This is a genomic window from Microbacterium gilvum (assembly GCF_039543865.1).
Lineage (GTDB): Bacteria > Actinomycetota > Actinomycetes > Actinomycetales > Microbacteriaceae > Microbacterium > Microbacterium gilvum.
The window spans coordinates 443712-555430 of sequence record NZ_BAABKO010000001.1 but is presented as its reverse complement, the minus strand read 5'-3'; the positions used below and the strand labels follow the sequence as shown (position 1 = coordinate 555430).

The following is a 111719-nucleotide window of genomic DNA, read 5'->3' as shown; positions in this document are numbered from 1 at the left end:
GTACGTGCTGTCGGCGCTCAAGCACTTCCCCGGCCACGGCGCCGTCGTCGAGGACTCGCATTACACCATCCCGCAGACCGGGCTGACGCTCACGCAGTGGGAGTCGCGCGACGCCCGCCCGTTCGCGGCCGGCGTGTCGGCGGGAGCGCCCCTGGTCATGACCGGCCATCTCGCGTACACGGCCGTCGATCCGCTGCCCGCATCGCTCTCGCCGCAGTGGTACCGCATCCTCCGCGAGGACCTCGGCTTCCAGGGCGTCGCGGTGACCGACGACCTCGGCATGCTCGTGCAGAGCCGCGACCCGGCCTACCAGGACCCGGTGGCGAACGCCGTGGCCGCGATCTCCGCCGGCGCCGACCTCGTGCTGACGGTCGCGAGCTCGTCGTCGACGACGGCGCCCGACATGGCCGCGGGCATCGCCGCGGCCGTCGAGGCCGGCACCCTCGACGAGGCCCGACTCGTCGAGGCGGCGGAGCGCGTCGTGGCGCTGCGCCTGCAGCTGGCCGGCGACGGCCGCTCGTTCCTCCCCGCGGAGTGACCCGTCTCAGCGGTCGCTCTCGCCCTGCCATGCGGTGAGGATGGCGCGGCGCAGGGCGTCGCCGCGCTCGGCGAACACCCGCTGGCGGCGTACGTACTCGGCCTTGCCTTCCGGCGTCTCGATCGCGACGGGGTCGAAGCCGTGGTCCCGCAGGTCGTACGGCGAGGCCTGCATGTCGAGCAGTCGGATGTCGCGGGCCAGCTCGAACGCGTCGAGCAGCAGCTCGCCGGGGACGAGCGGGCCGAGCTTGATCGCCCACTTGTAGACGTCCATGCCCGCGTGCAGGCAGCCGGGCTGCTCGTGCGCGACCTGCTCGTCGCGCGACAGCGCCCGGCGATTGCGCGGCACGGCGTCGGGCGTGAAGAACCGGAAGGCGTCGAAGTGCGTGCAGCGCAGCTCGTGCGCCTCGACCACGGCGTCGGTGCCCTCCTGGCCGAGACGCAGGGGCTGCGGATGGCGGTGCGTGCCCTGCCGGTACACCATCGCCCACTCGTGAAGGCCGAAGCAGCCGAACTGCGCAGGGCGCGACGCCGTGCGTCGCAGGATGGCGTCGATGAGCCCGTGCAGGTGCGGGCGCGCGCCCTCGAGACCCTCCGTGTCGACCACGGCCGATCCGGGCTCGTCGCCGGCGCGGTAGCCGCGCCATCCCGTCCGTTCGCCGGCGTCCGCGAGAGCGACGCCGGCACCGGGGTGCCAGCGCCGCAGCACGGAAGGCTTGTACGAGTAGTACGTGAAGAGGAAGTCCCAGACCGGGTGCTTCTCTCCCCGTGCGGCCCTCGCACGGTGCTCCGCCGTGAGCGTGTCCGCGCGCGCGATGTGGCGTGCTTCGCGCTCGCGCCAGACGTCTGGCGCGAGCACGGCCGGAGCGAACCCGGTCGGCGCGGACACCTCGGCCATGTCAGCGGGCGAGCACGGCGCCCATGGCGCGCGAGAGGTACCAGGGGTCGACGACCGCCGCGAGCTCGCGCGCCGAGTGCATCGAGAGGATGGGCGCGCCGACGTCGACCGTGCGGATGCCGAGCCGGGTCGCGGCGATCGGCCCGATGGTCGAGCCGCACGGGATGGCGTTGTTCGAGACGAACTCCTGCGTCGGCACGCCGGCCGCCGCGCAGGCGGCGTTCCACGCCGCGGCACCGTGCGCGTCTGTCGCATACCGCTGGTTCGCGTTGATCTTGAGGATGGGTCCGCCGCCGGCGACGGGGTGGTTGGCGGGATCGTGCCGCTCCGGGTAGTTCGGGTGCACGGCGTGGCCCACGTCGCTGGAGACGTGCAGCGACCCGGCGAAGGCCCGCGCGCGCTCCTCCGGCCCGGCTCCGAGCGCCGTCGCGATGCGCACGAGCACCTCCTCGTGGAAGGGACCCGCCGCGCCCGAACGCGAGGCGCTGCCGATCTCCTCGTGATCGAAGGCCGCGAACATCGCGATCGCGCCCGACGGCCGCGCCGAGAGGATGGCCGTGAGCCCGGCGTGCGTGGAGAGCAGGTTGTCGAGTCGGCCCGACGCGAACAGCGCGCCGCCCGCCCCGAACACGCGCGGCGCCTGGGTGTCGGCCACGACGAGGTCGTACCCCCCGATCGACGCGGGCGCGATCCCCGCCGCCGCGGCGAGCTCGCCGAGGACATCTGCGTCGTCGAGCTCGCCGAGGCCCCACACGGGCTGCGTGTGGCGCTGCTTGTCGAGGGCGAGCCCGTCGTTGACGGAGCGGTCGAGGTGCACGGCGAGCTGCGGGATCCGCAGCAGCGGGCCCGTCCGGACGAGGTGCTCTGCGCCGTCGAGCGCGACGAGCCGTCCGGCGAGCTCCAGCTCGCGGTCGAGCCACGAGTTGAGGAGCGGCCCGCCGTACACCTCGACGCCGAGCTGGCGCCATCCGCCGGGGCCCGACGTCGTCGGCTTCGGCTTGAGCTTGAATCCCGGGGAGTCGGTGTGCGCTCCCACGATCGCGAACGGGGTGAGGGGACCGGCGCCCTCGGGCAGTGCGAACGCGATGACCGACCCGTCGCGCACGACGACGTAGCGGCCGCCGCCGTCGAGCGTCCACGCGTCCGCCTCGGCGAGGCGCGCGAACCCGGCCGCCGCGAGCCGGCTGGCCGCCTCCTCCGCTGCGTGGTACGACGACGGCGACGCGGAGACGAAGGCGGCGAGGTCGTCGATGTGGGCGCGGGCGGCGGAGGGGACGGTCATCCCTTCAGCCTAACGACGTGCCCTCGGCGTCAGCCGACCGGCTCGATGAGCTCCGGTCCGTCGTTGCGCACGTTGCCGACCGCGGGCGACACGCGGTGATGAACGAGGCGCTCGGCGACGCGCGGCGCGTCGTCGAGCGCGGCGTCGAGGATGTCGAGGGGGTAGTCCACGTCGGTGTCGAGCCACGCGTCGGCGTGGTCCTCGTCGAGGAAGACGGGCATCCGGTCGTGCACCGAGCCGAGCGCGCCGACGGCCGCGCGTGTGAGGACGGTGAAGCTGAGCATCCAGCGCGCGGGGTCGTCCTGCGGCTTGGAGGGGTCCTTCCACCACTCGTACAGACCGGCGAGGAAGAGGGCGTCGCCGTCCTCCGGATGGATGAAGAGGGGGACCTTGCCGTCGGGGCCGACGTGCCACTCGTAGTACCCGGTCACGGGCACGACCGCGCGACGCTTCTGGAGCGCGGGCGCGAACATCCGCTTCTCCTCGAGCTCCTCGGCGCGGGCGTTGAACGCGCGCGACCCGATCGACGGGTCCTTCGCCCACGACGGGACGAGCCCCCAGCGTGCGGGCTCGAGGCGGCGGGTGGGCGGGTCGGTCTTCGCGGAGTCGAGCACGATCGCCGCGCGGTCCGTCGGCGCCACGTTGAAGGACGGAGCCGGGAGGTCGTCGGAGACGAGGTCGACCCTCAGCTGGCCGACGAGCTCGGAACCGACCTGGGCCACCACGAAACGTCCGCACACGCTGGCAGGCTACGCCTTCAGCAGGCCGACGGCCTCGAGCCGCTCGGCGAGCCCTGCGCCGTCGTCGCCCGTCACCCACGGCACGCCGGCGGCGCTGTGGTCGTCGACGGCGGTCCGTCCGCCCGCCAGCACGGCCTCGGCGGGGGACAGCCGGCGGATGGCGACGGCTGCGACCGAAGAGGGGAACTCGCGCGTGAAGGACGTGTAGATCTCGTCGTCGTGCTGGCCGTCGTCTCCGATGAGGAGCCACTCGATGTGCGGGAACTCCTCGGCGAGACGACGCAGGTTGTCGCGCTTGTGATCGCTCCCGCTGCGGAACCAGCGGTCGTGCGTCGGCCCCCAGTCGGTGAGCAGCATGGCGCCGGCGGGGAACAGATGACGGGAGAGGAAGCGCGTGAGGGTCGGCGCGACGTTCCAGGCGCCCGTGGAGAGGTAGAGCATGGGCGCCCCGGGGTTCTCGCGGACGAGCCGCTCGAGCAGCACCGCCATGCCCGGCACGGGCTGACGGGCGTGCGTGTGCACGACGAAGGAGTTCCAGGCGGCGAGCAGCGGACGGGGGAGCGCGGTGACCATCACGGTGTCGTCCACGTCGGAGACGACTCCGAAGCGCACATCGGGATCGACGACGAAGACTCGACCCTCGGACGGGTCGCCGCCTTCGACCGACATCCGGTACGTCTGCCATCCCGGGGCGAGACCGGCGGGGATGACGGCGTCGACGACGCCGCCGCGGTCCGCCGCGACCTCGTGGGTGGCGTCGCCCACCGTGATCGTCACGGAGGCGTAGGCGACGGGGATCCCCGCGAACGATCGCCATCCGCGCACGCTCGCGACGCGGCCGTCTCGCTCGCCCTTCGCGGCCGGCACGATGAGCACGCGCCCGAGCACGCGGATCCACCCCTCGCCGCCGTAGCCCGCGAACGGCACGGCCGTCGGCGTGCGCCCCTTGCGGCGCGCGACGCGCTCGCGCCAGGCGTGGAAGCGGCGCTCGAGGCGAGCGACCCAGTGGATCTTTCCCGGGGCTGGCGTCGTGGAGGGCATCGCGCTCAGTCTTCCATGCGGGGGCCCGCGGCTCCATCCGCATCCCCGGGCCCGTCGGCGTGGGCGCGCAGATGCCTGTGCTCGAGGCGCGAGAGCACCTTCTTACCGGCGAACACGAGGACCAGGAACAGCGCGATCACGCCGACGAAGACGTAGCCGGCGTAGTGGGCCTGATCGGCGAGCTGGCGGAAGCCGACGGCGGCGCCCGCGGCGATCGAGACGTAGAGCCCCGACCACAGCGCGCACGCGGGCAGGGTCCACGCGAGGAAGCGGCGATAGGAGTAGCCGCTCATGCCGACCGTGAGGGGGACGAGGGAGTGCAGCACGGGGAGGAAGCGCGACAGGAAGATCGCGATGCCCCCGCGACGGCGGAGGTAGCGCTCGGACCGCTGCCAGTTGTGCTCGCCGATGCGGCGGCCCAGCCATGAATGCCGGATGCGGGGCCCGAGCCAGCGTCCCAGGGCGAAGCCGATGCTCTCGCCGACGAGCGCTCCCGCGACGACGGCCGCGCCGAGCGCGACGCCCTCCCAGAGCGATCCGACGCCCGTCGCGGCGACGAGCACGATCGTGTCGCCCGGCACGACGAGGCCGACCAGCACGCTCGTCTCGAGCATGATCGCCACCGCGGCGAGCAGCGTGCGGACCACGGGGTCGACCGACGAGACGACATCCAGGATCCAGAGGAGGACGTCGTTGATCACGTGCCGAGCTTACGGGCCGACCACGCGCGCTAACCTGGAGTCTCCCGATTTTCCGCCGCCCGGCGCCCCGTGCGGCGAGTTCGATTGATTGGCTTCATCCCACCGTGTCGCAGACCACCGTAGAGACCGCAGAGAACGACGTCCACGCCGTGCAGGCGAAGTGGCAGGCGTACTGGAACGAGCACGGCACCTTCCTCGCAGGCGGCGACGGCGACTCGCGCCCGCGCAAGTACGTCCTCGCGATGTTCCCGTACCCGTCGGGCGACCTCCACATGGGCCACGCGGAGAACTACCTCTACAGCGACATCGTGGCGCGCTTCTGGCGCCACCGCGGCTACAACGTCCTGCACCCGATCGGGTGGGACTCGTTCGGCCTGCCCGCCGAGAACGCCGCCATCAAGCGCGGCGCCGACCCGCGGGAGTGGACCTACGCCAACATCGCGCAGCAGCGCGAGAGCCTGAAGGCCTACGGCGTGTCGTTCGACTGGAGCCGCGTGCTCCACACGAGCGACGACGACTACTACCGCTGGAACCAGTGGCTGTTCCAGCAGCTGTTCGAGCGCGGGCTGGCGTACCGCAAGGAGAGCCCGGTCAACTGGTGCCCGAACGACCAGACCGTGCTCGCCAACGAGCAGGTCGTGGACGGCCACTGCGAGCGGTGCGGCGCCGAGGTCGTGAAGAAGAAGCTCACGCAGTGGTACTTCAAGATCACCGACTACGCCGACCGCCTGCTCGACGACCTCAACCAGCTCGAGGGCTTCTGGCCGCACAAGGTGCTGCAGATGCAGCGCAACTGGATCGGCCGCTCGGTGGGCGCCGACATCGACTTCGAGATCGAGGGCCGCGCAGAGAAGGTGACCGTCTTCTCGACGCGCCCCGACACGCTGCACGGCGCCACCTTCATGGTCGTCGCTCCCGACAGCGATCTCGCCGCCGAGCTCGCGTCCGGCTCGTCGCCCGAGGTGCGGATGGCGTTCCAGGACTACCTGGAGCAGGTGCAGAAGCAGACGGACATCGAGCGCCAGAGCGCCGACCGCCCGAAGACGGGCGTCTTCCTCGACCGGTTCGCGATCAACCCCGTCAACGGCGAGCGGCTGCCGATCTGGGCGGCCGACTACGTGCTGGCCGACTACGGTCACGGCGCGGTGATGGCCGTGCCGGCGCACGATCAGCGCGATCTCGACTTCGCCATCCGGTTCGACCTGCCCGTGCGCGTCGTCGTCGACACGTCGGCGCCCGTGACGGGCGCGATCCCGGTCATCGAGGTGGACGACGAGGGCGTGCCCATCGACCCGATGCCGCTCGACGACCCGAAGCAGACGGGCGTGGCGCTCTCCGGCGAGGGCCGGATGATCAACTCCGGCGCGCTCGACGGGCTCTCCAAGCGCAACGCGATCGCGCGCACGATCGAGCGCCTCGAGGCGGCGGGCACCGGCCGTGCCGCGAAGCAGTACCGGCTGCGCGACTGGCTCATCTCGCGCCAGCGGTTCTGGGGCACGCCCATCCCCATGGTCCACACCGAGGACGGCCGGGTCGTGCCGGTTCCGGCCGACCAGCTGCCCGTGCGTCTGCCGTCGGCCGAGGGACTCGATCTGAAGCCGAAGGGCAAGTCGCCGCTCGGCGCGGCGGCCGGATGGGTCGAGACGACCGACCCCGAGACGGGCGAGGCGGCGCTGCGCGACCCCGACACGATGGACACCTTCGTCGACAGCTCGTGGTACTTCCTGCGGTTCCTGTCGCCGGGCAACCAGGATGTCGCGTTCGCCGAGAAGGACGCGCTGCGGTGGGCGCCGGTCGATGCGTACATCGGCGGCGTCGAGCACGCCATCCTGCACCTGCTCTACGCGCGCTTCATCACGAAGGTGCTGTTCGACCTCGGCAAGGTCGACTTCACGGAGCCGTTCTCGAGCCTCATCAACCAGGGCATGGTCATCCTCGACGGCGCGAAGATGTCGAAGTCGAAGGGCAACCTCGTGCTGTTCAGCGACGAGCTCGCCGCGCACGGCGCCGACGCGCTGCGCGTCGCGCTCGCGTTCGCGGGCCCCGTGGAGGACGACAAGGACTGGAAGGACGTCTCCACGACGGGTGCGCAGAAGTTCCTCGCGCGTGCGCTGCGTGCCGCGCACGAGGTGACGAGCCCTGTCGACGTCGTGTGGGCGGAGGGCGACCAGGCGCTGCGCCGAGTCACGCACCGTCTCCTCGCCGAGGCGCCCACGCTCGTGGAGCACACGAAGTTCAACGTCGTGGTCGCACGTCTCATGGAGCTCGTCAACGCCATCCGCAAGACGATCGACCAGGGCCCCGGGGCCGGCGACCCCGCCGTGCGCGAGGCGGTCGAGGTGACCGCGATGGTGCTCGACCTGTTCGCCCCGCACACGGCGGAGGAGATGTGGGAGGCGCTCGGATACGAGCCGTCGGTCGGCCTCGTGACCTGGCGCTCGGCCGACCCGACGCTGCTCGTCGACGAGCAGGTGACGGCGGTCGTGCAGATCGACGGCAAGGTGCGCGCGACCCTGCAGGTGCCGGCGAAGATCGACGGCCCCTCCCTCGAGGCCCTCGCGCGCGGCGACGAGCGGGTCGTCCGTGCGCTCGGCGGCAAGGAGATCACGCGCGCGATCGTGCGCGCGCCGAAGGTCGTGAGCTTCTCGACGAAGTAGACGTGGAGGCTGCGGGGTTATATGATCAGAAATATAACCACGGCGAGAGGAGGCCCGAAGTGGCCATGACGAGCGTTGATCTGGACCCTGCGCTCATCGAGCGCGCCCGGGTGCTCACAGGCGAGCGCTCCAATCGCGCCGTCCTCGACCTCGCGCTGCGTCGGCTGATCGCATCGAAGCAGAAAGCGACGATGATCGACGGCATCGCGGAGCTCGCCGACCTGCCCGCGGGCCTCGGCTCCCCGGTGGAACCGTCGCGGCCCGAGGGGCGCGTCACCGCACCGTGACGGACTACCTCGTCGACAACTCGGTATGGGCCCGGCTCGCACTGGGGGATCCCGGGGTCGTGGCGAGACTGCGACGGATCGAGCGCGCGCCGGCGGATCTCCTCGTCACCTGCCCACCGCAGGTTCTCGAGTTCTGCCACGCCGCTCGGAACCCGGGCCAGCACGCGGTGTTCCGAGAACGAATCAGCCTGGGCTTCCCTCTCGAGCACGCACCGGACGAATCGCTCGTACTCGACATCCAGAGCGCGCTGTGGAACTCGGGACTGGTGAGAGCGGCGGGTGCTGTCGACATCCTCATCGCCGGATACGCGATCGTCAACGATGCCACCGTCCTCGCCGCAGATCACGACTTCGCGCACATCGCCGCGGTGACCGATCTCCAGCACGAGTATCTGGCTCCGTCGTCCTGAGCGACCGGAGAAGGGGCCGATCGACACCGGTGTGTCGAGACCAGTGCAGTGCGGAGAGAGGGAGGACGGGCGAGGCATTCCGCGGCGATCAGTCGCGGGATTCCTGCACGGAATCCATGTCGACGTGGACGCTCCCGTCCAGCGATCGGCGGAACTCCAGGTCGTAGTAGCCGAAGCGTACCGGCGGGTTCTCTCCGATAGTTTCGTGGGGAACCGTCTCCCAGTCCCAGTTGCTGATGGGCGTGCCGACGCAGTTCGGCGGAAGCGACTCGGCCGCACCGTCTTCACAGAGGACGACCTCGTGCGTGCCGTCCGGGCTGGGGCCCAGCACGTAAGCGGTGATGCTCTCCCATGAACCACCGGCGGTCGGTTCAGGCCCCACGTTAGGCACGGCGGTCGCGCATCCCGCCAGTGCGGTGACGCTCACCAGGAGTCCGGCCATCGTGCGTCGCTTCATCCTCGATCTCCCTTCCCTCATTGCCCATCCGGAGGATGCAACCCATCGAGCCCGAGCGTTCGGTGGATCTCCACATGCCTTGGTAGGGAGTCGCTATCGCATGCTGCTTCACGGAGAAGGTGCCACGAAGCGGTGATCCCTGACAAGGGCGCCTTGGTTCGATCTCGCCCCGCGGCCACCGCCGCTCCCTTCATGCACGCGTACGCTCATACCGCGTGGAATCTCGGAGTGCGGGGCTTCGCCACGGACGAGATCTGCGGATTCAACGTCCTCTGCTCAGGGAGAAGCTGAACCGCGGTTCACACGAAATCAGGCGCTCATCGCACTTCTCTCGAGCGGAGCGGTGTCGTTGACGGGATGCACGACGACGACCACGGATGCACACTTCTCGCGCGTGCAGCTGTACGAGTCGGTCCACGCGCTCGCGGACGACAGCGTCGTCGTCGCGGTCGTGCACGTCGTCTCGCAGGAGAGCGCGAACGAGACCGGGGAGGACAAGACCGCTGAGTTCACGCTGTCCGCCGTGGTGATCGACGAGGTGGTCAAGTCCGACGGCCCCGCCGCGGGGCCTGAGATCATCGTGCGACAGGACGGCGGAACGGAACAGGCACCACCCGCCGAGCTGGTCGAAGTCGGTGACACCCATCTGCTCTACCTCACCGCCTCCGAACTCGAAGGCGACGTCGCATCGCAGTACTACGTCACCGGAGCGAACACGGGCATCTACGCGGCATCCCAGGACACTGCCGGCTGCGGAACCTCACAGGTCTTCGAGCAGGTCGTCGCGGAGACAGGCCAAGACCTCCCCGCACAGATCTCGCCGGAGGAAGCAACCGCGCCAAGCTGATTCACGGATTCTGCCCGCGTGTGGTCGAGGGGCCACTCCCACGCGCCGGCCATGAGTGAGGGATCGCTGCGATCATCTCGTTGCGACAGTCTCGTCGAGTGGGCGCGGTGCGGCCACCAGCCGTGCACAGCCCTCGCGCGCGCGGTGTGCCGTTCCCCAGTCGGCCGAGGGCACCCTCCGCGGGCTCTCCGCGGTCCTAGCGTGGCGGCGTGACGGATGGTCCGCGGCTGCGCTCTCCCCGTGCGCGCCTCGGCGCGGGCGGGGTGATCGTGCTCGCGCTCGGGGCCCTCGCCGTCGTGATCGGGGTCGGCGTGTGGCGCGGCGCCGCGTCTCCCGTCGAACCGGTCGCGGTCGAGACGCCGACCGCGTCGATCGCGGCGGGGCAGCTGTACGTCCACGTACAGGGCGCCGTGCGCGAGCCCGGCCTGTACGTGCTCGACGCGGGCGCCCGCGTCGTCGACGCCGTGTCGGCGGCAGGCGGGTTCGCCGACGACGCCGACGAATCGGGGGTCAACCTGGCCCGCCCCGTCGCCGACGGCGAGCAGCTCGCGGTCCCGGTGGAAGGGGAGGCACCCGCATCGGGCGCCCCCGATGCCCCCGGCGCTCCCGCCGGCCCGGGCCTCGTGAATCTCAATACGGCCGACGCCGCGGCGCTCGAGGAACTCCCGCGGATCGGCCCCGCGATCGCCGAGCGCATCATCGCGTGGCGCGACGAGAACGGCCCGTTCACGGCCGTCGACGATCTGTTGGCGGTGTCGGGCATCGGAGACGCGATGCTCGACACCCTCCGCCCGCTCGTGACGGTGTGAGAGCGATCGTGGGCGTCGACGGTGTTGTCGCGAGCCGTCGCGACCTGCGGATGGTGCCGGTGGCGGCCGCCGCGTGGGGAGCAGGGCTCGTCGGCGTGCTCGCGCCCGACCTGGCGGGATGGCTCGCAGTCGCAGGCGGGCTCGTGTGCGCGGCAAGCGCCATCCGGATGGCCGTGAGGGGTCCGACGGTCGCGCTCTCGATCGTCGGGGTCGGTGCCGCCTTCGCGGCGGCGGTGGCGGCTCAGGTGTGGCTCGCCGAGCCGTCGCGCAGCGAGGCCCGCGCGTGGACGTCGGACGGCGACGCCTTCGTGACGGCCACGATCGATGTAGAGACGAAGGTGCGCAGGGTCGGCGAGAACCTGTGGTTCGACGGCGACGCGACGACGCTGCGCGTGGGGCACGCCACCGCCGACGTCGCGCTGCCCGTGACCGTCGCCGTGCCTGTCGACGCCCTGGCGGAGCGTGCCGCCCTCGACCTCGGGGCGGTCGTCGAGATCCGCGGCTCCGCCCGCGCCGCGGACGCGGGCGACCGCGCGGTGCTCGTCGTGTTCGCCGACGCGGTCCGCGCGGTGGCAGAGCCGCACGGTGTGCTCGCCGTCGCCGCAGCGCTGCGCGACGGCTTCGCGGGAGACGTCGTGGCAGGGCTCCCGGAGCCGGGCGCGGGGCTCCTCCCCGGGCTCGCGGTGGGCGACACGCGTGCGATCCCGCCCGAGCTCGACGCCGATATGAAGGCGTCCTCCCTCACGCACCTCACCGCGGTCTCCGGGGCGAACTGCGCGATCGTCGTCGGCCTCGCATTCGGGCTGGCCGCGCTGCTCCGGCTGCCCCGCCCGCTCCGGTTCGTGCTCGCGGGCGCGGTGCTGGCCGGCTTCGTCGTGCTCGTGACGCCGGAGCCGAGCGTCGTGCGGGCGGCGAGCATGGCGGGCATCGCGATGCTCTCGCTCCTCGCCGGCCGGGCGGGCGCGGGGGTTCCGGCGCTCGCGGCGGCGGTCGTCATCCTGCTCCTGGTCGATCCGTGGCTCGCCACGTCGTACGGTTTCGCGCTGTCTGCGGCCGCCACCGCCGCGCTTCTCCTGCTCGCCGGACCGCTCGCCCGCGGACTGGAGCGCGTGATGCCGCGTCTGCTGGCCCTGGCGATCGCCGTGCCGCTGTCGGCCCAGCTCGCGTGCGGGCCGATCATCCTGCTCTTGGCCCCTGCCGTGCCGCTGTACGGAGTCGTCGCCAACCTCGTCGCCGCTCCCGCCGCCCCGGCCGCGACCGTCGTCGGCTTGCTCGCATGCGTCCTCCAGGGGCTGCCCGTGGTGGCGCAGGGCCTCGCGGCCGTCGCCTGGGCGCCGGCCGCGTGGATCGCGCAGACGGCGCACGTCTTCGCCGCGCTGCCCGGCGCCGCCGTGCCGTGGTGGGGAGGCCTCGGCGGATTCGTCGCGCTCGCGATCGTCGACGCGGCGACGGTCGTCGTCATCCTGCGCCCCGCGCACGTGCGGACCGCGGTGAGGCGCGCGGCCGCCGCCGTGCTCGCGATCGCGGTCGGCGCGGGTGCGGGTGCCGGTGCGCTGGGCGGCGTGGCTGGCCCGCTCACGACACCCGCCGGATGGTCCATCGCGCTCTGCGACGTGGAGCAGGGCGACGCGATCGTCCTCCGCTCGTCCGACGCCGTCGCGCTCGTCGACACCGGGCCGGAACCGGAGGCCCTTCGCGCGTGCCTCGCGAGGCTCGGTGTCGACCGGATCGAGATGCTCGTCCTCACGCACTTCGATCTCGACCACGTCGGCGGCGTCGAGGCGGTGGCGGGGCGGACGGGCACGCTCCTGCATGGCCCGGTGGGCGACGACGGATCGGAGTGGATCGCCCAGGCGCGCGCGCAGGACGTCGTCGAGGCATCGGCGGGCATGACGGGGCGCCTCGCAGAGGCCGAGTGGCGCGTGCTCTGGCCGCGGCCGGCGAGCCGTGCCTTCCCCGAAGGCAACGACGCCAGCGTCGTCATCGAGTTCGCGGGCGCCGGCGTCCCGCGCACGCTGCTCCTGGGCGACCTCGGCGCGTCAGCGCAGTCCGTCCTCCTGGCGACGGGCGCGGTCTCCGCCGACTACGACGTCGTCAAGGTCGCGCACCACGGGAGCGCGGATCAGGACGGGGAGCTGTACCGGCTGGCGGCGCCCGATCTGGCGCTCGTGGGGGTGGGTGCCGACAACGACTACGGGCATCCGACCGACGTCGTCCTCGCGGAACTCGCCGCCATCGGAGCAGCGGTGGCGCGCACCGACCTCGACGGTCTCGTGCTCGCAGGCCAGGACGCGCGCGGACTGTGGGTATGGCGCGAGAAGGGAGGATGACGCGATGAGCAGGAGCGAATGGCAATGTTGGGCAGTCCCTGTATATTTGGTTCCGACCACCTGAGAACCTTCTGCTCGCGCGGATGCAGCGACCGGTCGGACCTCGCCACCATCACGCTACGGGGGAACCATGGCACAGATCACCTTCGCGCCGGGAGAGCGCGAGATCGACCGGACGGAGCTCAGCCCCTCCGTCCTGCTGTTCTGGATCAAGACGACGCTCGCCGTCAGCAGCACGCGCCTCGTGTGGGACCAGGCCAACACCCTGTTCGGCCTCATCCCGCTCGGACACAACGAGGAGACGACGCCGCTCGCCAACACCGCGAGCGTGTCGGTGAACACGCGATTCCACGTCGGCCGCGTCGTCTGGGGCATCGTGTGGCTCATCGTCTCGCTCATGCTCTTCGGCAACGCCTGGGTCCTCGGCCTCTTCTTCCTCCTCCTCGCCGGCGCGAACATCGCCAACGCGATGAGCGCGACCTTCGTCGTGACGAACAACGGCGGCGGGCGCCAGGTCGTGCAGGTGTCGATCCTCGAGAAGGCCAAGCTCGAGTCGTTCGCGAACAAGATCAAGCAGCACCTGTTCGCCGATCAGGCCGCCCTCCGACACGACCAGCAGATGAACGTTCAGCAGGCGCAGCTCTATGTTCAGCAGGCGCAGCTCAACGCGCACCTCGCGCAGAACCAGCAGCCGCCGCAGGTCCAGGGCCAGCCGCAGTATGGCCAGCCGCCCGTGCCGCCGCAGCCGCCCGTGCAGGGCAGGCCGCCGGCGCCCCCGGCGCCGCCCCAGCCCTGAGCACTCCCGCAGCGACCCCGCCGACGATCCGTCGGCGGGGTCGCTGCCGCGTGGGGGAGGCCGCGACGCGGGTCTCCGTGCGAAGCTGGGATCCGGACGACATCGGATGTCAGGAATCGGCGTCTCGCGACACATACAGGGTGAAGAGGCGCGCCGGAGGGTGAGAGTGCCATGGGGCGACGCGAGGTCTTCAGCGTCCTCTTCGACCAGTTCTACGGCCCTGTCGTCCGATATGTGGAGCGTCGCGTGCACAACACCGCCATCGCAGAGGAGCTCGCCGCCGAGACCTTCGAGGTCGCCTGGCGTCGACTCGACCCCGATTCGCCCCCGGGGCTGCCCTGGCTGTACCGCACGGCCGCGAACCAGATCCTCAACCACCGCAGACGCCTCGACACCACCCGGAACGTCGAGGTCGCCCTCGCCTCGGACGGCGAGCGGGACGACCGGCTGGACGACGAGCGGATGGACGTGGTCAGGGCCATCCGGTCGCTGCCCGATCGCGAGCGGGAGGCGATCGCGCTGACGTACTGGGAGGGACTGGCGCCCCACGAGGTCGCCGAGGTGCTCGGATGCCGCGTGGACGCGGTCTGGAAGGCTCTCAGCAGGGGACGCGCGCGACTTCGCCGCCTGCTCTCCGACGGCGAGGTGACCGCGCGTGCACGCTGACGACGACCTCGCCGAGCTCATCCGGGCGGCGGACCCGGCCCGCACGCCCGCCGACGCGGGGACCCGCGCGCACGTTGTCCGCGATCGCATCGTGGCGCGCGAGGGCGGAGCGGGGCGCCGCCGGACACGGAGTCTCGTCCTCGTCGCCGCGGCGGCGGCCGGGGTCCTCGCCATCTCGCTCACGACCCCCTGGCTGGGCGGCGGCGAGGGAGCCCACGCGCTGACGCCCCCGCCGCTCGATTACGCGCCCGTCTCGGATTCCGCTGTCGACGTCGTGGCGGAGGCCACAGCCGAGCTGGAGGACGCGGACGTCGTCGTGGCCGAACCCGTGCGAGCCGTGGATGCGCTCGGCTGGTACCTCGACATCTCCTACGGCGAGGGCGACGTCGTCGTCGCCGCGCGCGCCCCCGAGCGGACGAGCCTCGTGTGGGAGCCCGACCTCTCCGGCCGGTCGACCGTCATCGCGGCGCGATCCACCTGGGACGACGACGCGGTCGACGCCCCGGAGCCCGGGACCGTGCTGTCGGACATCGTGTTCGCCCCGGGCGAGTTCACCACCCCTGTCGTCGATCCGCCCGCGGCGGACGCCGCCTCCCTGCTCGCCGCCCTGGCGGACTACGGTCTGCCGGAGACGTACACGGCGGCCGATCTCATGACGACCGCCGAGGGGCTGCTGCAGCAGTGGACGCTGTCGGACACGCAGGAGGCCGTGCTGCTCGATCTGCTGGCCGACGCCGACGACGTCGTCGTGGAGGGCGAGGCTGCCGACCGGGAGGGCAGACCCGTCATCGGGTTGTCGGCCGCGACCCCCACGCACGAGGTCACATGGCTCGTGTCGCGGGACACCGGGCGCATCGTCGGAGCGGAGTCGGCCCTCCTCGACGATCTCGACACGATCCCCGCGGGATCGATCATCAGCTATACGCTGTGGGGCATCGAGTCCTGACACGCCCGGGAATCCGGATGTCAGGAATCGGCTTCTCGCGACACAACCTCTATGAAGGGCGTCGTGCACCCGAGCACAACGCGCCCCCTGGACCCTGGACAGCACATGAGACGTCTTCTCGCGACCCTCGTCATCCTCTTCGTGGCGGTCGCCGCGCCCCTTCCCGCCTCCGCGGCCCCCGACGACGACGTCGACCCGGCCATCCGATACGCCCTCGCGCAGGTGGAGGGCGGTGTCGTGGTCGCCGACGATCGGGTCGTGTGGCCGGCCATCGGGATGGAGCTGCGGCTCGCGTCGACCGGGGCGAGGGCCGAGGCGCTCGCGTCCGTCGGCCGCTGCCCGTCCGGCCGGGTCTGCGCGTTCGAGAGCACGGCCGGAGCGGGGACCATGCTCTCGTGGACCGGGTGCAGCAACTACAGCACGGCGGCGCTCGTGAGCACGGGATCGATCGCGAACGCCCGCACGAGCGGGACCCTGCACGCGCGCAACGGCGCGACGATCGTCGCGACCGCAGGGCCCGGCGCGCTCGTCAACGTGTACGCAGCGAGCGACAACGTGCGTTGCGTCCCATGAGCGCCGTGTCTCCTCACCCGCCCGCCCGTCGCGCAGACGACGGCGGCTGCACGCTCGAGCGCGCGACGCTGCACGACCTGCCTCTGCTGGTCCGGATGTCCGTGCGCCTGCGCCTGCGGGGGATGTCCGGCACGGGCCTCCGCTGGCTGCTCGCCGCGCTCGCTCTCCTCGCCGCGGGGTCAGCGGTCGCCGGCGCGTTCGTGCACGGGGTCGCCGTGACCGCCATCGTCGCGCTCTTCGCCGTCGGTCACCTCCTCGTCGTCGCGGGTGCGGTCCTCGCCATCCTCGCGGCGGGGGTCCTGCGCCGGCTGCGCGACCCCCGGCGGGACATCGTCCTCTCGCCCGAACGTGACGCAGCCGTCGACGTCGTCCGCGGCGACGACGGCGTCCTGGAGTTCTCCCACCACGTGGCGCTCGGACGCGGCCGCGGCCGGGGCAGGGCCCTGCGGCGCCTGCTCGCCGCCGAGCTCGTCCCCGGCACCGTGGACGCGAGGATGACCGTGCCCGATGTCGGGTTCGCGGCGCTCGTGCTGGAGCAGTTCCCGTCGCTCGAGCTCCACGAGGCCGGAGGCGCGCTCGTGCTCTGCACGCCCGGCGTCGCTCCGCTCCCGCTCGGCCGCCGCTGACGCCGACCGGCGTCCGCGCTCGCGGATAGGCTGGGGGGATGGCCGCCGCACCCCGCAAGACCCCCGCGAAGACCGCGAAGACGGCCATCCCGCAGCTGTCATGGCGGAAGCCGGAGCCCGCACCCGTCGTCCTCGTCTCCGGGCCCGAGGAGGTCTGCGCGGAGCGCGCCATCGCGGGCGTCCGCGACTACCTCAGAGCCGAGGACCCGTCGCTCGAGATCACCGACATCGTCGCGTCCGACTACACGTCGGGGACGCTCCTCGCCGTGACGTCGCCGTCCCTCTTCGGCGAGCCGCGTCTCGTGCGGGTGTCCGGAGTGGAGAAGTGCTCCGACGCGTTCCTCACCGAGGCGCTCGCGTACCTGGAGGCCCCGCAGGAGGGCGCCACGCTCGTCCTGCGGCACACGGGCGCGACGGTGCGCGGCAAGAAGCTGCTCGACGCGATCCGCGCGGGCACGGGGCGCGGTGTCGAGGTCCCGTGCCCCGCCGTCAAGCGCGACTCCGATCGCTTCGACTTCGCCGCCGGCGAGTTCCAGGCCGCTGCGCGACGGATCGCGCCCCGCGCGCTGCAGGCGCTCACGCAGGCGTTCACGGGCGAGCTCGCCGAGCTCGCGGCGGCCTGCCAGCAGCTCATCGCGGACGTCGAGGGCGACATCACCGAGGACGTCGTGTCGCGCTACTACGGCGGCCGCGTCGAGACGAACGCCTTCGCCGTCGCCGACACCGCGATTGCCGGCCGCTACGGGGAGGCGCTCGTCGCCCTGCGGCACGCGCTCGACTCGGGCGCCGATCCGGTTCCTCTCGTGGCGGCGTTCGCCATGAAGCTCCGCACGATGGCGCGCGTGGCCGGTTCCCGCGAACCCGCGCGTCAGCTCGCGATGCGCCTGGGCATGAAGGACTGGCAGGTCGACCGCGCCCGCCGCGATCTGCAGTCGGGCTGGAACGAGCGGGCGCTCGCGCTCGCCATCCAGGCCATCGCGCGAGCCGACGCGGAGGTGAAGGGCGCCTCGCGCGACCCGGTGTTCGCCCTCGAGCGCATGGTCACGGTCGTCTCCACGCGCGCGCCGTTCGGGCGCTGAGTCCGCGACACAGCAGAAGGCCCGCCCCGCGATGCGGGACGGGCCTTCCGACGAGGGAGCTGCTCAGAGAGCGGCGACCTGCTTCGCGATGCCCGACTTGCGGTTCGCTGCCTGGTTCTTGTGGATGACGCCCTTGCTCACGGCCTTGTCGAGCTTCTTGGACGCCTTGAGCAGCGCGGCCTCGGCGGCCGACTTGTCGCCCGCGGCGACGGCCTCGCGCGTCTTGCGGACGAGCGACTTGAGCTCGCTCTTGACGGCCTTGTTGCGCTCGCGCGCCTTCTCGTTGGTCTTGATGCGCTTGATCTGCGACTTGATGTTTGCCACGTCGAATGACTTTCGTTCAGGTGAGCTTTCGGAAGTGCCGCGTGACGGGAGAGGGGCGTCGTACGGCGGTGTGGGTGGCCCCACACGCAAGCCAAGGGTCAATGCTACCAGGTCAGTCCGCGCCATCCGGACGCGCGATCGACGCGATCGCGAGGTCGAGCACGGCGTCGAACACCCGCGGACGCATGGCGGTCACGAGATGGGTCGTCCGCGGCACGACGACGAGCTCGGCATGCGGCACGAGACGCAGGAACTCGCGCTCGTGGAGGCGGAGCTGGTCCCATTCGCCGTTGACGAACCACACCGGCGCACGCAGACGGGGGAGCGCCTGCCGCAGGTCGAGCGTCGCGAGGCTCGCGAGCGCGGCGTCCTCGGCGGCGAGGGCGTATCCGCCTGCGCCGAAGTCGAGGCGGGTCTCCTCCGGGAGCGTGGCGGCCAGGATGCGCCGGACGAGCCACAGTCCGTTCCCCGGCGAGACGCGCAATCCGCGGAGGAGGAGACGGTACCCCCGCAGCCCCGCGCCTCGGGGGAGCGCCGTCGCACCGGCCGCCACGAACCCCGCGACGGACGGGGTGGTCTCGCGGGCGAGGAGCTCCGCGCACAGCAGCCCGCCCATCGAATGCCCGACGAGCAGCACGGGCCCCGACTCCGCCGCGCGGCGGACGGTGCTGTCGATCGTCGTGAAGGCCTCGTCGAGCGACCACGTCTCGTCCATCCGCGCGCCGTGCCCCGGCAGCTCGGCGAGGTGGACGCCGACGCCGCGTCGACGCAGATGCGCGACCTGCGGCCTCCACATGGTCGCCGACGTGCGGATGCCGTGCACGAGCACGACCTGCACGGGGGAGACGCGGGCCGGGGAGACGCGGGCGGGCATGGCGTCATGGTAGCCAGCGCGACGGCGGAGGGGCCGCCGACGCGAGGTCGGCGGCCCCTCCGGGACGGGAGGTCAGCGGATCACTCGGCCGACGCCATCCAGCCCTGGTTCTCGACCGGCTGCACGCCGTAGAGGTCGAGACCCGTGTAGCCCTCCGGCGTGAGGTTGGCGATGCCCGACGTCACGGCGTTGATCCACGGTCCGCTGTAAAGGGGGAGGATGCCCCAGGTCTCGGCCATGATCTCGGACTCGAGCGCCATGCCGGCCTCGTTCTGCTCCTCCTTCGTGGGGAGGGCGTTCACCTCGGCGATCCGCTCATCGATCTCGGGCGTTCCGGTCGCGGAGAGGTTGAGCGAGCTGTCGGTGCAGTAGATCTGGCACATGAACTGCACGCCCGACGCCGATCCCGACACGAACGACAGCATGACGAGGTCCCAGTCCTTCGTCGTGAGCACCGTCGAGAAGTCGCTCACGGGGCGCGCGTCGATCGTCAGCTCCACGCCGATCTCGGCGAGCTGCGTCTGGATGACTCGCGCGCGCGCCTCGACCACGGGGTCGTCCCCGAACGTGGGGAGACGGCCCTCCAGGCGCAGCCCGTCCTTCTCGCGGATGCCGTCGTCGCCCGCGACCCAGCCGGCCTCGTCGAGGATGGCGTTCGCCTCGTCGACGTCGAACGACCAGCCGGCCTCGGACAGCGCGTCGACGTAGCCCTCCTCGAAGGGGTACATGTTGAACGAGCCGGCGTCTTCCTCGGTGTAGTTGAGGCCGTTCCAGACGACCTCCTTGATCTGCTCGCGGTCGATCGCCTTGAAGATCGCCTCGCGGACGGCGACGTCGGCGAACTGCTCGCGCTCGGCGTTGATCTCGAGGAGGTTGTTGGACGTGCGCTGCGCGCGGTAGATCTCGATGCCCTCCATGTCGGACACCTGCGACAGGCGGTCCTCGGTGTTCGTCACCGCCAGGTCGATCTCGCCGTTGCGGAACGCGTTGATCTCGGCGGTGTCGTCGAGCTGGCGGAAGGTGACCTTGTCGAGCAGCGGCTCGTCGCCCCACCAGTTCTCGTTCGGCACGAACGTGACCGTGCCGCCGTTCGCGTCGAACGTGTCGATCGTGTAGGGCCCCGCGCCCCACTCCGCGTGCGGGTCGTCGATGAAGCCCTCGTTGAACACCTCGGGGCTGTCGACGGCCGGGTGCAGGAGGCCGGAGAACATGAAGTCCGTCCACGGGTAGACCTGCGAGAACGTGACGACGACCTGCTTGTCGTCCTCGCCCGCCGCGACCGACTCGATGACGTCGTAGCCGTCCGTCGAGCTCGGGTTGTATCCCTCCTCGTAGGAGCGGTTCGCGATCCACGTGTTCTCGAACGCGGTCCAGTCGATGGGCGTGCCGTCGTTCCAGACCGCGTCGGGGTTGATCGTGTAGGTGACGACCGTCTTGCCGTCGACCTCGTCGACGACGCGGTCCTCGATGTAGTTGGGGTTGAGCACGGCCCCGCCCTCGGGCTCGGCGAGGATCACCTGCGGGGTGAACCACGCCTGCAGCGTCTGCGTGTCGACCGTCGCGTCGGCGTGGAAGCCGTTCTGCTGCGGCGTGATCTCGCTGATCGGCCACGTGACCTCGCCGCCCTGCTCGAGCGCGTCGCGCTCCTGCGGGTTGTAGTCGGCGCCGACGATCTCCGTGGGCTCCTCGCCGCCCGATCCGTCGCCGCCGTCGCCGCCCCCGGCGGCGCACGCGCTCAGGACGAGAGCGAGCGCGCCGAACGCGGCCGTCGCTCCGATCCACCTCTGGTGCTTCATGGTGCTGCTCCTTTCGCGCCTCGTAGGCGCCGGATGTGGGAGAGATTGAGGTCGAGGCTAGTCGCGGGCCCCGGGTCGTATCCGGAATGGGATCGACCTGTGACCTGCGGTTCCTCGTCCTCGGTGCGGGCGTCGGCCGGGCCGGCGCCCACGCATGTCAGCCGCTCGTGTGCTCGCGGCCGATGCTGGAGGGGTCGAACGCGACGCGGGTGCGGCCGCGCTCGACCTTCGGGTCGGGAATGGGGATGGCCGACAGCAGCGCCCGCGTGTACGGATGCTGCGGGCGGTCGAACACGTCGTCCACCTCGCCGAACTCGACGAACGCCCCGCGGTACATGACCGCGACGCGGTCGGCGAGATGGCGCACCACGGAGAGATCGTGCGCGACGAAGAGGTAGCTGATGCCGAGACGCGTCTTCAGCTCGTCGAGGAGGTTGAGGACGCCCGCCTGGATCGAGACGTCGAGAGCGGACACCGGCTCGTCGAGGACGACGAGCCTCGGCTCGGTGGCGAGCGCCCTCGCGATGCCGATCCGCTGGCGCTGGCCGCCAGAGAACGCCTGCGGGAACCGGTCGCTGTGCGCGGGATCGAGCCCGACGAGGCCCATCAGCTCGTCCACGCGCTCGTGGGTGCGCTCCTTCGACGTGCCGATCGTGCGGAGGGGCTCGGCGATGATGTCGAACACCGTCATGCGCGGGTCGAGGGCGCCCATGGGGTCCTGGAAGACGATCTGGATGTCGCGGCGCGCCTCCCGTTCGCGGCGGCCGCCGCGCAGGTCGCGGACGCTCGTCCCGAGCAGCCGGATGTCGCCGTCCTCGGGGGCGGCGAAGTCCATGATCTGGAGGAGCGTCGTCGTCTTGCCCGACCCGGACTCGCCGACGATCGCGAGCGTCTCCCCGGCCTTGATGTCGAAGGAGATGTCGGCGATCGCCCGCACCTCCCCGACCTTCCGCTTGAGGATCCCCTTGAGCACGGGGAACGACTTGGAGAGCGACTCCACCTCGAGCACCGTCTCGCGCTCGGCGCGGGGCGTGAGCTGCAGCGCACCGGGGCGGATCTCCGGCACGGGGTACACCGGGCGGTCCGCGATGCGCCCGTGACGGATCTCCTCCGCGCGGATGCATGCAGCCCGATGATCGGGCGATCCCGTCACGGCGACGAGCTCGGGCTCGCGGACACGGCATGCGTCGAGCACGACGGGGCACCGGTCGGCGAAGGGGCAGGCGTCCGGCAGCCCGATGAGCAGGGGAGGCGTCCCCTTGATCGCGACGAGCGGCTCCTTGTCGCGCTTGTCGACCCGCGGGATCGCGCCCAGCAGGCCGATCGTGTACGGCATCCGCGTGTCGTCGAAGAGATCCAGCGCCGGCGCCTGCTCGATCGGCTTGCCGGCGTACATGACGAGGACGTCGTCGGCGATGTTGGCCACCACGCCCATGTCGTGCGTGATCATGATGACGGCGGCCCCGGTCTCCCGCTGCGCCGTGCGGATGAGATCGAGGATCTGCGCCTGGATCGTCACGTCGAGGGCGGTCGTGGGCTCGTCCGCGATGATGAGCTTCGGGTTGTTCGCCATCGCGATCGCGATGACGACGCGCTGGCGCATCCCGCCCGAGAACTCGTGGGGGAACGCCTTCATCCGCCGTTCGGGGTCCGAGATCCCGACGAGCGAGAGCAGCTCGACCGCGCGATCCCACGCACGCCGTCGGCTCATGCCGGCGTCGTGCGTCACGAGCGCCTCGATGAGCTGGTCGCCGATCGTGTAGACGGGCGTCAGCGACGTGAGGGGGTCCTGGAAGATCATCGCGAGGCCGTTGCCCCGGATCGCCGACATCTGCCGGTCGTTCTTCTCGAGCAGCTCCTCGCCGCGGAAGCGGACGGATCCCGTCACGTGGGCGGTCTCGGCGAGCAGCCCCATGATGGCGAGCGACGTCACCGACTTGCCGGAGCCGGACTCGCCCACGATGCCGAGCGAGCGGCCGGGGAGGAGATCGAAGGAGACGCCGCGCACGGCGTCGACGCGGCCCGCCTCCGAGGGGAACGACACCGCGAGGTCGCGGACGGACAGGACGGGTTCGGTCATGCGCGGCCTCCTGCCGCCGAGGTGGGATCGAGGGCGTCTCGCAGCCCGTCGGCGACGAGCGCCATCGAGACGGTCAGCAGCGTGAGGGCGCCCGCCGGGAAGAAGAAGACCCACGGGGCGCTCGTGATGATGCCGGACCCCGTTCCGATGAGCGAGCCGAGTGAGACGTCGGGGAGCTTCACGCCGAAGCCGAGGAACGACAGGCTCGTCTCCAGCATCACGGCGCTCACGACGCCGAGCGTGAAGTTGATGACGAGCAGCGATCCGATGTTGGGGATCATGTGCCGCAGCACGATCCGGAACCCTCCGACGCCCATGTAGCGCGCGGCGTGGATGTACTCGCGCTCGCGGAGCGACAGGCACAGCGTCCAGATGGTGCGGGCGGAGATGAACCAGTTCGTCAACACGAGGATGACCGTGATGATGCGCCAGTCGCCGCCCGAGTCGTTCGACACCATGGCGATGATGAGGAACGTGGGGACGGCCATGAGGAAGTGGATGACCGCGAGCGAGGTCTTCTCGATCCATCCGCCGAAGTACGCCGCCGCCGCGCCCACGATCGCGGAGATCACGGTCGTCCCGATCGACACGAGGACGGCGATCATGAGCGAGCGCTGCAGCCCCACGACGACCATCGCGTACAGGTCGTTCCCCGAGTTGGTGGTCCCGAACCAGTGCGCGGCGCTGGGCGGGTCGGTGAGCGCGAGGAAGTCGAGCTCGATGTGGTCGTACTGCTGGAAGAAGGGCCCCACGATCGCGAAGAGGATGAGGATCGCGAAGATCACGAGTCCGCCCACTGCTGGCCGGTTGCGGAGGAACCGGCGGGTGTAGAGCGCCGACTTGCGCAGCGGCCTGCTGCGCCCGGCCGCCAGCACGGCGGGGGAGGGCGGCGGGTTGTCGCCGTGCTCGAGCGGGTCGCGCATGTCCGATGGCATTGTCATGTCAGCTCACCCGCACTCGGGGGTCGATGGCGACGACCGCGACGTCCGCGAGCATCGCGCCGATGAAGGTCATGAAGGCGCCGAACGCCGCGATGGCGACGGTGCCGTGGATGTCGTTCTGCGCCAGTGTCTGGGAGAAGTACTGCCCCATGCCGTTCCACCCGAAGATCGACTCGGTGAGGATCGCGCCGGTGAAGGCGGCCGGGATGTTGAACGCCACCTGCGTCGTCACCGGGATCAACGACGTGCGCAGCGCATGACGGCGGATCGCCTGCGCCTTCGTGAGCCCCTTGGCTCGCGCCGTGCGGACGTAGTCGGCGCCGATGTTGTCGAGCAGGATCGACCGCTGCAGGAAGTGATAGCCCGCATACCCCGTCAGGATGAGGCCGAAAGTGGGGAGGGTGAGGTGCTGGACGACGTCGACGACGACGGGGAGGAACCCCGTCACCTCCGGGTTCGACGAGCCCGTGACGTAGAAGATGCGCGTGCCGACCGCCTGGTTGATGGAGATCGCGATGAGGACGATGCCGAGGGCGGCGACCACGACCGGGATGTTCATCGTCACGATCGAGGTGGCCTGCCCGATGCGGTCGGCGAGGCGGTACTGGCGCGAGGCGGTGTAGACGCCGATGGCGATCCCGACGAGCGCCGTGAGGATGGTGGCGCCGAGCACGAGCTCCGCCGAGATCCACATGCGGTACGCGACCTGGCCGTTGACCGACTCGCCCGTCGGGCTCACACCCCAGTCCCAGCGCGTGAGGATGGCCGTCAGCCAGTTCCACCAGCGCTGTACGAGCGGAACCGTGTCGCTGAGATTGCGCGGCTCGAGGAGCGCGACGATCTGATCCTCGCTGAGCGGCGGGCGGCGCCCCACGTAGTTGCTGCGCGGGTCCAGGTAGAACCAGGCCAGGAAGTACGTGAGGTTCGTCGCCACGGCGATGATGAGCAGCCACCCGAGCACTCGGCGCAGCAGATATCTGATCACGTTCGTGGATTCCTTCGTCGGACGGCGACGACGCGCTCGGCGCACCATCGCACACAATGCGGGGAACTCTACCCCGCAAGCTGTCAGGCAGGAAACGATGCGCCGAGCGTGTCGAAAAGCGTTACCGATCCGTACCGCGCAGGGCGGATGCGGGTCGATGGCGCCGACGCTACGTGCAGATTGTGAAGGGCATGTTTCGGCGGTCCGCGGTCCGAGGCCGATCTGTCTGGGACCCGGACAGATCCGGCGCGTGCCGTGTCGACCGTCCGCTCCCCGTAGAATCAGACGGATATGTCCCCTCGTGCCACGACTCCGCTCCCGCCGGCCGCGACACCGCCCGAGCGCATCCGCAACTTCTGCATCATCGCGCACATCGACCACGGCAAGTCGACCCTGGCCGACCGCATGCTGCAGCTCACGGGCGTCGTGTCCGACCGCGACATGCGCGCCCAGTACCTCGACCGCATGGACATCGAGCGCGAGCGCGGCATCACGGTGAAGAGCCAGGCGGTGCGGCTGCCGTGGCAGCTGGACGGCGAGACCTTCGCCCTCAACATGATCGACACGCCGGGGCATGTCGACTTCACGTACGAGGTCTCGCGCTCCCTCGCCGCATGCGAGGGGGCGATCCTGCTCGTGGACGCGGCGCAGGGCATCGAGGCGCAGACCCTCGCGAACCTGTACCTCGCCCTCGAGAACGACCTCACGGTCATCCCCGTGCTCAACAAGATCGACCTGCCGGCCGCCGACCCCGACCGGTTCGCGAAGGAGCTCGCCGATCTCATCGGCGGCTCGCCCGACGACGTCCTGCGGGTGTCCGGCAAGACGGGCCAGGGCGTCGAGGAGCTGCTCGACCGCCTCGTCGAGGAGATCCCCGCCCCCCATGGCGACCCCGACGCGCCGGCGCGCGCCATGATCTTCGACTCGGTCTACGACGCCTACCGCGGGGTCGTCACCTACGTGCGGATGGTCGACGGGCGGCTCACGCCGCGCGAGCGCATCCAGATGATGTCGACGAGGGCGACGCACGAGCTCCTCGAGATCGGCGTCTCGAGCCCGGAGCCGACGCCCTCGAAGGGGCTGTCCGTCGGCGAGGTCGGCTATCTCATCACGGGCGTGAAGGACGTGCGCCAGTCGAAGGTCGGCGACACGGTCACGAATCAGCGCACCCCCGCGGCCGATGCGCTGCCCGGCTACACCGATCCCAAGCCGATGGTGTTCTCCGGCCTCTACCCGATCGACGCGAGCGACTACCCCGACCTCCGCGAGGCGCTCGACAAGCTCAAGCTCTCCGACGCGTCGCTCGCCTACGAGCCGGAGACCTCCGTGGCACTGGGCTTCGGGTTCCGCTGCGGCTTCCTCGGCCTCCTCCACCTCGAGATCATCACGGAGCGGCTCGCGCGCGAGTTCGGGCTCGACCTCATCACGACGGCGCCGAGCGTCGTCTACGAGGTCACGACCGAGCAGGGCGAGAAGATCGTCGTCACCAATCCGAGCGAGTACCCCGACGGCAAGATCGGCTCGGTCTCCGAGCCCATCGTGCGCGCGTCCGTCCTCACGCCCAAGGAGTACGTCGGCACCGTCATGGACCTCTGCCAGACGCGGCGCGGCACCCTGCACGGCATGGACTACCTCTCGGAGGAGCGCGTCGAGCTCAAGTACACGATGCCCCTCGGCGAGATCGTCTTCGACTTCTTCGACCAGTTGAAGAGCCGCACGCAGGGCTACGCGAGCTTCGACTACGAGCCGGAGGGCCAGCAGGAGGCCGACCTCGTCAAGGTCGACATCCTCCTGCAGGGCGACCGCGTCGACGCGTTCAGCGCGATCGTCCACCGCGAGAAGGCCTACTCCTACGGCACCACCATGACCGAGCGGCTGCGCAAGCTCATCCCGCGTCAGCAGTTCGAGGTGCCCATCCAGGCAGCCATCGGCGCGCGCGTCATCGCACGCGAGAACATCCGCGCCATGCGCAAGGACGTCCTCGCGAAGTGCTACGGCGGCGACATCACCCGCAAGCGCAAGCTGCTCGAGAAGCAGAAGGAGGGCAAGAAGCGCATGAAGATGGTCGGCCGCGTCGAGGTGCCCCAGGAGGCGTTCATCGCCGCGCTGTCCGGGGACGTCGAGACCAAGTCCGGGAAGTAGCCAGCGGGCTGCGGTTAGGGTGGACGACATGCGCCGGGCGACGTTCCGAGACGAGACGGTCGATTATGCGGCGGTCGGGGCGACGCAGGCCCCCGACCTCCTGCAGTATCCGCCGGAGAACAGCATCCCCGCCGCGTCGGCGTGGCGGATCGGCAGCGGCGAGGAGCGGTTCCGCACCGCGGTGGAGTCGCTGCTGTCCTGGGGCGCGCTGACGGGCGCGGGTCTCGAGCTGAGCGATGTCCGCCCGGCTCCCGGCCCGACGTACACGGGGGTCAGCTTCGACGAGGCGGGCAACGCGATCGCCCCGAGCCACTCCGACGACGACCAGCGCTTCGCGGCGGACGGCACGCCGTTCGTCGGCGCCGGGACGACGGTGACCGTCCGCGGCAAGGTCGACGGGGCGCGCGCCGACGCCGAGCTCCGGGTGATCTTCGTCGTCGAGGAGGCGCGTCGCGTCGGCTTCGCCCTCGGCACCGTCGGCGCGTCGGTCGTGAGCGGCGAGGAGTCGTTCATGCTCGAGTGGCGCGAGAACGACGAGGTGTGGTTCGAGGTGCGGGCGTTCGACCGCCCCGTGACGCTCTCCCTCCGCCTGTTCAAGAGCCTCGTGCGCCGTCGCCGTCGCGCCCTCTTCGCCGGCTATCTGCGCGCCATCTCGCCGCTCTTCCGCACGGCCGCCTGATGGCGGGAGCCCTCCCCGTCGGCGACCCCGCCCCGGCCGACGGAGCGCTGCCTGGCGACCTCGTCGTGGATCCGTCCACCGACCTCGGGGTCTACCTGCACGTCCCGTTCTGCCGGGTGCGCTGCGGCTACTGCGACTTCAACACCTATACCTCGGGCGAGCTGCGCGGCGCCCGGCAGGACGAGTACGCCGACACGGTCCTTCGCGAGGTCGCGCTCGCGCGCGGGGTGCTCGACGCCGCCGGCGGCCTCCGCCCCGCGCGCACCGTGTTCTTCGGCGGCGGCACGCCGACGCTCCTCCCTGCGGGCGATCTCGCGCGCATGCTCGACGGGGTGCGCGACGCCTTCGGGCTCGCGGACGACGCCGAGGTCACGGTCGAGGCCAACCCCGACACCGTCGACGGCGCGGTCGCGGACGAGCTCGCCCGCGCCGGCGTGACCCGGATGTCGGTGGGCATGCAGTCCGCCGTCCCGCACGTGCTCGCGGCGCTCGACCGCACCCACTCGCCCGCGAACGTGCGGACGGCCGTCGAGGCGGGCAGGCGCGCGGGGCTCGACGTCAGCGTCGACCTCATCTACGGCGCACCGGGGGAGTCGCTCGACGACTGGCGGGCGTCGCTCGACGCTGCGCTCGCGCTCGAACCCGACCACCTCTCGGCCTACGCGCTCATCATCGAGGACGGCACGAAGCTCGCCAGGCAGATCCGGCGCGGCGAGGTCCCCGCGCCCGACGACGACCTTCAAGCGGACATGTACGAGGCGGCCGACGCCGCTCTCGCCGCGGCGGGCTACGACTGGTACGAGGTGTCGAACTGGTCCCGCGGCGCGCAGCGCCGATCCCGTCACAACCTCGCGTACTGGCGCGGGACGGACTGGTGGGGCTTCGGTCCCGGAGCGCACAGCCATGTCGCGGGGCTGCGCTGGTGGAACGTCAAGCATCCCGCCGCCTACGCGCAGCGGCTGGCGGCCGGCGAGTCGCCGGCTGCCGGCCGCGAGCGCCCGGACGAGGCGTCGCGTCGACTCGAGCGCGTGCTGCTGGAGAGCCGCATCCGCGAGGGCCTCGCGATCGCGTCGCTCCCCGACGACCGCCGGCAGGCGGTCGCCGGCCTCATCGCGGACGGGCTCGTCGAGCCGGCGGACGCGCTGAGCGGGCGCGTCGTGCTCACGCTCCGCGGCCGCCTCCTCGCCGACGCCGTCGTGCGCGCGCTCACCGACTGATCGACGCGCGGCGCCGTCGGCCGACCGCCCGGCCGACGGATCGGTAGACTGGCACTCGGAGACGTCGAGTGCCAGGGAGAGGAGCGGGCATGGTCAGCGAACGCGGGCTCCAGGTGCTCCGCGCCATCGTGCAGGACTACGTCGACACCCATGAGCCGGTCGGAAGCAGGGCGATCGTCGAGCGCCACTCCTTCGGGGTGTCGGCCGCGACCATCCGCAACGACATGGCGCTCCTGGAGGACGAGGAGCTCATCGCCCAGCCGCACACGTCCTCGGGACGCGTCCCCACGGACAAGGGCTACCGCGTCTTCGTGGACCACCTGGCCGAGCTGCGGCCGCTCTCGACGGCGCAGCGCTCGGCGATCGCCTCGTTCCTGGGCGAGCCGTACGATCTCGACGACCTGCTCGCGCGCACCGTCCGCGTGCTCACCCAGCTCACGGGTCAGGTCGCTCTCGTCCAGTACCCCTCGTTCTCGCGCGCGAACATCACCCACGTGCAGCTCGTCGAGCTCGACCCGCAGCGCGTGCTCCTCATCATCGTGACCGACACCGGCCGGGTCTCGCAGCGGATCGCCGCGCTCCCGCAGGCGCTCGACGCGGAGGAGACCGCCACCGTGGCCACGCGGCTCGTGGCGCTCCTCGCCGGCCGTTCCGTCGCGGAGGCGGCGGACGGCCTCGAGCACGCGCGCGCCCAGGCGCCGACACCCGTGACGGCCGTCGACGCCGCCGTGCACGCCGTCGCGGCCGCCGCGGCGGAGGAGCTCGCGGAGTTCCGGCAGAACCGGCTCGTCATGGCGGGCGCCGCGACGCTGGCCCGCCGCGAGCACGACTTCCGCGGCAGCATCCACCCGCTCCTCGAGGCGATCGAGGAGCAGGTCACGCTGCTGCGGCTCATGAGCGAGATGGTGGCGGACGGCCAGGGGCTGTCCGCGAGCATCGGTCGGGAGAACGCCGCCTTCGGGCTCTCGGAGGCGTCGATCCTCACGAGCGAGTACGACTCCGCCATCGGCGCGGCGCGCGTGGGGATCATGGGCCCCACGCGCATGGACTACCCCCGCAACCTCGCGGCGGCACGGGCCGTGGCCCGCTACCTCACGAGGCTGCTGGACGAGGACGAGGGACGACGCTGACGCGTCGTCCACGAGGATGCAGCACGGGCGCCCCGCGCCCGCAGGAAGGCTGATGTGGCTGATCACTACGAGACCCTCGGCGTCGCGAAGGACGCATCGCAGGAGGACATCAAGAAGGCGTACCGCAAGCTCGCGCGCCAGCTCCACCCCGACGTGAACCCCGCGCCGGAGGCGGCCGAGCGGTTCAAGGACGTCACGCACGCGTACGACGTTCTCAGCGACCCGGAGCAGCGGCGCCGGTACGACATGGGCGGCGACGAGTCGCCGTTCGGCGGCGGGGCCGGGTTCGGCGGCGGGGCCGGGTTCGGCGGCTTCGGGGACATCTTCGAGACGTTCTTCGGCGGGGGCGGCGGCAGGGGCGGGCGTCCGCGCTCGCGCCGCGAGCGCGGACAGGACGCCCTCGTGCGCGTCTCCCTCGAGCTCGGCGACGTCGTGTTCGGCGCCCACCGCGACATCGAGGTGGACACGGCGGTGCTGTGCGAGACGTGCGACGGCTCGTGCTGCCAGCCCGGGACGAGCCCCGCGACGTGCGACGTCTGCGGCGGGTCGGGTCACGTCCAGCGCCAGGTGCGGAGCCTGCTCGGCAACATGGTCACGACGCAGCCCTGCGGCACCTGCCAGGGCTACGGCACGGTTATCCCGCACCCCTGCGCGACCTGCAACGGACAGGGGCGCGTGCGCTCCCGGCGCACGGTGTCCCTCGACATCCCGGCGGGAGTCGAGACGGGGCTGCGCCTGCAGCTTCCCGGCTCGGGGGAGGTCGGGCAGGCAGGGGGGCCGAACGGCGACCTGTACGTCGAGGTCACCGTCGCCTCGCATCCCGTCTTCAGCCGCGAAGGCGACGACCTCCTCGCGACCCTCGAGGTGTCGATGACCGACGCGGTCCTCGGCACCCGCACGACCATCGCGGGGCTCGACGGCGAGGTCGAGGTCGAGGTGCGGCCCGGCATCCAGTCGGGCGAGGTGCTCACCGTCAAGGAGCGCGGCATCACGGGGCTGCGCACCTCGCGGCGCGGCGATCTGCGCGTCGGCGTGCAGGTCGTGACCCCCACGAAGGTCGACCACAAGACGCGTCAGCTGCTCGAGGAGCTCGCAAGGCGGACGAAGGCTCCGGAGCCGCGCCTCGCCGAGTTCCACCAGGGACTGTTCTCGAAGCTGCGCGACCGGTTCCGGGGCTGAGCGGATGGCGCTGCACTTCCACGACGAGGGGGCCGGCTCCGTCGCGCCCGGCGGCCTCGTCGTCCTGACGGGCACCGAGGCGCACCACGCCTCGGCCGTGCGCCGTGTGCGCCAGGGCGAGCCCGTCACCGTCACGGACGGTCGCGGGGCGTGGCTCTCCGGCACATGCGAGGAGGTGTCTCCGCAGCGCGTCGCCATCCGCATCGGAAGCCGCGACGACCGTGCGGCGCCCGTGCCGCGCCTCGTCCTCGTGCAGGCGCTCGCGAAGGGCGACCGCGACGAGCTCGCCGTGCAGGCGGCCACGGAGCTCGGCATCGACCTCGTCGTGCCCTGGCAGGCGGCACGCAGCGTCCCGCGCTGGGAGGGCGCCAAGGCCGAGAAGGGGCGCACCCGGTGGGCGTCGATCGTCCGCGAAGCGGCCAAGCAGGCGCACCGTGCCTGGTTCGCGGAGGTGGCTCCCGTCGAGACGACGTCGGCTGTCGCGAGGCGCGCGGAGACGGCGAGGATGCTCGTGCTCGATCCGTGGGCGGAGGAGCCGCTCACGGCCGTCGACCTGGACGACACGCGCGACATCGTGCTCGTCGTCGGTCCCGAGGGCGGCATCGCCCCCGAGGAGCTCGAGCGGTTCGAGGCGGCGGGAGCCCGGCGCGTCCGCCTCGGCGACACCGTGCTGCGCACCTCGACGGCCGGCCCGGCGGCGCTCGCGGTCCTCGACGCGAAGCTCGGCCGGTGGTGACGGCGGTCACCGGAGCCGGCCGATCGTTAGACTCGTGGGCATGAGCGAGCCGACGATCTTCACGCGCATCCTGCAGGGCGACATCCCGGGCGAGATCGTCGCCGAGACCGACCGGGTCTTCGTCCTCAAGGACATCAGCCCGCAGGCGCCCCTCCACCTCCTCGTCATCCCCAAGACGCAGGAGTACCGCGACGTCGTCGAGCTGGCGGCGGGCGACCCCACCCTGCTCGCGGAGGTGGTCCAGACGGCCGGAGAGGTCGCTAGGGACCACGCCGGCGGGCAGTTCCGACTGATCTTCAACACCGGCGCCGACGCGGGCCAGACCGTGTTCCACGTGCATGCGCACGTGCTCGCCGGAGAACTCCAGGAGAAGAGCCTCATTGGCCACTGACCCCACCGACCCCGCACAGGGGGCGGACACCGTCACCCAGACCATCCATGCCGACGGCGTCGCGATGGTGCAGCTGCTCGGCCCGCAGGACAGGCTCCTGCGCATGGTCGAGCGCGAGCACCCCTCCGTCGACGTGCTCGTGCGCGGCAACGAGATCACCCTCACCGGCGCATCCGGCGCCGTGCGCGCGGCCAGGGCGCTCGTCGACGAGCTGCTCCAGATGACGCGAGAGGGCCACGATCTGGGGCCCGCCGACGTGACGAGCTCCAACCGCATCCTCGAACACGGCGGCCCGCGCCCGAGCGAGGTGCTCGGCGAGGCCATCCTCTCCACGCGCGGAAAGGTCATCCGACCGAAGACGCTCGGCCAGAAGGAGTACGTCGACGCGATCGACGAGAACACCATCGTCTTCGGCATCGGCCCCGCCGGCACGGGGAAGACCTACCTCGCCATGGCCAAGGCGGTCCAGGCGCTGCAGCGTCGCGAGGTGAACCGCATCATCCTCACGCGCCCCGCCGTCGAGGCGGGGGAGCGCCTCGGCTTCCTGCCGGGCACCCTCACCGACAAGATCGACCCGTATCTCCGGCCCCTGTACGACGCGCTCAACGAGATGATGGATCCCGAGCTCGTGCCGAAGCTCATGGCGAGCGGCACGATCGAGGTCGCTCCGCTCGCGTACATGCGCGGACGCACGCTCAACGACTCGTTCGTCGTGCTGGACGAGGCCCAGAACACGACGCCCGAGCAGATGAAGATGTTCCTCACGCGTCTCGGGTTCGGCACGCGGATGGTCGTGACCGGCGACATCACGCAGGTCGACCTCCCGGGCGGGACGTCGGGTCTGCGCCTCGTGTCGCGCATCCTCGACCGCGTCGACGACATCCACTTCTCGCGTCTCACGAGCGAGGACGTGGTCCGCCACACGCTCGTGGGGCGCATCGTCGACGCGTACAGCGAGTACGACGAGAAGCGCGCCGCGCACCGCGCAGAGCTCGACGAGGCGCGCGAGTTCGCCAACCGCGCCGAGCGCCGCGGCACGACGAGAACGGGCGGACCGCGCGACCGCCTCCCGAAGCGAGGGATGCGATGATCGACATCAACAACGAGTCCGCCGTCGAGGTCGACGAGTCGGTGCTGCTGCGGCTCACGCAGCACAACCTGGCGCAGCTGCACGTGAGCCCCGACGCCGAGGTGGCCATCGTGCTGGTCGACGAGGGCGCCATGGAGGCGCTGCACGTGCAGTGGATGGACGAGCCGGGGCCGACCGACGTCCTGAGCTTCCCGATGGACGAGCTGCGCCCGGGGACGGACGAGTCTCCGACGCCCGCCGGCCTCCTCGGCGACATCGTGCTCTGCCCGCAGGTCGCCGAGGCGCAGGCGGAGAAGGCGGGCCACCCGCTGCAAGACGAGCTCATCCTGCTGACGACGCACGGCCTGCTCCACCTGCTCGGCTACGACCACGCGGAGCCGGAGGAGCACCGGGTCATGTTCGGCCTGCAGGACCGCCTGATGGCGAGCTTCGCGGCGGAGGAGAGACGCCGCCCGCGCGCATGATCGAGCCTCTCCTCCTCGTCGGCGCCGTCCTCCTGGTCGCGCTCGGCGGTCTCCTCTCCGCGATCGACGCCGCCCTGTCGGTCACCTCGCGGACGGAGCTCGTCGACCTCGCGACGGAGGGACGGAGCGCGCGCGCTCTCGCCCACATCGCGGAGGACCCCGACGGGCACGCGGGAGCACTGGGCTTCCTGCGGGTGTTCGCCGAGACGGGTGCCGCCGTGCTCGCCACGGCCGGGTTCATGCTGCTCTTCGACGACGTGCTGTGGGCCGTGGTCGCGACCGTCGTGCTCATGACGGGGCTCTCCTTCGGCGCGATCGCCTCGAGCCCGCGCACCGTGGGACGACGCCACGCGAGCGGGCTCCTGGCCGCCACGGCGCCGTTCGTCCGCGGCGTGCGCATCGTGCTGGGGCCGCTCACGCGGGCGCTCGTCGTCGTCAGCAACACCATCACGCCGGGGGCGGGACGCCGCAGCTTCGAGTCGGAGGACCAGCTGCTCAGCATCGTCGACGAGGCCGCGTCGAACGACCTCATCGAGGAGGACGACCGGGAGCTCATCCACTCGGTGTTCGACTTCACCGATCAGGTCGTGCGGGTCGTCATGGTCCCGCGCACCGAGATGGTCACGGTCGATGCCGACGCGTCGGCCCGCGAGGCGATGACGATCTTCCTGGAGCGCGGCATGTCGCGCCTGCCCGTCATCGACGGCGAGGTCGACGACGTCGTCGGCGTGCTCTACCTGAAGGACCTCGTGCAGCACGCGTTCCGAGAGGGCGCGGCGTGGACCGACGGCACGCGCGTCCGCGCTCTCGCGCGGCCGCCCGTCTTCGTGCCGGAGCAGATGCGCGCGGAGACGCTGCTGCAGCAGATGAAGCGCGACGCCGTGCACGTGTGCCTCGTCGTCGACGAGTACGGAGGCGTCGCGGGGCTCGTCACCCTGGAGGACCTCATCGAGGAGCTCGTCGGGGAGATCTCCGACGAGTACGACACACCGCGCGGCGAGGTCGTCGACCTCGGCGACGGCTCGTTCCGCGTCAGCGCGAGCCTCGGACTCGACGAGGTCGGCGACCTGTTCGGCATCGAGCTGGAGGACGAGGACGTCGACTCCGTCGGCGGTCTGCTGGGCAAGGAGCTCGGGCGCGTGCCGCAGCCCGGCGACACGGCCGAGGCGCAGGGGCTCGTCCTCACAGGCGGCACCTCGCGCGGCCGGGGGCGCGGCATCGCGACCGTCTTCGTCGACCGGGGCGAGGCGCTGCGCGCCGTGGACGAGGTGCGCGGCAGGAACCCGCGCACGGGCGAGATCGCCCTGCCGGCGACGGGCGAGATCGCCGTGGCGGCGGGCCAGCGGGAGACGCACAGGAAGGGCGGCCGGAAGGCCGTCCCCAGGAAGAACGGCGCGCGTCGCGGCGACGGCGCCTCGAGGAAGGACGCACGCGATGACTGATCACCAGGCGGGAGAGACCCGGAGCGGGTTCGTCACCTTCGTCGGGCGCCCGAACGTCGGCAAGTCGACGCTCATGAACGCCCTGGTGGGCGAGAAGGTCGCCATCACGAGCGAGAAGCCGCAGACGACGCGACGCGCGATCCGCGGCATCCTGAACCGCCCGGCCGGCCAGCTCGTCGTCGTCGACACCCCGGGCATCCACAAGCCGCGGACGCTGCTCGGCCAGCGCCTCAACGACCTCGTGGAGACGGTGCTCGGCGACGTCGACGTGATCGCGTTCTGCGCCCCTGCCACAGAGAAGGTCGGGCCGGGCGACCGCCGCATCGCGGAGTCGCTCGACGGCTACCCGCGCGCGAAGAAGGTCGCGCTCGTCACGAAGACCGACGCCGCATCGCACGACGACATCATGGAGCGCCTCGTCGAGGTCGACGCCCTCCGCGAGGACTGGGCAGCCGTCATCCCGGTGTCGTCGCTCACGGGGGAGCGTCTCGACGTGCTCACGGACGAGCTGCTGGCCCTCATGCCCGCAGGACCCGCTCTCTACCCCGACGACGTCGTCACAGACGAGTCGACGGAGGACCGCGTCGCCGAGATCATCCGCGAGGCCGCGCTCGAAGGCGTGCGGGACGAGCTGCCGCACTCCATCGCCGTGACGATCTCCGACATCGCGCCGCGCGAGGGGCGCGACGACCTCACGGACATCTGGGCCGATCTCGTCGTGGAGCGCGACAGCCAGAAGGCCATCATCATCGGCCACAAGGGCAGCAGGCTGAGGGATGTCGGCGCCCGCGCGCGCGCCCAGATCGAGCCGCTCGTCGGCACGAAGGTGTTCCTCTCGCTGCACGTGCGCGTCGCGAAGGAGTGGCAGCGCGATCCCAAGCAGCTCGGTCGCCTCGGCTTCTGAGCAATATGCTCAGTCTCGGTGGCGTCTCTCCGCGCTGATGCGCAGATTGCGCGGCGCAACGGCGTCCCGGATCGCGCATTCTGCGTGGTACCGTGGAGTCATGCGTTCTGGCGGTCTGCTTCTTCTTAGCTGCCGCGACGAGATCTCGATCTAGGGCCTCCTCGTCGCGGAGCTTCTCGTCGGCCCGATTCGTCTCCTGAACCGGAAGAAGCCCATCATGCAGAACAACCAGAAGCCCAGTGCCATGCCGATCCACCGGTACCGGCCGTTCCACGAGCAGATCGCCGTGGACCTGCCCGACCGCACGTGGCCGTCGAAGCGGATCGAGACCGCTCCGCGCTGGTGCGCCGTCGACCTGCGCGACGGCAACCAGGCGCTCATCGACCCCATGAGCCCCGAGCGCAAGCGGGTCATGTTCGACCTGCTCGTGAAGATGGGGTACAAGGAGATCGAGGTCGGCTTCCCGTCGGCGAGCCAGACCGACTTCGACTTCGTGCGGCAGCTGATCGACGACGACCTCATCCCCGACGACGTCACCATCCAGGTGCTGACGCAGGCGCGCGAGCATCTCATCAAGCGCACGTACGAGGCCATCAAGGGCGCCAAGCAGGCGATCGTCCACCTCTACAACTCGACGAGCGTGCTGCAGCGCGAGGTGGTGTTCCGCACCGACAGGCAGGGCATCATCGACATCGCCCTGGACGGCGCGCGCTGGTGCAAGCAGTACGAGGCGACGGTGCCCGAGACGACCGTCTACTACGAGTACTCGCCGGAGTCCTACACCGGCACCGAGCTCGAGTTCGCCGCCGAGATCTGCAACGCCGTCATGACGGTGCTCGTCCCGACGCCTGAGCGCAAGATCATCCTGAACCTGCCGGCCACCGTCGAGATGGCGACCCCCAACGTCTACGCCGACTCGATCGAGTGGATGGGCCGGCACCTCGACAACCGCGAGAACGTCATCCTGTCGCTGCACCCGCACAACGACCGCGGCACGGCTGTCGCCGCGGCCGAGCTCGGCTACCTGGCCGGCGCCGACCGCATCGAGGGGTGCCTGTTCGGCAACGGGGAGCGCACGGGCAACGTCGACCTCGTCGCGCTGGGCGTCAACCTGTTCACGCAGGGCATCGATCCGCAGATCGACTTCGGCGACATCGACCAGGTCAAGCGCACGGTCGAGTACTGCAACCAGCTGCCCGTTCCCGAGCGGAGCCCGTGGGCGGGCGACCTCGTGTTCACGGCGTTCAGCGGGTCGCACCAGGACGCCATCAAGAAGGGCTTCGAGGCCATGGAGAGGCAGGCGTCCGACCGCGGCGTCGACGTCTCCGAGATCGAGTGGGCGGTGCCGTACCTGCCGGTCGACCCGAAGGACCTGGGCCGCTCTTACGAGGCCGTGATCCGCGTCAACTCGCAGTCGGGCAAGGGCGGGGTCGCGTACCTGCTGAAGGCCGACCACGCGCTCGATCTGCCGCGCAAGCTGCAGATCGAGTTCTCCGGCGTGGTGCAGACCAAGACCGACGAGGAGGGCGGCGAGGTCACGAGCGAGCAGATCTGGTCGGTGTTCCAGGACGAGTACCTGCCCTCCGTCGACGCGGATGCGCGCTGGGGCCGTTTCGAGCTGCTCGGCACGCGTTCGAGCCGCGACGCATCCGGCGAGGGCGCCCTCGCAGTGACCCTGCGCGACGGCGACGACACGGTCGAGGCCGAGGCGGCGGGCAACGGCCCGATCGCCGCGTTCCTCGAGATCGTGCGCGGCCAGGGTATCGACGTCACGCTGTACGACTACGTCGAGCACGCCATGAGCGCGTCGGCCGATGCTCAGGCGGCCGCGTACGTCGAGCTGCAGGTCGACGGCGAGCGCCTGTGGGGCGTCGGCATCGACGGCGACATCTCCACGGCGTCGCTCAAGGCCATCGTGTCGGCCGTGAACCGCTCGATCCGCGCCCGCCGCGCGGAGCTCCTGGACGCCTGACGTCCCCAACCGGGGCGGCACGGCCATCCGGTCGTGCCGCCCCGGCGGCTTCAGCGCGTCCGCGCCGTGCGTCGGATTCGTGGTGCGGGTGGTGCCTGCTGAGGCGGACACGCGCACACCTGCCCCACCGGTCCGAACGCCGGCACGGCCATCCGGATGGCGCTAGTGCCGAGCACGGACCGCGCGCGAGCCGTGCGTCGGATTCGTGGCGCGGGCGGTGCCTACTGAGGCAGACACGCGCACACCCGCCCCACGGGTCCGAATCCCCGCACCGCCCTCCCCGCACGCGCGCCGCGCCACCGCGCGGCGCGGCCATCCGGGCGTGCCGGCCCGGGGGCGTCAGCGTGTCGGGCGCTCGTCGTCGTCGCGCCGCAGGATGATGGCGCCCGTCTCCGGCGCGCCCGGAACGTCCTCAGCGCGCAGCACGGGGATGCCCCGCGTCTCGAGCGACTCGCGTCGGCGCGCGAGCCGTCGCTGCTCGGGAAGCGACAGGTCGAACACGACCGCGAGCACGCGGATGAGGGCCGTCAGGGCGATGCCCAGGATGGCCGCGGGGACGATGGGCATGCCGAGCGCGAACGCCGCCGCGAGGGCGAGGTTCCCGCCGACGGCCGCGACGGCGTAGAGCGAGCCGACGTGCATGATCGCGACGGGGAGCCCCATCGCGATGTCCCTGATGACGCTCCCGCCGACCGCGGCGCACGCCCCGATGAAGACGGCGGGGATGAGCGGGATGCCGTTCGCGAGCGCCTTGCCCGTCCCGAAGGCGCCGAACATCCCGATGACGACGGCATCGAGGAGGACGATGACGCGGTTCAGGCGGTCGAAGATCCCGGCGAGGAGCATGCCGACGAGCGAGGCGCCGACGGCCGTGACGAGGTACCCGTTGCTCTGCAGGGTGGCGGGCGTCATGCCGAGCAGCAGGTCGCGGATGATGCCGCCGCCCATGCCGATCATCGTGCCGATGACGGCGACACCGAGGAGGTCGAGCCGCTGACGGCCTCGGAACCCGGAGGCGAACAGCGCTCCCTGGATGCCGCCCAGCCCGACAGCGAGGAGATCCGCCCACAGCGGGATGGCGAACAGCGGCTCGGTCACCGCTCCATCCTCGCGCAGAGCGCGGATAATCGGAGGATGCCCACGTACCGAGACGAAGCCGTCGTGCTCCGGACCCACAAGCTGGGCGAGGCCGATCGCATCGTCACGCTGCTGACGCGTCAGCACGGGCGCGTCCGAGCCGTCGCGAAGGGCGTGCGGCGCACCTCGTCGAAGTTCGGCGCCCGGCTGGAGCCCTTCATGGTGGTCGATGCGCAGTTCTACATCGGCCGGAGCCTCGACATCGTGCAGCAGGCCGAATCGCTGGGGGCGTACGGGGCCGACATCGCCGGTGAGTACGAGCGCTACACGGCCGCGAGCGCCATGGCAGAGGCGGCCGATCGGATCAGCGAGGCGGAGTCGACGCCCCAGCAGTACTTCCTCCTGGTGGGCGCCCTGAGATCGCTCTCGCGCGGCGAGCACGCGCCCCACGCCATCATGGGCTCGTACCTGCTCCGGGCGCTCGCGCTCTCGGGATGGGCGCCCGCGCTCGACGACTGCGCGCGGTGCGGGGCGCCCGGCCCTCACGACCGGTTCGTCGCCCAGCTCGGCGGCCTCGTCTGCTCCCGCTGCGCCCCCGCGGGCAGCCCCCGCGTCGCCCCCGACGCCCTCGATCTGCTCCGCGCCCTGCTCGCGGGGGAGTGGGAGCACGTCGACGCGGCCTCCGAGCACGCTCTCGCCGCGGCCTCCGGCCTCATCAGCGCATACGCCCAGTTCCATCTCGAGCGCGCCATCCGCTCGCTCGGCCACGTCGCCGCCCGCCCGGCCGGAAGGACCCCATGAGCCCGAAGCCCTACACCCACCGCGACGCGGAGCCCTACAAGCCGCTCGACTGGACGGGCCTCACCCCGCCGGTGTTCGCAGGGCCCGTGCCGAACCACGTCGCGATCGTGATGGACGGCAACGGGCGGTGGGCGAACCAGCAGGGGCGTACGAGGGTCGACGGGCACAGGCAGGGCATCGAGCAGCTCCTCGACGTCGTCGCCGGCGCGCTGCAGGCGGGCGTCAAGCATCTGTCCGTGTACGCGTTCTCGACGGAGAACTGGAAGCGGTCGCCCGAGGAGGTGCGCTTCCTCATGAACTTCAGCCGCATCGTCCTGCACCGGTACCGCGACCAGCTCAACGAGTGGGATGTCCGCATCCGCTGGGCGGGGCGCAGGCCGCGCCTGTGGGGCTCGGTCATCAAGGACCTCAAGGCCGCGGAGGAGCTCACGGCGGGCAACCGCACGATGACCTTCACGATGTGCGTCAACTACGGCGGCAGGCTCGAGATCGTCGACGCCGTGCGCGAGCTCGCCGAGGAGGTGAAGGCGGGGCGGCTCAAGCCCTCCGCGATCAGCGAGAAGGCCATCGCGAAGCGCCTGTACGTCGCGGACATGCCCGACGTCGACCTCTTCCTCCGCTCCGGAGGGGAGCAGCGCACGTCGAACTTCATGCTATGGGAGTCGGCCTACGCCGAGATGGTCTTCCTCGACCGCCTCTGGCCGGAGTTCACGCGCGCCGATCTCTGGGAGGCCATCCGGATCTTCCACAGCCGCGACCGCCGCTACGGGGGAGCGGTCGACACGCCCGCCGTCGGATGACCGGGAATGCCGGCGGGGCGGCCGGCGTTCCACAACGTGTGACGGATGCGATCAAGATCGACGTGTGGAGCGACATCGCCTGCCCGTGGTGCTACATCGGCAAGCGGAACCTGGAGGCGGGGCTCGCCGACGCGGCGTCCGACGCGGATGCTCCTCAGGTGGAGGTGACGTTCCACTCGTTCGAGCTATCTCCCGACACGCCCGTCGACTTCGACGGCAGCGAGGTCGACTTCCTCTCCGGCCACAAGGGCATGCCGGTGGAGCAGGTGCAGCAGATGCTCGACCGCGTGACGGGGGTCGCCGCCGACGCGGGGCTGGAGTACCGGTTCGACCGGCTCCAGCACACCAACACCGTGAAGGCGCATGAGCTCATCCACTTCGCGAAGGCGAACGGCCGCCAGCTGGAGCTCACCGAGCGCCTCATGCGCGCCTACTTCACGGAGGGCCGGCACGTGGGCCGCATCGACGACCTCGTGGCGCTCGCCGAGGAGGTCGGCCTCGACGCCGACGAGGCGCGCGCGGCCCTCGAGAGCGGACGCCACCTCGCCGACGTCCGCGCGGATCAGGATCAGGCCAGGGCCTACGGGATCAACGGCGTGCCGTTCTTCGTCATCGACGGGCGCTACGGCGTGAGCGGTGCCCAGCCGCCGCAGGCGTTCGCGCAGGTCGCCCGTCAGGTGTGGGCGGAGCGCCGCGGTACAACGGAGCGCCACGGCACGACAGAGCCCCGCGCAGCGGCGGACCAGCCGACCGGAGCCGACGAGCCCGCCGCCTGAGAACTCAGCGCGGCAGCGCGGCCTCGATCGCCTCGACGATCTCGGGGGCGTCGGGCTTCACCGGGGGCCGGAAGCGCTTGACCTCGCCCGAGGGCAGCACGAGGAACTTCTCGAAGTTCCAGGCGACGGGGCCGCCGAGGCCCACGCCGTCCTTGGCCTTCTTGAGCGCCTTGTACAGCGGCGCCGCGTGGGAACCGTTCACGGACACCTTGTCCTGGATGGGGAAGCTCACGCCCCACGTCGTCGCGCAGTAGTCGAGGATCTCCTCCATGGAGCCCGGCTCCTGCCCGAGGAACTGGTTGCAGGGGAAGCCCAGCACCGTGAAGCCGCGGTCGCCGTACGTCCTCTGAAGCTCCTCGAGCTGCTCGTACTGGGGCGTGAGGCCGCACTTCGAGGCGACGTTGACGACGAGGACGACCTGCTCGGCGTAGTCGCCGAGCGTGGCGGTCGAGCCGTCGGCGGCGGTGAACGGAATGCTGCGGATGTCGGCGGGGGCGCTCATGTGCTCAGCCTAGGGCGGGCTGTCCCCATGCGGCTCCGGCCCGGTTTCGTTCTGGGAGAATCGAGAGGTGACCACCGTTCTCTCTCCTCAGCGCACCCTGCGCATCGGCGCGCTCGACATCGGCGTGCCGGTCGTGCTGGCGCCCATGGCGGGCATCACGAACACCGCGTTCCGGCGCCTCTGCCGCGAGTACGGCGGAGGCCTCTACGTGAGCGAGATGATCACGTCGCGTGCGCTCGTCGAACGCAACGCCCAGACCATGCGCCTCATCCGCCACCACGAGTCGGAGAAGCCCCGCTCCATCCAGCTCTACGGCGTCGACCCGGTGACCATCGCGGCCGCCGCCCGCATCATCGCCGAGGAGGACAGGGCCGACCACATCGACCTGAACTTCGGATGCCCCGTCCCCAAGGTGACCCGCAAGGGCGGCGGCTCCGCACTGCCCTGGAAGCTCGGCCTCTTCCGGGAGATCGTGGAGCGCGCCGTCGAGGCGGCCGGCGACATCCCGCTCACCGTCAAGATGCGCAAGGGCATCGACGCCGACCATCTCACATACCTCGATGCCGGCCGCATCGCGGAGGACGCGGGTGCGGCAGCCGTCGCGCTGCACGCGCGGACGGCGTCGGAGTTCTACTCTGGCACGGCCGACTGGTCGGCGATCGCGGCGCTCAAGCAGGCGGTGACGAGCATCCCCGTGCTCGGCAACGGCGACATCTGGTCGGCCGCCGACGCCGTGCGGATGATGGACGAGACCGGTTGCGACGGCGTCGTCGTCGGCCGGGGATGCCTCGGCCGGCCCTGGCTGTTCGGCGATCTCGCGCGCGCGTTCGGCGGCGAGGGGGTGGAGGTCGATGCGACGCTCGGCTTCGTCGCGCAGGCGTTCCGCCGTCACGCCGAGCTGCTCGTGGAGTTCTTCGACGACGAGGACCGCGGGTGCCGCGACATCCGGAAGCACGTCGCCTGGTACTTCAAGGGCTATCCCGTCGGCGGCGACCTCCGCGCACGCCTCGCGACGGCGTCGAGCCTCGCGGAGATCGACGACCTCCTGGCCGAGCTCGACCACGACGCCCCGTATCCGGGGGAGGCCGCCGAGGGCCAGCGCGGACGTGCCGGAACGCCCAAGCGTCCGGTGCTCCCCGAGGGATGGCTCGACTCGCGCGAGCTCGGAGAGGCTGCGAGCTGCGAGCTGCGCGAGGCGGAGCTGGACACCAGTGGCGGCTGAGCGGGGGGGAACGGCGCCCCGCCCCGAGGGCTACGACGACGCCGATGCCGAGCGGTTCCATCCGGAGCGCCACCGATCGCAGCGCGACGACTTCGCGCGCGACCGCGCCCGCGTGCTCCATTCGGCCGCCCTCCGCCAGCTCGCCGCGAAGACCCAGGTGCTGAGCCCTGCGAGTCCCGCGGACTTCGCGCGCAACCGCCTCACGCACTCGCTCGAGGTCGCGCAGGTCGGCCGCGAGCTCGGCACGGCACTCGGGCTCGCCGAGGATGTCGTGGACGCGGCGTGCCTCAGCCACGATCTCGGCCATCCGCCCTTCGGACACAACGGCGAGAAGGCGCTCAACACGTGGGCCGAGGGGATCGGGGGCTTCGAGGGGAACGCCCAGAGCCTCCGCATCCTCACGCGCCTGGAGTCGAAGGTGCTCGACGACGAGCGCTCCTACGGGCTCAACCTGACGCGGGCCACGCTCGACGCCGCGTGCAAGTACCCCTGGACGATCGCCGACCCGGTGCCCGATCCGGGCGGTCGGCTGAAGTTCGGCGTGTACCCGGAGGACGAGGACGTGTTCGTCTGGCTGCGGCGGGGCGCCCCCGGCAAGGAGCGCTGCATCGAGGCCGAGGTGATGGACCTGTCCGACGACATCGCGTACTCGGTGCACGACGTCGAGGACGCCGTCGTCAACGGGTACCTCGATCTCGCGCATGTGAGCGACCCCGTCGCGCACCATCCGCTCATCGGTCGCATCCAGGAGTGGGTCGGGTACGACTATCCGCGCGACGAGCTGGCCGACGCGCTGTTCCGGCTCACGCGCATGCCCATGTGGATGCGCGGCTTCGACCGCTCGCGCGCCGATCTCGCACGGCTCAAGAACCTCACGAGCGACCTCATCGGGCGCTTCGCGCGGATGGCCGTGGATGCCACCCGCGCCGCGTATCCGCAGGCGTCGCTCGCACGGTACGGCGGCCATGTCGTCGTCCCGCGCGAGGTGGAGGTCGAGATCGCCGTGCTCAAGGGCCTCATGGGCGCGACGATCGTGACGATCGACGAGCGGCGGCACATCTACGCCGAGCAGCGGCGCGTGCTCACGCGGCTCGCCGACGCTCTGGTGTCGACCGACACCCTCTGGTCGACGGGGGCGGACGCCCTGGAGCCGGCGTTCGCGGCCGACTTCCTCGCCGCCGACAGCGATGCCGCTCGCACGCGCGTCGTCGTCGACCAGGTCGCGTCGCTCACCGATCAGACGGCCGTGGCCTGGCATCACCGCCTCGTGGGCGACATCGACCCCGCCGAGGTGGGGATCGCCGCACCGCGGCGGTCGGGGCGGGCCCGCTCGCGGACGTCGCAGGTGGTCTGATGCCGCGCATCCTGCAGGCCGACGTCGACGAGGTGAAGGCGCGCACGAACATCGCCGACATCGTGGGCGAGCGCGTGGCGCTCAAGTCGGCGGGCGTCGGGTCGATGAAGGGGCTGTGCCCGTTCCACGACGAGAAGTCGCCGAGCTTCCACGTGCGGCCGCAGGTCGGCTTCTACCACTGCTTCGGGTGCGGGGAGTCGGGCGACGTCTACACGTTCCTGCGGGAGATGGACCACGTCTCCTTCACGGAGGCGGTCGAGAAGCTCGCGGCTCGCATCGGGTACACGCTGCACTACGAGGAGGGCGGCGGGCCGGCGCCCGAGACGAGCGGCCGCGCCCGGCTGCTCGCCGCCAACGCCGCCGCCGCCGAGTACTTCCGCGCGCAGCTCATGTCGCCCGAGGCGGACGCCGCACGGCGGTTCCTCGGCGAGCGGGGCTTCGACGCGGGAGCCGCGTCGCACTTCGGGGTGGGGTACGCCCCGAAGGGGTGGGACGGCCTCATGAACGCGCTCACGGCCCAGGGATTCACGCGCGAGGAGCTCACGACCTCCGGGCTCGTGTCGACCAATCAGCGCGGCGGCGTCTACGACCGCTTCCGTGGCCGTGTGATCTGGCCGATCCGCGACGTCACGGGGCAGACCGTGGGCTTCGGCGCGCGCAAGCTCTACGACGACGACCAGGGCCCCAAGTACCTCAACACCCCCGAGACCCCGATCTACAAGAAGTCGCAGGTGCTCTACGGCCTCGATCTGGCCAAGCGCGACATCTCCCGGGGCGACCCGCGACGCGTCGTCGTCGTGGAGGGGTACACCGACGTGATGGCGTGCCACCTGGCCGGAGTGACGACGGCGATCGCGACATGCGGCACCGCGTTCGGCACGGAGCACGTCTCCGTGCTGCGGCGCGTCATGGGCGACGCGTCGGCCGCGGGCGAGGTCGTGTTCACGTTCGACGGCGACGCGGCAGGGCAGAAGGCGGCCATCCGCGCGTTCACGGACGCGAAGAGCTTCAACGCGCAGACCTTCGTCGCCGTCGCGCCCGACGGCCTCGACCCGTGCGACCTCCGGCTGCAGCGCGGCGACGGGGCCGTGCGGGCCCTCATGGACCACAAGGTGCCCATGTTCGAGTTCGTCATCGATCGTGCCGTGTCGCGGTTCGACCTCGGCACGGTCGAGGGGCGGGTCGGCGCGCTCCGCGCCGCCGCGCCCGTCGTGGCGGAGATCCGCGACCGGCTGCTGCGGCCGGGATACGAACGCGTCCTCGCCGGGCGGCTGGGGATGGACCCCGGCGACGTGCACGGCGAGGTCGAGCGCGCGGCACGGCGCGCGTCGGGCGAGGACCGGGCGCAGGAGGCGCCCCGCCGCCCCCCGCAGGACGCGCCGCCCGAGGACGCACCGGCCATCCGCGTGACGCTCGCGTCGCTGCCGCACTCCACCGACACCGCCATCGAGCGCGACGCGCTCACGGGCATCCTGCAGTACGGGCATCGGGTCGAGCCCGACCTGCTCGTGCGCGCCCTCTCGCTGCCGTTCCGCACACCGGCGCTCGAGGCCGTTCGCGCGGCGGTCGAGGCCGTCGACCGGTCGAAGATCGGATGGTCCGTGGCCGCGGTCGAGCGCGTGCGCGAGCCCTACCGCTCGCTCGCGGCCGAGCTCATCACGCGGGACTTCCCCGCGGTCGACGAGGAGCGCGCCGCCCGGTCGGTCAACGACCTGTGCCGGCGTCTCGTGCTGCGCGCGCTCGATGCGGAGAAGTTCGAGCTGCTGGGCGCCGTGCAGCGGGTCCCGCCGGCGTCGGACGAGGGCCGGGCCGTCAGGGTGCGCCTGCGCGACATCGACGCCGACCGGCGGCGCCTCCTCGACGAAGCCTGACCCGCAGGGGAGGATGAGAGAATGCGCGTACCCGACGACACCGAGAACGCCGTCCGTCTGCTCGATCTCTGCGTGACGCGCAGGGGCAGGGGCCAATCGGTACGCGCGGTCGACGGCGTCACGGCGACCGTCGCGACGGGCGGGACCCTGTGCGTGGCCGGCCCGACCGGGTCGGGGAAGTCGTCTCTCGCCGCGGCGCTCGCGGGCGAGCGGGACCGGTCGATCGCCGTGAGCGGCGGCGACGCGTTCGTCACGGGCATCCCGGTCCGGCGGCCGGGGCGCGCACATCGCGTGCTCACGTACCGCACGGGGTACGTCCCTCAGGGCGGCGGCGCGACGCTGCCCTCGCGCCTCACCGTCGCCGAGGTCATCACAGAGCCGATCACCTCGCGCGACCGCCGCGTCAATCAGCGGGCGCTCAACGTGCGGGTGGCTGCGCTCCTCGACGAGATGCACCTGCCGCTCGGGGCCGCGGCGAAGTTCCCCTACGAGCTCAGCGCCGGCATGCGGCAGCGCGTGTCGTTCGCGCGGGCGCTCATCCTCGATCCGCGCCTGCTCATCGCCGACGAGCCGCTCGCGAACATCGGACTCGAGGTGCGGCATGTCATCTTCGACGCCATCCGCCGCCGCCGCGCCGAGTGGGGGATGGCCTCGCTGCTCGTCACGAACGACGCGTCGCTGGCGCGCGAGCTGGACGCGGATCGTCTCGTCCTCCGCGGCGGGCACGTCGTCGCGGCGGGCGATGCGGAGGCGCTCGCGTGGACGCCGGGAGCGCGCGGAGCGGACACCCTCGTCATCGCCTGACGACACGCCCGCCGCGCGGCTCCGGTTTCGGCCCTGCCGCCGACGTGCGCTAAGCTAGGGGAGTTGCCCCGCGAGGGGCGACGGAGAGATCCACGTGATCCTCGGTAGCTCAATTGGCAGAGCAGCCGGCTGTTAACCGGCAGGTTCTTGGTTCGAGTCCAAGCCGGGGAGCGACAGGCCCTCACCCTTCGGGGTGGGGGCCTCTTCCGTTGTACGCGAGCCGTTTCCGTAGCCGGTGACCGTTCCGCGTCCCTCACCGGGTGCGGAACGCGGAACGGCCCCGCCGAAGCGGGGCCGTTCGCGGAGCCGGGTCGTGTCGGATCAGAGACCCGAGCCCTCCAGGGTGCCCGTCGTCTGCTGGCCGTCCTGGTAGGCGATGCAGGAGATGAGGCGGTCGTTGAGCGTCGGGTCGGTCCAGGTCGCCTCGGTCGGGGTGAGGTACTGGACGTAGATCGCGCTCGTGTCGTAGGGCGTGCCGATGAAGGCCTCGAACGCGCCGATGCAGCCCTCGTCGGCGGCGTCGGAGACGGCCTGGTCGCCGGGCCAGTCGCCATCGGGCATCGTGACCTCGTAGTAGACCTCGCCGTCGTGCGGCTGGTCGCAGGGCACGACCTCGACGTCGGTGACCTCGCCCTCCGCGGGCGTTCCGATGCAGTCGCCGACCGCGACGGAGAAGACGTCGACCGTGCCGCCCTCGGTGACCTCGTTGGTCTCCTCGTCGCGGGTCGCGGTGTCGCCGCTGAGCAGGTTGGCGATGCTCGAACATCCGCCGAGCGAGAAGGCGAGGGCGACCGCGGCGCCTGCGACGAGGACGCGGCGGGTCGGGAAGGTGCGGATCATGCGATTACTCTCCTGTGTGCGTAGTCCGGGACGACAGGCGAGAACCCCATCCCCCTGGGAGAACGCTACGCCCCGCCTGTGTGCCAGCGCAAAGTCGCATTCTTCGGAATAGGGCGATATAACGTGACGCGATCAGGCGTCGAGGTCGTCGACACCCGGCATCCAGCTCACGCCGGGGCGCCCCCATCCGCGCTTCTTCACGATCTTCTGCGCCGTCTTCCAGTCGCCGTCCGACAGCCGGTCCACGTAGATGACGCCGTCGAGGTGGTCGAACTCGTGCTGCATGATGCGCGCACGCCAGCCGTCGACCTCGATGCGCACCTCGCGGCCCTCGAGGTCGATCCCCGTCACGATGACGCGATCCGATCGGCGCAGCGGGAACCGCTCGCCAGGGAACGACAGGCATCCCTCCGACTCGGCGTCCTCGTCGGGTGAGCCGGGCTCCGCCGGCGTCATCCACAGCTCGGGGTTGAGGATCTCGCCGCGCCACGGGTTCCCCTCGTCGTCCTCGTACGTGTAGGTGTAGATCCGCAGCGGCACGCCGACCTGGGGCGCGGCGAGCCCCACACCGGGCGCGGCGTCCATCGTGTCGTACATGTCGCGCACGAGCGCACGGATCTCGTCCGTGATCTCGTCGACGGGGGCGGCAGGGGCGTGGAGGACGGGGTCGCCCCACACGCGGATCGGAAGAACGGCCATCCCTTCAGGGTAGTCGGCGCACCGGGAGGATAGTCTCGACGGGTGAGCGGGGGAGGAGCGGGCGCGATGGTTCCGATGGCGGCCGATGTCGGCGAGCAGCTGGTGGGGGCGTTCCAGAACCCGGGGCTCCTGCTGGGCATCCCGCTCGCGATCGCGGGAGCGGTGTTCATGTCGCTCGGCGCGCAGTACCAGAGCCAGGGCGTGAAGAAGGTGGAGCGCCTCGCGGGCGAGAACGGCCGCACGGGCCTCGGTGCAGCGCACCTCCTGCGCCTGCTCACGCGCCCGTCCTGGATCATCGGGACGATCCTGCTGGGCGTCGCGATCGTCTGCCAGCTCAGCGCGATCAGCGTCGCGCCGCTCATCGTCGTCCAGCCCCTCGGCGCGATCTCCCTCGTCATCACGACGCTTCTGAACGCGCAGGTGACGGGTCACATGCCCACCCGCACGTCGCTCACGGCGATCGGACTGTGCGTGGGCGGCATCCTCGTCTTCGTGCTCGTCGCCGCGATCTTCGCGACCGAGCGCCCCATCACCGACACCGAGCTCCTCGTCGTGCTCGCGATCCTGCTGATCGCGATCATCCTCCTCGGCGGCGTCTGGCTCGTGCTGCGGCGTCGCATCGGCGCCCTCTTCTACATCACGGCCGCCGGCGTGCTGTACGGGTTCGTCGCGACGCTCGCGAAGGTCATCATCAAGCGGATCCAGGCGGGGGAGTGGGACTGGACGCTGCTCCTGTGCGGCATCGCGCTCCTGGCCGCCGCGGCGGCGGGCGGGTACTTCGTGCAGACCGCGTACGCCTCGGGGCCGCCCGACCTCGTCATCGCAGGGCTCACCGTGATCGACCCGATCGTCGCCGTGCTCATCGGCGCGATCGTGCTCGGCGAGGCCGCGAACGCACCGCTGTGGGCACTCGTCCTCTTCGTGATCGTGGGCGGCGTCGCGTCGTTCGGCGTCTTCCTCCTCGCACGGCACCATCCGCAGGTCGTGAGCGAGAGCCAGGAGATCGGCATCGAGCGCGGCTCGTCGGACGGCGAGCGGGACCCGTCGTCGTCGGACACGGCCCTCGACGCGCTGCGGCAGGCGAAGGACCCCGACGACCTGCTCGCCCGCCGTCGTGCGCCGGACGAGGCCGACGAGCCGCGATAGGCTCGTCCTGCAGGGGGCGGTGGCCAAGCTGGTGAAGGCAGTGGGCTCATAACCCAACGATCGCGGGTTCAAGTCCCGCCCGCCCTACCGAGCGCAGCTGCGCCAGAATGGTCGGATGGCGGACGACCCGATCGACGAGATCGCGGCGGAGCTCGCGGTCGCCGACCCCGGGGCGTTCGTCGCCATCCGTGCGGAGCGGGCGAGCTCGCTCGGCGACAGGGAGCTGGCGGCGCGTGTTCGCGCCCTCCGGAAGCCGCTCGCCGCCGCCTGGGCGGTCAACCTCCTCGCGCAGCGGTTCCCGGCGGAGGTCGACCGTATCGGAGCCCTCGCGACGGAGCTCGTCGCGGCGCAGGCATCGGGGGACAGGACATCCGTCTCGGAGCTCGGACGACGTCGCCGCGCCCTCGTCGAGGAGCTCACCTCGCATGCCGCGGCACTCGCGGAGCGCCGCGGCCAGACGCTCACGCCGACGACGCGAGCGGCCGTGGCGCAGACGCTCAACGCCGCCGTGCTCGACCCTCGTGCGGGCGCCTGCGTGGCCTCCGGGCGCCTCATCCGTCCGCTCGAGCCGTCGGACGGCCTCGTGCTCGCCCTCTCGGGCACGCCGCCGCGTGCGGCGCGCGACCGGGCACCCGACGCTCCCGGCGACGAGTCGACCGACGCGATGCGTGCACAGACCCCGGATGCCGACGCGGCCGCGGAGCGGAGACGAGGCGCGCAGCGGGCCGTCGCCGAGGCGGAATCCGCTCAGCAGGCGTGGCGGGCGCGCCGCGACGAGGCCATCGCGCGTGCCGAGGACGCGGACGAGCGGACCTCGAACCTCCTCCACGAGCTCGCGCAGGCGCGCCGTCAGGCGTCGAAGGCGCGAGGCGAGCTCGATCGGATCGAGTCCGACGGGGAACGCCTCTCGGAACGGCTGCGGGATGCGCGGGCGCGGCTCAGCGAGGGCTGACCGGTAGCGTGGGGGCATGCCCGTCGAGTACGTCTTCGCGCCCGTCGCGGACATCCCGCCCCGTGTCCTCTACCGCATCCTCTGGCTGCGCGTGAGCGTGTTCGTCGTCGAGCAGTCTGCGGCATACCCCGAGATCGACGGCCGCGACATCGAGGAGGGCGCGCTCCTGGGGTGGGCGGAGGAGACGGGTGACGTGCTCGGCACGCTGAGGGTGCTGCGCGAGGACGGCGCGATGCGCATCGGCCGTGTGGCGACATCCGCCGCCGCGCGGGGACGCGGCATCGGCGCCGACCTCATGACGCGCGCCGTCGCCGTCTGCGTCGCCGAGCAGCCGTCGGCTCCGATCCTCCTCGATGCGCAGGCCCACCTCGCCGACTGGTACGCCCGGTTCGGGTTCGCCGTCTGCGGAGAGCCGTTCGAGGAGGACGGCATCCCGCATGTGCCGATGCGCCGCGAGACGGAGGCCTCCGCGTGATCGCCGAGATCGTCGTCGTGTGCACGGGCAACATCTGCCGGTCGCCCATGGCGGAGGTCGTCCTGCGCGAGCGTCTCGCCGAAGCCGGTCTCGACGTCGCGGTCAGATCGTCAGGCGTGAGCGACGAGGAGCTCGGCAACCCCGTCGACCCGCGGGCCGCCGCCGTCCTCTCGGGGGCCGGGTACCCCGTGCCTCAGCGCACAGCGCGCGTCTTCGGTGCGGAGGACCGCGACGCCGATCTCGTGCTCGTGATGACCCGGCGGCACCGGGCGGCGATCCTGCAGCACGGCGTGGCACCCGAGCGCGTGCGCCTCTGGATGGAGTTCGTCCCCGGCGGCGGCGAGGCCGACGTCTCCGACCCCTGGTACGGCGGACGCGCCGACTTCCTCGAGACGCTCGCGCTCATCGAGGCTGGCGCGCCCGCGGTCGTCGAGCTCGTCGGGTCCGGGTCGAGCTGAGCCGCCTCAGTGCGTGTGCACGCCGTGCAGCTCGCCGTGCGGGACGGCGAGCTCGCCTGCCTCCGACGCCGCAAGAGCGGGCGTGGTCACCGCCGCGACGAGGAGCGCGCCCGTGACGAGGGCGACCGTCCCGGAGGACCCGTGCGTGCGGCGCGGTGCTGCCGCATCCTCGCTCCTGCGCCGCAGGACGACGGCCGCGGACGCCGCCACGATGAGGACCAGGGCGCTCAGCGCGAGCCAGCCGAGCCATCCGATGCCGCCTGCCATGACGAGCGCGACCCCGGCGATGAGCACGCCCATCGCGACCGCGAGCGCGACGCGGGGCAGGGGCAGCGCGTCGCGGCGGAGGGCGGCCATCCCCCAGCCGAACGCCGCGATCGCGAGGGCCGCCGCCGGGATGCCCACGGGAAGCGACGACTGAGCGGATACGGAGAAGAGGATGAGGCCCGCACCCCACGACGAGAGTGCGGGCCACCACCGGAGCATCATCACGCCGCGAGGCGCTGATCCGCACGGTCGGCGCCGAGGCCGACGCCGAGGAGCACGAGCGCGCTCGCGAGGTGCAGGATGTGGTCGGCCGTGTTGAGGGCGAGGACGTTGAGCGCCGTCCCGGCGAGGAAGAAGCCGACGACGCCGAGGGCGAGGTAGGCCGCGCCGACGGCGATGTTGACGCCCTTCGCCGCCCGCACCCCCGCCAGGCCGGCAATGAGGAGAGCCGCGCCGATGAGCAGGTGGGCGACGTTGTGGAACGGGTTCACGGCGAACACGCCCAGCAGCAGACCGCCCTCGGTGGCGAAGAACGAGACGCCGCCTGTCACGGCGAAGCCGAGGAGCCCGACGAGCAGGTAGACGGCGCCGAACACGACGCCGATGATCCGGTTGGGTGATGTACGCATGGTGCGCCTCTCTTCCGCGAGCACGGTCTCTCCGTGTCACCTGTTGTTCGGAGCGCATGCGCAGACGGATGGCACACCGGTAGCGTGAGGGGATGGATGAGGGCCGGCCGGTGTGGACCGCCCGCTACGAGGCGGAGTCGGGAGCGCAGATCGCGGCGATGGCCGGGGCCCTCGTCGGGGTCGTCCTGGGTCTCTGGCTGTGCGGAGGCCGCCTGACGCCGCTCTGGGGGGCCGAGACATCCGTCGGCCTCGTCGCGGCATTCGCCGGCGCCGTCACGGGGCTGCCGACAGCGGCGATCGTGTACCTGCGCGTGGCGTCGCGCCGCGTGTGGTGGCGGCGACGGCATCGGCTGCGCCGGACGCTCGACGTCGCCGGAGTGTCGGTCTCCGCCACGGCGGTGCCCGCGCTCGTGATGCTCTCGACGTTCGCCGTCTTCGGCCGCGCCTTCCGCGATCTCGCCCTGGACGGGCTCGCAGCCACGACCGTGGTGGCTCTGGTCGCCGCCGCAGCCGGATACGCGCTCGCCCTTCTCGCGTACGGCCTCGATACGCGCAGCCTCGCCGTGCTCCTTCTGCTGTTCGTCGTCGGCGGCGTGTTCGCCAGCATGCTCACGGCCGACGACCCTGCGTGGTGGACGCTGAACTTCTCCATGCTCGGCGCGGGCGGGTACACGTCGAGCGCCGTCTTCAACGTCACGATCATCGTCGCGGGCGTGATGCTCCTGACGCTCGCCGACTACCTCACGATCGAGCTGCGGGCGAAGCGCACGGCCGCGCGCATCGACGGCGTGGTCGTGGTCCGGACCATCCTCGTCATCGTGGGCGTCGCGCTCTCCGGCGTCGGCCTCGTCCCCGTGGATGTGAACGTCGCGGTGCACAACACGTTCGCCATCACGGCGCTCGTCGGCTTCGCGACGCTCATGGGCGCCACGCCCGCGCTCGTCGACGGCCTGCCCCGCACCTTCCTCGCCCTGACGACGGTGTTCGCCATCGCCATCGGCGTCATCGTCCTGCTCTTCTGGCCCGTCCGCTACCTCAATCTCACGGCCGTCGAACTGCTCGCGGTGCTGCTCATCTTCGTGTGGCTCATCATGTTCACCCGCAACACCCCCGCCCGCGCACGCACGGTCGCACCCGTGACGGCACCGGCGCCTGTGGACACCCCCGGGGCACTCCGGAGGAAGGGGCGGAGCGGGCCCGACGGCGCCGCCCGCGCCCTCGGGGCGGCGGCGACACTCGTCATCGGAGCCGTCATCGGAGCCGCCATCGCGCGCCGGCGCACCTGACGGCGCATCACGGAATCACAGGGTTGTGATTTCTCGCGTGCTCGGGTCATAATGCAGGGGACAACGGAACATCGTCGCCGGGATCGCCGGTCAGGTCGTAGGGGAAGACGCACCTGACGAAACGGAGAAGATCATGGCGACACCCATCGCGCGCGGAGTGGTCTACATCCACTCAGCGCCACGAGCGTTGTGCCCGCACCTCGAGTGGGCCGTCGGCCGTTCGCTCGGCCGCGGCGTCAGCTTCGAGTGGCAGGAGCAGCCGGTGCTGCACGGCGCTCGGCGCGCCGAGTACTACTGGGAGGCTCCGGCGGGAACCGGCGCGGCCCTCGCGACGGCGATCCGCGGGTGGGAGCATCTGCGTTTCGAGGTGACGGAGGATCCCACCCCCCGCAGCGACGGCGGGCGGTGGATGCACACACCCGACCTCGGCATCCACTACGCGCAGATGGACTCCGCGGGGAACGTGGTCGTGCCCGAGGACCGCATCCGCTACGCGATGGACATCGCCGGCGCCGACCCGTTCGAGCTCCGCCGCGAGCTCGACGTCGCCCTCGGCACGGCATGGGATGCGGAGCTCGAGCCCTTCCGCACCGCGAGCGACGACGCGCCCGTCGTCTGGCTCCACAAGGTCGGCTGACCGAACGCCGGCCCCGAAGACTGCAGACGCCCCAGGAGAGTACTCCTGGGGCGTCTCGCTGCGCTCTGTCAGCCGTCAGCCGTCGTACGACGCGAAGGCGACGACGGCGTTGTGGCCGCCGAACCCGAACGAGTTGCTGATCGCCAGCTGCGGACCGTCGCCGAGCGGCTGAGGCTCGCCGGAGAGCCGGAACGGCACCTCCGGATCCTGCTCGGTGAGGTTGATCGTCGGCGGAGCGACGCGGTCGCGCAGCGCGAGCACCGTGTAGACCGCCTCGAGCGCGCCGGTGCCGCCCAGCAGGTGCCCCGTCGACGCCTTGGTGGCCGAGACCGGGATCTCGTCGATGCGCTCGCCGAACACCTTGCGGAGGGCGACGTACTCGTTGGGATCGCCCACGGGCGTCGAGGTCGCGTGCGCGTTGATGTGCGTCACGTCGGAGGCGCTCACGCCGGCGACCGCGAGGGCCGCCGTCACGGCGCGTGCCGCTCCCGACCCCTCCGGGTCGTTGCCGGTGATGTGGTAGGCATCCGCCGTCACACCGCCGCCGACGAGGTACGCGTAGATCTTCGCGCCGCGCGCCTTCGCGTGCTCCTCGGTCTCCAGCACGAGTGCGGCACCGCCCTCGCCCATGACGAAGCCGTCGCGGTCGACGCTGCCGGGCCGCGAGGCGTGCGCCGGGTCGTCGTTGCGTCGCGAGAGCGCCTGCGCCGAAGCGAAGGACGCCACCGTGATGGGATGGATCGCCGACTCCGCGCCGCCCGCGATCACGACGTCGGCGAGCCCCTCCTGCAGGTGCTGGTAGGCGTTGTAGATCGACTCGGTGCTGGAGGCGCACGCGCTCACGACCGTGCGTGCATAGGCACGCGCGTTGAACTGGAGCGAGAGGTTGCCGGCGCCCGCGTTCGGCATGAGCATCGGCACCGTGAGGGGCATGACGCGGCGCGGACCCTTCTCCCGCAGGGTGTCCCACGCGTCGAGGAGTGTCCAGACGCCGCCGATGCCGGTCGCCCAGTCGATGCCGAGCCGCTCGGGGGCCACGTCGGGCTCGCCCGCGTCGGCCCAGGCCTCGCGCGCCGCGATCAGTGCGAACTGCGTGCTGGGATCGAGGCGCTTGGCCTCGTGTCGGGGGAGGACCTCCTCCGGCCGGACGCTCGCCTCCGCGGCGAAGGTCACGGGGAGCTGGTACGTCTGCACCCATTCGTGCTCGAGGGTGCGGGTGCCGGAGACGCCCGCGAGCAGGTTCCGCCAGTTGTCCTCGACGGTGCCGCCGAGGGCGGAGGTCGCGCCGAGGCCGGTGACGACGATGCGCTTGGTCATTGGTTGGTTCCCTTGGATTCCGAGCGGGTGCCGCGCCGACCGGGCGCGGCACCCGGAAGCCTCACTGGTTGGCGGTGATGAAGTCGACGGCGTCCTTCACCGTCTTGAGGTTCTTAACCTCCTCGTCGGGGATCGTCACGCCGAACTTCTCCTCGGCGTTGACGACGATCGTCATCATCGAGATCGAGTCGATGTCGAGGTCGTCCGTGAACGACTTCTCGAGGGCGACCTCGGAAGCGTCGATGCCGGTCTCGTCGGTGATGAGCTCGGCCAGGCCAGCGAGGACCTCGTCGTTCGTGAATGCCATGGGTTTCTCTCTTTCGGGGTTCAGTGGATCGGAAAGGTCGGGAACCGCCCAACAGTCTAGGACGGGACGGACCGGACTCCGGTGAGGTCAGGGGAGGACGACGACCTGCGCCGCGAACACGAGGCCGGCTCCGAAGCCGATCTGGAGGGCGAGGCCGCCGGACAGCTCGGGATTCTCCTGCAGCAGGCGATGCGTCGCGAGCGGGATGGACGCCGCGGACGTGTTGCCCGTGTCGGCGATGTCGCGGGCGATCGCCACCGTGTCGGGGAGCCCGAGCTGCTTGGCGAACTCGTCCACGATGCGCATGTTCGCCTGGTGCGGGATGAACGCGGCGAGATCGCCCGGAGCGACGCCGGCTGCCTCGAGAGTCGCCTTGGCGACCTTCGCCATCTCCCACACGGCCCAGCGGAAGACCGTCTGGCCCTCCTGTCGGAGCGTCGGCCACTCGGCCTCTCCATCGCGGAAGGCGGTGAGCGGGGCGTTCATGCGCACGACCTCCGACTTCGAGCCGTCCGACCCCCACAGGGTCTGCGAGACGCCCGGGGTGTCGCTCGGGCCGATGAGCGCGGCTCCCGCGCCGTCGCCGAGGAGGAACGAGATCGAGCGGTCGGTCGGATCGACGATGTCGCTCAGCTTCTCGGCGCCGATCACGAGCGCGTAGCGGGCGGCGCCCGCACGGATGAGGGCATCCGCCTGCGCGACGCCATAGCAGAAGCCCGCGCAGGCCGCGTTGACGTCGTAGGCCGCCGCCGGGTTCGCGCCGACCCGGTCAGCCACGATCGCCGACACCGAGGGCGTCTGGCGCGGGTTGCTGATCGTCGCCACGATGACGAGGTCGACCTCGGACGGGTCGACTCCCGCGGTGCGGAGCGCCTCGGCTGCCGCGTCCGACGCGAGGTCGACCGCGGTGGTCTCCTTCTCGGCGCGCACGCGCGTCACGATTCCCGTGCGCTGACGGATCCACTCGTCGCTCGAGTCGATCGGGCCGACGAGGTCGTCGTTGGGGACGGCGTTCTCGCCGCGTGCCGCACCGTACGCGTAGATGCGGGAGTGCGCGCTGCCCGCCGCCTCGCGGAGTGTCGTGGTCATCGGATTCCTTCCTGCGTCACGCGAGCAGCGCGGCTGCCGCGTCGAGATCGTCGGGCGTCTTGACGGCGACCGCCGGAACGCCCTTGAGACCGCGCTTCGCGAGCCCCGTGAGCGCACCCGCCGGGGCGAGCTCCACGAGCCCCGCGATCTCGGCGTCGAGGAACGACGTCATGCAGAGGTCCCAGCGGACGGGGTGGCTCACCTGGTGCACGATGAGCTCGAGAGCGCGCGCGCCCGTCGCCACCGTGGTTCCGTCGCTGTTGGTCCACAGCGGGAGGACGGGGTCCGAGACCGAGGGGATGGCGTCGGCGGCGGCCTGCAAGGCTCCGGTCGCGGGCGCCATGTACGACGTGTGGAACGCTCCGGCCACCTGCAGCGCGATGACGCGCGCTCCGCGAGGGGCGTTCTCCGCGAGCGCGGCCAGACCCTCCATCGACCCTGCGGCGACGATCTGGCCGCCGCCGTTGTAGTTGGCCGGCTCGAGGCCGGCGTCGGCGATGGCCTGGAGCACCTGCTCCTCGACGCCGCCGACGACGGCGCTCATGCCCGTCTCGGCCTGCGCCGCGGCCTCCGCCATGGCCCGCCCGCGATCGCCGACGAGGCGCATGCCGTCGTCGAAGCCGACGACGCCGGCGGCCACGAGCGCGCCGATCTCGCCGACGGAGTGACCTGCGACGCCGCCCGGGGTTCCGGCGCGCGAGACGAGGGCCTCGTAGGACACGAGGCTGGCCGCGACGATGAGCGGCTGCGCCACCTGCGTGTCGCGGATGCGATCCGCGTCCCATTCGGTGCCGGCGGCGACGAGGTCGACACGGGCCGCGTCGGACGCTGCCTCGAGGCGCTCGCGCGCCCCGTCGAGTTCGAGCCAGGGATTCAGGAAGCCGGGGGACTGGGAGCCCTGACCCGGGAATGCGGCGACGATCACCTGACCCATCTTGCCGGAGCCTCCCGCCATCCGCTGGCAGGAGCGTCACAAGATTCGCGCGATCCGTTGTGTGTGGCGGACATCAGGACGGACGTCGCGCGTCGCGCGGCCGCCGCACAGGACGCCGCACGGCGTCCTTCGGGCCGATCGATCCGAGCACGAGCGCCGTCTGCAGGATGAAGGCCTCACGAGGACCTGTGGCGTCCCACCCGATGACATCGCTCACGCGCTTGAGGCGGTAGCGCACGGTGTTGGGATGCACGAACAGCTCGCGCGCCGTCGCCTCGAGCGAGCGGCCGTTGTCGAGGTAGCTCCAGAGCGTCGTCACGAGATCCGTCGAGTGCGCCTCGAGGGGGCGGAAGATCCGCTCGATGAGGGTGTGCTTGGCGAGGGCGTCGCCCGCGAGCGCGCGCTCCGGGAGGAGGTCGTCGGCTTCCACCGGCCGTGGCGCGTGTCGCCAGGCCCGCGCCACGGCGAAGCCCGCGAGAGCGGCCCTGGCGCTGCGCGAGGCGTCCACGAGCGCGGGCACCGTCGGGCCCAGCACGAGGTGCCCCGTGCCGAAGAACGGCTCCAGCGCCTCGGCGATCTCGCCGAAGCTCGGGACGGGCGCGGGCACCGCGCTCTCCTTGGCGGGGTCGAGGGCGCGTCCGAGCACGAGCACGAGACGCGAGCCCTGCACGCCGATCAGCACGTCGACGCCGAGCTTGCGGGCCATCCGACGCACCTGGTCGACGTCGAAGAGGGGAGGGGTGGTGCCGACGAGCACGCACACCTCGCCGTGCCCGTGCCATCCGAGGGCCGCGATGCGGCTCGGAAGCTCCTCGTCGGTCTCGCCCGTGAGGATGGAGTCGACCACGAGCGCCTCGAGGCGTGCGTCCCACAGGCCTCGGGACTCGGCCGCGCGCGCATAGACGTCGGCCGCCGTGAACGCGACTTCGCGCGAATACAGCAGGATGGCCTCGCCGAGGTGGTCGCCGCGCCCGCGCACACGCTCCTCCATGACGTCGACCGTCACCCGGACGAGCTGCAGCGTCTGCTGAAGGCTCACACTTCGGAGGAGCTCGCGCGGCGCGGCGTCGAAGATGTCGGCAGCGATGGACGGCGTGCTCGTCGGGTCCTCGTACCAGGAGATGAACGAGCTGATGCCGGCCTGCGCGACGAGCCCGACGGCCGAGCGGCGCCCCGGCGGCATCTCGGTGTACCAGGGCAGCGTCTCCTCGAGCCGCTGCAGCACGGCGGTCGCGACGTCGCCCGAGATCCGGCGCAGCCACGCCAGCGTAGCCGTCTTGTCCATCGTCGTCCTCCCTGTCGTGCTGTCCGCTGACGGCACGACGGCGGGGCCCCCGGTGTCGGGGGCCCCGCCGTCTGTCGAGCCGGTCACGCCGCTCAGGCGTCTCCGCCGGGGTTTCCGGAGGTGCCGGCGTTGACGTCGTGCAGCCGGTACTTCTCGATCGCCTGGCCGACCAGGGCGCGATCGACGACGTTCTGGTCGGCGAGCGACTGCAGGGCGCGGACGACCATGGAGGGTCCGTCGATCTTGAAGAAGCGGCGGGCCGCCGCGCGCGTGTCGGCGAAGCCGAAGCCGTCGGCCCCGAGCGTGTAGTACGGGCCGGGGATCCACTGCCGGATCTGGTCCTGCACGGCGTGCATGAAGTCGCTCGTCGCGATGAAGGGACCCACCGCGCCCTGGAGCTTCTGCGTGAGGTAGGCGACCTGGGGCGCCTCCTCGGGGTGGAGGAAGTTGTGCTCGTCGGCGGCGAGGCCATCGCGGCGCAGCTCCGACCACGACGTCACCGACCACACGTCGGCGACGACGCCCCAGTCGCTCTTCAGGAGCTCCTGGGCCTCGAGCGCCCACGGCACGCCGACGCCCGACGCGAGCAGCTGCACGCGCGGCCCGTCACCCTGGCCGGTCGAGACCCGGTGGATGCCCTTGAGGATGCCCTCGACGTCGACGTCCGAAGGCTCCGCGGGCTGGCGGAACGGCTCGTTGTACACCGTCAGGTAGTACATGACGTCGGGGTCGGGGTGCGTGCCCCCGTACATCCGCTCGATGCCCGCCTGGACGATGTGCGATACCTCGTAGCCGTACGCAGGGTCGTACGTCAGGGTGGCGGGGTTGGTCGACGCGAGCAGCGGCGAGTGGCCGTCGGCGTGCTGCGTTCCCTCGCCCGTCAGGGTCGTGCGGCCGGCGGTCGCGCCGATGATGAATCCGCGCGCGAGCTGGTCGCCCGCCGCCCAGAACGCGTCGCCCGTTCGCTGGTACCCGAACATCGAGTAGAAGATGTAGACCGGGATGAGCGGCTGGCCGTGCGTGGCGTACGACGTGCCCGTCGCCGTGAACGCGGCTGCGGCGCCGGCCTCGTTGATGCCGACGTGCATGATCTGCCCCTGCGGGCTCTCCTTGTACGCCAGGAGAAGCTCGCGGTCGACCGAGGTGTAGTTCTGGCCGTTCGGGTTGTAGATCTTCGCCGAGGGGAAGTACGAGTCCATTCCGAACGTCCGGGCCTCGTCGGGGATGATCGGCACGATGCGGTCGCCGAATCCCTTGACCCGCATGAGGTCCTTGAGCATGCGGACGAACGCCATCGTCGTGGCGACCTCCTGGTTGCCCGACCCCTTCTTCGGGAAGCCGTAGTCCTTGTCCTCGGGGAGCGACAGCCCGACGTGCGTGCTGCGGCGCTCGGGGAGGAAGCCGCCGAGCGTGCGGCGGCGCTCGAGCATGTACTGGATGGTCTCGTCCTGCGCGCCCGGGTGGTAGTACGGCGGCCGGTAGGGGTCGGCCTCGAGCTGCGCGTCGGACACCGGGATGTGCATGGTGTCGCGGAAGAGCTTGAGGTCGTCGAGCGTCATCTTCTTCATCTGGTGGGTCGCGTTGCGGCCCTCGAAGTGGGGGCCGAGCCCGTAGCCCTTGACGGTCTTCGCGAGGATGACGGTCGGCTGGCCCTTGTGCTCCATGGCCGCCTTGTAGGCCGCGTAGACCTTGCGGTAGTCGTGGCCGCCGCGGCGGAGGTGCCAGATCTGGTCGTCGGAGTAGTCCTTGACGAGGTCGAGCGCACGCGGGTCGCGACCGAAGAAGTTGTCTCGCACGTACGAGCCCGACTCGGCCTTGAACGTCTGGAAGTCGCCGTCGGGGGTGACGTTCATCAGGTTCAGGAGGGCGCCGGACTCGTCGCGCTGCAGCAGGTCGTCCCACTCGCGGCCCCAGATGACCTTGATGACGTTCCAACCGGCTCCGCGGAAGAAGCTCTCCAGCTCCTGGACGATCTTGCCGTTGCCGCGCACGGGGCCGTCGAGACGCTGCAGGTTGCAGTTGATGACGAACGTGAGGTTGTCGAGGCCCTCGTTCGCGGCGACCTGCAGCTGGCCGCGCGACTCGACCTCGTCCATCTCGCCGTCGCCGAGGAAGGCCCAGACGTGGGAGTCGGCGACGTCCTTGATGCCGCGGTTGGCGAGGTACTTGTTCGTCATCGCCTGGTAGATCGCGTTGATGGGCCCGAGGCCCATCGACACGGTCGGGAACTGCCAGAAGTCGCGCATCATGCGCGGGTGCGGATACGAGGGGACGCCGTTGGGCGCGCCCGACTTCTCCTGGCGGAACGCGTCGAGCTGCTGCTCGGTGAGGCGTCCCTCCAGGAAGCCGCGGGCGTATGCGCCGGGGGAGGCGTGGCCCTGGTAGAAGATCTGGTCGCCGCCGGAGGCGTGGTCCTGCCCGCGGAAGAAGTGGTTGAAGCCGACCTCGTAGAGCGACGCCGCCGAGGCGTAGGTCGAGATGTGCCCGCCGACGCCGATCCCGGGTCGCTGCGCACGGTGCACCGTGATGGCCGCGTTCCAGCGGATCCAGTGGCGGTAGCGGCGCTCGAGCTCCTCGTCACCCGGGAATGCGGGCTCGTCCTCCGGCGCGATCGTGTTGACGTAGTCGGTCGTCGGCACCATGGGCACGCCGAGACGGAGCTCCTTCGAGCGCTTCAGCAGGCTCAGCATGACCTCGCGGCCGCGCTGGTGCCCCTTCGAGTCGACCAGCTCGTCGAGGGACTGCTGCCACTCGCTGGTCTCCTCCGGGTCGCTGTCGTGCGCTCCCTGCGAGTACGGATCCTGGTCGTGAACAGCCACAGGTGACCTTTCGTCTGGCGGGCAGATCGTGCCGCGGAAACGGATCGAGGCACGCGGGAGCCCGGTCGGGTCGCCGCACGCGTATCGGACACAGCCTAGCCCTTCCGCGACGGGCGACGGCACATCGGACGGTCGGCCGCACCCGGATGGGTAAGCGCTATCCCACACGGTGCGACAAGGCGATCGGCTCGGACGGGGACCAGGGCAGGCGGGGCTCGCGCAGGCGATCCGGGAGGATAGGGCGCATGGTCCATGTCGCCGCACTGTTCCGCCATCCGGTCAAGGGGTTCACCCCCGAGGCCGTCGACAACCTCGTCGTGCAGGACGACGGACGCGTCGCGGGCGACCGCGTGCTCGCCATCCGATTCGCCGATGCGGCAGAGCCGGAGGAACGCGACGGCCTCGACCACTGGCCGAAGTCCCGCGGACTCGCGCTCATGGACTTCCCATCGCTCGCGCGTCTCGACCTCGCCTACGACCACGCCGCCCGCCGCGTGACGATCTCTGCGGAGGGCGCCGTGCTCGTCGATGCGGGGATCGACGACGCGGGGCGTCGCGCGATCGCCGATGCGGTGACGGAGTTCATGCGGTCGACGCCCGACGGCAGGCGGCTCGACAGGGCGGGCCGCCTCCCCCTCGCGGTCGTCGGCGACGGTGCGGGCTCGCGATTCCAGGACCGCGCGCGGGGATTCGTCTCCCTCCACGGCCGCGGCTCCGTCGAGGCCGTGGACGCCGCGATCACCGGCGCGTCCGTGGACGACCGCCGGTTCCGCTCGAACATCGTCGTCGACGGGCTCCCGGCGTGGGACGAGCTGGGCTGGCGGGGTCGGGTGCGGATCGGCGACGTGGCCTTCTCCGTCGAGAAGCCGATCGGCCGCTGCCTCGCGACCCACGCCGATCCCGATACGGGGGAGCGGGACGCCCCGGTCCTGAAGACGCTGACGCGCGTCTTCGGACACGACGAGCCGACGCTCGGGATCCTCCTCCTGCCGGTCGAGGAGGGCGGCCGCATCCGCGTCGGCGATGTCGTCGAGCTGCTCGGCTGAACCCGTCGGGGCCGCTCCGGAGGCTCCGGAGCGGCCCCGACGGCGCCGCGCGCCGCTCAGTCGTCGGCGCCCGCCGCGACGCGGTCGGCCTCCGCGCTGTCGATGAGATCGTCGTTCGCGTCCGGGTCGACGACCTCGTCGCCGTCGACCTCGACGAGCGGCACGTCGTCGTCGGCGGCGCCGTCCTGGGAGGGCGGCGGGACGGGCGGGATGGGGGCGGGGTAGGCGTTCGACATCGATCGCTCCTTCCGTGTGGTGGTGGTCCACCGTAGGACGGGCGGCGGCCGGAACGCTGCGGGTTGACGCGCAGGCGACGCAGGGGTAGCGAGGGTGCCGGTCACGCTGATCGGAACGCCCGTGCTCGGTCACGCAGCCGGAGCACCCGCCATCGGCGCCATGGCAGAAGCACGCGGTGGGCCCTGCCGGGATCGAACCGACGACATCCACGGTGTAAACGTGGCGCTCTACCAGCTGAGCTAAAGGCCCTCGCGTCGATTCTAGGCGCACACGATGTCGGGCTCCGACCGTAGTCTGGTGGCGTGAACGCCGCACCCGCCGACCAGCGCCTCCTGCTCGAGCTCGCCGACATCGACCGGCGGCTGCGCCGCGCCGAGAACGCACGCCGCAACCCGCCTCAGGCCGCGCGCGTCCAGGAGCTCGTCGCACAGCGCGGCGTGCAGAGCGGGGAGCTCGCCGTGCGCGCGGGGGTGCGCGACGAGCTGCGCGCGGAGCTCGCCAGGGTCGAGGGCGATGCGTCGGTCGCCGCGCAGCGCCGCGACCGGGATCGGGCGCGCTTGGAGACGTCGGCGAGCGCGAAGGACGCGCAGGCGCTGGAGCGGGAGATCGCCGCGCTCACGACGCGCCTGAGCGACCTCGAGGACACCGAGCTCGAGCTCATGGAGCGGCTCGAGTCGGCCGAGGCCGCCGTCGCCGAGCAGGAGGCGCTCCTCGCGGAGACGACGGCGGAGGGGCAGCGGCTGTCGGCGGAGGGCCGGACCCACGTCGAGAACGCCGCGGGCGAGATCACGGCGCTCGGGCGCGACCGCGAGGCTGTCGCCGTCCGCGTGCCGGAGCCGCTCGTCGCGGCTTACGAGCGCCTCGCCGCCCGCGGTGGGGTGGCCGCCGGGCTGTTCACGCGCGGAACGTGCGGCGCGTGCAACGTGCTGCTGTCCCCGAGCGACCTGCAGGAGCTGCGGGCGGTGCCCGACGACGTCGTCGCGACGTGCCCCGAGTGCGGGGCGCTCCTCGTGCGCACGGAGGAGTCCGGCCTGTGACGGGCGCGCCCCGGCGCGCGGCATGAGCGACGGCGGTCGCGACACCCTGCTCCTCGCCGCCTCCGGCACCGACGTCGTCGCGACGCGCGCGGGGGAGACGACGACGCTGTCGGCGGCGAGCCTCGCCGCGTGGATCGCCGCGGTGGAGCGGCGCGATCACCCGCGCTGGGTGTGGTCCGACACGACCACGTGGTACCCGCGGCTCCTCGCGGAGGGGGTACGGGTGGAGCGCTGCCATGATCTGAGGCTCGCCCGACGCATCCTGCGGCTCGCGGCGCCGCGCGCCGCCGCGTGGGACGACGCGCCCGGATGGGATCGCGCGACGACGCCGACGGCCGATCGGCAGGCGGCCGACGCGCTGTTCGAGTGGGAGACGCAGGCGGACCCGCTCGACGGACCCGACGACGTCGCCGCCGAGCACGAGCGCCAGCGCGCCGCACTCGACGGGTCGCCGGACGGCCGACTGCGCCTCCTCGTCGCCGCGGAGTCCGCCGGCGCGCTCGTCGCGTGCGAGATGCGCGCAGCGGGGCTCCCGTGGGACGTCGCCCGGCACGAGGCCATCCTCATCGACACGCTCGGCGCGCGGCGAGCGGGCGGTCTTCCTGCGCGGATGGAGGCGGCCGCGGCGCGCGTACGCGACGCCCTCGACGACCCGCGGCTGAGCATCGACTCGCCTCCCAAGCTCCTGCGCGCGCTCCGCACGGCAGGCATCCGCGTGGAGTCGACGAGCCGCTGGGAGCTCGCAGAGCACGATCATCCGGTCGTCGAGCCGCTCCTCGCGTACAAGCGGATGGCGCGCCTGCTGACGGCGAACGGGTGGTCGTGGATCGACGAGTGGGTGCGCGACGGGCGGTTCCGTCCCGTCTACGTCCCGGGCGGTGTCGTGACGGGAAGGTGGGCGTCCTCCGGCGGGGGCGCGCTGCAGATCCCGCGTGCCCTGCGCCCCGCGGTCAGGGCCGATGAGGGATGGCGGATCGTGTCCGCCGACGTGGCCCAGCTGGAGCCCCGCGTGCTCGCCGCCATGGCGAGGGACGAGCGCATGGCGCAGGCTGCCGCGGGAGCCGATCTGTACGCGGGCATCGTCGCCAGCGGCGCGGTGCCCACGCGCGCGGAGGCGAAGGTCGCCGTGCTCGGCGCGATGTACGGCGCGACGACGGGCGATGCGGGCAGGCTCGTGCCGCGGCTGCGCACGGTGTTCCCGCGCGCCATGGCCCTCGTCGACGCGGCGGCGCAGACGGGGGAGGACGGCGGCGTGGTCCGCACCTGGCTCGGACGGACGTCGCCCGCGGCGAGCAGCGAGTGGGACGCCGCGCAGCGGCTCGCGAGCGGAGTCGAAGCCGGAGAGGGCGAGGCGGCGCGAGCGCGGCGTGCGGCCAGAGACCGCGGTCGCTTCACGCGCAACTTCGTCGTGCAGGGGACGGCGGCGGAGTGGTCTCTCGCGTGGCTCGCCGACCTCCGGCTCCGTCTCGCCGCCATCCCTCCGACGGACGGCAGGCAGGCGACCACCTCGGGGCCCTGGTTCGATCGGCGCCCGCATCTGGCGTTCTTCCTGCATGACGAGGTGCTCGTGCACACCCCGGAGGAGCACGCCGACGAGGCGGCGGCGGCCGTCCGCGCCGCCGCCACCACGGCCGGACGGCTGCTGTTCGGCGCGTTCCCGATCGACTTCCCCCTCGACGTGCGCATCGACGTCGACGCGGCCAAGTGACGCCACCCCGTAGAATGGGAGGGCGAATGGGTCGGCCGGACGGCCGCGTCGCGCACGGTCCGCCGTCGCGCGCCGAGGAACGTCCGGGCTCCGCAGGGCAGGGCGGTGGGTAACACCCACCCGGAGCGATCCGCGAGACAGTGCCACAGAAAGCAGACCGCCGGGATCCGTCCCGGTAAGGGTGAAACGGCGGTGTAAGAGACCACCAGGGGCCGTGGCGACACGGCCCGCTCGGTAAACCTCGCCCGGAGCAAGACCAGACAGAGGATGATGACGCGGCCCGCCGAGTCCTCGGGTAGGTCGCTGGAGCGGCGCGGCAACGCGTCGCCGAGAGAGATGGCCGTCGAAGGGGCGCGAGCCCCGGAACAGAACCCGGCGTACAGGCCGGCCCATTCGCCCACGACGATCCCGAGACGAGCGTCCGGAGACGGCGAAGGCCCCGGCACATGCCGGGGCCTTCGCCGTGAGATGGTCAGACTGCGGCGAGCGAGGCCGCGCCGATGATGCCGGCGTTGTTGCGGTGCACCGCGGTCACCATCTTCGCGCGCGTCGTGATGTACGGCATGAACTTCTCGGGGTTCTTCGACACGCCGCCGCCCACGACGAGGAGGTCGGGGGAGAACAGGAACTCGACGTGCGCGTAGAACTTGTTGAGGCGGTGGCCCCACTTCTCCCACGAGAGGTCCTCGCGCTCGCGCGCGGTCGCCGCGGCGTAGCGCTCGATCGACTCGCCCTTCCAGATCAGGTGGCCGAGCTCGGTGTTGGGGATGAGCACGCCGTCGTAGATGAACGCCGAGCCGATGCCGGTTCCGAGCGTCGTGAGGATCGTCAGGCCCTTCTGGCCCTTCGCGGCACCGAATCGAGCCTCCGAGAGCCCGGCCGCGTCGGCGTCGTTGACGAAATGGATGTCGCGCCCGAGACCGTCCTGGAAGAACGCCTCCGCCTCGAAGTCGATCCACTCGTCGGAGATGTTGGCCGCCGAGAGCGTGCGACCCGCCTTCACGATCGCGGGGAAGCAGACGCCGAGCGGCAGCCCCGCCGCGTCCTGCCCGAGCAGCTCCAGGAGGTCGTGCGCCGTCTTCAGCACGTCCTTCGGGTGCGCCCCCTTGGGGGTGTCGATGCGCACCCGCTCGCTCAGCATCGTCCCCTCGACGAGGTCGACGATGCCGGCCTTCATCCCCGTGCCGCCGATGTCGATCCCGACAGCACGATCCACAGTCTTCGCCATGCTCTCAGCCTAGTGGTCGCGACGACCCCGCCCTGACAACGAGACGCTCCCCGGCAACGCGACGACGCCGGCCCCAGGGGGGCCGGCGTCGTCGCGTGCGCGTGGTCTCAGGCGCTCTTGCGGGTCGGGTCCGCGCCCGCTCCGCGGCGGTCGCGGATGAACGCGAGCCGCTCGGCGAGGATCTCCTCGAGCTCCTCGATCGAGCGCCGCTCGAGCAGCATGTCCCAGTGGGTGCGGGCGGCCTTGTCGCCGGAGTGGTCGACCTCCACCGTGCCCTTGTCGAGCTTCAGGAGCGCCTCTCCGCCGCACGTGCGGCACTCCCAGGTCTCGGGAGCCTCGGCGTCCGCGGCGAACATGAGGGTCGTCTCGCGCTCGCACGAGGAGCACACGTAGACGTGCTCCTTGCGCTCCATGAAGACGACGCCCTCTTCGCTCTGAAGACTCTGGGCGCCGAGCCGGATACCACGAAGGCTGCGATCTGCCATGATTCAAGTCCTCTCGTCGGTCACCAGTTCTAACGCGTCCGGCTGTGCGGATCATCCGAACCGTCGCGCGCCGATGGGGTATTCCCAGGCGTTGCCCAGGGCCCCGCCGTGATCACGCGGGGAACACCGCGAGAGCGGCGTCGGCGCGGTCGGTCACGACGCCGTCGACGCCGCGGTCCACGAGCGCGCGCATCCGTCCGGTGTCGTTCACGGTCCAGACATGGATCTCTACGCCCGCATCGTGCGCCCAGCGGATGAGCCGCGCCGTGACGACGGGGACGGGACCCCGCCGTTCGGGGATCTGCAGGGCGTCGACGGTGCGCAGGAGACGGTCGGCCCGCCCGCGCAGTCCGACCGCCGCAGCGCCGACGATCCGGGCGATCAGCGATGATCCCGCGCTCGTCGCCGGCTCGCCGCCGGCGGCCGCGAGCGCGGCCATCCGACGGCCGTCGTCGAACGACGTGAGCAGCACGCGATCGGCGTGGTCCGCGACGATCTCGCCCGCGCGCCGCGCGGCGGCGTCGGCCTTCACGTCGATGTTGAAGCGCACCGCCGGGAAGTCGCGCAGCGTGTCCGACAGCACGGCGAGACCGCCGCGAGGTGCCATCAGGTCGGCGAGCTCCCGCCATCCGACCTGGGAGATCGGACGGGGATCGCCCGTGACCCGCTCGAGCGTGTCGTCGTGGAAGAGGACGATCTCGCCGTCCGCCGTGGCGTGGCAGTCCGACTCGACGTACTCGACGCCGGCCGCATGCGCGGCGGCGATCGCGGCGATCGAGTTCTCGGCGACCCCGTCCGCCGCCATCTCCGGCGTCACGAGCCCGCGGTGCGCGAGCACGCGTGGCCGCCGTGCGCCCGTCAGGTACGGGTGCGTCACGCCTGCGGGGGAGCGGAGCTCCCGCCGAGGCCGCCGAGACGTCCGGCGAAGCCGCCGGAGATGCCCTTGAGCGCCTCCGTCAGCTCGCTCGGGATGATCCACAGCTTGCTCGCCTCGCCCTCGGCGATCTTGGGCAGGGTCTGGAGGTACTGGTAGGCGAGGAGCTTCTCGTCGGGGTTCCCCGCGTGGATCGCGTGGAACACCGTCGTGATCGCCTCCGACTCGCCCTGCGCTCGGAGCACCTGCGCCTGCTTGTCGCCCTCCGCCTGCAGGATCGCCGCCTGTCGCGCACCCTCCGCGACGAGCACCTGGGACTGCTTCTGCCCCTCCGCCGTGAGGATGGCCGCGCGGCGATCGCGCTCGGCGCGCATCTGCTTCTCCATGGCGTCCTGGAGGGTGACGGGCGGGTCGATCGCCTTGAGCTCGACGCGGCTCACCTTGATGCCCCACTGGCCGGTCGCCTCGTCGAGGACGGCGCTGAGCTTGCCGTTGATGACGTCGCGGCTGACGAGCGCCTCCTCGAGGTTGAGGCTGCCGACGACGTTGCGGAGCGTGGTGATCGTGAGCTGCTCGACGGCGCCGAGGTAGTTGGCGATCTCGTAGGTCGCCGAGCGGGGGTCGGTGACGCGGAAGTACACCACGGTGTCGACGGCGACCGACAGGTTGTCCTCGGTGATCACCTGCTGCGGCGGGAAGGTCACGACCTGCTCGCGCAGGTCGACGCGCGTGCGGGCCCTGTCGATGAACGGCACGATGAGGTGCGGACCGCCGTAGAGCGTGCGGTGGTACTTGCCGAGCCGCTCGACGATGATCGAGTCGCTCTGCGGGACGATGCGGATCGAGCGGACGAGGATCGTGACCACGAAGATCACGACCGCCGCGACGAGGATCCACGTCAGCACTGTCCCGACGATGTTGCTGGGTTCGTCCATCTCTCAGTTCTCCTCCGTCGAGCGGGTCGTGACGAATGCGGTCGCGCCCTGGATGGACTCGACGCGGATGGGGGTCTGCGGCGCGAGCGGGCGGTCGCCGCGCACACGGGCGCTCCAGGAGTCGCCGTTGGCGAGCTTCACGCGCCCCGACATCGCGGTGACGGTCTCCGTGACGACGCCGGCGAGCCCGATGAGCGCGTCGACGTTGAACGCGCGGTCGTCCGCCCCCCGGCGGAGCCGGCGCAGGAGCGGCGGGCGCACGAACACCAGCAGGGCGACGGCCGCCGCCGCCGCGACGATCACCTGCAGCCAGATCGGGGCGCCGACGAGGCCGGCTCCCAGGCCGAAGGCGCCCCCGACGCCGAGCATGAGGAACGTCAACTCACCGGACACCATCTCGATGACGAGGAAGACGGCGATGATCGCCAGCCATCCGATCCACGCGTACTGCTCGATCGCCTCCATGACGGCCCCTCCCGGCGCGATATCCTGCTCGGAACCTATCACGCGGCCCGTCGTCGGGCCGGGCGGGCATGCCGTGGGGGAGCGCCCTCCTTGGTAGGGTCGGACGGTTCCCGTCCCCACGCTTCGGAGTCATCGTGTCGCAGCCCCTCGCCCCTGGATCCCTCGCCGGGAAGACCGTGCTGGTCACCGGCTCGTCGCGCGGAATCGGAGCGGACACCGTCCGCTACGTCGCCCAGGCGGGCGCCGATGTGGTCATCAACTTCCGCAACAAGGCGCCGCGTGCGGAGAAGCTCGCCGCCGAGGTCCGGGAGCTCGGCGTGCGCGCCCTCGTCGTCGGCGCCGACCTCACCGACCACGGCTCCGTCGCCGCGATGGTCGAGGCCGTCAAGGAGGAGTTCGGCTCTCTCGACGTCCTCGTGCTGAACGCGTCCGGCGGCATGGAGACCGGTCTCGGCGAGGACTACGCCCTGCGCCTCAACCGCGATGCGCAGGTGGACGTGCTGGAGACCGCGCTCGAGATCATCCCCGAGGGGGGACGCGTCGTCTTCGTGACGAGCCACCAGGCGCACTTCATCCGGACCACGCCGACGATGGACGCCTACGAGCCTGTCGCGCTGTCGAAGCGCGCCGGGGAGGACGCCCTCCGCGAGCGCATCCCGGCGCTCGCGGACAAGGGCGTCGAGTTCGTCGTCGTGTCCGGCGACATGATCGAGGGCACGATCACCGCGACGCTCCTGGAGCGCGTGAACCCGGGCGCGATCGCGGCGCGGCGCGAGGAGGCCGGGCGGCTCTACAACGTGTCGGAGTTCGCGGCCGAGATCGCGCAGGCGATCGTCGACCCCGTACCCGCCGACAACGAGCGCATCGTGGGCGACACGAGCGGCTTCGGCACGACCGCCTGAGCGGATCATCCTCGGGGAGGATGTCCCCGCGACCTGCGGCCGACGCCGGAGGGCCCGGGGCTTCCTAGCGTGGGAGCATGCTCGCGCTCCTGGCCTCCGTCAACGCCGTCCTGCTCGCCGCGGCCGCCTCGCCGTGGGTGTACGCGGTGACCTTCGCCGCGACGGCGGTCGACGGGGTCTTCCCGCCGGTGCCGAGCGAGACGATCGTCGTGTCGGCTGCGGCGGTCGGCGCGTCCGCCGGCACGCCGCTGCCCTGGCTGGTCGCGCTCGTCGCCGCGGCGGGCGCGTTCGCGGGCGATGCCCTGACGTACGCCGTCGGCCGGGGGATCGGGACGGAGCGCTTCCGGTGGATGCGGGCGTCGCGGGTGCGACGAGCCGTCGCGTGGGCGCAGGACGGCCTCGCGAGGAGGGGAGCGTCGCTCATCCTCATCGCGCGGTACATCCCCGTCGGCCGCGTCGCGGTCAACCTCACGGCCGGCGCCACACGCTACCCGGTGCGGCGGTTCCTGCCGCTGGCGGGCCTCGCCGCCCTCGCCTGGGCGGCGTACTCGGTCGGGATCGGCGTGCTCGCGGGGTCGTGGCTTCGGGACCAGCCGCTGCTCGGCGCGCTCATCGGCGCGGGCGCCGCAGTGCTCGTCGGGATGGCCGTGGACCGGGGCATCGCCTGGCGCGACCGTCGGCGCCTCACCGGAGAAGCTCTCGTCCGGGACGCCGTCACCCGAGAAGGAGAGCGCAGCCGAACAGCACGGGCAGGCATCCGAGGGTCGTGAGGAAGACGATGTCGCGTGCGACCACCTCGCCCGTGCCGTACCGCTGCGCGTAGTTGAAGACGTTCTGCGCGCTGGGGAGGGCGGCCAGCACGACGACGGCGAGCAGCGCATGCCCCTCGAGGCGGAAGGCGAACGCGCCCAGCGCCCAGGCGACGACGGGCATCGCGAGGAGCTTGAGGGCGGTCGCGAGGAGGATGTCGCGGCGCGTCCCGGCCTGCGTGAGCACGCGCTGACCGTAGAGCGACATGCCGAAGCTCACGAGGAGCACGGGGACCGAGCCGCCTGCGAGGAGGTGGACGGGCTCCATCACGATCGCCGGCAGGTCGAGGTCGAATGCGGCCACGAGCACGCCGAGGAGGGCGCCGATGATCATGGGGTTGCGGAGCGTCCGCCGCATGATGCGCCCGAACGAGGCATCGCTCGTCGTCGAGGCGTCGAGGATGGCGAGGACGACGGGCGTGATGACGAGCAGCTGGAAGAGGAGGATCGGCGCGGCGAGAGCGCCGTTGCCGAGGACGTAGGTCGCGATCGGGATGCCGATGTTGTTGCCGTTGACGTAGCCGGCGCCCAGCGCGCCGACGGTCGTCTGCGCCCAGCTCCGGCGCCACGCGAGCCGCGCGACGAGGCCGAACACGACGAAGACGATCGCGGCCGTGATCGCCGATGCGGGCAGCAGCGACGAGAACAGCACCGAGAGGTCGGACTCGGACAGCACGCTGAAGAGCAGGAACGGGTTGAGGACGAAGAAGCACAGCCGGCTGAGCACGTAGCGGCCCTGCGGTCCGAGCAGATCGATCCGCCCGACGATGTAGCCCGTGAGGATGGCGACGGCCACGACGGCGAACCCCGTGAGCACGTCGATCATGCGGCTGCGCCCCGGTCTGTCTCCACCACCCCTCCAACCTACCGATCCGCCGACGCGCCTTGCGCCGCCGCGGACCGCCCCTTAGCGTCGGAGGACGTGCCGCAGCGGATGCGAGGAGTCGTGATGAGCCGTGTCGTATGCGATGTCACCGTGTCGTTGGACGGCTTCGTCGCCGGGCCGGAGCAGAGCCTCGAGCATCCTCTCGGGCGCGGGGGAGAGGACCTGCACCGGTGGCAGTTCGCGGAAGGCGACGAGCACCGGCGCGAGCGCGACGCCATCGTGGCGGCTCGCGCGTTCATCATGGGTCGCAACATGTTCGGCCCCGTGCGGGGGCCATGGCCGGACGCATCGTGGACCGGATGGTGGGGCGACGACCCGCCGTACCACGGCCCCGTCTTCGTCCTCACGCATCATGAGCGTCCCGACCTCCCGCGGGACGGCGGCACGACCTTCCACTTCGCGACGTCGGGGATCACGGATGCGCTCGCCCGGGCGCGGGCGGCGGCGGATGGCGGCGACGTCGCCATCGCCGGCGGCGCGGCGACGATCGCGCAGTTCCTCGAGGACGATCTCGTCGACGAGCTGAGGCTGCATGTCGCGCCGGTCCTGCTCGGTTCGGGGGAGCGGCTGCTCGACGGGGTCACGGAGTTCCGGCTCGTCCCGGTGAGCGCACGGGCGACACCGCTCGTGACGCATCTGGTCTACGGCCGAGAGGCGGCCGGCGTGGCAGAATCGCTCGGGTGACCGGTCCATCCGACACCTCCGACCGCCTGCGGGAGCTCGTGCTCCTCCGTCGTGTGCACGACCGGATCGACCGCGAGTACGCGGAACCCCTCGACGTCGAGAAGCTCGCACGGGGTGTCGGGATGTCGGCGGGGCACCTCAGCAGACGGTTCCGCGCCGCGTACGACGAGACGCCGTACTCCTATCTCATGACGCGTCGCATCGAGCGGGCGATGGCTCTGCTGCGTCGCGGCGACCTCTCGGTGACGGAGGTGTGCTTCGCGGTCGGCTGCGGATCGCTCGGCACATTCAGCACGCGGTTCTCCGAGCTCGTCGGGATGGCTCCGCGCGCGTATCGCGCGTCGGCCCGCGACGAGCTCGCCGGCGTTCCGACGGCGCTGTCGAAGCATGCGCTGCGACCGATCAGGAATCGAGAAGCGCGCGCGTCTGCCCTGCGGATAGCGTGACCGGCATGAGCATCCGCATCCACTCCAGCTTCCTCCCGCAGACCGATCCCGAGGCGGCGATCGCGTTCTACCGCGACGCCCTCGGCTGGGAGGTGAGGAACGACGTCGGATACGAGGGACTGCGATGGATCACCGTCGGCCCCGCCGACCAGCCGGAGGTGAACATCGTCCTCTACCCGCCCGCCGCCGAGACGGGGATCACGGCGACCGAGCGGGAGACCGTGCTCGAGATGATGGCGAAGGGGACCTTCGCGAGCCTCGTGCTCGCGACGGCAGACGTGGACGCCGCGTTCGCGTCGCTCGAGGCCACCGGCGCCGAGGTCGTGCAGGAGCCGATCGACCAGCCCTACGGCGTCCGCGACGCGGCCTTCCGCGATCCGTCCGGGAACCTGCTGCGCCTGCAGCAGCATTGACCGGCATCCCCGCCGACCCGCCCGCCCCGACCTGGAGAACCGCCTCATGACCGACGACGCCCGCATCGCCGATCTGCACGACACCATCCGCGTGCAGGGTGCCCGCGAGAACAATCTCAAGGACGTCAGCGTCGAGATCCCCAAGCGCCGGCTCACCGTCTTCACCGGGGTGTCGGGATCGGGGAAGAGCTCCCTCGTCTTCGACACCATCGCCGCGGAGTCGCGGCGGATGATCGACGAGACCTACAGCGCGTTCGTGCAGGGGTTCATGCCGTCGGTGCCGCGGCCCGACGTGGACGTCCTGGAGGGCCTCACGACGGCGATCATCGTCGACCAGGAGCGGCTGGGGGCGAACCCCCGGTCGACCGTCGGGACGGTGACGGATGCGAACGCGATGCTGCGGATCCTCTTCAGCAAGCTGGGGCGGCCGTACATCGGCGGGCCGACGGCGTTCTCGTTCAACATCCCGACGCAGAAGGCGTCGGGCGTGATGACGTCGGCCAGCGGCGAGAAGAAGGTCGTCAAGGACGTCGTCTACCTCGGCGGGATGTGCCCGCGCTGCGAGGGACGCGGCTCGGTGTCCGACATCGACCTCGCCCAGGTGGTCGACGAGTCGAAGTCGCTCGACGAGGGCGCGATCATGGTGCCGGGCTACACGGCCGACGGGTGGATGGTGAAGGGCTTCTCGCAGTCCGGGTTCTATCCGGCAGACAAGCCGATCGCCGCGTTCTCGGAGAAGCAGCGGCAGCTGTTCCTCTACGGCGAGGTGACGAAGGTCAAGATCGCCGGCATCAACATGACGTACGAGGGGCTCATCCCCAAGATCACGAAGTCGATGCTGTCGAAGGACCTCGATGCGCTGCAGCCGCATATCCGCGCCTTCGTCGAACGCGTCGCGACATTCGCGCGCTGCCCGGAGTGCAACGGCACACGGCTCACCGAGGGCGCTCGCTCCTCGAAGATCGACGGCGTGAGCATCGCGGACGCGTGCCGCATGCAGGTCACGGATCTCGCGGCGTGGGTGCGGGAGCTCGAGCTGCCGGGCGCCGGCCCGCTCCTGGAGGCACTGCGTGCGAACCTCGAGGCGTTCGTGACTCTCGGGCTGGGCTATCTCAGTCTGGAGCGCCCGTCGGGGACCCTGTCGGGCGGCGAGGCCCAGCGCATCAAGATGCTGCGGCATCTCGGCTCGTCCCTGACCGACGTCACCTACGTGTTCGACGAGCCCACGATCGGGCTGCATCCGCACGACATCGAGCGCATGAACGGGCTCCTGCGCCGACTGCGCGACAAGGGCAACACGGTGCTCGTCGTCGAGCACAAGCCGGAGGCGATCGCGATCGCCGACCACGTCGTGGACCTCGGGCCGGGCGCCGGCAGCGGGGGAGGGGAGATCTGCTTCGAAGGCACGGTCGACGGCCTGCGCGCGAGCGGCACCCGCACCGGCCGCCATCTCGACGACCGCGCCGCGCTCAAGCCCGCGGTGCGGGCGGGGAAGGGGGCGATCGAGGTGCGGGGCGCGACCGCGAACAACCTGCGGGATGTCGACGTCGACATCCCGATCGGGGTGCTCACCGTCGTGACCGGTGTCGCGGGGTCGGGCAAGAGCTCGCTCATCCACGGCTCGGTCGCGAAACGCGAGGGCGTCGTCGCGATCGACCAGACCGCGATCAAGGGATCGCGCCGAAGCAATCCGGCGACCTACACCGGCCTGCTCGAGCCCATCCGGAAGGCGTTCGCGAAGGCGAACGCCGTGAAGCCGGCGCTCTTCAGCGCGAACTCGGAGGGCGCCTGCCCCTCGTGCAAGGGCTCGGGGGTCATCGTGACCGAGCTCGGCTTCATGGACACCATCGAGACGCCCTGCGAGGACTGCGGCGGCAAGCGGTTCCAGGCGGGCGTGCTGGAGTACCGGCTGGGTGGCAAGGACATCACGGAGGTGCTCGACCTGCCGGTCGCGGAGGCGCGGGCGTTCTTCTCCGAGGGGGATGCGAAGCTCCCGGCCGCGACGTCGATCCTCGGCCGCCTGGAGGACGTGGGGCTCGGGTATCTGTCACTCGGCCAGCCGCTGTCGACCCTGTCGGGAGGCGAGCGGCAGCGGATCAAGCTGGCCATCCAGATGGGGGAGAAGGGCGACGTGTACGTGCTCGACGAGCCCACGACGGGACTGCACCTGGCCGATGTGGCGCAGCTGCTGGGGCTGCTCGACCGGCTCGTCGACAGCGGGAAGACAGTGGTCGTGATCGAGCACCATCAGGCGGTCATGGCGCACGCCGATTGGATCATCGACGTCGGCCCTGGAGCCGGGCACGAGGGCGGAACGATCGTGTTCGAGGGAACCCCTCACGATCTCGTCGCGGCGCGGTCGACGCTCACGGGCGAGCACCTCGCAGCGTACGTCGGCGCGTGAGCGCGCCGCGACGCATCCTGATCTACGGGGTGACGGGCGCAGGGAAGACGACGGCGGCCATCCGGATCGGCGAGCGACTCGGCCTGCCCGTGGTGCTCGCCGACGAGATCGGGTGGCTGCCGGGATGGACGAATCGCCCGCTCGACGAGCAGATCGCGATGGCGGAGTCGGCTGCTGCGGGCGACGCGTGGGTGTTCGACAGCGCGTACGCGACGTGGAAGGACCGCGTGCATCCGCTCGCCGACCTCGTGATCGGGCTCGATTATCCGCGGTGGTTCTCTCTGCAGCGCGTCACACGTCGTGCACTGCATCGCGTGATCACGCGACAGGAGCTGTTCGCCGGGAACCGCGAGACGTGGCGGCAGCTGCTGTCGCGCGACTCGATCGTGCTCTGGCACTTCCGCTCATGGAAGCGCAAGCGAAGGACGATGCGGGCGTGGGTGGACGACGGCAGCGGACCGCCGGTTCTGCTGTTCCGTCGCGCACGCGAGCTCGAGCGGTGGATCGACGACTTGTGATGATATGATGCGGTGATGCGGACCACGCTCGACATCGACCCCGCGGTCCTCAGTGTCGCGCGGTCGAAGGCGCGCGCCGAGGGGATCTCGCTCGGTCGCGCCGTGTCGGATCTCGCGCTCCGCGGCCTCGCGCAATCCGACGTACCCGCGACGCGAACGCGCGGCTTTCCCGTTCTGTCGGGCAGTCGGGATCACATCGTCACCGACGAGCTCGTGGCAGAACATCGCGATGACTGAGGCGGCGACGTCCGTACTGCTCGACGTCAACGTGCTGTTCGCACTCAGCTGGGATGCGCACGTGCACCATGAAGCGGCACATTCGCACTTCGCCGAGGTGGATTCATGGGCGACGACGCCGCTGACGGAGAACGGACTCGTCCGGTTGCTGCTGACGCCCGCGGTGACCGGCCGCGAGGTGACGGGTTCGGAGGCGCTGCGACAGCTGGCGGCGCTGCGCGACGTGCCTGGATGGACGTTTCTCGCCGACGACGCGAGTCTCGCCGCGCCGCACATCGACCCGCGTCCGCTGATGGGGCGCCGACAGGTCACAGATCTGCATCTCGTCAATCTCGCGGCGCGCCATTCGGCCGTGCTCGCCACCTTCGACACCGGCCTCGCGGCCATGCTCGTGCCCGCAGACCGCCGGCATGTGCAGGCCTGGACCGCCTAGCAGCTCCATGCACCCTCGATACTGATAATGCACATTATGTCAGATTACTCGTCTCTGACCGATGAGCTCCCCGCGAGGTCGAACCGCCGGTCGTCCCCTGCGGGAGGATGGAGTCCGTGCGCATCACCGAGCTGGATCTGCCCTTCGCCGTCACCGAGTCCGAGGCGACCGAGGGCGATCCGATCATCGTGCTCCCGGGCGGGCCGTGCCGCGGTCCGGAGTACCTCGGCGACCTCGCGGGCCTCGGACGCGCACGGCGCATGGTCGTGCTCCATCCGCGCGGCGCGCCGCTCAGCGGCGGGCGATCCCGTGGATGGTGGACGGACGCCGACGATGTGATCGCGCTGGTCGACGCGCTCGATGTGCCGCGCGCCGACATCCTCGCGCACTCGGCGGGGACGCGTCTCGCGCTCGCGACCGCGACGCGCCAGCCCGATCGCGTCCGCTCGCTCGCTCTGGTGACTCCACCCGCGTCCTGGCTGACGGGGTCGCCATACGACGGCGACGCGATCCGGCTCGACAGCGCCATCCCGGCCGTCCGGGACGCGCTCCGCTCGCTCGAGCACGACGAGCCGGAGACGGAGGGCGAGTTCCGAGCCGCCTTCCTCCGCCAGGCGCCCGCGACCTATGCACACTGGACCGACGTCGAGGAGGCTCACTCGCGCGTCGGCGCCGTGAGCCTGGCGGCGGCGCGAGCATGGTTCGACGGCGTCCCCGCGGACGCCGTCGAGCGCATCCTTGCTGCGCCGCTCCCCCGCACGCTCGTCGTCGGCGGGGACGGTGATGCCCTCACGGGCGTCCAGCCCGTCGCCGACTACGCCGACGCGCTCAGCGCGAAGCTGGCGATGATCGACGACTGCGGTCACTATCCGTGGGTGGAGCAGCCGGATGGTTTTCGCCGGATCGTCGACGCGTGGCTGACCGAGACCGGATCATGACCGCCGCTCCCCTGCGGGTGCGCGATGCCACCCTCGCCGACGCCGAGCAGATCGCCGCGGTCCACGTCGACTCCTGGCGCGAGACGTACTCGACCATGCTTCCGTCGCGCGTCCTCGACGGGAACACGCTCGCTCGACGGGAGCACATGTGGCGAGCCATCCTGGCGGCGCAGCCCGTACTCGGCGCCACCGCCGTGGTCGTGGACGAAGAGAAGATCGTCGGCTTCGCGTTCGCGGCCGGATCCGGTCATCCCGATGCTCGAAGGAACGCGGCCCCGGTCCGGGACCTCCATCTCTTCTCCCTCTACGTGCTCGAGGATGCGCACCGGCGCGGAGCCGGCACCGCCCTCCTCGAGCGCGTCCTCGGGACGGGGCCGGCCCAGCTCTGGGTGCTGCGCGAGAACACCGGCGCCCGTCGCTTCTACGAGCGGAGGGGGTTCGCAGAAGACGGCGTGACGTTCACCGATCCGGATCTCGACGGTGCCGTCGAACTGCGGATGGTCCGCTGAGACGACGCTCGCCGCGTCCGTCTGGAGGTACCGGCCAGCCGATCAGGAGATGGCGCTGCGGACGAGGGAGCGCAGGCGCTCCTCGACCTCGTCGGTGATCTCCAGGACCGCGAACGAGACTGGCCACATCGGCCCGTCATCGAGGTTGGCCGGCTCGTCGAATGAGATCGTGCCGTATCGGGTGTCGAACTTCGAGGCGGGCTGGTAGAACGTGACGACCTTGCCGTCGCGCGCGTACGCGGGAAAGCCGTAGAAGGTCTTCGGGGCGAGGTCGGGCGCCTCCTCCGACACGATCGCGTGGAAGCGGGTCGCGATCGCCCCGTCCGCGCCCTCGAGCCCGTCGATGGCGGCGATGCACGCCTCCAGCTCCTTGGCGAGCTTCGCCGCGCCCTTGAGTCCCTTGGATGCGCGGAGCTCCTCCGCGCGCTGCTTCATCGCGGCGCGCTCCGTGTCGCTGAAACCGCCTGTCGTGTCCGTCACGGAGTTCACTCGACCACACCGCCGCGCCCTGCGTCAATGCGGCGAGGACTCCGGTACGAGCTCGGCGACGACCTCCCGTCCGAGCCTCCGGTAGTCGGGGTCGTCGTCGCTCTGCAGAACGAGCATGAGCGCGACGGCCGCAGCCCACGCACGAGCGCGCATCCACGTCGGTGCGTCGTAGACGCCCTGCAGCTCCGCCTGGAAGGCTGCCCTCCCCCGCGCATCGAACGCGAGCCACGCGACCGCGAGATCGTAAGCCGGGTCGCCTGCCGTGAGATCCCCGAAGTCGATGATCGACACGAGGGCGCTGCCATCCGCGATGAGGTTGCCGGGGTGGAGATCGCCGTGGATCCGTACGGGCCCGGATGTCCACGCGACGGCCGCCACACCCGCCTGCCACACGGCGGAGAGACTGCGGGCGGTGCCCACGCCGAGGAAGACCTCCGCCTGACGAAGGCGGGCTCGGATGGCCGCGTCCCGCTCGCGCAACGGCACGCCCCGATACGGGTTGACGGGGAACTCCCCCTTCGCGACCACATGCAGACGTCTCAGCGCCCGCGCGAGCGGCACAGCCCAGCCGCCGCGATCGGACCTCGCGACCGAGAGCCCCGGCGTGCCATCCGCCCACGGCACGATCGACCAGTGCCACGGATACGCCGCGCTCGGACGCCCCGCGACGACAGGATCGGGAATCCGCAGAGGCGCCAGGCGTGCCGAGATGGCCCCGAGATGCTGCTGCTCATGCAGGACGAGCTGAGCCCCCAGCGCTCGCCGCGGCATCCGGACGGCGAACCGCTCCCCCACGCGCCAGACGCTGCAGTCCCAGCCGTCCGCGACGTGTCGCAGCGGCTCGCGCGCGAGCCCGGGCGCCTGCTCCCGCAGGAGGCCTCGGATGAGCGGCTCATCGATGACGATCTCGGCAGCGGGCTTGTCGGGCACGATCCATTGTGCGCACAGACGGGTCCGTCACCGTACGATCGTATCTCTCTTCGAATGTCGGTGGCCTCGTCCATGATGGAACCATGGACGCAGGCGCAGATCACGAACTCGAGAAGGCGGGATTCCCGACCGCCGTCGAGCGCGCCGCGCTGGCGGCAGCGGTCGACGCGATCGCCGCCGCCGACCGCGTCATCGCTCACGCGCACGCGGGGCGGCAGGTCGCCCTCGCGATCGCGGGCGGCATCGCCCACGCTCAGCATGAACGACAGGTCGCATCAGGGGCATCGTCGAACTCGTGGGCGCACCGCGCGGTCGCCGAGGAGATCGCCGCAGCGACGAACATCTCCGGTCGCGCCGCGGAGCGGCAGATGAACGCGGCGGCCGTGCTCCTCTCCCGCTTCCCGCGCGTTCAGGAGCGGATGGCAATCGGCCTCCTCTCCCCCGCCCACGCGCAGGCGATCGTCGCTGCGGGTGACACGCTCGGCGACGACCGTGCCGCACTCGCGCGCTTCGATCAGGCCGTGCTCGACAAGCTCGCCGAGCAGCCGATGACGGCGGCCACCCTCCGGACCGTCGCGCGCAGGATCGCGGAGACCATCCACCCTGTCCCTCTCGACGAGCGGCACGCGAGCGCACATCAGCGTCGTCGCGTCGCCTTCGAGGCCGACGAAGACGGAATGGGCTGGCTCACCGCCTACATCCCCTCCGTCATGGGCGCCGCGATCATCGACCGCCTCGATCAGATGGCTCGGCAGGTGCGCTCCGCGCGGCACTCCGGCGGACCCGAACTCTACGCCGACGACACGCGCACCCTCGCCCACCTCCGCGCCGACGTCATGTGCGACCTGCTGCTCGCTGCGCCGCCCATGGCCGGCCCCGGCATCACCCGCGGCGGGCTGGGCGCCATCCGCGGCACCGTGCACATCACGATCCCCGTGAAGTCGCCAGGCGGCGCCGCAGCTGAGCCCGCCCACCTCGCCGGGTACGGCCCGCTCCCCCTCGACATCGCGCGTGCGGTCATGGCCGGCGCCCCCACGTGGAGCTGTCTCTTCGTCGACGCCGACACGAGCGTCCTCCTCACCGCCGACCAGCGATTCCCCACTGCCGCTCAGCGCAGATTCGTCTTCGCGCGCGACGAGCACTGCCGGTTCCCCGGATGCCGCGCGCCCATCGTCGATCTCGATCACACGATCGCCTACAGCGATGGCGGCGCCACGAACGTCGTGAACCTCGAAGGCCTCTGCGAGAGCCACCACACCCTCGAGCAGGCCACCGCCTGGCGCGTCGAGCAGCTGTCGGGAGGCAGGTTGCGATGGACGTCGCCGCTCGGCCGAACCTACATCGACATCCCCGAGCCGGTCCTCCGGCGGACACCTCGGTTCATCCACGACGGCGACCCGCCCCCGGGCTGACTGTCGGGAGCCGGTCCGATCGGACCGGTTCTCCACGATCGGGCGGCGCGCCCGGCATCCGGGCAGACTCGTCGTGAAGGAGGCCCGCCATGATCGCCGAGCTCAATCACCTCGTGGAGCTGATCGAACACGACCTGGGAGACGAGGTCGACGTCGCACGGGCGGCACGGACCGCCGGCACGACCGAGTATCACCTGCGTCGGATGTTCTCCTCGCTCGCGGGCATGCCTCTGTCGGAATACATCCGGCGACGGCGCATGACGGCCGCGGCGTCCGCGGTCATGGCGGGTGAGCACGACATGCTCTCCGTGGCCGTCCGCTTCGGGTACGGATCCGCCGAGGCCTTCGGTCGCGCATTCCGGGCCGTCCACGGCATCGACGCGTCCGCTGCACGCGCCGATGGCGGCCCCCTCCGCATGCAATCGCCCCTGAGGTTCCGCCTCACCATCGAAGGGAGCGTCCCCATGGACGCACGCATCATCGATCGACCAGCACTCCGTCTCGCGGGCCACGCCACACGCGTCCCGCTCATCCATCGAGGCGCGAACCCGCACATCCAGGAGTTCGTCACGTCCCTGCCGCCGAGTGCGCACACGCGGCTCAAGGAGCTCGCCGACGGCGAACCGCGCGGGATCCTGCAGGTGACGGACGACATCGAACCGACGGCGGAGGAGGGTGAATCCCTGCTCTATCTCCATGGCGTCGCGGTCTCGGAGGGCGTGGATGTCCCCGACGATCTCGACGTCATCGAGGTGCCCGCCGGAGCCTGGGCGGTGTTCCGTTCCGAGGGCCCACACCCCGATGCACTGCAGACGGTCTGGGCCGCGACGGCGGCGGAGTGGTTCCCGTCCAACGCCTGGCGTCTGCGGCCAGGACCATCGATCGTCGCCATCCTCGAGCGCTCCGCCGACTTCCGCACGGCGACGTGCGAACTCTGGCTCCCCGTCGAGCGGGTGTGATCAGATCCTCCCCCGCACGGGCGTCCGCTCCACGGGGTCGCCGCTCTCGGGCATCGGCATCTCCGCGCGGACGCCGAGCAGCCGCACCTCCCGGTCGGCGTCGAGCGTCCCGCCGAGAGCGACGGCCGCCGTGACCACCTCGTCCCGCGAGGTCGACGGCACGGGCAGCTTCCGCCCGAACGTCCGCGTCGTGAACGGGGCGTAGCGCACCTTCAGGTTCACGCGCGAGACCGGCCGTCCCTCTGCCGCGCAGTCGTCGAACGCGAGCGCCGCGAGGTCGGCGAGCGCCGCGGCGACCTGGGCGGGCGTTGTCAGGTTCTCCTGGAACGTCGTCTCTCGGCTATGGCTGCGCGCGACCCATGGAGCGTCGTCGACGACCGCCGGGCCGTGGCCCGAACCCAGCCCCAGGTACCAGACGCCCATCTTCGGGCCGAACTCCTCGACGAGCTCCCGCTCATCCGCGTCGGCGAGCTCGCGGACGGTGCGGATGCCGTGCTCGGCGAGGCGCTTCTGCACCTTCGGCCCGACACCCCACAGGTCGCGCGTCTGCTTCTCCCCCATGACTTCGAACCAGTTCGCCGCGGTGAGACGGAACAGGCCGCGCGGCTTTCCGAACTCGGTCGCGATCTTGGCACGCACCTTGTTGTCGCCGATGCCGACCGAGCAGTGCAGCCGAGTCGCCGCGAGAACGGCGGCCTGCGCATCCCTCGCCACGGCCTCCGGCTCGTCCGTCGTCACCCCGAGGAAGCACTCGTCCCACCCGAGGACCTCGACGACGACGCCGGGCAGCGCACGCAGCGCCGCCATGACCTCCGCCGACACCGCCTCGTACGCGCCGTGATCGACCGGCAGGAAGACCGCGTCATCGGGAGCCTTCCTGGCCGCGATCTTCAAGGGCATACCCGATCCGATCCCGTAGGCGCGCGCCTCGTACGACGCCGTGCTCACGACCGCGCGCTCGGTTGGATCGCCGTTCCCTCCAACGATGACGGGCCGTCCCGCCAGCTCCGGATGCCGCAGCACCTCGACGGCGGCGATGAACTGGTCCATGTCGACGTGCAGCACCCAGGCAGCGGCTTCCATGACACCGAGCATGCCGCGCGGGCCGGGCGATGTCACGCGGTTCCGCCCGCCGGCGGACAGGGAGCGGGGGTCGCCCGGCGACGCCCCACCCCCCTGTCAGCGTGCGACGTCGATCGGATCGCCCGTCCGCGCCAGGTCCGCCTCGATCTCCCGCACGATCGGGATCACCTGCTCGCCGAAGGCCTCGAGCTCCTCCTGGAAGTGCAGGAACCCGAGGAGGAACAGGTCGACTCCGCGCCTCTTGTAGGCGATGATCCGCTCGGCCACCTGCTCGGGCGGTCCGAACAGCTGCGTGCGGAAGCCGTCGTTGTACTGCACGAGGTCCTCGAACGTCGAGTCCGCCCACATGCCCTTCTTGTCCGCCGTCGATGCACCGGCCTGCTGCACCGACCGGCGGAAGCCCTCGACGGAAGCCGAGTCGGCCTTGGCGATGATCTCTCGCAGCTGATCACGGGCCTCGGACTCGGTGTCGCGCACGATCGTGAACGCGTTCAGACCGAATCGAACCGTCCGTCCGTGCTCGGCCGCGATGCGCGTGACCTCGTCGTACTGCTCCGTGAAGCCGTCGAAGTCCTTGCCGTTCGAGAAGTACCAGTCCGCGTGCGCGCCGCCGTTGAATCGCGCCGCCGTCGAGTTGCCGCCCTGGAAGATCTCCGGATGCGCGCGCCCCTCGACGGGGTACGGCCCCGGTCGCAGCGTGAAATCGTTCACGCGGTAGAAGTCGCCGTGGAAGTCGACGTTCTCCTCGGTCCACAGTCTACGGAGGACCTCGATGAACTCCGCCGAGCGCCGGTAGCGCTCATCGTGCTCGAGCCACGGAAGCCCGAGCTTCGTGTACTCGTCCTTGAACCATCCGCTCACGACATTGACGGCGGCCCGGCCCTTCGAGAACTGGTCGGCGGTGAGGATGAACTTCGCGAGCACCGCCGGCTCCCAGAGGCCGGGGTGCACGGCCGCGATCACCTTGAGGCGCTCGGTCGCGAGCAGCAGGGCGAGGCTCGTCGAGGTCGACTCGTGCTGCTGCGCCGCACCGTAGCTCGAGAGGTAGCGCACCTGGCTCAGCGCGTACTCGAAGCCCACGCGCTCGGCCGTCTGGGCGAGCCGGACGTTGTAGTCGTAGTCCCATGAGGTGCGCTGCTCGATCGTCGAGACGACCAGGCCGCCGCTCACATTGGGGACCCAGTAGGCGAACCTCAGCGGCTCGTGCGACGACGCCGCGTCAGCGGTCGGGAAGGTGTCGGTCATGCACGGAACCCTCCCCGAGGCCACCGGAGACGTCAACGAATGTGACCGAACGTGTCCGCGGATGGCCTCGCATGGCGAGGGCGCGCGGTCACCCGACCGCGCGCCCTCGCCATCCGCTCACTCGGCCGGCAGCACGAGCTCCTGTCCCACCTCGATGAGGTCGGGGTCCGACACGCTGTCCTGGTTGACGGCGTACACGCCGAGCCAGCCGCTGTCGAGACCGTGCGCCTCGGCGATCGCGAACAGGGTGTCACCCGCCTGCACCGTGTAGGTCTCATCGGAGGCCTCCACGTCGGGGAGGTCGTACGACGGCGCGGCGTCCTCCACGGGAGCCGTGGTCTCGGCCGGCGTCGTCTGCTCGGCGGGGGCGCTCTGCTCGGCGGGGGCGCTCTGGGCCGGCGCGGGCTCCTCAGCGGGGGCCGCCTGCGAGCCGCTCGTGTCGGCCGTGCCCGTGGCGCCGATCTGGGCGGAGCACGTCGGCCATGCTCCCCAGCCCTGCGTCGCGAGCACGTTCTCCGCGACACGGATCTGCTCCTCGCGCGACGCGTCGGCCGGGTTGCCCGAGCCTCCGTTCGCCTGCCACGTCGACAGTGAGAACTGCAGACCGCCGTAGTAGCCGTTGCCGGTGTCGATCGCCCAATTGCCGCCCGACTCGCACTGGGCCAGGGCGTCCCAGGTCGCGCCGTCGGCGGCATTCGCGGCAGTCGGGATGAAGGTGGCGGCCGCAGCGGCCGCCATGACGCCCGCGACCGCGAGTCCGCCGCGCATGCGGCGGGTCGAACGGGAAGCGGGACGGGTGCTGCTCTTCGGGAACACAGGGAACTCCGCGGCCCTGCCTCGACGCGTCGCACGCGCCGACCACCCGACCGGAATCTGTCGATTTCGGGGAACGAAGGACTCACGGGGTGGATCCGGCAGCCGTCCTTCGCGGTTCACGTCGGACACCTTAGGCAGAGATCACGAACAGATAACAAATCGGTTCAGGGTCTTGCCAGCTGGTTCTTGAGTTAGGTTCGAGCAATGCCCCTCGCCCTCGTCACCGGCGCCGCGCGCGCGAACAGCATCGCCGCCGGCATCGTCCCGCGGCTCCGAGCGGACGGCTGGGAGGTCGTCACGAGCGATCTCGCCGGCGCCGACGTCGACGCCGACCTCTCCACACCGGATGGCCCCGGCCGGCTCGTCGAAGCCGTCGCCGGCGCGCACGGTCCGATCTCGGCCCTCGTCCTCAGCCACGCGCACGATGTCGAGTCGGGCATCCTCGATACGACCGCCGAGAGCTTCGACCGCCACGTCGCCGTGAACGCGCGCGCAACGCTCCTTCTCATCGCGGCGTTCGCGCGCCGCATCCCCGCCGACGGGGGTGCGATCGTGGCCCTCACGAGCGACCACACGACGGGCAATCTGCCGTACGGCGCCTCGAAGGGCGCTCTCGACCGGATCGTGATCTCCGCCTCGCGTGAGCTCGGTCCCCTCGGCATCTCTGCGAACGCGCTGAACCCCGGCCCCATCGACACCGGCTGGATGCCCGACGGCTTCGCCGACGAGCTCGTCCCCGCGCACCCGCTCGGGAGGCTCGGCACGCCGCGCGACATCGGCGCCGTCGTATCGTTCCTGCTGTCGCCGGAGGGCCGGTGGATCTCGGGGCAGCTCCTGCATGCCGACGGAGGGTTCTCCGGCCGCTACTGACGCGCGGTCACTCGATGCGCTTGCGCAGGAACACCTGCGCCGTGCCGTCGCCCTCGTCGATGCGCTCCGTCTCGTGGTACCCCTGCCGCTCGTACAGGCGGATGTTCGCCTCGCTGAGCGATCCCGTGAACAGCTCAGCCTCGCGCGCTCCCGCCGCCGCGCCACGGCGCTCGACGGCGTCCAGCAGCTGCGATCCGATGCCGCCGCCCTGCGCGTCGGGGGCGATCGCGATGCGTCCGACCAGCAGCAGCTCGCCGTCCAGCCGCGCGCGCAGGGCACCCACCATCCGAGAGCCGTCGAGCGCGACGCAGCCCAGGTTGTCGCGCAGCTCCCACCGGACCTCCTCGAGCGTCTGGGTGAGCGGCGGCATGTCGGCGCTTCCGTAGATCTGGGCCTCGGAGACGAAGGCCGCGCGTTGCAGCGTCATCACCTCGCCGGCGTCGTCTTCCCGGATGTCGCGGAGCGAGATGGCGTCGTTCACGACGTCGACGCTACGGACGGCGCGCCGTCGCCGGCAGAGGGTTGCGCTCCGCCGCACGCGTGCGCAAGACCACCCTGGTCGCCCACACGACGAGCCCGATGAGCAGGGCGCCGAGAACGGGCCACGCCGGCACCCGCAGCAGCGCGAGCGGGAAGACGGCGAGCCCGTAGTCGGCCATCTCGGCCACATCGTCGCCGAGCACGCGCATGCCCGTCGCCGAGGCGAATGCCGTCGTGAGGGCGGGGAGCACCCACAGCAGAGCGAGCGCGACGGCCCACACGACGACGCGGGGCGCCGGACGGAAGCCGCACCATCCGAGAGCGACGCCGATCAGGACCGCGGGGATCCACGGCATCACCGCGAGCAGGCCGCCCGGGATGCTCCCCGGCCCGAAGGCGACGCGCATCCAGAGCGCGCACCAGGACGAGACCGGCAGGGCGACCAGAGCGATGCCCACGGCGCGCGTCGCGGCGCTAGGCGATGTCACGAGCCGGAACGCGATCTGCGCGAGAACCGCCGACATGACGGCTGCCGCGAGCATCGCCCCGAAGTACAGCACGACGCGGCTGTCCGCCGTGCTCCCGACCTCGAGGCCCTCTGCCGCGACCGAGAAAGCCTGGGCGAGCGCGACGACGTGGACGACCGCGAGCCCGACGGCCGTCGCCCATCGAGGCAGCCGCAGCCATGCCGCGGCGATGGCCGCCGCGACCGCTCCCGTCGCGAGCAGCGCGAGCACCGTGAGGACGTCGTACTGGCTCACGGGTAGGAGCGCGAACGGCATGGCGTCGGGAAGGACGGTCGACGCCCACAGGTTCTGCAGGGGCAGCCGGGCGCCCGTCGCGAGCCAGGGAGCGAGGCCTGCGACCGCGCCGATCGCACCCGCGGCCATCCCCTGCCAGGCCGGTCGGCGCGGCGTCGGGTCGTCGTCCATCGTGTCCCCCCGGAGTGATCGAACGTGCCGATGCTACCGCGGCGGGATGGCCGATGTCCGGGGTCGGGGGCAGGATCGGCGCATGGGCAGGATCGTCTACTACACCGCCACCACCCTCGACGGATTCCTCGCGGATCCCGCCGACTCGCTGGACTGGCTGCTGCGGCAGCCGCTCGACGACGGCGGCGCGGGCGACTACACCCGCTTCATCGCCGACGTCGGCGCCATCGTCATGGGGTCCACGACATACGAGTGGGTGCTCGCCCACGACCCGGGATCGTGGGCGTACGACGTGCCCTCATGGGTCATGACCTCGCGGACGCTCCCGCTCCCCGCGGCGGCCGGGGCCGACGTGCGATTCGCGTCCGGACCGGTCGGCGCGCTCGCACCCGGCCTCCGCGCGGCGGCCGGCGAGAAGGACGTCTGGATCGTCGGCGGCGGCGATCTCGCTGGACAGTTCGCCGACGCCGGCCTCCTCGACGAGATCGTCACATCCATCGCCCCCGTCACGTTGGGGGCGGGGCGCCCGCTGTTCCCGCGCCGAGCCGATCTGGAGCTGCTGACGGTGGAGCGGAACGCCGGCTTCATCGTCGCGCGTCACCGCTACACGGGTCCCCTGCAGGAAGACAGGGTGTGAGTCGGCCGCCGAGAGGCGACACTGGAGACTATGAGCGCCCCACATCGTCCCCTTCTCGCCGTCTCGTGCGCGGCGGCGTTCCTCGTGCTCTCGGGCTGCGCGACGACCTCCCCCGGCGCGCAGGTGTCCGCCGAGCCGGAGCCCGTCTTCACGACCGCCACGACGCCGACCGCGTTCGACACGGCCACGCCGCTCACGGTCATCGACGACGGCGACGGCGCCGTGCTGTGCACGGGCGGCGTCGCCGAGTCGCTGCCGCCCTCCTGCTCGGGCCCGCTTCTGGTCGGATGGGACTGGTCCTCGCTCGAGGGCGACTTCGAGGAGGCGTCGGGTGTGCGCTGGGGCGACTTCGTCGTCGCGGGCGTCTACGACCCCCAGGAGGAGACGATCGTCGCCTCGAGCATCGTCTCGGAAGCCGAGTTCGAGGCGGAGTGACGCGTCAGCGGCGCGGCGTCCAGCCGAACGGGGTCGGACCGTCGTCGACGGCGCGCTCGCGATCGGCCGCGGCTGACCATCCCTGGGCCTCGTCCGGATCGTCGAAACCTCCTCGGGCCATCCGGAAGCCGACGTCCTCGTGGTGCATGCGGGGGGCTCCGCCCCGCCGGGCCGATGCCCGCACGCTCCACGCGTCATCGGCGAATCCGCCGCCGCGGAACACCCGGTACTCGCCGTACCGGGCGGGGTCGAGCAGATCCCAGCACCACTCCCACACGTTCCCGAGCGTGTCGAACAGTCCGTTGAGGTTCGGCATCCGCCCGCCGACCTCCTGCGGTGTCGACACGCCGTCGGCGGCCGTCCACGCGATGTCGCCGAGCAGGCCGTACTGCGGCCCGGTCGACCCCGCACGGCACGCGAACTCCCACTCCGCCTCCGTCGGCAGACGATAGCCGTCCGACGTCGCGTCCCAGCGCACATCCTCGCCGTCGAACGCGTAAGCGGGCGCGAGACCCTCCCACTCCGACGCCGCATTGCAGAAGCGGATGGCCCGCTGCCAGGTCACGTCCGCCACCGGTCGCCGAGGCGCTGACGCTGACACTCCCAGCAGCTCGCCCAGCTGCTCCTGCGTGACGGGATACACGCCGATCTCGAACGCCTCCAACGCGACGGTGCGCCGCACCTTCCGCCGCGCGTCGTGCAACGTCACGGAGCCGGGAGCGATCGGCGCCATCTCGAAGTCCAGGGAGCCCACTCCCCCATTCTCGCCGCGCGCGTGCACACGCTGTGCCCAGGCGGTGCGGATACCCTGGCTCCGGGGCCGACGCAGGCCCGCGGACGAGGGAGCCGTACCCGCACCACGACAAGACGGACTCAGAAGGGTCGCGTCATGGCATGGATCGTCCTCGTCCTCTCGGGGGTGCTGGAAGCCGTCTGGGCATCCGCCCTCTCCGCCTCGAAGGGCTTCCGCCGCTGGCGGCCGACGCTGCTGTTCTTCGCGGCGATGCTCGTGAGCCTCGGCGGCCTCGCCTGGGCGATGACCGAGCTGCCCACGGGCACCGCGTACGCCGTCTGGGTGGGCGTCGGCGCCACGCTCACGGTCGTCTGGGCGATCATCCGCCGCGAGGAGCGGGCCACGCTCGCGAGGGTCCTGCTCCTCCTGCTCCTGGTGGCGTCCATCGCGGGTCTCAAGGCGGTGAGCTGACATGCCCTGGATCGTCCTCATCGTGAGCGGCGTGCTGGAAGCCGTCTGGGCGACGGCGCTCGGCCGCATCGCGGACGGGCCCGTCGCCGTCACGGCCTTCGTCGTCGCCATCGCCCTCAGCATGGCCGGGCTCGGATGGGCCGTGAAGCACATCCCGATCGGCACCGCGTACGCCGTGTGGGTCGGGATCGGCGCGGCGCTCACGGTCGTCTGGGCGATGGCGACGGGCGACGAGCCCGTCTCGACGGCGAAGATCGTCTTCCTCGTGGGAATCGTGGCAGCCGTGATCGGGCTGAAGCTCCTCCCCGACGCCCCGCGGGAATCCGAGCCCGCGAGCGGCGATCAGTCGAGCTGAAGGCAGACGAGGTCGCGCCGGTCGTCCCAGGACGGCACCTCCGCGAACCCGAGCCGGCGATACAGGCGGATGGCGGGCTCCCGCCAGCGCCACACCGTCAGGCGCACGGGTCTCGCGGACGACGCGAGCACCGCGTCGAGCAGTGCGCGGCCCGCCCCCGTGCCGCGTACCGCAGGGTCGACCCACAGCCGCTTGACCTCGCGGCCATCCGTCCCGTCTACGCACACCACCACGCCGACGGGCGCGCCGTCGGTCTCGGCGAGCAGCACGGTCATCCCGGCGAACGCACACGCGGGGTCCACGACCTCGCGCGCGTACGGATCGGGCAGGGGCGCACCGGCGACAGCGAGGCCGTGCATCGCCTTCTCCGCCTCCGTCTGGCGGAGATAGGCGCCGACGAGTGCGCGCACCGCGACGAGATCGTCGGGGAAGACGGCGGCACGGACGCGGACGGACATGCTCCGACCCTACGTGCCGATAGCGTGGGCGGATGGCCAGGCCCCTCACCCTCATCACCGGCGGCACGCGCGGGATCGGCCGCGCGATCGCCCTCCGCCTCGCGGCGGACGGGCACGACCTCGTCCTCGGCTACGCGCACGACGACGAGGCGGCCGAGCGCACCAGAGAAGAGGTCGGCGCGCTCGGCGCCGGCTGCCGCATCGTGCGCGCCGACCTCTCCCACGACGACGGCGTCGACGCGCTGTTCGACGGCTCCGACGACCTGACAGCCGTCGTCAACAACGCCGGTGCGACGCTCCATATCGGGCCGCTCGCCGACACGCCCGCCGAGATCATCCGCCGGGTGGTCGACCTCAACCTCACGAGCGCGATCCTCGTCGCACGACGGGCCGTGCAGCTGCTGGGCCCGGGCGGCGTGCTCGTGAACATCTCGTCGGGCGCGGCCACGACGGGATCACCGGGCGAATACGTCCACTACGCCGCGGCGAAAGCGGGAGTCGACACTCTCACGAAGGGTCTCGCCGCCGAAGTCGCGACCCACGGCATCCGCGTGATCGGCGTCGCACCCGGCACGATCGAGACGCGGATCCACGCCGACGCGGGAGACCCCGGCCGACCCGGTCGCGTCGCCGCCGCGCATCCGATGGGCCGCGCCGGCACGCCGGATGAAGTGGCGGGGGTCGTCGCCTTCGCGCTCTCCCCCGATGCCTCCTACGCCGCCGGCACGACCATCCGCGTCACCGGCGGACGCTGACGAGCGCTCAGCGCCACCCGAGACCGGGCGCCACGTGCGTCAGGATGGCCTCGAGCACGTGGGCGTTGTACTCGACGCCCAGCTGGTTCGGCACGGTGAGCAGCAGCGTGTCCGCCTCGGTGATCGCCTCGTCGGCCGCCAGCTGCTCGATGAGCTCGTCGGGCTCCGCCGCATATGACCGGCCGAACACCGACCGCGTGCTGTCGATGTAGCCGAACTGGTCGTCGCGGTCGCCGCTCCCGAGGAAGTACCGCCGGTCGCGCTCGTCGACGATCGCGAAGATCGACCGCGACACCGACACCCGCGGCTCGAAGCCGTGATCGTGCGCGGCCCACTCCTCGCGGAACGCGCGGATCTGGGCGGCCTGCTGCACATGGAACGGCTCGCCCGACTCATCGTCCTTGAGCGTCGACGACATGAGGTTCATGCCCTTCTCCGCCGCCCAGCGCGCTGTCGCATCCGACCCGGCGCCCCACCACATCCGACGCCGCAGGCCGTCCGAGTGCGGCTCGATGCGCAGGAGCCCCGGCGGGTTCGGGAACATCGGGCGCGGGTTCGGCTGCGCGAACCCCTGCCCCTCCAGCAGCTGCAGGGCGAGCTCTGTCTTCTCTCTCGCGGCCTGGGCGCCCGACGGGTCGTCGTCCGCCGCCTGGTAGCCGAAGTACCGCCACCCGTCGACGACCTGCTCGGGTGACCCTCGAGACACGCCGAGCTGCAGGCGCCCTCCCGAGATGAGGTCGGCGGCCCCCGCGTCCTCGGCGAAGTACATCGGGTTCTCGTAGCGCATGTCGATGACGCCCGTGCCGAGCTCGATGCGGCTCGTCTTCGCGCCCGCCGCGGCGAGCAGCGGGAAGGGCGACGCGAGCTGGCGGGCGAAGTGGTGGACGCGGAAGTAGGCGCCGTCCGCGCCGAGCTCCTCCGCCGCCTGCGCCAGCTCGATGGACTGCAGGAGCACGTCGCCTGCGCTCCGCGTCGCCGAGTCGGGGTGCGGGGTCCAGTGGCCGAAGGACAGGAAGCCGATGCTCTTCACATCACCATGCAACCACGCGCGCGTCGCTTTTCATTCCCCTGAATGAGAATCAGGCGGGCGCGACCTCGACCCAGTCGGCGAACTTGGCGGCGCGGCCATCCCCCGACGACCGCCGCGTGACGCGGCGACGGATCCACGGCAGCACGTGCGCCCGGTAGTACGCCGCCCCGCCGAGATGCCGGGTCTCCTCCCCCGGCACGTCCCACCACTCCTCCGGCGCGCCGGCCCCGAGAGCATCGAGCACGCGCGCCGCGACACGGTGATGCCCTCGCGCGTTCATGTGCAGGCGGTCGTGCGACCAGAACCGCGGCTGCGAGAGCACGCGATCGGGCCAGTTCAGCGCCCGCACGACGTCAGGGCGGTGCGCGACGCGCTCCAGCACCGCGGCCGACAGCTCGTCGCCGCGACGCTGGATGAGCCGCCGCATCGGCAGCCCAGCCGACGGATTCGCCCCCGACAGCAGCACGAGGCGGACGCCCTCGGCGTCGCAGCGCTCGAGCACGCGCGAGAAGGCGTCGGCGATCGACGAGATGGCGACGCCCGGGCGGAGCATGTCGTTGCCCCCGCCGTTGAACGACAGGTGCGTCGGCCGGAGCGCGAGGGCGGCCTCGAGCTGCTCGTCGACGATGGGCCACGCGAGCCGCCCCCGGATGGCGAGGTTCGCATACGAGATCGGCTCGCCCCGCGCGTCCGCCCACCCCTGGGCCGCGAGATCCGCCCAGCCGCGCGGTGCGCCATCCGGCAGCTCGTCGCCGACCCCCTCCGTGAACGAATCCCCGATGGCGACGTACCGGATGCTCATCGCTCCAGGCTATCCCCGCGTCACCTGCGACAGCGTCGCATCGAGCGTCTCGCCCTTCTTGTCGGCGAGCGGGATGGTCCCGATCGCCGCGACCCCGAAGAAGACGGAGAACACCGTGAAGACGAGCACCGGGCCGCCCTGGGCGAGCGCCCAGGGGGTGAAGAGCGGCGCGACGATCGACGCGATGCGCCCGATCCCCGCGGCCCAGCCTGCACCCGTCGCGCGCACGCTCGTCGGGTAGAGCTCGGGCGTGACCGCGTACAGCGCACCCCACGCCCCGAGGTTGAAGAACGACAGCAGCGACCCGAACACGAGGATCTGCCACAGCTCGCCGGCGGTGCCGAAGAGGATGGCCGCCACGGCCGAGCCCGCGAGGAACGTGGCGAGCGTCGCACGCCTTCCCCACACCTCGATGAGCCATGCGGCCACGGCATAGCCGGGCAGCTGCGCGAGCGTGATCAGCAGGGTGAACTCGAAGGACCGCACGAGCTCGTATCCCTGCGAGAAGAGGATCGACGGGATCCAGATGAACGCCCCGTAGTAGGAGAAGTTCACGCAGAACCAGACGAGCTGGATGGCCGCCGTTCGCATGCGCAGGGCCGGCACCCACAGCGCCGCGATCGCGGCGGCACCCTTGGGCGACTCGCGCGCGAAATCGCTCGGCTTCGTGATCGGCGGTGCCGCCGCGATGCGCGGCGACGCCGACTCGAACGTCCGCACGATCGCCTCCGCCTCGGCGATGCGGCCGCGCGACTCGAGCCATCGCGGCGATTCCGGCAGCGCCCAGCGCACGATGATCGCGTACACGGCCGGCACGGCGCCCAGCACGAACGCCCACCGCCATCCGTCGTCTGACGCCCCCACGACGTACGTCCCGATGAGCGCAGCGAGCGTCCAGCCGACCGCCCAGAACGCCTCCAGGACGACGACCAGCCGCCCGCGGATGCGCGCCGGCGCGAACTCGCTCACGTAGGTCGACGCGACGGGGAGCTCCGATCCGAGGCCGAGTCCGACGAAGAAGCGCAGGACGAGCAGCGCCCCCACGCCGCCCACGAGCGCGCTCGCGCCCGTGGCCACCCCGTAGACGAGGAGCGTGATCGCGAAGACCTGACGGCGTCCGAGCCGGTCGGCCAGCAGGCCTCCCACGCTCGCGCCGACGGCCATCCCCACGAAGCCGATCGACGTGATGAGGCCCGCCTCGCCGGGCTGCAGCCCCCACTGCACGGTGAGCGCCGCGATGATGAAGGAGATGAGGCCGACGTCCATGGCGTCGAGCGCCCAGCCGATCCCCGACCCCGTGAGGAGGCGGACGTGGCGGCGGTTGAACGGCAGCGTGTCGAGGCGCGCGGAGGGGGCGGGCATGGCTCCAGGTTAGTGTCATCCCGACAGGAACGGGTGACGCCCGGGAGTAGCCTGGATCGGTGAGATCCCCCGCCGCGCACCCGTCCCCCGCGTGGATGTGGACGATCTGGATCGTCGCCGTCCTCGGCTACGTCCTCTCCGTCACGAACCGCACCTCGCTGTCGGCCGTCGGCGTCGACGCGGCGCAGCACTTCGGCGCAGACGCGTCCACGCTGTCGATGTTCGCCGTCCTGCAGCTCGGCGTCTACGGCCTCATGCAGATCCCCATCGGCCTCTGGCTCGACCGATACGGCGCGCGCCCGATCATGGCGATCGGGATGGCCGTCATGGCGGTAGGACAGCTCATCATGGCGGTCTCGCCCAACGTCGGCGTCGCGATCTTCGCCCGCATGCTCCTCGGCGCGGGCGACGCCGCGATCTTCCCCGGCGCCCTCCGCCTCGTCGCGACCTGGTTCCCCGCGCAGCGGAACCCCCTCATGGTGCAGCTCACCGGCATCGTCGGGCAGATGGGCCAGCTCGTGTCGATCCTGCCGCTCGCCGCCCTCCTCCACGCGACGTCGTGGTCGATCGCCTTCGGGAGCCTCGCCGGGCTGGCGCTGCTCTTCGCGGTCCTCATCGTGCTCCTCGTGCGCAACCACCCTCCCGAGCGCGCCGCCGACGTGTCCGTCGACACGCAGACCGGAGCCATCCGGGTGGTCACGAGCGCCATCGACACGCGCGTGGGCCTGCGCGCCGCCTGGGCCAACCCCGGCACCCGCCTCGCCTTCTGGTCGCACTTCACGACGCCGTTCGCGGGCACGGCGTTCGTCATGCTGTGGGGCTTCCCCTTCCTCACGGCCGGGGAGGGGCTCTCGAGCGGTCAGGCGTCGCTCGTGCAGAGCACCTTCGTGCTCATGGGCATCGTGTTCGGACCCGTCATCGGCATCCTGTCGTCGCGCAACCCCACCCGCCGCTCGCACATGCTCGTGCTCCCCGTCGTCGGCATCCAGCTCGTGGCCTGGGTCGTCGTGCTGGCGTGGCCCGGCCCCGCGCCGTTCTGGCTCCTGCTCCTCCTCGCCGTCGCGCTCGCGACGGGCGGCCCCGCGTCGATGATCGCCTTCGACCACGCGCGCACCCACAACCCCTCCCATCAGCTCAGCACGGCGACCGGCATCACGAACGTCGGAGGGTTCCTCGCCGGCCTCCTCGCGATCCTCTTCATCGGCGTGGCCCTCGACGTGCAGGGCGCGAGCGAGCCGGCCGACTATACGCTCGAGGCCTTCCGGCTCGCCTTCCTGACGCAGATCCCCATCTGGCTGGTCGGGGCGGCGTTCATCCTGCGCGAGCGCAAGCGCACGCGCATCCGGATGGGCCTCGACCGGCCGCGCGGGGAGCGCTGAGGCGGACCGTCAGTTCGCGAGCATGTCGCGCACGAGCGGCGCGACGCGCGTGCCGTAGAGCTCGATGCTGTGCATCATCCGCTCGTGCGACAGCGCGCCGTTGGAGAACTTGAGGTCGAACCGGCTCAGTCCGAGCGCGCGGACGGTGTCGGCGATCTTGCGCGCAACGCGCTCCGGCGAGCCCGCGTAGACCGCGCCCGCGGGGCCCACGTCGTTCTGGAACGTGAGCCGGTTATAGGTCCCGCCCCACCCTCGTTCGCGCCCGATCCGGTCGCGCGACGCGGCGAACGAGGGGTACAGCTCGTCCCACGCCTGCTCGTCGGTGTCGGCGATGTGCCCCGGCGAGTGCACGGCGATCGGCAGCTCCGCCCGCTCGAACGAGGCCAGCGAACGGCGGTAGAGGTCGGCGAACGGCGCGAACCGGCCGGCGGGGCCGCCGATGATCGCGAGCATGAGCCGCGCGCCCTGGCGGGCCGCGCGCACGACCGACTCGGGTGAGCCGCCGACGCCGACCCAGAGCGGCATGCCGCCCTCCGTGCGGGGGAAGACCGAGACGTCGTCGAGGGCCGCCCGCATCGTGCCGCTCCAGGTGACGGGCTCCTCGCGCAGAAGCCGTGCGAGGAGATCGAGCTTCTCCTCGAACAGGGCCTCGTAGTCGCGCAGGTCGTAGCCGAACAGCGGGAACGACTCCGTGAACGAGCCCCGGCCCGCGACCACCTCGGCCCGCCCGCTCGAGAGCGCGTCGACCGTGGCGAAGCGCTCGTACACGCGCACGGGGTCGTCGCTCGACAGCACGGTCACCGCCGACCCGAGCCGGATGCGCTCCGTGGTCGCCGCGATCGCGGCGAGCACCGTCTCGGGGCTCGATACGGCGAAGTCCGGACGATGGTGCTCCCCGACGCCGAAGAAGTCGACGCCCACCTCGTCGGCGAGACGCGCCTGCGCGACGACGTTGCGGATGCTCTGCGCCTGCGTCAGAGGCGCGCCGTCGGCGCCCTCCGTCACATCGCCGAAGGTGTCGAGCCCGAGTTCGATGTCCATGCGGATCCTCTCTATTCACCTGCATGAACCACGCCGCGAAGCGGGACATTCCCGCCGCGCCGCCACGGGCGGTCAGGCGAGGAGCGCCTCCTTGAGCGTGTCGAGGCCGACGCCGCCGATGTCGAGAGCCCGCCGATGGAAGTCCTTCATCGAGAACCCGTCGCCGACGCGGGCGGCGTAGGCGTCGCGCAGCTGCTCCCAGATGCGCTGGCCAACCTTGTAGGCGGGCGCCTGACCCGGCCAGCCGAGATAGCGGTTCACCTCGAAGCGCACGAACTCGTCGGACATGTTCACGTTGCTCCGCATGAATGCGAGCGCGTACTCGGCATCCCAGACGCCGTCGCCCTCGAGACGCGGCTTGCCGAGGTGCACGCCGATGTCGAGCACGACGCGCGCCGCGCGCATGCGCTGCCCGTCGAGCATGCCCAGGCGGTCCGCGGGATCGTCGAGGTAGCCCAGCTGCTCCATGAGCCGCTCGGCGTAGAGCGCCCACCCTTCCGCATGGCCCGAGGTGCCCGCGAGGAGCCGCCGCCAGCTGTTCAGCTCGGCGCGGTTGTAGACGGCCTGGCCGATCTGCAGGTGATGGCCGGGGACTCCCTCGTGGTAGACCGTGGTCAGCTCCCGCCACGTGTCGAATTCCGTCACGCCCTCCGGAACCGACCACCACATGCGGCCGGGACGCGAGAAGTCGTCGGTCGGGCCCGTGTAGTAGATCCCGCCCTCCTGCGTCGGGGCGATCATGCACTCCAGGCGGCGCACGGGCTCGGGGATGTCGAAGTGCGTCCGCGCGAGCTCGGCGACCGCGCGATCGCTCGTCGCCTGCATCCACTCCCGGAGCGCCTCGGTGCCGACGAGCTTGCGCGCGGGGTCGGCCTCGAGGTGCGCGACGGCCTCGTCGACGCTCGCGCCCGGCAGGATCTCGCGGGCGATCGCCTCCTGCTCCGCGACCATCCGGCCGAGCTCCTCGATGCCCCAGGCATAGGTCTCGTCGAGGTCGATCTCGGCGCCCAGGAACCGCCGGGAGTGCAGCGCGTAGAGCTCCCGGCCCACGGCGTCGTCGTGCGGCGCCGCAGGAGCGAGCTCGTCGCCGAGGAACGCCGTCAGCCGGTCGTAGGCGACACGGGCCGCGGCGGCGCCGCGTTCCACGTCGGCCGCCGCCGCGGCGCCCGCGGCAGCGGCCGCCCGGCTCGCGAGGCCCGCGAAGAAGCCGTCGTCCGCCGTATAGCGCGGGATCTGCGCCGCGACCTCCCGCACCTGCCGCACCGCGGGCACGACGCCGCGCGCGACGCCCTCGCGGAGCGTCGCGATGTACCCGTCCACGGCAGCGGGCACGGCGGCGAGGCGCCGGCCGACGACGGACCAGTCGTCGTCGGACTCCGTCGACATGAGGTCGTACACCTGGCGGATGTCCTGCGGCGCGCTCGCGATCACGTTGAGGTCTCGCAGATTCCAGCGCGCCTCGTGCAGCTCCAGCGACAGACGCAGCTCGCCCGCGAGGTCCAGCTGCGTGACCCGGTCGACCTCGTCGACGGGGATCGCCGCCTCGATCTCCGCGAGCGTCCGCCGCGCCTCCTCGGCATGGCGCTCCGCGCCCTCCGGGCCGAAGTCGTCGTAGCGGTCGGCGCCCTCGGAGCGGCCGATGTACGTCGCGAGCGTCGGCGAGAGCTCCACGAGCGTGTCGACCCAGCGCTCGGCGATGCCGTCGATCTGAGTGGGTGTGCGCGCGTCCTCGGTCATCGTCATCCTCTCGTCCGTGCAGGGTCCGTCAGTGCGCGGCCTGGTTCCAGTCGGCTCCCCGGCCGATCTGGACGTCGAGCGGCACGGTGAGCTCGGCGGCGCCGGCCATGCGCTGGCGCACGATGCGCTCCACGTCGTCCCACTCCCCCGGCGCGACCTCCACGACGATCTCATCGTGGATCTGCAGGAGCAGCCGCGAGCGCATCCCGAGCAGGTCCTGATGCACGCGGAACAGCGCGATCTTCATGATGTCGGCCGCCGAGCCCTGGATCGGCGCGTTGAGCGCTGCCCGCTCGGCGTTCTCTCTGAGCACGCGGTTCGGGCTCGTGAGGTCGGGGAACGGACGGCGGCGGCCGAAGATCGTCTCCGTGTACCCCTCCACGCGGGCGGTCTCCACGGATGAGCGCAGGTAGTCGCGCACGGCGCCGAAGCGCGCGAAGTACTCGAGCATGAGCGTCTTCGCCTCCGACTGCTCGATGCGGAGCTGCTTGGAGAGCCCGAACGCCGACAGGCCGTAGACGAGTCCGTACGACATCGCCTTCACCTTGGTGCGCATCTCGGCCGTCACATCCGACGGATCGACGCCGAACACGCGCGCACCGACGAACCGGTGGAGGTCCTCCCCCGCGTTGAACGCCTCGATGAGGCCGGGATCGCCTGAGAGATGCGCCATGATGCGCATCTCGATCTGGGAGTAGTCGGCGGTGAGCAGCGTCTCGTACCCCTCGCCGACGATGAACGCCGACCGGATGCGCCGCGACTCCTCGGTGCGGACCGGGATGTTCTGCAGGTTGGGGTCGGTGCTGGAGAGCCGGCCGGTCTGCGACCCCGTCTGCACGTAGGTCGTGTGCACACGGCGGTCGGCGCCGATCGCGAGGTCGAGCCCGTCGATGATCTGCTTCAGCTTCGTCGCCTCGCGGTGCGCCAGGAGCAGCCCGAGGAAGGGATGGTCGGCCTTCTCCTGCAGCTCGGCGAGGGCGCCCGCGTCGGTCGTGTAGCCCGTCTTCGTCTTGCGAGTCTTCGGCAGGTCGAGCTCGACGAACAGCACCTCCTGCAGCTGCTTCGGCGAACCGAGGTTCACCTCGTGGCCGATCGTCGCATACGCCTGCTCGGCGAGCTGCGCGGCCCGCGCGCCGAGCTCGGCGGAGAAGCCCGAGAGGCTCTCGTGGGACACCGCGACGCCCGCGAGCTCCATGTCGGCGAGCGCCAGCAGCGTCGGCAGCTCGATGTCGACGAGCACCGAGAGCACGCTCTCGGGGAGCGCCTCGCGCAGGGCGCGCGCTGCACGCGCCGTGAACCATGCGCGCTGGCCGGGCGTCGCGCCCTCGTTCTCGGGCACGAGCTGCGACGGGTCCGCCTCCGGGAGCTTCTCATGCAGGTACGTGTCGACGAGGTCGGCGAGCGTCTTGTCCGGGAAGCTCGGACGCAGGAGCCATCCCGCCAGGACCACGTCGAACGCGACGCCCCCCAGGTCGAGTCCCGCGCGGCGCAGTGCCTTCACCTGCGGCTTCGCATCGGCGAACGCCTTCGGGGCGTCGGATGCCAGCCACGCGCGGACTGACTCCGCGACATCGTCCGACCAGTCGGCCTCGGCGATCGCGTCGGCCCGGGCGAAGCCCACCCGGATCGGCAGACCGCCCTCGACGACGACGGTGACGCCCGTCTCCGCGTCGCCGCCGCCGAGCCACCCGACGAGCTCCTCCGCCGAGGTCTCGACGGGGGCGGGCGCCTGCGCGGACGGCTCATCGGCCTCCGGCTCGCCCGCGTCGCCCGTGATCTGGAGCACGCGCGACAGGAGCGCGCGGAACTCGAGACGCGCGAAGACGTCGCGCAGCGCCTGGCCGTCGACGCCGGCGCGCTCCAGCTCGTCGAGCTCGACGGGGAGCTCGACATCGCGCAGCAGGCGGTTGAGACGGCGGTTGCGGCGCACGTCGTCGAGGTGGTCGCGCAGGTTGCCGCCGACGACGCCCTTGATGGTGTCGGCTCCCTCCAGGAGCGCATCGAGAGAGCCGAACTGGGTGAGCCACTTCACGGCCGTCTTCTCGCCCACCTTCGGCACGCCGGGCAGGTTGTCGCTCGTCTCGCCCACGAGCGCCGCGATGTCCGGGTACATCTCGGGCGGGAGCCCGTACTTCTCGACCACCGCGGCGGGATCGTACCGCTTGAGCTTCGACACCCCCTGCACCGAGGGATACAGCAGCGTGATGTCGTCGTCCACGAGCTGGATCGTGTCGCGGTCGCCCGAGCAGACGAGCACGTTCCACCCCTCGCCCGCCGCACGCGTCGCGAGCGTCGCGAGGATGTCGTCGGCCTCGTAGCCGGGCTTCTCCAGCACCGTCACGTTCATGGCGCGCAGGCACTCCTGCAGGAGCGGGATCTGCCCCTTGAACTCCGCCGGCGTCTCGGCCCTGGTCCCCTTGTACTCCGCGTACTCGCGCGTGCGGAACGACTCCCGCGACACGTCGAAGGCGACCGCCACGTGGGTCGGGCTCTCGTCGCGCAGCAGGTTGATGAACATCGACAGGAATCCGTGGATGGCGTTCGTGTGCTGGCCGTCCTGCGTCGAGAAGTTCTCGACCGGCAGGGCGAAGAAGGCCCGGAACGCCAGCGAGTGGCCGTCGACGACGAGAAGGGTAGGCTTCGTGGAGTCCGTCACCCGTCCAGCGTAACGAGGGCGGCGGACATCCGACGACGGGAGTGCGATGACGGATCGGATCGACGGGATGGCGTGGGCGCGGGAGCGCGGGATGGGCGCCCTCGCGGAGCGCATGGGCATCGAGTTCGTGGAGTTCTCCGTCGAGCGTTCGGTCGCGACGATGCCCGTCGAGGGCAACACCCAGCCGGTCGGCCTGCTGCACGGCGGGGCCTACGTCGTCCTCGGGGAGTCGCTCGGCTCGATGGCCGCCAACCTGTGGGCGGGGCCCGGCCGCCTCGCGGTCGGCGTCGACATCAACGCCACCCACACGGCGTCGGCGACGCACGGCGTCGTGACCGGCGTGTGCACGCCCATCCACCTCGGCCGCACCCTCACGGTGCACGAGATCGTCGTGACGAACGAGGACGGTCGGCGCTGCTCGACCGTGCGCATCACGAACGTCATCAAGGACGCGCCGCCCGCGTGAGCGCGATGCATGACGAAAGGGCCGGATCTCCGAGGAGATCCGGCCCTTTCGGGATGCGTGCGGGGCTCAGCCCTTCTTGGGCGCGAGCTGCTCGATGATGGCCTTCGCGACGTCCTGCATCGTGAGGCGGCGATCCATCGACGCCTTCTGGATCCAGCGGAACGCCTCCGGCTCGGACAGGCCCATCTTCTCGTTGAGGAGGCCCTTCGCGCGGTCCACGAGCTTGCGGGTCTCGAAGCGCTCGACCATGTCGGTCACCTCGGCCTCGAGCGTGATGATCTGGTCGTGGCGGGCCAGTGCGATCTCGATCGCGGGCAGCAGGTCGTTCGGGGTGAACGGCTTCACGACGTAGGCCAGCGCACCGGCCTCGCTGGCGCGCTCCACGAGCTCCTTCTGGCTGAACGCCGTGAGCAGGACGACGGGCGCGATGTGGTTCTTGCTGAGCTTCTCGGCGGCGCTGATGCCGTCGAGCTGCGGCATCTTCACGTCCATGATGACGAGGTCGGGGCGCAGCTCGGTCGCGAGCGCCACGGCCGTCTCGCCGTCGCCCGCCTCGCCGACGACGTCGTAGCCGTTGTCGCGCAGGATCTCGACGATGTCGAGGCGGATGAGGGATTCGTCTTCGGCGACCACCACACGACGGGGCGCCGTCGCGGTGCTCTTCTCGGTCTGCTCTTCGGTCACCGTTCCATCCTAGAGGTAGGTCAGCTGGGAGTTCGTGCCGGTGGTGGGGGTCGAACCCACACGCCCTTTCGGGCAGAGCATTTTGAGTGCCCCGCGTCTGCCATTCCGCCACACCGGCATGCGCACTCGACGATACAGCGAGCGGGGCCCGGTGCTGAACCGGGCCCCGCTCCTGGCGCGTCGCGCCTACTGCTTCTTGTACACGGGGGCGGCGCCGTGCACGGCGTCGCCCACGCGGTGCACGCGCAGGTCGTTCGTCGAGCCCGAGATCCCGGGAGGGGATCCGGAGATGACGATCACCTTGTCGCCGACCTTCGCGAGGTCGTTCGACAGCAGGTGGTCGTCGACCTGCAGGAACATCCGGTCGGTGTGCTCGACCTGCTCGACGAGGGCCGAGCGGATGCCCCAGGTGAGGGCCATCCGGCGGCGGATCGCCTCGTCCTGCGTGAACGCGATCATGGGGCGCGGCGACCGCAGTCGCGACATGCGGCGCGCCGAGTCGCCCGACTGCGTGAACACGCAGAGGAACTTCGCGTCCACGAAGTCGGCGACCTCGATCGCGGCGAGCGTGATGGCGCCGCCCTGCGTGCGCGGCTTGTTGGTGAGCGGCGCGATGCGCTCCAGGCCGTGCTCCTCGGTCGACTCGACGATGCGCGCCATGGTCTGCACCGTGATCGCGGGGTAGTCGCCCACGCTCGTCTCGCCGGAGAGCATCACGGCGTCGGCTCCGTCGAGGACGGCGTTGGCGACGTCGCTCGTCTCCGCGCGCGTCGGCACGGGGCTCGAGATCATCGACTCGAGCATCTGCGTGGCGACGATGACGGGCTTCGCCATCCGGCGCGACAGCTCGACCGCGCGCTTCTGGACGATCGGCACGGCCTCGAGGGGGAGCTCCACGCCGAGGTCGCCGCGCGCGACCATGATGCCGTCGAACGCGTCGATGATCTCCTCGAGGTTGTCGACCGCCTGCGGCTTCTCGACCTTCGCGATGATCGGGACGCGACGTCCCTCCTCCGCCATGATGACGTGGGCGCGCTGCACGTCCTTGGCGCTGCGCACGAACGACAGCGCGATGATGTCGGCACCGTTGCGCAGGCCGTAGCGGAGGTCCGCCTCGTCCTTCTCGCTCAGGGCGGGCACGTTGACCGCGACGCCCGGCAGGTTGATGCCCTTGTTGTTGGACACGGCGCCCGCGACGACGACCTCGGTCGTGACGACGGTGCCGTCGGTCTCGACGACCTTGACCCGCACCTTGCCGTCGTCGATGAGGAGGAAGTCGCCCGGCTTGACGTCCTGCGGCAGGCCCTTGAAGGTCGTGCCGACGATCTCCTTCGTGCCGAGGATGTCCTCGGTGGTGATCTTGAAGATGTCGCCCTCGGCGAGCTCGTGGGGTCCGTCGGCGAACTTGCCGAGGCGGATCTTCGGACCCTGCAGGTCGACGAGGATCGCCACGGGCTTGCCGATCTCCTCGGCCGCGGCCCGCACGTTCGCGAAGTTGTTGTCGTGCACGGAGTAGTCACCGTGGCTGAGGTTGAAGCGCGCCACATCCAGGCCGGCCTCGATGAGGGACTTCACAGTCTCCTTGGTCGAGGTCGCCGGGCCCAGCGTGGCGACGATCTTGGCTCGTCTCAAAAGCTTGCCTTCCGCACTGCTTGCTTCTTCTGTTGTGGACGCATCCGCGTCCGTCGGGTCGGCTGCGCGCTCCGCACGAACGCGCGCCGCGGATGTTCCGGATGCACGTCCCACCCTACGCGCACCGGGGCATCCGCTTCATGTCCACACGGTGACGGCCGGGTGCCCCCGCAGGGAGCTCCCGGCCGTCGCCGCATGTGCACGGGGTCAGAGGCCGATGGCCACGTCGGTCGGCTTCACGGGAGCCGGCAGCTGCGTGTCGCCCATGAGGTACGCGTCCACCTCCGCGGCGACCGAGCGGCCCTCCGCGATGGCCCACACGATGAGGGACTGGCCGCGTCCCGCGTCGCCCGCCACGAACACGCCGGGCGTCGAGGTCTGGAACGCGCCGTCCCGGTCGACGTTGCCGCGCGCCGTGAAGCGCGTCTCGAGCTGGCCCTCGAGCTGCTCGCGCTCGGGGCCCGTGAAGCCCATCGCCACGAGCACGAGATCCGCGGGGATCTCGCGCTCGGTGCCCGCCTTCGGCACGCGGCGGCCGTCGACGAACTCGGTCTCGGCCACGACGAGGGCGCGGACCTCGCCCGCGTCGTTGCCGACGAACTCCACCGTCGAGGCGAGGAACTGGCGCTCTCCGCCCTCCTCGTGGGCAGAGGAGACCTCGAACACCTGCGGCATCATGGGCCACGGCTGGTGGTCGGGGCGCTCGTCGGACGGCCGCTTGCCGATCGCGAGGTTCGTCACGCTGAGGGCGCCCTGGCGGTGCGCCGTGCCGATGCAGTCGGCTCCCGTGTCGCCGCCGCCGATGACGACGACGTGCTTGCCCTCGGCCGTGATCTGGTTGGCGACCTTGTCGCCCGCGACGGCCTTGTTCGACTCGACGAGGTACTCCATGGCGTAGTGCACGCCGTCGAGCTCCCGACCGGGGATGGGCAGATCGCGCGGCACCGTCGCACCCGTCGCGACCACGACGGCGTCGTAGCGCGCACGGAGCTCGTCCCACGTGATGTCGACGCCGATCTCGACGCCCGCGCGGAACCGGGTGCCCTCGTCCTGCATCTGGCGCAGGCGCGCCTCGATGTGGGTCTTCTCCATCTTGAAGTCGGGGATGCCGTAGCGCAGCAGGCCGCCGATGCGGTCGTCGCGCTCGTAGACGGCGACCGTGTGGCCGGCGCGCGTGAGCTGCTGAGCCGCGGCGAGCCCGGCGGGGCCCGATCCGACGACCGCGACCGTCTTGCCGGTGAGGCGGGCCGGGGGCTTCGCCTCGACCCATCCGCTCGCGAACGCCTGGTCGATCGTGGAGACCTCGATCTGCTTGATCGTGACGGCGGGCTGGTTGATGCCGAGCACGCACGACGACTCGCACGGCGCGGGACAGAGCCGGCCCGTGAACTCCGGGAAGTTGTTCGTCGCGTGGAGGCGCTCGATGGCGGCGCGGCCCTCGCCGCGCCACGTCAGGTCGTTCCACTCCGGGATGAGGTTGCCCAGCGGGCAGCCCTGATGGCAGAACGGCACGCCGCAGTCCATGCAGCGCCCGGCCTGGCGGCGGAGCACGGCCTGGTCGCCCGGCTCGTACACCTCCTTCCAGTCCAGGATGCGCACGGGCACGGGACGGCGCGCGGGGAGCTCGCGCTCCGTGGTCTTCAGAAAGCCCTTCGGGTCAGCCACCCGTCACCTCCATGATGCGGTTCCAGACGACGTCGCCATCGGGGTCGAGCCCCTCCGCGACGGCGGCCTGCCGGGTCTCCAGCACGGCGGCGTAGTCGCGCGGGAGCACCCGCACGAAGTTCTGCGCCTCTTCTTCGAAGTCGTCGAGCAGGCGCTTGGCCAGCTCGGAGTCGGTCTCGGCGACGTGCTGCTCGAGCAGGTCGCGGAGGATCTCGACGTCGCCGGAGCCGAGCGGGCCCAGCGTGAGCTCGCCCGAGGCGAGCGATTCGCGGTTGACGAGCTTCTCGTCGAGCTTGTGCACGTAGGCCGTGCCGCCCGACATGCCGGCGCCGAGGTTGCGGCCGGTGCGGCCGAGGATGACCGCGAGCCCGCCCGTCATGTACTCGAGCGCGTGGTCGCCCACGCCCTCGACGACGGCGGTCGCCCCGGAGTTGCGGACGAAGAACCGCTCGCCGACCATGCCGCGCAGGAACAGCGTGCCCTGCGTGGCGCCGTAGCCGATGACGTTGCCGGCGATGACGTTCTCGGCGGCGTCGAAGGTCGCCCCGGCCGCGGGCCGGACGACGATCTGACCGCCGGAGAGCCCCTTGCCGACGTAGTCGTTGGAGTCGCCCTCGAGGCGCAGCGTGATGCCGTTCGGGAGGAACGCGCCGAACGACTGGCCGGCCGAGCCGTGCAGCGTCACGGTGATGGATCCCGCCGGGAGGCCGTTCTCGCCCTGCGCCTTCGTCACGCGATGGCCGAGCATCGTGCCCACAGCACGCGCGGTGTTGCGCACGGGCAGGTCGATCTCGATGCGGCCGCCGTTCTCGATGACGTCGGCTGCGCGCTCGATGAGCTGCACGTCGAAGTGCTCCTCGAGCTCGTGATCCTGGTCGCGGGCGTGACGACGGGGCTCGTCGTCCGAGAACGCGGGGCCCTCGAGAACGGGCGAGAGGTCGAGGCCGTCGGCCTTCCAGTGGTCGACGGCGCGGTCGATGTCGAGCACCTCGACGTGGCCCACGGCCTCCTCGATGGAGCGGAAGCCGAGCTCGGCGAGGTACTCGCGCACCTCCTGCGCCACGAACTCCATGAAGTTCACGACGTGCTCGGCCTTGCCGGTGAAGCGGCTGCGCAGAACCGGGTTCTGCGTCGCGACCCCCACGGGGCAGGTGTCGAGGTGGCACACGCGCATCATGATGCATCCGCTCACGACGAGCGGAGCCGTGGCGAAGCCGAACTCCTCCGCACCGAGCAGAGCGCCGATCACGACGTCGCGCCCCGTCTTCATCTGCCCGTCGACCTGCACGACGACGCGATCGCGCATGCCGTTCAGCATGAGCGTCTGCTGGGTCTCGGCGAGGCCGAGCTCCCACGGCGTCCCCGCGTGCTTGAGCGAGTTGAGCGGGCTCGCGCCCGTTCCGCCGTCGTGCCCGGAGACGAGGATGACGTCGCTGAGCGCCTTCGCGACACCCGCGGCGACCGCGCCGATGCCCGACTGGCTGACGAGCTTCGTGTGGATCCGCGCGGCGGGGTTCGACCGCTTCAGGTCGAAGATGAGCTGCTTGAGGTCCTCGATCGAGTAGATGTCGTGGTGCGGCGGGGGCGAGATCAGGCCGACGCCCGCCGTCGCGTGGCGCGTGCGCGCGACCCACGGGTACACCTTGCCCGGGGGCAGCTGACCGCCCTCACCGGGCTTGGCGCCCTGGGCGAGCTTGATCTGGATGTCGTCGGCGTGGGTGAGGTACATGCTCGTCACGCCGAACCGCCCGGAGGCGACCTGCTTGATCGAGCTGCGGCGCTCCGGGTCGAGCAGCCGGTCGACGTCCTCGCCGCCCTCGCCCGTGTTCGACTTGCCGCCGATGCGGTTCATGGCGATCGCGAGGGTCTCGTGCGCCTCGCGCGAGATCGACCCGTAGCTCATGGCGCCCGTGGAGAACCGCTTGACGATCTCTGAGATCGGCTCGACCTCGTCGATCGGCACGGCCGGTCGGGCGCCCTTCTTGAACGCGAACAGGCCGCGGAGCGTCTTCAGCTCCTCCGCCTGGCGGTCGACGAGCTGCGTGTACTCGCGGAAGATCTCGTAGCTGCCGGTGCGCGTGGAGTGCTGCAGCTTGAAGACGGTCTCCGGGCTGAAGAGATGGGGCGAGCCGTCGCGGCGCCACTGGTACTCGCCGCCCGTCCAGAGGCGCTCGTGAGCGCGCACGGCGCCGTCCTCGGGATACGCGAACGCGTGCCGAGCGGCGTTCTCGCGCGCGACCTCCTCCAGGCCGATGCCCTCGATCTTCGACTCGGTGCCCGTGAAGTACCGCTCGACGAACGCCGACGAGAGGCCGACGGCCTCGAACACCTGCGCGCCCGTGTACGACGACACGGTCGAGATGCCCATCTTCGACATGATCTTCAGCACGCCCTTGCCGAGCGCGTAGATGAGGTTCCGGACGGCCTTCTCGGGGGTCACGCCGCTGATCGCGCCGGAGCGGACGAGGTACTCGACCGTCTCCATCGCGAGGTAGGGGTTGACGGCGGTCGCACCGTAGCCGAGCAGCGTCGCGACGTGGTGCACCTCGCGGACGTCGCCGGCCTCGACGACGAGCCCCACCTTCATGCGGGTCTCGCGGCGGATGAGGTGGTGGTGCACGGCCGAGACGGCGAGCAGCGACGGGATGGGCGCGAGGTCCTGGTTCGAGTCGCGGTCGCTGATGACGAGGAACTCCGCACCGTCCTCGACGGCGCGGTCGGCCTCGGCGCACAGCTGCTCGAGGCGCTTCTGCAGTCCCTTGGCGCCCGCGGAGACGCGGTACAGCGATCGCAGCGTCACGGACGTGCGGCCGGGCAGGGCGCTGTCGACGTGCTGGATCTTCGCCAGCTCGTCGTTGTCGATCACGGGGAAGTCGAGGATGACGCTCCTGGCGTGCTCGGGGCCCCATGACAGCAGGTTCGGCTCCGGCCCGAGACCGAGCTTGAGGCTCGTGACGACCTCTTCGCGGATGGAGTCGAGCGGCGGGTTCGTCACCTGCGCGAACTGCTGCGTGAAGTAGTCGAACAGCAGGCGCGGGCGCTCGCTGAGCACGGCGATGGGGGTGTCGGATCCCATCGCTCCGAGCGGCTCGACGCCGTTCTGGCCCATCGGGCGCAGCAGGATCTTCACCTCCTCCTCGGTGTAGCCGAAGGTGCGCTGGCGACGCGTGATCGACGCGATCGGGTGCACGAGGTGCTCGCGCTCCGGAAGGTCAGCGAGGCGCACCGTGCCCTTGTCGAGCCACTCCTGCCACGGCTCGAGGGCCGCGACGCGCGACTTCACCTCGTCGTCGGCGATGATGCGGCCCTCCGCCGTGTCGACGACGAACATCGTGCCAGGACGCAGCCGGCCTCGGCGCTCGATGCGCTCGGGAGCGAAGTCGAGCACGCCGGTCTCGGAGCCGATGACGACGAGCCCGTCCTTCGTCACGGTCCAGCGTCCGGGACGCAGGCCGTTGCGGTCGAGCGTGGCGCACACGAGGGTCCCGTCGGTGCCGATGAGGGCGGCGGGGCCGTCCCACGGCTCCATCTGGCCCGCGTGGTACTCGTAGAACGCGCGCAGGTCGGGATCGACGTAGGCCTTCTTCTCGTACGCCTCCGGCACCATCATGAGCATCGCGTGCGGGAGGCTGCGGCCCGTCAGGGTGAGGAGCTCGAGCACCTCGTCGAACGACGCCGAGTCGCTCTCGGAGTCGCTGCAGATGGGCAGCAGCGGGCGGATGTCGCCGAGCAGCTCGCTCTCGAGCTGCGACTGCCGCGCCCGCATCCAGTTGCGGTTGCCGCCCACCGTGTTGATCTCGCCGTTGTGGGCGATCATCCGGAGCGGCTGCGCGAGGGGCCACGACGGGAACGTGTTGGTGGAGTAGCGGGAGTGCACGACCGCGAGCTCGGTCGCGAACCGCTCGTCCTGCAGATCGAGGTAGAACGGCTCGAGCTGGAGCGTCGTGACCATGCCCTTGTAGCCGAGCGTGCGGCTCGAGAGCGACACGAAGTACGCATCGAGCTCGTGCTGGGCGCGCTTGCGCAGCCGGTACGCCCGGCGGTCGAGCTCGATGCCGGAGAGCGCGGGCTGGTTGGCGGCCTGGGCGCTCGCGAGGAAGACCTGCTCGATCGCCGGCATGGCCTCGCCCGCGAGACGGCCGAGGTGCGCGGGGTCGACGGGGACCTCGCGCCATCCGAGCACCGCGAGTCCCTCCGCGGCGGCGATGGCCGCGATGCCCTGCTTCTGCGCGTCGCGCTCGTCCGCGTCGAGCGGGAGGAACGACAGACCGGCGGCGTACTCGCCGACGACCGGGAGCTCGAAGCCCGCCACGGCGCGCAGGAACGCGTCGGGCATCTGCGTGAGGATGCCCGCGCCGTCTCCCGTGCCCGCGTCGGAGCCGATGGCGCCGCGGTGCTCGAGGTTGCGGAGCGCCTCGAGCGCGAGGTCGACGATGTCGTGCCCCGCCTCGCCGCGCAGCGTCGCGACCATCGCGAGACCGCAGGCGTCCTTCTCGAACGCGGGGTTGTACATGCCCTGCCGGGGCGGGAGCGCTCCGGGTGCGCCGTAACGGGGGCTCGATGCCATGCCTACCGTCCTCAAGGTGGTGACTGAAAGAGGGACGACGTCGGCCCTTGCGTGCTGGTTCGCCGGCTC

At 71.3% G+C, this 111719-nt stretch carries 112 protein-coding genes, 4 tRNA genes, 1 other RNA gene and 1 riboswitch (1 of these 118 only partly in view); of the genes, 65 read left to right on the top strand and 52 right to left on the bottom strand.

What is annotated here, in order from left to right:
* On the top strand, positions 1-538 hold the final stretch of the coding sequence (locus tag ABD998_RS02850; RefSeq protein WP_345435723.1) for a glycoside hydrolase family 3 N-terminal domain-containing protein. It extends 713 nt beyond the left edge of the window; the window shows 538 of its 1251 coding nt (coding positions 714-1251); the start codon falls outside the window, past its left edge; its stop codon occupies positions 536-538.
* Between the two features lie 6 nt (positions 539-544).
* Here the strand turns inward: ABD998_RS02850 and ABD998_RS02845 are convergent, their stop codons facing one another.
* From ABD998_RS02845 to ABD998_RS02825, 5 genes are read right to left on the bottom strand one after another with little or no spacing between them, the layout of a single operon-like run.
* Positions 545-1435 (bottom strand): 3-methyladenine DNA glycosylase, encoded by an 891-nt coding sequence (locus ABD998_RS02845; RefSeq protein WP_345435721.1) that lies wholly within the window; start codon positions 1433-1435, stop codon positions 545-547.
* Position 1436: 1 nt separating this feature from the next.
* Positions 1437-2717, bottom strand: coding sequence for a M18 family aminopeptidase (locus ABD998_RS02840; RefSeq protein WP_345435719.1), 1281 nt, complete (start codon positions 2715-2717; stop codon positions 1437-1439).
* A gap of 29 nt (positions 2718-2746) precedes the next feature.
* Positions 2747-3457 carry an SOS response-associated peptidase gene (locus tag ABD998_RS02835; protein WP_345435717.1) on the bottom strand — a complete coding sequence of 237 codons (711 nt, stop codon included), beginning with the start codon at positions 3455-3457 and terminating at the stop codon, positions 2747-2749.
* A gap of 9 nt (positions 3458-3466) precedes the next feature.
* Positions 3467-4498: an App1 family protein gene (locus tag ABD998_RS02830; protein WP_345435715.1), complete on the bottom strand. Its 1032-nt coding sequence runs from the start codon at positions 4496-4498 to the stop codon at positions 3467-3469.
* A gap of 5 nt (positions 4499-4503) precedes the next feature.
* Positions 4504-5196, bottom strand: coding sequence for a DedA family protein (locus ABD998_RS02825; protein ID WP_345436907.1), 693 nt, complete (start codon positions 5194-5196; stop codon positions 4504-4506).
* A gap of 107 nt (positions 5197-5303) precedes the next feature.
* On the opposite strand from ABD998_RS02825, the gene leuS reads away from it, so the two are divergent.
* The 3 genes from leuS (at position 5304) to ABD998_RS02810 (ending at position 8553) form a co-directional block, all read left to right on the top strand.
* Positions 5304-7856 (top strand): leucine--tRNA ligase, encoded by a 2553-nt coding sequence (gene leuS, locus ABD998_RS02820; protein WP_345435713.1) that lies wholly within the window; start codon positions 5304-5306, stop codon positions 7854-7856.
* Positions 7857-7921: 65 nt separating this feature from the next.
* On the top strand, positions 7922-8143 hold the full coding sequence (locus tag ABD998_RS02815) for a type II toxin-antitoxin system VapB family antitoxin (protein WP_345436906.1): 222 nt from the start codon (positions 7922-7924) through the stop codon (positions 8141-8143).
* Positions 8140-8553, top strand: coding sequence for a PIN domain-containing protein (locus tag ABD998_RS02810; RefSeq protein WP_345435711.1), 414 nt, complete (start codon positions 8140-8142; stop codon positions 8551-8553). Before ABD998_RS02815 ends, ABD998_RS02810 begins: the two co-directional genes overlap by 4 nt.
* 88 nt (positions 8554-8641) lie before the next feature.
* Here the strand turns inward: ABD998_RS02810 and ABD998_RS02805 are convergent, their stop codons facing one another.
* On the bottom strand, positions 8642-9010 hold the full coding sequence (locus ABD998_RS02805; protein ID WP_345435709.1) for a hypothetical protein: 369 nt from the start codon (positions 9008-9010) through the stop codon (positions 8642-8644).
* 394 nt (positions 9011-9404) lie between these two features.
* On the opposite strand from ABD998_RS02805, the gene ABD998_RS02800 reads away from it, so the two are divergent.
* The 9 genes from ABD998_RS02800 (at position 9405) to holA (ending at position 17682) form a co-directional block, all read left to right on the top strand.
* Complete coding sequence (locus ABD998_RS02800; RefSeq protein WP_345435707.1) at positions 9405-9857, top strand: hypothetical protein; 453 nt, start codon at positions 9405-9407, stop codon at positions 9855-9857.
* Positions 9858-10066: 209 nt separating this feature from the next.
* A complete protein-coding gene (locus ABD998_RS02795) occupies positions 10067-10666 on the top strand; it encodes a ComEA family DNA-binding protein (RefSeq protein ID WP_345435705.1) in 600 nt (199 codons plus the stop codon).
* Entirely contained in the window at positions 10663-12996 is a 2334-nt protein-coding gene (locus ABD998_RS02790; RefSeq protein WP_345435703.1) for a ComEC/Rec2 family competence protein, read from the top strand. The genes ABD998_RS02795 and ABD998_RS02790 overlap by 4 nt, the downstream gene beginning before the upstream one ends.
* Before the next feature lie 130 nt (positions 12997-13126).
* The gene (locus tag ABD998_RS02785) at positions 13127-13792 is read left to right on the top strand and encodes a hypothetical protein (protein ID WP_345435700.1); all 666 of its coding nucleotides are present in this window, start codon (positions 13127-13129) and stop codon (positions 13790-13792) included.
* Positions 13793-13963: 171 nt separating this feature from the next.
* Complete coding sequence (locus ABD998_RS02780; RefSeq protein ID WP_345435698.1) at positions 13964-14458, top strand: RNA polymerase sigma factor; 495 nt, start codon at positions 13964-13966, stop codon at positions 14456-14458.
* A complete protein-coding gene (locus ABD998_RS02775) occupies positions 14448-15404 on the top strand; it encodes a hypothetical protein (protein WP_345435696.1) in 957 nt (318 codons plus the stop codon). Before ABD998_RS02780 ends, ABD998_RS02775 begins: the two co-directional genes overlap by 11 nt.
* Before the next feature lie 105 nt (positions 15405-15509).
* Complete coding sequence (locus ABD998_RS02770; RefSeq protein ID WP_345435694.1) at positions 15510-15977, top strand: peptidase inhibitor family I36 protein; 468 nt, start codon at positions 15510-15512, stop codon at positions 15975-15977.
* Positions 15974-16603 carry a hypothetical protein gene (locus ABD998_RS02765; protein ID WP_345435692.1) on the top strand — a complete coding sequence of 210 codons (630 nt, stop codon included), beginning with the start codon at positions 15974-15976 and terminating at the stop codon, positions 16601-16603. Before ABD998_RS02770 ends, ABD998_RS02765 begins: the two co-directional genes overlap by 4 nt.
* A 38-nt stretch (positions 16604-16641) precedes the next feature.
* Entirely contained in the window at positions 16642-17682 is a 1041-nt protein-coding gene (gene holA, locus ABD998_RS02760; protein WP_345435690.1) for a DNA polymerase III subunit delta, read from the top strand.
* Between the two features lie 63 nt (positions 17683-17745).
* On the opposite strand, the gene rpsT is transcribed toward holA, so the two are convergent.
* The 6 genes from rpsT to ABD998_RS02730 all read right to left on the bottom strand — a co-directional run bounded on the left by rpsT (position 17746) and on the right by ABD998_RS02730 (position 24682).
* Positions 17746-18006, bottom strand: coding sequence for a 30S ribosomal protein S20 (rpsT, locus tag ABD998_RS02755; RefSeq protein WP_345435687.1), 261 nt, complete (start codon positions 18004-18006; stop codon positions 17746-17748).
* A 112-nt stretch (positions 18007-18118) separates the two neighbouring features.
* Positions 18119-18880: an alpha/beta fold hydrolase gene (locus ABD998_RS02750; RefSeq protein ID WP_345435685.1), complete on the bottom strand. Its 762-nt coding sequence runs from the start codon at positions 18878-18880 to the stop codon at positions 18119-18121.
* Positions 18881-18960: 80 nt separating this feature from the next.
* Positions 18961-20676 carry an ABC transporter family substrate-binding protein gene (locus tag ABD998_RS02745; protein WP_345435683.1) on the bottom strand — a complete coding sequence of 572 codons (1716 nt, stop codon included), beginning with the start codon at positions 20674-20676 and terminating at the stop codon, positions 18961-18963.
* Between the two features lie 157 nt (positions 20677-20833).
* Entirely contained in the window at positions 20834-22756 is a 1923-nt protein-coding gene (locus ABD998_RS02740) for an ABC transporter ATP-binding protein (RefSeq protein ID WP_345435681.1), read from the bottom strand.
* Positions 22753-23679 (bottom strand): ABC transporter permease, encoded by a 927-nt coding sequence (locus ABD998_RS02735; RefSeq protein ID WP_345435679.1) that lies wholly within the window; start codon positions 23677-23679, stop codon positions 22753-22755. Before ABD998_RS02735 ends, ABD998_RS02740 begins: the two co-directional genes overlap by 4 nt.
* A gap of 19 nt (positions 23680-23698) precedes the next feature.
* Complete coding sequence (locus tag ABD998_RS02730; protein WP_345435677.1) at positions 23699-24682, bottom strand: ABC transporter permease; 984 nt, start codon at positions 24680-24682, stop codon at positions 23699-23701.
* A gap of 291 nt (positions 24683-24973) precedes the next feature.
* On the opposite strand from ABD998_RS02730, the gene lepA reads away from it, so the two are divergent.
* From lepA to leuA, 12 genes are all read left to right on the top strand, one after another.
* Complete coding sequence (gene lepA / locus ABD998_RS02725; protein WP_345435675.1) at positions 24974-26824, top strand: translation elongation factor 4; 1851 nt, start codon at positions 24974-24976, stop codon at positions 26822-26824.
* A gap of 28 nt (positions 26825-26852) precedes the next feature.
* Positions 26853-27503, top strand: a complete 651-nt coding sequence (locus tag ABD998_RS02720) for a DUF1990 family protein (RefSeq protein ID WP_345435673.1) — start codon at positions 26853-26855, stop codon at positions 27501-27503.
* Positions 27503-28720: a radical SAM family heme chaperone HemW gene (gene hemW / locus ABD998_RS02715; RefSeq protein WP_345435671.1), complete on the top strand. Its 1218-nt coding sequence runs from the start codon at positions 27503-27505 to the stop codon at positions 28718-28720. The genes ABD998_RS02720 and hemW overlap by 1 nt, the downstream gene beginning before the upstream one ends.
* Before the next feature lie 89 nt (positions 28721-28809).
* Positions 28810-29850 (top strand): heat-inducible transcriptional repressor HrcA, encoded by a 1041-nt coding sequence (hrcA, locus tag ABD998_RS02710; RefSeq protein WP_345435669.1) that lies wholly within the window; start codon positions 28810-28812, stop codon positions 29848-29850.
* Positions 29851-29904: 54 nt separating this feature from the next.
* Positions 29905-31029, top strand: a complete 1125-nt coding sequence (gene dnaJ / locus ABD998_RS02705; protein ID WP_345435667.1) for a molecular chaperone DnaJ — start codon at positions 29905-29907, stop codon at positions 31027-31029.
* A gap of 4 nt (positions 31030-31033) precedes the next feature.
* Positions 31034-31765, top strand: coding sequence for a 16S rRNA (uracil(1498)-N(3))-methyltransferase (locus ABD998_RS02700; RefSeq protein WP_345435665.1), 732 nt, complete (start codon positions 31034-31036; stop codon positions 31763-31765).
* A gap of 40 nt (positions 31766-31805) precedes the next feature.
* Entirely contained in the window at positions 31806-32156 is a 351-nt protein-coding gene (locus tag ABD998_RS02695; protein ID WP_345435663.1) for an HIT domain-containing protein, read from the top strand.
* 64 nt (positions 32157-32220) lie between these two features.
* Positions 32221-33246, top strand: a complete 1026-nt coding sequence (locus tag ABD998_RS02690) for a PhoH family protein (protein ID WP_345436905.1) — start codon at positions 32221-32223, stop codon at positions 33244-33246.
* Positions 33243-33710, top strand: a complete 468-nt coding sequence (ybeY, locus tag ABD998_RS02685; protein ID WP_345435661.1) for an rRNA maturation RNase YbeY — start codon at positions 33243-33245, stop codon at positions 33708-33710. Before ABD998_RS02690 ends, ybeY begins: the two co-directional genes overlap by 4 nt.
* Positions 33707-35152, top strand: coding sequence for a hemolysin family protein (locus ABD998_RS02680; RefSeq protein WP_345435659.1), 1446 nt, complete (start codon positions 33707-33709; stop codon positions 35150-35152). Before ybeY ends, ABD998_RS02680 begins: the two co-directional genes overlap by 4 nt.
* The gene (era, locus tag ABD998_RS02675) at positions 35145-36056 is read left to right on the top strand and encodes a GTPase Era (RefSeq protein ID WP_345435657.1); all 912 of its coding nucleotides are present in this window, start codon (positions 35145-35147) and stop codon (positions 36054-36056) included. The genes ABD998_RS02680 and era overlap by 8 nt, the downstream gene beginning before the upstream one ends.
* A gap of 217 nt (positions 36057-36273) precedes the next feature.
* Positions 36274-38028, top strand: coding sequence for a 2-isopropylmalate synthase (leuA, locus tag ABD998_RS02670; protein ID WP_345435655.1), 1755 nt, complete (start codon positions 36274-36276; stop codon positions 38026-38028).
* Positions 38029-38367: 339 nt separating this feature from the next.
* On the opposite strand, the gene ABD998_RS02665 is transcribed toward leuA, so the two are convergent.
* Positions 38368-39126 carry a trimeric intracellular cation channel family protein gene (locus ABD998_RS02665; RefSeq protein ID WP_345435652.1) on the bottom strand — a complete coding sequence of 253 codons (759 nt, stop codon included), beginning with the start codon at positions 39124-39126 and terminating at the stop codon, positions 38368-38370.
* Between the two features lie 36 nt (positions 39127-39162).
* Here ABD998_RS02665 and recO point away from each other — a divergent pair, with 36 nt between their 5' ends.
* From recO to ABD998_RS02650, 3 genes are read left to right on the top strand one after another with little or no spacing between them, the layout of a single operon-like run.
* Entirely contained in the window at positions 39163-39906 is a 744-nt protein-coding gene (gene recO / locus ABD998_RS02660) for a DNA repair protein RecO (protein ID WP_345435650.1), read from the top strand.
* Positions 39903-40706 (top strand): isoprenyl transferase, encoded by an 804-nt coding sequence (locus ABD998_RS02655; protein ID WP_345435648.1) that lies wholly within the window; start codon positions 39903-39905, stop codon positions 40704-40706. Before recO ends, ABD998_RS02655 begins: the two co-directional genes overlap by 4 nt.
* A 38-nt stretch (positions 40707-40744) precedes the next feature.
* Positions 40745-41482, top strand: a complete 738-nt coding sequence (locus ABD998_RS02650) for a DsbA family oxidoreductase (protein WP_345435646.1) — start codon at positions 40745-40747, stop codon at positions 41480-41482.
* Between the two features lie 4 nt (positions 41483-41486).
* Here the strand turns inward: ABD998_RS02650 and ABD998_RS02645 are convergent, their stop codons facing one another.
* Positions 41487-41984: a glutathione peroxidase gene (locus ABD998_RS02645; protein WP_345435644.1), complete on the bottom strand. Its 498-nt coding sequence runs from the start codon at positions 41982-41984 to the stop codon at positions 41487-41489.
* A gap of 67 nt (positions 41985-42051) precedes the next feature.
* On the opposite strand from ABD998_RS02645, the gene dusB reads away from it, so the two are divergent.
* The 5 genes from dusB to ABD998_RS02620 all read left to right on the top strand — a co-directional run bounded on the left by dusB (position 42052) and on the right by ABD998_RS02620 (position 47406).
* Positions 42052-43206, top strand: a complete 1155-nt coding sequence (dusB, locus tag ABD998_RS02640; RefSeq protein ID WP_345435642.1) for a tRNA dihydrouridine synthase DusB — start codon at positions 42052-42054, stop codon at positions 43204-43206.
* Complete coding sequence (locus ABD998_RS02635; protein ID WP_345435640.1) at positions 43196-44560, top strand: deoxyguanosinetriphosphate triphosphohydrolase; 1365 nt, start codon at positions 43196-43198, stop codon at positions 44558-44560. The genes dusB and ABD998_RS02635 overlap by 11 nt, the downstream gene beginning before the upstream one ends.
* Entirely contained in the window at positions 44560-46431 is a 1872-nt protein-coding gene (gene dnaG, locus ABD998_RS02630) for a DNA primase (RefSeq protein ID WP_345435637.1), read from the top strand. Before ABD998_RS02635 ends, dnaG begins: the two co-directional genes overlap by 1 nt.
* Before the next feature lie 21 nt (positions 46432-46452).
* Positions 46453-47235, top strand: a complete 783-nt coding sequence (locus tag ABD998_RS02625; RefSeq protein WP_345435635.1) for an ATP-binding cassette domain-containing protein — start codon at positions 46453-46455, stop codon at positions 47233-47235.
* 98 nt (positions 47236-47333) lie between these two features.
* Positions 47334-47406: transfer RNA gene (locus ABD998_RS02620), tRNA-Asn, on the top strand.
* 150 nt (positions 47407-47556) lie between these two features.
* Here the strand turns inward: ABD998_RS02620 and ABD998_RS02615 are convergent.
* Together ABD998_RS02615 and def are read right to left on the bottom strand one after the other, a co-directional pair.
* Positions 47557-48075, bottom strand: a complete 519-nt coding sequence (locus ABD998_RS02615; RefSeq protein ID WP_345435631.1) for a septum formation family protein — start codon at positions 48073-48075, stop codon at positions 47557-47559.
* A gap of 132 nt (positions 48076-48207) precedes the next feature.
* On the bottom strand, positions 48208-48774 hold the full coding sequence (gene def, locus ABD998_RS02610; protein ID WP_345435629.1) for a peptide deformylase: 567 nt from the start codon (positions 48772-48774) through the stop codon (positions 48208-48210).
* Positions 48775-48840: 66 nt separating this feature from the next.
* Between def and ABD998_RS02605 the strand changes: the two genes are divergently transcribed.
* The 5 genes from ABD998_RS02605 to ABD998_RS02585 all read left to right on the top strand — a co-directional run bounded on the left by ABD998_RS02605 (position 48841) and on the right by ABD998_RS02585 (position 51805).
* Positions 48841-49920, top strand: coding sequence for a DMT family transporter (locus tag ABD998_RS02605; protein ID WP_345436904.1), 1080 nt, complete (start codon positions 48841-48843; stop codon positions 49918-49920).
* Positions 49921-49933: 13 nt separating this feature from the next.
* Positions 49934-50007, top strand: a tRNA-Ile gene (locus ABD998_RS02600).
* Between the two features lie 28 nt (positions 50008-50035).
* The gene (locus tag ABD998_RS02595) at positions 50036-50872 is read left to right on the top strand and encodes a hypothetical protein (RefSeq protein ID WP_345435626.1); all 837 of its coding nucleotides are present in this window, start codon (positions 50036-50038) and stop codon (positions 50870-50872) included.
* A 16-nt stretch (positions 50873-50888) separates the two neighbouring features.
* Entirely contained in the window at positions 50889-51347 is a 459-nt protein-coding gene (locus tag ABD998_RS02590) for a GNAT family N-acetyltransferase (protein WP_345435624.1), read from the top strand.
* Positions 51344-51805, top strand: coding sequence for a low molecular weight protein-tyrosine-phosphatase (locus tag ABD998_RS02585; protein ID WP_345435621.1), 462 nt, complete (start codon positions 51344-51346; stop codon positions 51803-51805). The genes ABD998_RS02590 and ABD998_RS02585 overlap by 4 nt, the downstream gene beginning before the upstream one ends.
* 6 nt (positions 51806-51811) lie before the next feature.
* Here ABD998_RS02585 and ABD998_RS02580 read toward each other — a convergent pair whose 3' ends face one another.
* Positions 51812-52297 (bottom strand): hypothetical protein, encoded by a 486-nt coding sequence (locus ABD998_RS02580; protein ID WP_345435619.1) that lies wholly within the window; start codon positions 52295-52297, stop codon positions 51812-51814.
* Entirely contained in the window at positions 52294-52701 is a 408-nt protein-coding gene (locus ABD998_RS02575) for a DUF4383 domain-containing protein (RefSeq protein WP_345435617.1), read from the bottom strand. The genes ABD998_RS02580 and ABD998_RS02575 overlap by 4 nt, the downstream gene beginning before the upstream one ends.
* Positions 52702-52793: 92 nt before the next feature.
* On the opposite strand from ABD998_RS02575, the gene ABD998_RS02570 reads away from it, so the two are divergent.
* Positions 52794-53987: a DUF998 domain-containing protein gene (locus tag ABD998_RS02570; RefSeq protein ID WP_345435615.1), complete on the top strand. Its 1194-nt coding sequence runs from the start codon at positions 52794-52796 to the stop codon at positions 53985-53987.
* A 133-nt stretch (positions 53988-54120) separates the two neighbouring features.
* Positions 54121-54624, top strand: coding sequence for a DUF3145 domain-containing protein (locus tag ABD998_RS02565; RefSeq protein ID WP_345435613.1), 504 nt, complete (start codon positions 54121-54123; stop codon positions 54622-54624).
* A 75-nt stretch (positions 54625-54699) separates the two neighbouring features.
* On the opposite strand, the gene ABD998_RS02560 is transcribed toward ABD998_RS02565, so the two are convergent.
* The 6 genes from ABD998_RS02560 to aceE form a co-directional block, all read right to left on the bottom strand.
* Positions 54700-55941 carry a beta-ketoacyl-[acyl-carrier-protein] synthase family protein gene (locus ABD998_RS02560; RefSeq protein WP_345435611.1) on the bottom strand — a complete coding sequence of 414 codons (1242 nt, stop codon included), beginning with the start codon at positions 55939-55941 and terminating at the stop codon, positions 54700-54702.
* Positions 55942-56002: 61 nt separating this feature from the next.
* Positions 56003-56248, bottom strand: coding sequence for an acyl carrier protein (locus tag ABD998_RS02555; RefSeq protein WP_271171876.1), 246 nt, complete (start codon positions 56246-56248; stop codon positions 56003-56005).
* A gap of 87 nt (positions 56249-56335) precedes the next feature.
* The gene (locus tag ABD998_RS02550) at positions 56336-57337 is read right to left on the bottom strand and encodes a beta-ketoacyl-ACP synthase III (protein WP_345435607.1); all 1002 of its coding nucleotides are present in this window, start codon (positions 57335-57337) and stop codon (positions 56336-56338) included.
* 16 nt (positions 57338-57353) lie between these two features.
* Positions 57354-58262: an ACP S-malonyltransferase gene (locus ABD998_RS02545; protein WP_345436903.1), complete on the bottom strand. Its 909-nt coding sequence runs from the start codon at positions 58260-58262 to the stop codon at positions 57354-57356.
* 82 nt (positions 58263-58344) lie between these two features.
* Positions 58345-59556 carry a PucR family transcriptional regulator gene (locus tag ABD998_RS02540; protein ID WP_345435606.1) on the bottom strand — a complete coding sequence of 404 codons (1212 nt, stop codon included), beginning with the start codon at positions 59554-59556 and terminating at the stop codon, positions 58345-58347.
* 92 nt (positions 59557-59648) lie between these two features.
* A complete protein-coding gene (gene aceE / locus ABD998_RS02535) occupies positions 59649-62375 on the bottom strand; it encodes a pyruvate dehydrogenase (acetyl-transferring), homodimeric type (RefSeq protein WP_345435604.1) in 2727 nt (908 codons plus the stop codon).
* A 245-nt stretch (positions 62376-62620) separates the two neighbouring features.
* On the opposite strand from aceE, the gene ABD998_RS02530 reads away from it, so the two are divergent.
* Positions 62621-63421, top strand: a complete 801-nt coding sequence (locus ABD998_RS02530) for an MOSC domain-containing protein (RefSeq protein ID WP_345435602.1) — start codon at positions 62621-62623, stop codon at positions 63419-63421.
* A 56-nt stretch (positions 63422-63477) separates the two neighbouring features.
* Here the strand turns inward: ABD998_RS02530 and ABD998_RS02525 are convergent, their stop codons facing one another.
* On the bottom strand, positions 63478-63657 hold the full coding sequence (locus ABD998_RS02525; protein ID WP_345435600.1) for a hypothetical protein: 180 nt from the start codon (positions 63655-63657) through the stop codon (positions 63478-63480).
* A 177-nt stretch (positions 63658-63834) separates the two neighbouring features.
* A tRNA-Val gene (locus tag ABD998_RS02520) sits at positions 63835-63907 on the bottom strand.
* 53 nt (positions 63908-63960) lie between these two features.
* Between ABD998_RS02520 and ABD998_RS02515 the strand changes: the two genes are divergently transcribed.
* The 3 genes from ABD998_RS02515 to rnpB all read left to right on the top strand — a co-directional run bounded on the left by ABD998_RS02515 (position 63961) and on the right by rnpB (position 66799).
* Positions 63961-64695, top strand: a complete 735-nt coding sequence (locus ABD998_RS02515; RefSeq protein WP_345435598.1) for a zinc ribbon domain-containing protein — start codon at positions 63961-63963, stop codon at positions 64693-64695.
* A gap of 22 nt (positions 64696-64717) precedes the next feature.
* Positions 64718-66403 carry a bifunctional 3'-5' exonuclease/DNA polymerase gene (locus ABD998_RS02510; protein ID WP_345435596.1) on the top strand — a complete coding sequence of 562 codons (1686 nt, stop codon included), beginning with the start codon at positions 64718-64720 and terminating at the stop codon, positions 66401-66403.
* A gap of 27 nt (positions 66404-66430) precedes the next feature.
* An RNA gene (gene rnpB, locus ABD998_RS02505) (RNase P RNA component class A) lies at positions 66431-66799 on the top strand.
* A 76-nt stretch (positions 66800-66875) separates the two neighbouring features.
* On the opposite strand, the gene ppgK is transcribed toward rnpB, so the two are convergent.
* From ppgK to ABD998_RS02480, 5 genes are all read right to left on the bottom strand, one after another.
* Entirely contained in the window at positions 66876-67631 is a 756-nt protein-coding gene (ppgK, locus tag ABD998_RS02500) for a polyphosphate--glucose phosphotransferase (RefSeq protein ID WP_345435594.1), read from the bottom strand.
* Between the two features lie 107 nt (positions 67632-67738).
* Positions 67739-68116, bottom strand: coding sequence for an RNA polymerase-binding protein RbpA (locus tag ABD998_RS02495; RefSeq protein ID WP_345435592.1), 378 nt, complete (start codon positions 68114-68116; stop codon positions 67739-67741).
* Between the two features lie 112 nt (positions 68117-68228).
* Positions 68229-68993 carry a glycerophosphodiester phosphodiesterase family protein gene (locus tag ABD998_RS02490; protein ID WP_345435590.1) on the bottom strand — a complete coding sequence of 255 codons (765 nt, stop codon included), beginning with the start codon at positions 68991-68993 and terminating at the stop codon, positions 68229-68231.
* Positions 68990-69925: an SPFH domain-containing protein gene (locus ABD998_RS02485; protein ID WP_345435588.1), complete on the bottom strand. Its 936-nt coding sequence runs from the start codon at positions 69923-69925 to the stop codon at positions 68990-68992. The genes ABD998_RS02490 and ABD998_RS02485 overlap by 4 nt, the downstream gene beginning before the upstream one ends.
* A 3-nt stretch (positions 69926-69928) precedes the next feature.
* Positions 69929-70390 (bottom strand): NfeD family protein, encoded by a 462-nt coding sequence (locus ABD998_RS02480; protein WP_345435586.1) that lies wholly within the window; start codon positions 70388-70390, stop codon positions 69929-69931.
* A 134-nt stretch (positions 70391-70524) separates the two neighbouring features.
* On the opposite strand from ABD998_RS02480, the gene ABD998_RS02475 reads away from it, so the two are divergent.
* Positions 70525-71292 carry an SDR family oxidoreductase gene (locus tag ABD998_RS02475; RefSeq protein ID WP_345435584.1) on the top strand — a complete coding sequence of 256 codons (768 nt, stop codon included), beginning with the start codon at positions 70525-70527 and terminating at the stop codon, positions 71290-71292.
* A 77-nt stretch (positions 71293-71369) separates the two neighbouring features.
* On the top strand, positions 71370-72062 hold the full coding sequence (locus ABD998_RS02470) for a DedA family protein (protein ID WP_345435582.1): 693 nt from the start codon (positions 71370-71372) through the stop codon (positions 72060-72062).
* Here the strand turns inward: ABD998_RS02470 and ABD998_RS02465 are convergent.
* A complete protein-coding gene (locus tag ABD998_RS02465) occupies positions 72007-72927 on the bottom strand; it encodes an AEC family transporter (RefSeq protein WP_345435580.1) in 921 nt (306 codons plus the stop codon). The two genes, ABD998_RS02470 and ABD998_RS02465, sit on opposite strands and share 56 nt — an antisense overlap.
* A gap of 123 nt (positions 72928-73050) precedes the next feature.
* Between ABD998_RS02465 and ABD998_RS02460 the strand changes: the two genes are divergently transcribed.
* The 9 genes from ABD998_RS02460 (at position 73051) to ABD998_RS02420 (ending at position 79569) form a co-directional block, all read left to right on the top strand.
* Positions 73051-73671, top strand: coding sequence for a dihydrofolate reductase family protein (locus ABD998_RS02460; RefSeq protein WP_345435578.1), 621 nt, complete (start codon positions 73051-73053; stop codon positions 73669-73671).
* A complete protein-coding gene (locus tag ABD998_RS02455; RefSeq protein ID WP_345435576.1) occupies positions 73668-74117 on the top strand; it encodes a helix-turn-helix transcriptional regulator in 450 nt (149 codons plus the stop codon). The genes ABD998_RS02460 and ABD998_RS02455 overlap by 4 nt, the downstream gene beginning before the upstream one ends.
* Positions 74118-74122: 5 nt before the next feature.
* Positions 74123-74530 carry a VOC family protein gene (locus ABD998_RS02450; RefSeq protein WP_425562928.1) on the top strand — a complete coding sequence of 136 codons (408 nt, stop codon included), beginning with the start codon at positions 74123-74125 and terminating at the stop codon, positions 74528-74530.
* 46 nt (positions 74531-74576) lie between these two features.
* Complete coding sequence (locus ABD998_RS02445; protein WP_345435572.1) at positions 74577-76934, top strand: excinuclease ABC subunit UvrA; 2358 nt, start codon at positions 74577-74579, stop codon at positions 76932-76934.
* Positions 76931-77452, top strand: a complete 522-nt coding sequence (locus ABD998_RS02440) for an isopentenyl transferase family protein (protein ID WP_345435570.1) — start codon at positions 76931-76933, stop codon at positions 77450-77452. Before ABD998_RS02445 ends, ABD998_RS02440 begins: the two co-directional genes overlap by 4 nt.
* A 15-nt stretch (positions 77453-77467) precedes the next feature.
* A complete protein-coding gene (locus tag ABD998_RS02435) occupies positions 77468-77689 on the top strand; it encodes a hypothetical protein (protein WP_345435568.1) in 222 nt (73 codons plus the stop codon).
* Positions 77682-78122, top strand: coding sequence for a TA system VapC family ribonuclease toxin (locus ABD998_RS02430; protein ID WP_345435566.1), 441 nt, complete (start codon positions 77682-77684; stop codon positions 78120-78122). The genes ABD998_RS02435 and ABD998_RS02430 overlap by 8 nt, the downstream gene beginning before the upstream one ends.
* 116 nt (positions 78123-78238) lie before the next feature.
* On the top strand, positions 78239-79060 hold the full coding sequence (locus ABD998_RS02425) for an alpha/beta fold hydrolase (protein ID WP_345435564.1): 822 nt from the start codon (positions 78239-78241) through the stop codon (positions 79058-79060).
* Positions 79057-79569 carry a GNAT family N-acetyltransferase gene (locus tag ABD998_RS02420; RefSeq protein ID WP_345435562.1) on the top strand — a complete coding sequence of 171 codons (513 nt, stop codon included), beginning with the start codon at positions 79057-79059 and terminating at the stop codon, positions 79567-79569. Before ABD998_RS02425 ends, ABD998_RS02420 begins: the two co-directional genes overlap by 4 nt.
* Before the next feature lie 42 nt (positions 79570-79611).
* Here ABD998_RS02420 and ABD998_RS02415 read toward each other — a convergent pair whose 3' ends face one another.
* Complete coding sequence (locus ABD998_RS02415; RefSeq protein ID WP_345435560.1) at positions 79612-80049, bottom strand: hypothetical protein; 438 nt, start codon at positions 80047-80049, stop codon at positions 79612-79614.
* A 33-nt stretch (positions 80050-80082) separates the two neighbouring features.
* The gene (locus ABD998_RS02410; protein ID WP_345435558.1) at positions 80083-80988 is read right to left on the bottom strand and encodes an aminoglycoside phosphotransferase family protein; all 906 of its coding nucleotides are present in this window, start codon (positions 80986-80988) and stop codon (positions 80083-80085) included.
* An 83-nt stretch (positions 80989-81071) separates the two neighbouring features.
* Between ABD998_RS02410 and ABD998_RS02405 the strand changes: the two genes are divergently transcribed.
* On the top strand, positions 81072-82400 hold the full coding sequence (locus ABD998_RS02405; protein ID WP_345435556.1) for an HNH endonuclease signature motif containing protein: 1329 nt from the start codon (positions 81072-81074) through the stop codon (positions 82398-82400).
* Between the two features lie 89 nt (positions 82401-82489).
* Positions 82490-83359: an AraC family transcriptional regulator gene (locus ABD998_RS02400; RefSeq protein WP_345435555.1), complete on the top strand. Its 870-nt coding sequence runs from the start codon at positions 82490-82492 to the stop codon at positions 83357-83359.
* Here ABD998_RS02400 and ABD998_RS02395 read toward each other — a convergent pair whose 3' ends face one another.
* The 3 genes from ABD998_RS02395 to ABD998_RS02385 all read right to left on the bottom strand — a co-directional run bounded on the left by ABD998_RS02395 (position 83360) and on the right by ABD998_RS02385 (position 86455).
* On the bottom strand, positions 83360-84442 hold the full coding sequence (locus ABD998_RS02395; protein WP_345435554.1) for a DNA polymerase IV: 1083 nt from the start codon (positions 84440-84442) through the stop codon (positions 83360-83362).
* A 96-nt stretch (positions 84443-84538) separates the two neighbouring features.
* A complete protein-coding gene (gene sfnG, locus ABD998_RS02390; RefSeq protein ID WP_345435552.1) occupies positions 84539-85687 on the bottom strand; it encodes a dimethylsulfone monooxygenase SfnG in 1149 nt (382 codons plus the stop codon).
* 117 nt (positions 85688-85804) lie between these two features.
* Positions 85805-86455 carry a transglycosylase family protein gene (locus tag ABD998_RS02385; protein WP_345435550.1) on the bottom strand — a complete coding sequence of 217 codons (651 nt, stop codon included), beginning with the start codon at positions 86453-86455 and terminating at the stop codon, positions 85805-85807.
* Between the two features lie 252 nt (positions 86456-86707).
* On the opposite strand from ABD998_RS02385, the gene ABD998_RS02380 reads away from it, so the two are divergent.
* Positions 86708-87373 (top strand): SDR family oxidoreductase, encoded by a 666-nt coding sequence (locus tag ABD998_RS02380; RefSeq protein ID WP_345435548.1) that lies wholly within the window; start codon positions 86708-86710, stop codon positions 87371-87373.
* A gap of 7 nt (positions 87374-87380) precedes the next feature.
* Here ABD998_RS02380 and ABD998_RS02375 read toward each other — a convergent pair whose 3' ends face one another.
* Entirely contained in the window at positions 87381-87800 is a 420-nt protein-coding gene (locus ABD998_RS02375; RefSeq protein ID WP_345436901.1) for a GNAT family N-acetyltransferase, read from the bottom strand.
* A 64-nt stretch (positions 87801-87864) separates the two neighbouring features.
* Positions 87865-88785 carry a hypothetical protein gene (locus tag ABD998_RS02370; protein ID WP_345435546.1) on the bottom strand — a complete coding sequence of 307 codons (921 nt, stop codon included), beginning with the start codon at positions 88783-88785 and terminating at the stop codon, positions 87865-87867.
* A gap of 82 nt (positions 88786-88867) precedes the next feature.
* Between ABD998_RS02370 and ABD998_RS02365 the strand changes: the two genes are divergently transcribed.
* Positions 88868-89422 carry a dihydrofolate reductase family protein gene (locus ABD998_RS02365; protein ID WP_345435544.1) on the top strand — a complete coding sequence of 185 codons (555 nt, stop codon included), beginning with the start codon at positions 88868-88870 and terminating at the stop codon, positions 89420-89422.
* Positions 89423-89452: 30 nt separating this feature from the next.
* The gene (locus ABD998_RS02360; RefSeq protein ID WP_345435542.1) at positions 89453-89857 is read left to right on the top strand and encodes a hypothetical protein; all 405 of its coding nucleotides are present in this window, start codon (positions 89453-89455) and stop codon (positions 89855-89857) included.
* Between the two features lie 4 nt (positions 89858-89861).
* Here the strand turns inward: ABD998_RS02360 and ABD998_RS02355 are convergent, their stop codons facing one another.
* Complete coding sequence (locus tag ABD998_RS02355; protein ID WP_345436899.1) at positions 89862-90590, bottom strand: formylglycine-generating enzyme family protein; 729 nt, start codon at positions 90588-90590, stop codon at positions 89862-89864.
* A gap of 80 nt (positions 90591-90670) precedes the next feature.
* Positions 90671-90735, top strand: a riboswitch (guanidine-III (ykkC-III) riboswitch).
* Positions 90736-90746: 11 nt separating this feature from the next.
* Between ABD998_RS02355 and ABD998_RS02350 the strand changes: the two genes are divergently transcribed.
* Positions 90747-91061: a DMT family transporter gene (locus ABD998_RS02350; RefSeq protein ID WP_345435540.1), complete on the top strand. Its 315-nt coding sequence runs from the start codon at positions 90747-90749 to the stop codon at positions 91059-91061.
* 1 nt (position 91062) lies between these two features.
* Positions 91063-91416 carry a DMT family transporter gene (locus tag ABD998_RS02345; RefSeq protein ID WP_345435538.1) on the top strand — a complete coding sequence of 118 codons (354 nt, stop codon included), beginning with the start codon at positions 91063-91065 and terminating at the stop codon, positions 91414-91416.
* Here the strand turns inward: ABD998_RS02345 and ABD998_RS02340 are convergent.
* Positions 91404-91874 (bottom strand): GNAT family N-acetyltransferase, encoded by a 471-nt coding sequence (locus ABD998_RS02340; RefSeq protein WP_345435536.1) that lies wholly within the window; start codon positions 91872-91874, stop codon positions 91404-91406. The two genes, ABD998_RS02345 and ABD998_RS02340, sit on opposite strands and share 13 nt — an antisense overlap.
* Before the next feature lie 32 nt (positions 91875-91906).
* Between ABD998_RS02340 and ABD998_RS02335 the strand changes: the two genes are divergently transcribed.
* Entirely contained in the window at positions 91907-92629 is a 723-nt protein-coding gene (locus tag ABD998_RS02335) for an SDR family NAD(P)-dependent oxidoreductase (protein WP_345435534.1), read from the top strand.
* Between the two features lie 7 nt (positions 92630-92636).
* Here ABD998_RS02335 and ABD998_RS02330 read toward each other — a convergent pair whose 3' ends face one another.
* From ABD998_RS02330 to ABD998_RS02320, 3 genes are read right to left on the bottom strand one after another with little or no spacing between them, the layout of a single operon-like run.
* A complete protein-coding gene (locus tag ABD998_RS02330; RefSeq protein ID WP_345435532.1) occupies positions 92637-93659 on the bottom strand; it encodes an LLM class flavin-dependent oxidoreductase in 1023 nt (340 codons plus the stop codon).
* A gap of 49 nt (positions 93660-93708) precedes the next feature.
* Positions 93709-94461 carry an SGNH/GDSL hydrolase family protein gene (locus ABD998_RS02325; protein ID WP_345435530.1) on the bottom strand — a complete coding sequence of 251 codons (753 nt, stop codon included), beginning with the start codon at positions 94459-94461 and terminating at the stop codon, positions 93709-93711.
* A gap of 9 nt (positions 94462-94470) precedes the next feature.
* Positions 94471-95823 (bottom strand): MFS transporter, encoded by a 1353-nt coding sequence (locus tag ABD998_RS02320; protein WP_345435528.1) that lies wholly within the window; start codon positions 95821-95823, stop codon positions 94471-94473.
* A gap of 95 nt (positions 95824-95918) precedes the next feature.
* Between ABD998_RS02320 and ABD998_RS02315 the strand changes: the two genes are divergently transcribed.
* On the top strand, positions 95919-97202 hold the full coding sequence (locus ABD998_RS02315) for an MFS transporter (RefSeq protein WP_345436897.1): 1284 nt from the start codon (positions 95919-95921) through the stop codon (positions 97200-97202).
* Positions 97203-97211: 9 nt separating this feature from the next.
* Here ABD998_RS02315 and ABD998_RS02310 read toward each other — a convergent pair whose 3' ends face one another.
* The 3 genes from ABD998_RS02310 to polA form a co-directional block, all read right to left on the bottom strand.
* Positions 97212-98243, bottom strand: coding sequence for an LLM class flavin-dependent oxidoreductase (locus tag ABD998_RS02310; protein ID WP_345435526.1), 1032 nt, complete (start codon positions 98241-98243; stop codon positions 97212-97214).
* 72 nt (positions 98244-98315) lie between these two features.
* The gene (locus ABD998_RS02305; RefSeq protein WP_345435524.1) at positions 98316-99980 is read right to left on the bottom strand and encodes a DUF885 domain-containing protein; all 1665 of its coding nucleotides are present in this window, start codon (positions 99978-99980) and stop codon (positions 98316-98318) included.
* A gap of 28 nt (positions 99981-100008) precedes the next feature.
* Positions 100009-102636 (bottom strand): DNA polymerase I, encoded by a 2628-nt coding sequence (polA, locus tag ABD998_RS02300; protein ID WP_345435522.1) that lies wholly within the window; start codon positions 102634-102636, stop codon positions 100009-100011.
* 46 nt (positions 102637-102682) lie between these two features.
* Here polA and ABD998_RS02295 point away from each other — a divergent pair, with 46 nt between their 5' ends.
* Positions 102683-103102, top strand: coding sequence for a hotdog fold thioesterase (locus ABD998_RS02295; protein WP_345435520.1), 420 nt, complete (start codon positions 102683-102685; stop codon positions 103100-103102).
* A 66-nt stretch (positions 103103-103168) separates the two neighbouring features.
* On the opposite strand, the gene ABD998_RS02290 is transcribed toward ABD998_RS02295, so the two are convergent.
* The 5 genes from ABD998_RS02290 to gltB form a co-directional block, all read right to left on the bottom strand.
* Positions 103169-103786: an ANTAR domain-containing response regulator gene (locus ABD998_RS02290; RefSeq protein WP_345435519.1), complete on the bottom strand. Its 618-nt coding sequence runs from the start codon at positions 103784-103786 to the stop codon at positions 103169-103171.
* Between the two features lie 35 nt (positions 103787-103821).
* Positions 103822-103904 (bottom strand) — tRNA-Leu (locus ABD998_RS02285).
* Between the two features lie 68 nt (positions 103905-103972).
* Positions 103973-105418, bottom strand: a complete 1446-nt coding sequence (gene pyk, locus ABD998_RS02280) for a pyruvate kinase (protein ID WP_345435518.1) — start codon at positions 105416-105418, stop codon at positions 103973-103975.
* Positions 105419-105625: 207 nt separating this feature from the next.
* Positions 105626-107083 (bottom strand): glutamate synthase subunit beta, encoded by a 1458-nt coding sequence (locus ABD998_RS02275; RefSeq protein WP_345435517.1) that lies wholly within the window; start codon positions 107081-107083, stop codon positions 105626-105628.
* A complete protein-coding gene (gene gltB / locus ABD998_RS02270) occupies positions 107076-111650 on the bottom strand; it encodes a glutamate synthase large subunit (RefSeq protein ID WP_345435516.1) in 4575 nt (1524 codons plus the stop codon). The genes ABD998_RS02275 and gltB overlap by 8 nt, the downstream gene beginning before the upstream one ends.
* Positions 111651-111719 lie beyond the last annotated feature (69 nt).

What these genes read in the sequence shown, in the direction of transcription:
- ABD998_RS02420 (WP_345435562.1), top strand. Translation starts at nt 79,057, where the DNA reads ATGACCGCCGCTCCCCTGCGGGTGCGCGATGCCACCCTCGCCGACGCC.
- ABD998_RS02805 (WP_345435709.1), bottom strand. Translation starts at nt 9,010, where the DNA reads ATGAAGCGACGCACGATGGCCGGACTCCTGGTGAGCGTCACCGCACTG.
- ABD998_RS02530 (WP_345435602.1), top strand. Translation starts at nt 62,621, where the DNA reads ATGGTCCATGTCGCCGCACTGTTCCGCCATCCGGTCAAGGGGTTCACC.
- ABD998_RS02340 (WP_345435536.1), bottom strand. Translation starts at nt 91,874, where the DNA reads ATGTCCGTCCGCGTCCGTGCCGCCGTCTTCCCCGACGATCTCGTCGCG.
- ABD998_RS02485 (WP_345435588.1), bottom strand. Translation starts at nt 69,925, where the DNA reads ATGGACGAACCCAGCAACATCGTCGGGACAGTGCTGACGTGGATCCTC.
- ABD998_RS02550 (WP_345435607.1), bottom strand. Translation starts at nt 57,337, where the DNA reads ATGACCACGACACTCCGCGAGGCGGCGGGCAGCGCGCACTCCCGCATC.
- holA (WP_345435690.1), top strand. Translation starts at nt 16,642, where the DNA reads ATGGCCGCCGCACCCCGCAAGACCCCCGCGAAGACCGCGAAGACGGCC.
- era (WP_345435657.1), top strand. Translation starts at nt 35,145, where the DNA reads ATGACTGATCACCAGGCGGGAGAGACCCGGAGCGGGTTCGTCACCTTC.
- ABD998_RS02365 (WP_345435544.1), top strand. Translation starts at nt 88,868, where the DNA reads ATGGGCAGGATCGTCTACTACACCGCCACCACCCTCGACGGATTCCTC.
- ABD998_RS02595 (WP_345435626.1), top strand. Translation starts at nt 50,036, where the DNA reads ATGGCGGACGACCCGATCGACGAGATCGCGGCGGAGCTCGCGGTCGCC.
- ABD998_RS02830 (WP_345435715.1), bottom strand. Translation starts at nt 4,498, where the DNA reads ATGCCCTCCACGACGCCAGCCCCGGGAAAGATCCACTGGGTCGCTCGC.
- ABD998_RS02780 (WP_345435698.1), top strand. Translation starts at nt 13,964, where the DNA reads ATGGGGCGACGCGAGGTCTTCAGCGTCCTCTTCGACCAGTTCTACGGC.
- ABD998_RS02375 (WP_345436901.1), bottom strand. Translation starts at nt 87,800, where the DNA reads ATGACGCTGCAACGCGCGGCCTTCGTCTCCGAGGCCCAGATCTACGGA.
- ABD998_RS02750 (WP_345435685.1), bottom strand. Translation starts at nt 18,880, where the DNA reads ATGCCCGCCCGCGTCTCCCCGGCCCGCGTCTCCCCCGTGCAGGTCGTG.
- ABD998_RS02815 (WP_345436906.1), top strand. Translation starts at nt 7,922, where the DNA reads ATGACGAGCGTTGATCTGGACCCTGCGCTCATCGAGCGCGCCCGGGTG.
- ABD998_RS02465 (WP_345435580.1), bottom strand. Translation starts at nt 72,927, where the DNA reads ATGATCGACGTGCTCACGGGGTTCGCCGTCGTGGCCGTCGCCATCCTC.
- leuA (WP_345435655.1), top strand. Translation starts at nt 36,274, where the DNA reads ATGCAGAACAACCAGAAGCCCAGTGCCATGCCGATCCACCGGTACCGG.
- ABD998_RS02360 (WP_345435542.1), top strand. Translation starts at nt 89,453, where the DNA reads ATGAGCGCCCCACATCGTCCCCTTCTCGCCGTCTCGTGCGCGGCGGCG.
- ABD998_RS02735 (WP_345435679.1), bottom strand. Translation starts at nt 23,679, where the DNA reads ATGCGCGACCCGCTCGAGCACGGCGACAACCCGCCGCCCTCCCCCGCC.
- ABD998_RS02625 (WP_345435635.1), top strand. Translation starts at nt 46,453, where the DNA reads ATGCGCGTACCCGACGACACCGAGAACGCCGTCCGTCTGCTCGATCTC.
- ABD998_RS02555 (WP_271171876.1), bottom strand. Translation starts at nt 56,248, where the DNA reads ATGGCATTCACGAACGACGAGGTCCTCGCTGGCCTGGCCGAGCTCATC.
- recO (WP_345435650.1), top strand. Translation starts at nt 39,163, where the DNA reads ATGCCCACGTACCGAGACGAAGCCGTCGTGCTCCGGACCCACAAGCTG.
- ABD998_RS02655 (WP_345435648.1), top strand. Translation starts at nt 39,903, where the DNA reads ATGAGCCCGAAGCCCTACACCCACCGCGACGCGGAGCCCTACAAGCCG.
- gltB (WP_345435516.1), bottom strand. Translation starts at nt 111,650, where the DNA reads ATGGCATCGAGCCCCCGTTACGGCGCACCCGGAGCGCTCCCGCCCCGG.
- hrcA (WP_345435669.1), top strand. Translation starts at nt 28,810, where the DNA reads ATGGTCAGCGAACGCGGGCTCCAGGTGCTCCGCGCCATCGTGCAGGAC.
- ABD998_RS02575 (WP_345435617.1), bottom strand. Translation starts at nt 52,701, where the DNA reads ATGCGTACATCACCCAACCGGATCATCGGCGTCGTGTTCGGCGCCGTC.
- ABD998_RS02690 (WP_345436905.1), top strand. Translation starts at nt 32,221, where the DNA reads ATGGTGCAGCTGCTCGGCCCGCAGGACAGGCTCCTGCGCATGGTCGAG.
- ABD998_RS02645 (WP_345435644.1), bottom strand. Translation starts at nt 41,984, where the DNA reads ATGAGCGCCCCCGCCGACATCCGCAGCATTCCGTTCACCGCCGCCGAC.
- ABD998_RS02405 (WP_345435556.1), top strand. Translation starts at nt 81,072, where the DNA reads ATGGACGCAGGCGCAGATCACGAACTCGAGAAGGCGGGATTCCCGACC.
- dnaG (WP_345435637.1), top strand. Translation starts at nt 44,560, where the DNA reads ATGCCGCGCATCCTGCAGGCCGACGTCGACGAGGTGAAGGCGCGCACG.
- ABD998_RS02325 (WP_345435530.1), bottom strand. Translation starts at nt 94,461, where the DNA reads ATGAGCATCCGGTACGTCGCCATCGGGGATTCGTTCACGGAGGGGGTC.
- ABD998_RS02385 (WP_345435550.1), bottom strand. Translation starts at nt 86,455, where the DNA reads ATGCGCGGCGGACTCGCGGTCGCGGGCGTCATGGCGGCCGCTGCGGCC.
- ABD998_RS02845 (WP_345435721.1), bottom strand. Translation starts at nt 1,435, where the DNA reads ATGGCCGAGGTGTCCGCGCCGACCGGGTTCGCTCCGGCCGTGCTCGCG.
- ABD998_RS02355 (WP_345436899.1), bottom strand. Translation starts at nt 90,590, where the DNA reads ATGGCGCCGATCGCTCCCGGCTCCGTGACGTTGCACGACGCGCGGCGG.
- ABD998_RS02570 (WP_345435615.1), top strand. Translation starts at nt 52,794, where the DNA reads ATGGATGAGGGCCGGCCGGTGTGGACCGCCCGCTACGAGGCGGAGTCG.
- ABD998_RS02785 (WP_345435700.1), top strand. Translation starts at nt 13,127, where the DNA reads ATGGCACAGATCACCTTCGCGCCGGGAGAGCGCGAGATCGACCGGACG.
- ybeY (WP_345435661.1), top strand. Translation starts at nt 33,243, where the DNA reads ATGATCGACATCAACAACGAGTCCGCCGTCGAGGTCGACGAGTCGGTG.
- ABD998_RS02370 (WP_345435546.1), bottom strand. Translation starts at nt 88,785, where the DNA reads ATGGACGACGACCCGACGCCGCGCCGACCGGCCTGGCAGGGGATGGCC.
- ABD998_RS02695 (WP_345435663.1), top strand. Translation starts at nt 31,806, where the DNA reads ATGAGCGAGCCGACGATCTTCACGCGCATCCTGCAGGGCGACATCCCG.
- ABD998_RS02590 (WP_345435624.1), top strand. Translation starts at nt 50,889, where the DNA reads ATGCCCGTCGAGTACGTCTTCGCGCCCGTCGCGGACATCCCGCCCCGT.
- ABD998_RS02525 (WP_345435600.1), bottom strand. Translation starts at nt 63,657, where the DNA reads ATGTCGAACGCCTACCCCGCCCCCATCCCGCCCGTCCCGCCGCCCTCC.
- ABD998_RS02445 (WP_345435572.1), top strand. Translation starts at nt 74,577, where the DNA reads ATGACCGACGACGCCCGCATCGCCGATCTGCACGACACCATCCGCGTG.
- sfnG (WP_345435552.1), bottom strand. Translation starts at nt 85,687, where the DNA reads ATGACCGACACCTTCCCGACCGCTGACGCGGCGTCGTCGCACGAGCCG.
- ABD998_RS02460 (WP_345435578.1), top strand. Translation starts at nt 73,051, where the DNA reads ATGAGCCGTGTCGTATGCGATGTCACCGTGTCGTTGGACGGCTTCGTC.
- ABD998_RS02740 (WP_345435681.1), bottom strand. Translation starts at nt 22,756, where the DNA reads ATGACCGAACCCGTCCTGTCCGTCCGCGACCTCGCGGTGTCGTTCCCC.
- ABD998_RS02495 (WP_345435592.1), bottom strand. Translation starts at nt 68,116, where the DNA reads ATGGCAGATCGCAGCCTTCGTGGTATCCGGCTCGGCGCCCAGAGTCTT.
- ABD998_RS02295 (WP_345435520.1), top strand. Translation starts at nt 102,683, where the DNA reads ATGACGGATCGGATCGACGGGATGGCGTGGGCGCGGGAGCGCGGGATG.
- ABD998_RS02720 (WP_345435673.1), top strand. Translation starts at nt 26,853, where the DNA reads ATGCGCCGGGCGACGTTCCGAGACGAGACGGTCGATTATGCGGCGGTC.
- ABD998_RS02430 (WP_345435566.1), top strand. Translation starts at nt 77,682, where the DNA reads ATGACTGAGGCGGCGACGTCCGTACTGCTCGACGTCAACGTGCTGTTC.
- ABD998_RS02615 (WP_345435631.1), bottom strand. Translation starts at nt 48,075, where the DNA reads ATGATCCGCACCTTCCCGACCCGCCGCGTCCTCGTCGCAGGCGCCGCG.
- ABD998_RS02350 (WP_345435540.1), top strand. Translation starts at nt 90,747, where the DNA reads ATGGCATGGATCGTCCTCGTCCTCTCGGGGGTGCTGGAAGCCGTCTGG.
- ABD998_RS02310 (WP_345435526.1), bottom strand. Translation starts at nt 98,243, where the DNA reads ATGGACATCGAACTCGGGCTCGACACCTTCGGCGATGTGACGGAGGGC.
- ABD998_RS02435 (WP_345435568.1), top strand. Translation starts at nt 77,468, where the DNA reads ATGCGGACCACGCTCGACATCGACCCCGCGGTCCTCAGTGTCGCGCGG.
- ABD998_RS02680 (WP_345435659.1), top strand. Translation starts at nt 33,707, where the DNA reads ATGATCGAGCCTCTCCTCCTCGTCGGCGCCGTCCTCCTGGTCGCGCTC.
- ppgK (WP_345435594.1), bottom strand. Translation starts at nt 67,631, where the DNA reads ATGGCGAAGACTGTGGATCGTGCTGTCGGGATCGACATCGGCGGCACG.
- ABD998_RS02745 (WP_345435683.1), bottom strand. Translation starts at nt 20,676, where the DNA reads ATGAAGCACCAGAGGTGGATCGGAGCGACGGCCGCGTTCGGCGCGCTC.
- ABD998_RS02400 (WP_345435555.1), top strand. Translation starts at nt 82,490, where the DNA reads ATGATCGCCGAGCTCAATCACCTCGTGGAGCTGATCGAACACGACCTG.
- ABD998_RS02700 (WP_345435665.1), top strand. Translation starts at nt 31,034, where the DNA reads ATGGCGCTGCACTTCCACGACGAGGGGGCCGGCTCCGTCGCGCCCGGC.
- ABD998_RS02765 (WP_345435692.1), top strand. Translation starts at nt 15,974, where the DNA reads ATGAGCGCCGTGTCTCCTCACCCGCCCGCCCGTCGCGCAGACGACGGC.
- ABD998_RS02380 (WP_345435548.1), top strand. Translation starts at nt 86,708, where the DNA reads ATGCCCCTCGCCCTCGTCACCGGCGCCGCGCGCGCGAACAGCATCGCC.
- def (WP_345435629.1), bottom strand. Translation starts at nt 48,774, where the DNA reads ATGGCCGTTCTTCCGATCCGCGTGTGGGGCGACCCCGTCCTCCACGCC.
- ABD998_RS02470 (WP_345435582.1), top strand. Translation starts at nt 71,370, where the DNA reads ATGCTCGCGCTCCTGGCCTCCGTCAACGCCGTCCTGCTCGCCGCGGCC.
- ABD998_RS02345 (WP_345435538.1), top strand. Translation starts at nt 91,063, where the DNA reads ATGCCCTGGATCGTCCTCATCGTGAGCGGCGTGCTGGAAGCCGTCTGG.
- ABD998_RS02480 (WP_345435586.1), bottom strand. Translation starts at nt 70,390, where the DNA reads ATGGAGGCGATCGAGCAGTACGCGTGGATCGGATGGCTGGCGATCATC.
- ABD998_RS02565 (WP_345435613.1), top strand. Translation starts at nt 54,121, where the DNA reads ATGGCGACACCCATCGCGCGCGGAGTGGTCTACATCCACTCAGCGCCA.
- ABD998_RS02560 (WP_345435611.1), bottom strand. Translation starts at nt 55,941, where the DNA reads ATGACCAAGCGCATCGTCGTCACCGGCCTCGGCGCGACCTCCGCCCTC.
- ABD998_RS02510 (WP_345435596.1), top strand. Translation starts at nt 64,718, where the DNA reads ATGAGCGACGGCGGTCGCGACACCCTGCTCCTCGCCGCCTCCGGCACC.
- ABD998_RS02450 (WP_425562928.1), top strand. Translation starts at nt 74,123, where the DNA reads ATGAGCATCCGCATCCACTCCAGCTTCCTCCCGCAGACCGATCCCGAG.
- ABD998_RS02315 (WP_345436897.1), top strand. Translation starts at nt 95,919, where the DNA reads ATGTGGACGATCTGGATCGTCGCCGTCCTCGGCTACGTCCTCTCCGTC.
- ABD998_RS02335 (WP_345435534.1), top strand. Translation starts at nt 91,907, where the DNA reads ATGGCCAGGCCCCTCACCCTCATCACCGGCGGCACGCGCGGGATCGGC.
- ABD998_RS02840 (WP_345435719.1), bottom strand. Translation starts at nt 2,717, where the DNA reads ATGACCGTCCCCTCCGCCGCCCGCGCCCACATCGACGACCTCGCCGCC.
- hemW (WP_345435671.1), top strand. Translation starts at nt 27,503, where the DNA reads ATGGCGGGAGCCCTCCCCGTCGGCGACCCCGCCCCGGCCGACGGAGCG.
- ABD998_RS02770 (WP_345435694.1), top strand. Translation starts at nt 15,510, where the DNA reads ATGAGACGTCTTCTCGCGACCCTCGTCATCCTCTTCGTGGCGGTCGCC.
- lepA (WP_345435675.1), top strand. Translation starts at nt 24,974, where the DNA reads ATGTCCCCTCGTGCCACGACTCCGCTCCCGCCGGCCGCGACACCGCCC.
- ABD998_RS02540 (WP_345435606.1), bottom strand. Translation starts at nt 59,556, where the DNA reads ATGGACAAGACGGCTACGCTGGCGTGGCTGCGCCGGATCTCGGGCGAC.
- ABD998_RS02305 (WP_345435524.1), bottom strand. Translation starts at nt 99,980, where the DNA reads ATGACCGAGGACGCGCGCACACCCACTCAGATCGACGGCATCGCCGAG.
- ABD998_RS02605 (WP_345436904.1), top strand. Translation starts at nt 48,841, where the DNA reads ATGGTTCCGATGGCGGCCGATGTCGGCGAGCAGCTGGTGGGGGCGTTC.
- ABD998_RS02320 (WP_345435528.1), bottom strand. Translation starts at nt 95,823, where the DNA reads ATGCCCGCCCCCTCCGCGCGCCTCGACACGCTGCCGTTCAACCGCCGC.
- ABD998_RS02395 (WP_345435554.1), bottom strand. Translation starts at nt 84,442, where the DNA reads ATGGAAGCCGCTGCCTGGGTGCTGCACGTCGACATGGACCAGTTCATC.